Genomic DNA, 113,557 nt, shown 5'->3' on the forward strand with positions numbered 1-113,557 from the left:
GCGCCTCCGAGGCGGTGAGCATATCCGCTTTGCCGGGCAGATCACTGGCTGCGAGGGCTATGTCGAGAGTTCGGCCGTGGGGTTGATGGCAGGGATGATGGCGGCAAGCGAACTGGCCGGTCAGGACTGGTCACCTCCCCCGCGCACAACGGCCTTCGGGGCACTGCTGTCGCATATTACCGGCGACGCAGAGGCGGACACGTTCCAGCCGATGAATGTCAATTTCGGCCTGTTCCCGCCGCTGCATGATGTGAAGAAGAAGCAGCGAAAGGAAGCCTATACCTCGCGGGCGAAAGAAGACTTCGGGATTTGGCTAACGAGTCTAGAGGCCGTGCCCGCCTGATCAGCAAGCGCAGCGCTGCTTCGGCGATCGCTTTGGCTTGGTCGTGGCGAATTCGCCCGGCGAGAGCTCCCTGTCGCCATTGGCATCCGCACCCTCGAACTTTTCGACCGTAGTCACCGCCCACTCCTCGAAGGTCAGCAGGTTGTTGCCGTCCTTGTCGAGCTTGCGGAAAGCATCGCTACGGGTTGCCAGCATCTCGCTGCGCGTAATCCGCCAGTCGCGATTTCGGTCATAGCGGAAAAAGCGTTGCTGTTCTTTGGTCAACTCGCTCGCCTCGGGGGGCGCGGGCCCTTCCATGTCTCCGGGATCGGTAATCGGAAGCAAGTCCGGATCGGGCAAGACCTCGGCCAACTTGATAAGGTCGGGAGGCGGCGCGGCGGCCTCGACCTCGGCGCGGCCCTGCCACCAGAACATGCCGACCCCCAGCGCAATCAACATGACGAATGCCCCGGAAACAAAACCCTTCATCGCGCGAGCTCTCCCCCTTGCCCGCGTCGATACCTAAACTAAGTCCCGAAGATTCCAAGCCTTAGTGCAGCGAAAGGACTTAACCGGTCTCCGAAGAGCGGCCTTCCTCCGCGCTTCAGCGCACGCCGGGAAAGACCACCGATCACGGCAAGCGAGCGCAATTCGCTCGGCAATCGAGGAAGCGCAGGAATGGAATGCGGGGAACCATCGGCATCCATCGTGGAGAGATCGGCCAGCGCCCAACACCTGCCATGTTCTCCTGCCGCGTCTGCTGCGTATTGGCGCGACGCCAAGCGGGCAAATCCGGAGAAAGCGCCTTCGCGACCTGAGGCAAACTGTTCGCGCGCTTCTTCGGCCCAGGGTCGATCGTCGAGCAGCGCCTCCCAGCCATCGATCAATCCGACCAGCGATGAACTGTGTCCCGCCCACGCAACCTGAAGGTCTGCGAGGAGCGGATCTGGCGGCGGTCGACTGTTTACCGGACGCTCCTTACCCACTTCCTCCCGCCACCACGCCATCCTGATCTGAGCGAGTGCCGGTTCAGTCGCGGTCGCGACGATCCGGGCCATCCGCTGATCCAACCGAATTAGCGCGTCGAGCGCTACCCACGCCCGTCCATGAGCATGGGCCAGGACGAGCGGACCCCAGTCCGGAAGGTCGTGATCAGAATGGTCGTTCATGCCTGCCCCTGTCCGGCGGTCACGCGCATTCTGTCAAGCGTCTCCCCGCAGCGGCAACACGGAAAACCCCTTCTTAACCACTCCTGTTGCAAGAAAAGTAAGGGGCTCCCGGGGTATGTGGCATCCTAGGACTAAAACTCATTCTCGAGGTTCAGTGGAATATGGCTATCACCAAGTTCATGCGCCGGCTCAAGGCCGACACGAGCGGCAACGCAATGCTCCTCGTCGCGATGGGTGCGCCGATCCTCTTCGGCTCCGCCGGTCTAGGCGTCGACATGGCGCAGTATTACCTGTGGAAGCGCGAGCTGCAGTACGCAGTTGACCAGGCGGCGCTGGCCGGCGCGTGGTCGCGCGGCAATGGCGATGTCGGCGTGGAGTACAAGACCCGCGCGCACCAGGAGTTCTACTCGAACCTCTCGCGCACCAAGGAGTACCTCCTGACCCACCGCGTGGGCCTCGAGAACTATAATGGCACGAACGACAGCGTAAAATCGCTGGCGACCGCCACTGCCGAACTGCCCTTCACGCGCGTCGTGCTGGGAGACGGTATGACTGTAGCCGCGACCGCTCAGGCGATCTGGGAAACTTCCCAGCAATACACGGCCTGCCTCTATTCGCTCGATCCTTCCTCGACCCGCACAATGTGGTTCAACGGTGGTCCCACCGTTGATGCCGCCTGCGGCGTCGGTGCTCGTTCGAATGCGACCAATGCTATCGTCACCAACGGCAGCAGCGGCGCGCAGAACATCAACTGGGTTGTCGCCGGCGGGACCATCAACGACGGCGCGGGCGCTTTTGCGAACGCAAAGGTCGTCGAAAACTACGCCAATATGGTCGATCCGTGGGAGGGCCTGACGCCGCCCGACGATCCTACTCCGCGGACCGTGAGCTGTGGCTCGGCTACCGCCAACTGGCAGGCCGACGAAGCCCAGGTCGACGCGATTACGTACAAGTACTATCGCGGCAAGAACAAGACTGCGGCCAAGAGCGCAGGCGAGATCACCTATTCCGGTCCGGGATCGGAATCGGCATACAACATCACCTTCGCGACCAATATTGGCGCCCTGTTTACCAGCGAGCCCAATGACTACACGCAGACGCCGGTCACGGAAAACCTGAGCCAGATCGCTGGTAGTGGTCCCGACAAGATCTTCATCGAGCGCATCACGACCTCGATCTTCAGCTACTTTAACAAGGTCAATCTCTCCACGAGCAACGACCTCCAGCCTGGCACCTACACGAGCTTCGACATCGCGTGCGACCTCAATATGGCGGGCGGCGTCTATGTGATCGACGGTGGGGTTCTGAAGGTGAATGGCGGTGTTTCGCTTACCGGAACCGGCATCATGTTCGTTCTCAAGAACGGCGCTGCAGTCGATATCAACGGCGGCGGCGGGGTTTATCTCACCCCGATGACCAAGACCGAATTGATCGCTGCCGGCGTGTCGTCGACCGATGCCGACAAGATGGAGAACATGCTCATCTTCGAGGATCCGAGTTCGGCAGGCTCGAGCAGCAGCAAGATCACCGGTAACGCCAACTTCGACCTGAACGGCATCATCTATATGCCGAACAGCGATCTGGTCATGGCCGGTACTATGAGCGCATCGGCCGAATGTCTGATGGTTGCCTCCAAGACGCTGAAGATCAGCGGTACGGCGGACCTTCAAACCCTGTGCCCGGCAGGCAAGACCCACGACATCGTCGTTGGTGAAGGCGGTACGCGCGTGAGGCTGGTGCTATGATCAGTAGGATGTTCAACTTCGCCCGCATGCGTCGGGACGAGAATGGCTCGGTCGTAGTCGAGACCGCTATCGTCCTCCCCGTGCTCATCATGATGATGCTCGGCGGGTTCGAGGCAAGCCGTATCGTCTCGCGAGAGAACGAGCTGCAGATCGCCATCGCCGAAGCGGCAGCAATTGTGCTCGCCGCGATTCCGGAAGATCAGGCCGATCTCGACGCCGTCGAACTGATCATCGAATCCTCGACCGGTCTGCCGGCCGGCAAGGTTCGTCTGCAGAAGCGCTATCGCTGTAATGCCGACGCAACCTTGACCCTCGACATCACCACCTGTCCGACAGGTGCGGTTATCTCCGAATTCATCCACCTCAACGTGTGGGACAGCTACACGCCGCTGTGGACCAAGTTCGGGATCGGCAAGACGGTCGACTATGACATTCGCCGGAGGATCCAGATCTCATGAGCAGGAATCTCCTCACGCGCCTTGCAGAAGACAAGCGCGGTTCGGCACTGGTCGAATTCGCCCTTCTCGCTCCGATCGTGTTCGGGCTGTTCTTCGGGATCATCCAGCTCGGCCTGAGCATGCAGTCGCAGAATTCGCTGCGCGGCATCGCCTCGGATACGGCGCGCTGGGCGGTAGTCGAATACATGAAACAGAACGAGGTCGACGACGACGCCATCAGGACCAAGGCTCTCTCGATCGCGACTAGCGCACCCTACTCGCTGAACAACACGGTCGCAGTGACGATCACACCGGTCGCCACGCCGCGTGTGCACGGCACATTCGAGAAGAATATCCGGATCGACTATACGCCGCCGAACGTGCTGCCGTTCTTCAATTTCACAAGCCAGCAGCAGTCGTTCGAACGCCCCATCTTTCTCCTCGACGAGTAAGATAGAGCTATCCAGACCAATTATGCCGCGCGAGGTTCGCCCCGCGCGGCATTTTCATGTCCAGCGATCAGTCGCGGTAGCAGACCTTCTTCGCCGCCCTCACGATCTTCGGCGTATCGATCAGCGCCAGCTTCTCGAGGTTGGCGGCATAAGGCAGCGGTACGTCCTCGTCGCACACGCGGGTAACCGGTGCGTCGAGATGGTCGAAGCCTTCTTCCATGCAGATCGCGACGATTTCGGATGCGATCGAGCAGGTCGGCCAGCCTTCTTCGGCGATGACCAGGCGGTTGGTCTTCTTGAGGCTCTCGAGCACGGTTTCCTTGTCGAGCGGACGTAGCGTGCGCAGGTCGATGACTTCGGCATCGATGCCCTCGCCCGCCAATTCCTCGGCAGCTTCGAGCGCGAGGCCGACAGCAATCGAGTAGGCGACGATGGTGACGTCCGAACCCTCTCGGACGATCCGCGCCTTGCCGATCGGCAGCACGTGGTCGTCAAGCTCGGGAAGTTCGAAGCTACGGCCGTAGACCAGCTCGTTCTCGAGGAAGACCACCGGGTCCTCGCAGCGAATGGCTGCCTTCATCAGGCCCTTGCAATCCGACGCGTCATAGGGCGCGATCACGATCAGGCCGGGGACGCTGGCATACCAAGGGCCGTAGTTCTGGCTGTGCTGTGCACCGACGCGGCTCGCCGCGGCATTCGGCCCGCGGAACACGACTGGGCAGCGCATCTGGCCGCCCGACATGTAGTTGGTCTTGGCGGCCGAGTTGATGATGTGGTCGATTGCCTGCATGGCGAAGTTGAAAGTCATGAACTCGACAATCGGGCGCAGGCCGCCCATTGCCGCGCCCGTGCCGATGCCGGCAAAGCCGTATTCGGTAATCGGCGTATCGATGACGCGCTTGGGCCCGAATTCGTCGAGCAGGCCTTGCGTGACCTTGTAGGCGCCCTGGTACTGCGCGACTTCCTCGCCCATTACGAAGACGCGTTCGTCGCGCCGCATTTCCTCGGCCATCGCGTCGCGCAGCGCCTCGCGGACGGTGACGGTGGCCATATTGGTGCCGTGGGGGATTTCCGGGTCTTTGACGCCCGACTTCTTGGCAGGCTTGGCGATTTCCGCTTCGCTGCCCTCGCCCGAGCTTTCGGGACGACCGACATCCTTGCCCTCGCCCGGCACGTCTTCGACCGGAGCGGCGGCGGAAACATCTTCGCCCTCGCCCGCGAGCATGGCGATGACCGTGCCGACCTTCACATTTTCGGTGCCTTCCTCGACGAGGATCTTGCCCAGCGTGCCTTCGTCGACGGCTTCGAATTCCATCGTCGCCTTGTCGGTCTCGATTTCGGCGATGATGTCGCCGATCTCGATCGTGTCACCTTCCTGCTTGAGCCACTTGGCGAGCGTGCCCTCCTCCATGGTGGGCGACAGCGCGGGCATCTTGAGTTCGATAGCCATGGCTCAGTACTCCTCCACCAGCACATCGGTGTAGAGTTCGCTCGGATCCGGTTCGGGGGAGTTCTCGGCAAAATCTGCCGCCTCGCTCACCACCTTGCGGATGTCCTTGTCGATGGCTTTCAAGTCGTCCTCGCTGCTGCCGTTCTCGATCAGGACCTTCTTCAGCCCTTCGATTGGATCCTTATGTTCCTTCACGTCCTGCACCTCTTCGCGGGTGCGGTACTTGGCCGGGTCGGACATCGAGTGGCCGCGATAGCGATAGGTTTCGCATTCCATCAGCACGGGGCCCCTGCCCTCGCGCACATGCTTGAAGGCGATCTCGGCGGCCTGGCGCACTTCGAGCACGTCCATGCCGTTTACCTTCATGCCCGGAATGCGGAATGCGGTGCCGCGGCGGTAAAATTCCGTTTCTGCCGAAGACCTGCTGACAGCCGTGCCCATGGCATACTGATTGTTTTCGATCACGAAGACGATCGGAAGCTTCCAGAGCGAGGCCATGTTAAAAGTCTCGTAAACCTGGCCCTGGTTGGCGGCACCGTCACCGAAATAGGCGAGGCACAAGCCCCCATCCTCGTTGTACTGGTGAGCAAGCGCCAGGCCACCACCGAGCGCGACCTGCGCGCCTACGATGCCGTGGCCGCCGTAGAACTTATGCTCGGTCGAGAACATGTGCATCGACCCGCCCTTGCCCTTAGAGATACCTGCTTCGCGGCCGGTCAACTCCGCCATGATGACCTTGGGGTCGATACCGTAGGCGAGCATGTGCCCGTGATCGCGGTAGCCAGTGATCACGCTGTCGAGCTTCTCGGTAAGCGCCGACTGCAGGCCGACAGCGACTGCTTCCTGGCCAATATAGAGGTGGCAGAAGCCGCCGATGAGACCGAGGCCGTAGAGCTGGCCCGCACGTTCCTCGAAACGGCGAATGAGCAGCATCTGCTCGTAGAACTGCTGCATCTGTTCGGTAGATGCGTCGTAGCGCTTGTTCTTCTCGAATTCTTCCTGGAGCGAGCGCAGCTCGAAATCGAGATTTTCGGCGGGGCTACGCGGAGCTTTCTTGTTCGGGGCCTTGGCCAAGTTCGCTATCCCTTTCCTGTCGGGGAATTCTCTCTGCCCGCGCCTATAGGCACAGCGTCATGCGCAGCGCAACGGGGCGCGGGCCCTGCATACGAAAACCTTACGGAAATGAGGGGTTCCGCCCGAGGGCGAGATCAATCGTCGAGCTTGATGACGACTTCGTCAGGATGGACGACATTCAGCTGGCTGCGCAGCAATTCGCCCACCATGTCCGGATCGGCTTTGTCCGGATCGAGCAGTTCGACCTTATTGGCGAGAGCGGTGCGTTCTTTCTGAACCACCTCAAGCTGGGCTTTGCGCTGGTCGAGCAGGCGCAGGTTCTCGCTCCACGAAAGAAGGCCGGAGGGACCGGCAATCGCGAGGCCGCCGAGCACGAGCAGCACCACGAGTGCCGCGTTTTGCGACACCTTCTGACGTCCGATCAGTGAATGTTTGTGCGCCCTCCGCATGGACACACAGAATCACAGTTAACGCGGCTGCGCAAGGGCAAATCGCCGCTACGGAACGCCATGCGTGCGAAATTCCGGGTGGGATGGAATACGGAACACCTCGCTGCCCTTCCCGTTCGAATCTTGACACCCCGCGGCGTCAGGCGTATTTGGTTTCTATTGAAACTATCTAACGAACAGAGGACCTCCATGCCCGATCTCTTCGAAAATCCCATCGGCCTCGACGGCTTCGAATTCGTCGAATTCTGCGCGCCTACCAAGGGCGTGATCGAGCCGGTTTTCGAAGCCATGGGCTTCACCAAGGTCGCCTCGCATCGTTCGAAGGACGTCGACCTCTGGCGCCAGGGCGGAATCAACCTGATCCTCAACTATGAGCCCCGCAGCGCCGCCTGGTACTTCGCGCGTGAGCACGGCCCCTCGGCCTGCGGAATGGGCTTCCGCGTGCGCGATGCGAAGAAGGCCTATGACGAACTGCTCGAACGCGGTGCGGAACCCGTAGTCGTCGACACCGGCCCGATGGAACTGCGCATTCCCGCAATCCGCGGCATTGGCGGTGCGATCGTCTATTTGATCGATCGCTATGTCGACCAGGGCGAAGACGGCCTGTCGATCTACGACATCGATTTCGAGTATCTGGACGGGGTCGAGAAATTCCCCGTCGGTGCCGGTTTCAACGTGATCGATCACCTGACGCACAACGTCTACAACGGGCGCATGAAGTACTGGGCCGACTATTACGAGACGCTCTTCAACTTCCGAGAAATCCGCTTTTTCGACATCAAGGGCGAGTACACCGGCCTTACCTCGAAGGCGCTCACCGCGCCGGACGGGAAGATCCGCATTCCGCTCAACGAGGAAGGTGAAGGCGGCAAGGGCCAGATCGAGGAGTTCCTGAAGGAGTTCAACGGCGAGGGTATCCAGCACATCGCGCTGATCTGCGACGATCTCGTCAAGTGCTGGGACAACCTCAGGGATCTCGGCGTACCCTTCATGACTGCGCCGCCCGAAACCTATTACGAGATGCTCGACGAGCGCCTCCCGGGTCACGGCGAACCGGTCGACCAGCTCAAGATGCGCGGCATCCTGCTCGATGGCACGACCGAAGGCGGCCAGCCCCGCCTGCTGCTCCAGATCTTCGCCGAGGCGCAGGTCGGACCGGTGTTCTTCGAATTCATCCAGCGCAAGGGTGACGAAGGCTTCGGCGAGGGCAATTTCAAAGCGCTGTTCGAAAGCATGGAACGCGACCAGATCAAGCGCGGCGTGCTCGAAGTGAACCAGACGGAGCCTGCCGAGTGAGCGATACTGCCGCACATCCCGTAAAGCTCGGCGGCGTCCACCACGCCGCCTATCGCTGCAAGGACGCAAAAGAGACCGTCGAATGGTACGGCAAGGTGCTGGGCATGGATTACACCACTGCCTTCGCCGAAGACCATGTGCCCTCCACCGGCGCCTACGATCCCTACATGCACGTGTTCCTCGATGCGGGTAACGGCAACATCCTCGCCTTCTTCGAACTGCCCAACCAAAAGGACATGGGCCGCGACGAGAACACGCCCGCCTGGGTCCAGCACCTCGCGTTCCGCGTGGCTAGCGAAGAAGAACTTCTCGACGCCAAGGAGCACATCGAAGGCCTCGGCATCGATGTGCTCGGCCCGACGCACCACGGTATCTTCAAGTCGATCTACTTCTTCGATCCGAACGGCCACCGCGTTGAACTGGCAGCCGATATCGGGACGGAAGAGCAGTACGCTGAACTGAAACGCGTGGCTCCGCTCATGCTCGACGAATGGAGCGAGACCAAGAAGGCTCCTCGTCATGCCGACTGGCTGCACGAGATCGCGCGCAAAGAGCATGGAAACGCCTGAGAAACAGGCCTAACGGCTCCGAAACCCTAGTTTTTGGCCATTTTAGGAACCCGTTGCGGTGCACAACGTTGCCCCGCAAAGGGAGTCTGACTTGGACTATATTGCTACGCTACGCACACAGTTGCAGGAAATGGGCGAAGGCTTCATCGAAAGCCTTCCCAGCCTTGCGATTGCTTTCTTCATCGTCCTGATCACCTGGATCGTCGCGCGCTTCGCGGTCAAGATCTCGGACATGATCGTCGGGCGGACCGAAATCCGTGCGAGCCTGAAGACCCTTGTCGACACCGCAGTAAGGCTCTCAATCTGGGTGATCGGCCTGTTCATTGCCGCCGTGGTGGTAATGCCCGACCTCACGCCTGCCAGCCTGCTTGCCGGCCTTGGGATCGGCGCAGTGGCGATCGGCTTTGCCTTCCAGGACATCTTCGAGAATTTCTTCGCCGGCATCCTCATCATGCTGCGCGAGAAGATGCGCATCGGCGATATCATCGAATGCGAAGGCATCACGGGCAAGGTCGAACACATCACCCTGCGCGAAACACACGTGCGCAAGCTGTCGGGCGAACTGACCGTCGTGCCCAATTCGGTGCTGTTCAAGAACCCGGTGGAGATCCTCACCGATGTCGATCAGCGCCGTCACGACGTAGTGATCGGCGTCTCTTACGATACCAATCTAGACCACGCCTCGAAGGTAATCCGCCGCGCTGTCGAGGGCGTCGATGATGTTCTGGCCAGCAAGGGCATCGATATTTTCGCCCAGGAATTCAATTCGAGCTCGGTCGATTTCCTCGTGCGCTGGTGGTCGGGTTCGACGCCGCGCGCTGGCTGGGAAAGCAAGGACAAGGTGATCCGTGCGATCAAGTCCGCGCTCGACGAAGCCGGGATCGAGATTCCCTTCCCCTATGTCACCCATACCTTCAAGGAAACCGTGCCGGTCAGCAGGCTTGGTGACACAAGCAAGCCGACGCCCTAAGGGTTGCAAAGAGAAACGGGAATCGCACTCGGGTTTAAGCCCGGTCGGATCCCGCGCAACCAAGGGGAGATCGGCATGCAAATCCTTCAGACACCGGCGGACCGCTTCACCAATATTCCGGACTATCCATTCGCCGAGAACTGGTTCGAGGTCGACCTTGGCGATGGCTACAAGGCGCGACAGCACTATGTCGACGAGGGCGACAAGGACGCCCCGCCCGTGCTCCTGTTCCATGGCGAACCCAGCTGGTCGTTCCTCTACCGCAAGATGATCCCGATCCTTGCCGATGCCGGCTTCCGGGTGCTTGCCCCTGATCTCATAGGTTTCGGCAAGAGCGACAAACCGGACGACATCGAATTCTTCACCTACGCGCGCCATGTCGACTGGCTGAAACAATGGCGCAGTGCAATCGAGCCGCGGCCTGCTGCCTTGTTCTGCCAGGACTGGGGAGGCCTGCTCGGCCTACGCATGGTCGCGCATGATCCGGATCTTTTCACCTGCGTGGTGGCCAGCAACACTTTCCTGCCGGCAGGGGGCACTCCCTCCCCGGCATTCCTCGCATGGCGGCAATTCGCGAAGACTTCGCCCGAATTCCAGATCGGGCCTTTGCTGGATCGCGCCACGCAGACGCCGCTCAGCGAAGCCGAAATCGCGGCCTATGATGCTCCCTTCCCTGACGAGCCTTCCAAGGCAGCCGCCCGGGCCTTCCCTGCCCTCGTCCCTGCCGAAGACGGCATGGACGGCGTCGAGGACAACAAGGCCGCCTGGCCCTCGCTCGCGGCATTCGACAAACCCTTCCTTACGCTCTTCGGTGACGAGGATCCGATCACCAAGGGCGCCGAGAAATTCCTGATCGAGCGGATCGCGGGCGCCAAGGGTCTCGATCACCGCACGCTCAGCCCCTGCGGGCATTTCTGCCAGGAAGACCAGGCGGAGGCATTGGCGCAGGGCGTGATCGACATGGCGCGCAAGGCCGGGCACCTCGCGTGAATGAGACCGCGCGGCTAACGCGTGCACAGGAATATTGGCTCGCCTTCGCCGCCGCAGTGGTGACGGCCAATGCCTATTACATCCATCCGATCATCGGCGATGTGGCCGCGCATTTCGGCGTGAGCGAGGCGCGCATCGGCATCGTTCCCGCTCTCAACCAGCTCGCACTCGCCGTCGGCATCCTGCTCCTGCTCCCCCTTGGCGATCGCTACTCGAACAAGCGACTGACCATTCTCTTCGCAATCGGCCAGACGGTATCGCTGGCGGTCATGACACTGGCCGGAAACCTTACCGTGTTCACGGCCGGCTCTACCCTGCTCGGCTTCTTCACTATCGCGCCCTATCTCCTGCCAGCCTATGCTTCGAAGCGTGTCGATCCTGACCGGCTGGGCCAGGTGACAGCCTTGCTAACAGCGGGCGTGATCCTCGGCATCCTTGTCGCGCGCGTCGGCGCGGGCTGGATTGCGGAGCACTATGGCTGGCGCCTCGTCTACTGGATCGCGACCGGTTTGATGCTGGCTGTAACGCTCGCCCTGCCGAGCCTGATGCAGAGCGGCGAGAGGGAGAGTAACGGAGCGCGCTACTGGCCTCTTGTCCTATCCGTGTTTTCCCTCGCGCGACAACATCGTGAGGTTGTCTTGTCGGGCGCGATCCAGGCACTCAACTTCGCGCAGTTCATCGCCCTTTGGCTGGCGCTTGCGCTCTACTTGACCGCGCCGCCGCTGGACTACGGAACGGATGTCGTCGGATATCTCGCCGCAATCGCCGCCGTCAGCATCCTCTCGACCCCGCGCCTTGGACGCTGGTCCGATACCGTCGGGCCGCGCAAGGCGAGGCTCGTCTTCGCTATCGTACAGCTGCTGGGAATTTCTCTGTTCTGGCCACTGGGCGGTTCGCTCTGGGGCCTGATCGTGCCGCTGGTGATCGTGAACCTCGTCGGCCCGGGCATCGACGTGACTGGTCGGATGACCTTCCTCTCGCTCCAGCCCGATCTGCGGACGCGGCTGACGACCGCCTACATCGTCATGATGTTTGTCGGCGGCGGGCTCGGCAGCATTGTCGGGACGGCGATCTACGATGCGAGTGGCTGGGGCGGCGTTTGCGCCCTGCTGGTCGCGATGTCGGCCACGCTGACTGTGCTGTCATGGATCGGCACAAGACACGGCAGGTAAGATGGTGCGCCCGACAGGATTCGAACCTGTGGCCCCCAGATTAGGAATCTGGTGCTCTATCCGACTGAGCTACGGGCGCCCCGGTCGCGCTGTATAGCGGCTTGAGACTGCGTGACAATCAGTTGAGTTCGTCAGGCTCTGCAATCGGGAAAAGGATCGGTGCGACTGTGATCCCTTCGGCTGCAAGGTCTTCTGCCTGCTTCTTCGTCGCCTTGCCGTGGATCGGAGTTTCCTCCTTCTCGCCATAATGCTGCGAGCGTGCTTCGTCTGCGAACTTTTCGCCCACCCAGGTGCTCTTCTCGAGCGCCTTGGCCTGTGCCTTGGCGAGCTGTTTGAGAGCCTTCTCCACCTCGGGCGGCATCGGCGCATTGGACAGCTGGGCTTCGCCGGTGACTGGCGGAGCCTTCGCCTGGTTGCCCTTTGCGCCGACGGCCGGGGCCATGGGGGCCTTGCCCACCGTCTTGCTGCCGCATTGCGGGCAATCGACGAGGCCGCGCTCACGCTGGCTGTCATAGTCGGCGGACGAGCCGAACCAGCCCTCGAAACGGTGGCCGTTTTCGCAGTGGAGGTCGAAGACGATCATGCGCGCCTAGTTGGCGATTTCCCGCCGGTTGGCAAGGCTCGGAACCTGGGCTCGCACCTCTTTGATCCGGGATGTGTCAATTTCGACGAATTGAAGGCCTGAGCCATCGCCGCCCATGTCGAGCAGGATCTCGCCCCATGGATCGACTACCAGGCTGTGCCCATAGGTCTGGCGGCCATCCTCGTGCGATCCGACCTGGGCAGCGGCGATTACAAACGCACTTGCCTCGATTGCCCTGGCCCTTTGCAGTACATGCCAGTGCGCCTTGCCCGTAAGAACAGTGAAGGCAGCAGGGATGGCGATTGCATCGCATCTGGCCTGCCCAAGGGCTTCGAACAGGGCTGGAAAGCGAAGGTCATAGCAGACGGTGAGCCCCAGTTTGCCGATGGGGGTCTCCACCGTCACGACTTTGTCACCAGCTCGATAGGCGTTCGATTCCCGCCAGCTTTCGCCACTTACAAGATCGACGTCGAACATGTGGATCTTGTCGTACCGGCCAGCGATTTCGCCCGAGCCGTCGATCACGATCGACCGGTTGGCCCACCTCCCCTCACCGGTATCGACGGCGATCGAACCTAGGCACGTCCAGACACCTTTTGCTGCGCATGCTTCACGGACAGCGGCAAGGACGGGGTCGTCGGCCTCCTGCCTGATGGAGTTGGCAGCTCTCTTCCGATCGCGATCGAGCAATCCCGACATTTCTGGTGTGAAGAGCATCTCTGCCCCCTCATCGGCCGCTCGCGCGATCGACTGGGTCAGGACCTTGGCATTCGCCTCCGGATCGATGCCGGTGGTCATCTGGAGAACGGCGATGCGGGTCATTCAGCCCTCGAGCAATGCGTCCAGCTTGCCCGCGCGTTCGAGCGCGGCCAATTCGTCCGATCCGCCGACATGGGTTTCGCCAATGAATATCTGCGGCACGGTGCGCGCATTGGGCGCCCGCTCCATCATCTCGTCGCGCTTGGGCCCGCCCATGGTGATGTCATGTTCGTGATACTCCGCACCCTTCTCGTCGAGCAGGCGCTTGGCGCGGAAACAATAGCCGCAGCCGAATTTGGTGTAGATGTCGATGTGCGGCTGGCTCATGCAGTTTCCTCGATTTTCCGGCGTGTGTGGGACGCTTGAAAGCGTTTCGCAAGCGCCTATGTTGATTGTGTCGTCGCATGGTGCGGCGATTTGGGAGCGCCGCTTACGGGCTCCCTCACATACTCAAATTGCTCATTGGAGGATTTGTTTCGATGAACCGTTTCGACACTACCCCTTATCGCCGTTCCACCGTCGGCTTCGACCGTTTGTTCGACCTGATGGAACGCCAGGCACGCAATGCCGGGGGCGATAACTACCCGCCTTTCAATATCGAGCGCCGCGACGAGGATGAATATCGCATCACTCTCGCCGTTGCCGGTTTCCGGGCGGAAGACCTCGACATTACCGCACAGCAGAACCTGCTCGTGATCCAGGGCCGCAAGCGCGACGACCAGCCTGAGGGTGAGATGCTGCATGTCGGCATCGCCAACCGCGGCTTCGAGCGTCGCTTCGATCTCGCCGACTATGTTCGCGTCGAGAATGCGGACCTCAAGGACGGCATGCTGATCATCGACCTCGTCCGCGAGGTTCCCGATGCGATGAAGCCGAAGAAGATCTCGATCGGTGGTCAGAAAACCCTCGAAATCGTCAAGGATCAGGATGACGATACGGCGGCTGCCTGACGCCACTCCCTGAACGATAGAAGGCGGCATCCCCTGGGGGTGCCGCCTTTTGTGTGAGCGTTATCAACGCAATAGGGGGTGGCACATAAGTACCACCCCCGCGACGACTAGCGCCGCCAAGCCCCGGATTCGGCCGTCCGGGTCGCAGAAGACGACCGGGTTCGAGACAAGCCCCACCGCTTGCACACGCAGCGAAAACCTTGCTGACTCAACTACTTTCGGCAGCTGAGTCGCAAGTGTCCTGCAACAATTATGTCAAAAGATAAACCCGCGTCCCCTAAGGGAAATCCGGCCCCATGTCGTATCGCTACAAGTCGGAAATTTCCAATTGAGCGATTTCAATCGTTTAGCGACCGGGACACTCCGAAAAAAAATTTCAGACGAGCCTTGCCTGCTCTAGCGCTGCACCGATGAAGCCAGCGAAAAGTGGGTGTGGATCGAAGGGCTTAGACTTCAATTCGGGGTGGAACTGGACACCAACGAACCAAGGATGGTCGGGCCGCTCGACGATTTCGGGCAACAAACCGTCTGGTGACATGCCCGAGAAGATCAGACCCTGCTTCTCGAGTGGCTCGATATAGGCACCGTTGACCTCGTACCGGTGGCGATGGCGTTCCGAGATATCGGTCTGGCCGCCGTAGATCGTCGACACATGGCTGTTCGCTGCCAGTTTCGCGTCATAGGCACCAAGCCGCATGGTGCCGCCGAGATCGCCCCCTGCTTCGCGCTTCTGCAGCCCCTCCTCGGTCATCCATTCCGTGATGATGCCGACGACCGGTTCGCTGGTTTCACCGAACTCGGTCGAGCTGGCCTTGTCGAAACCGGCGCTGCGAGCGCCCTCGATGCAGGCCATCTGCATCCCAAGGCAAATGCCGAGGAACGGCACCTTGCGTTCGCGCGCAAAACGAACGCTGGCGATCTTGCCCTCGCTCCCGCGTTCGCCGAAGCCACCGGGCACGAGAATGCCATGCATGGGCTCGAGCTGGGCCGCGATGTCGCTGTCGCTCTGCTCGAAGACTTCGGCGTCGATCCACTGGATGTTGACCTTGACGCGGTGCGCCATGCCGCCGTGGATCAGCGCCTCGTTCAATGACTTGTAGGCGTCTTGCAGGCCGACATATTTGCCGACCACACCGATGGTGACCTCGCCCTCGGGGTTCGAATGGCGGTCCACCACGTCGTACCAGCGCGAAAGGTCGGGTTCGGGAGCATCGGTGATGCCGAAACCGCGCAGAACCTCGGTGTCGAGGCCTTCGGCATGGTACTGGAGCGGCACCGAATAGATAGAAGGTGCGTCGAGCGCGGGAATGACTGCTTCCTTACGGACGTTGCAGAAGTTGGCGATCTTCTGCCGCTCGCCTTCGGGGATTTCATGCTCGGCGCGGCACAGGAGCACGTCAGGCTTGATGCCGAGGCTGGCGAGTTCGCGCACCGAGTGCTGGGTCGGCTTGGTCTTCAGTTCACCCGCAGCTGCAATATACGGTACCAGCGTCACGTGGACGCTGAGCGACTGCATCGGTTCAAGTTCGTTACGAAGCTGGCGAATGGCTTCCATGAAAGGAAGGCTTTCGATGTCACCCACCGTGCCGCCGATCTCGCAGAGGATGAAATCATGATCGTCCTGTCCGGCGAGTGCGAATTCCTTGATCGCGTCGGTGACGTGCGGAACCACCTGCACGGTCGCACCGAGATAGTCGCCGCGGCGTTCCTTGGCGATGATCTGCTGGTAAACCCGGCCGCTCGTGATGTTGTCGCCCTGGTGCGCCGATACGCCAGTGAAACGCTCGTAATGGCCGAGATCGAGGTCGGTTTCCGCCCCGTCGTCGGTCACATAGACCTCGCCATGCTGATACGGGGACATCGTGCCCGGATCGACATTGAGGTAGGGGTCGAACTTACGAATGCGGACCTTGTAGCCACGCGCCTGGAGGAGGGCAGCAAGCGATGCTGCCATGAGACCTTTGCCAAGCGAGGAGACCACGCCGCCGGTGATGAAAATATACCGCGCCATGGGAGTCGGGCCTTAAGCGTGGGGGTTGAGTCGGCGCAAGGGAAAAGGCGCGCGAAAAAGCGCGCTATCCACCGAAGCGCATGGAAATTGCGATGAAGCGGGAATTATTCGGCGAGCGGGTCGTCGTTCGGCGCGGGTGCTACCGGAGCGGGAGCCGCCGCCGGGCCGCCAAGCGGATCGGCATCGGCAGGGGTCACGCTGCGATCGAGAGTCGATTCGATCTCGCCCGTCCCAACGCCTTCGACAGCAAGTGCGGCCAGCGCAATGGACAGCGCGACGAACACCACGGCGAGCCACTTCGTCGACCGGGTCAGGAAGTCCGCTGCGCCGCGTGCGCTCAGCATGCCGCTTGGGCTGCCGCCAATGCCGAGGCCGCCACCTTCGCTACGCTGCATCAGGATGACGGCGATCAGGGCCGCTGCGACGATTGCCTGGACGACGGTGAGGAAGAGGAACATGGGGTTACTTCTCTATCGATAGGTTCTGAGCGCCGCATCTAGGGATAGCGCGGCGAAACGGCAAGCAATCAGGCTTCTTCGGTCTCCGAAGCAGCAACGACGATGCCTAGGAAGCTCTCTGCAGAAAGGCTTGCGCCGCCCACGAGGGCTCCGCCAACTTCGGCGATGGAGAGGATCTCGCGCGCATTATCGGGCTTGACCGATCCGCCGTAGAGGATGCGCACATTCTCCGACTGCTCCTTGCCATAGGTATCGTCGAGCAGGCCGCGAATAGCGTTGTGCATCGCCTCGATATCCTTGGTCGTAGCTGTCTTGCCGGTGCCGATCGCCCAGACGGGCTCATAGGCAACGGTGAGGCGCTCGCCGGCATCGTCGATCCTGGGCAGGCTGGCCTTGAGCTGCTTGAGCACGAATTCCTCTGCTCCGCCCTTCTCGCGGGTTTCCAGCGATTCGCCGCAGCACAGGATAATCCGCAGGCCCGCATCGAGGGCGCTGGCGATCTTATCGTTGATGAGCGCGTTGCTTTCCTTGTGGTCCGCGCGCCTCTCGCTGTGGCCGAGGATAACAAATTTCGCGCCCGCATCGGCGACCATCGTCGCCGAGATATCGCCCGTATGCGCGCCATCTTCACCGGCGTGACAATCCTGCGCGCCAATCCCGATCTGCTCGGCTTCGCGATGGACTGCATGAATCAGCGTGTACGGCGGTGCGATTGCGACTTCGGCGCGCATATATCGCTGCGCTGCCCGGTCGATCGCGCGCGCTTCGGAAAGCATCGCGCGCGTACCGTTCATCTTCCAGTTTCCAACGATATAGGGCCGTTCGGCCATAGAAATGTCTTCCCGTCGAGATTCGCACTCAGGCGAGGCGCTATATAGGGCGTCGAGCCCGCCGTGCCAGATGCGCTTTGTTTCTGCGTCAAAACCGGACGGGACCTGTTGCGGCGAGGTCGCAGGGCGGATAAAGCGCGCTGCTCAACCGGCGACAAGCCGCCTCCCATCCGGAAGGTGTGGCGCGCCCAATGCACACGAAGAGGCCTTCCCGCAAGCCATGCTCACCTTTTTCCGGAATTTCTTCAAAACCAAGATCGGCCTTGCGCTGGCGCTCGCGTTTCTTGGCCTGATCGGCTTCGCCTTTGCCAGCATGGACGTGTCGAACACGGGCGCCTTCGGCGGAGTTGCCGGGGGCGACAGCGCGGCCGTGGTCGGCGACAGGAAGATTGGGACGGCAGAGCTGAACCAGGCTGCCAGCGACGAATTGCGTAGCATGCGGGCAGAAGACCCCGACATCACCATGCAGGAACTGGTTGCGGCCGGCGGACTGGACCGTGTGCTTGACGACATCATCAATCGCTATGCGGTGATGGAATGGGCGGAAACCAACGGCTTCCGGGCTGGCACCAATCTCCTGAACAGCGAGATCCGCGCGATCCCGGCGGCGCGCGGTGCGAGCGGCGAGTTCAGCACCGACGCCTACAATGCGTGGATGCGCCAGAACAATCTCACCGATCGCGAGGTCCGGCAGCAGCTCCGCACGTCGCTGCTCTTCCAGCAGTCGGTGCTTCCAGCTTCCTATGGAGCGCAGCTGCCTGAATCCATCGTTGAAACCTATGCCCGCGCCTTCAAGGAACGGCGGAGCGGCGCAGTGGCTACCATTCCCGCGCGGCTGTTCGCTTCGCAGGGCGATCCGACCAATGCGCAGATCACCTCCTTCTATAGCGAGAACCGCCAACGTTTCGTGCGGCCCGAACGTCGCACGCTTCGCTTCGCGACCTTCGACAGCACGGCGCTGGGCGACAGTATCGAACCAACGGACGCCGACATCGCGGCATATTTCGAGGACAATGCCGAGCTCTTCGCCGCGCGCGAGCGTCGCAACTTCACCCAGCTGATCGTACCAACCCGCCAGGGTGCAGAGGCGATCGCCGAGCGCGTGCGCGCGGGAGAAAGCTTTGCCCAGGCTGCTGCTAGCGCAGGCCTTCGCACTACCGAGCTTGCCGAACAGGAGCGGTCCGCTATCCGCACCTCGGCTTCCGCTGCGGTCGCCGATGCCTATTTCACCGCGGCCCAAGGAGAGCTCACTTCGCCCGCGCGCAGTCCGCTTGGCTGGCATATCGCCCGCGTCACTGCGGTCGATGCGCAGCCCGCCCGTACGCTTGATACCGCACGCGAAGAGATCGTTACGGTACTTCGCGAAGAAAACCGCCAGCGCGGAATTGCGGAGCTTGCCGTAGACATCGAGGATCGCCTCGCGGATGGCGCTTCTCTGTCGTCGGTGGCGGATGAACTCGGTCTCGAACTGCGCAGCACTCCGGCACTCACCGTTACCGGCCAGGTATACGGTACGCTGCAGGCCGCTCCGGAAGTGCTTGCCCCGATCATCGAGACTGCGTTTCAGATCGACGAGGGCGATGCTGAGATCGGCGCCCTCCCCGACCAGCAGACTTTCCTGATCTACGAGGTAGCTGAGATTACACCGTCGAGTGTTGCGCCGCTGGCCGACATTCGCGCCGAGGCTGTCGCCCTCTGGAGGCAATTCTCCGCGCAAGATGCAACGGAAGCTGCTGCCGACCGCATTCTGAAGCGGGTCGAGGAAGGCGCGAGCCTCGCCGAGGCTCTGGCTGCTGAGGAGGTCAACCTGCCCGCTCCCGAACCGGTCAACTTCAGCCGCGAAGAGCTGGCGAGCCTCGGTGCGACGAGCATACCCGCTCCCATTGCCCTGCTCTTCGGCATGGCGCAAGGCACCACGAAGAAGCTCGAAGGCTCGCGCAACCAGGGCTGGTACATCGTAGATCTCGACACGATTGTGCTGGACGAACTGGCGGAGAACGACCCACTCCTGACCATGGCACGCACGCAGGTGGGCCAGGCTTGGGGTGCGGAGTATGCGCAGCAGATGCTTGCCGCCATGCGCGCAGAGGTGGGTGTCGAGAAGAACGACAACGCGATCGCCGCCGTTCGCCGCCAGTTGCTCGGCGAAACGAACTGAGCTGGCGGTTTGGCTAGCCCCCTAGAAGGCCGCGCACGGGCGCTACAGGCGCTCGACGAGGGCCGCCCCGCCCTCGTCTGGCGCAAGCTCGTGGCCGATACGGTGACCCCGGTCGGTGCCGCGCTACGCATGATCGAGGAAGGGCGCGGCGATTTCCTGCTCGAATCGGTCGAAGGCGGCGAAGTCCGGGGTCGGTACAGCCTGCTCGGCCTCGACCCCGATCTTGTCTTCAGGGCGGAAGGCAATTCGGCCGCGATCAACCGCGACTGGCGGCGTGACCGCGAGGCTTTCGCGCCGTGCGATCAACCTACGCTTGGTGCGATGCGCGCGCTTCTCGACCAATGTCGCATCGACGTGCCCGACGATTTGCCCCCTGCGCTTGCCTGCCTCGTCGGCTATTTCGGCTACGAGACGATCGGGCTCGTGGAGAAACTCCCCCGTCCGGACGACCAGGCGCTCGACCTGCCAGACATGCTCTTCGTGCGGCCGACCCTGCTGCTGGTGTTCGACAGCCTGAAGGACATGCTGTTCTGCATTGCGCCGATCTGGCCGGGTGATACCGATCCCCAGCAGAAGATCGAGAGGGCGGGAGAACGTATCGACGCCGCGCTGGCCAGGCTCGATGCCGGGCTTGAGCCTCGGGACGCGAAGGCGATGGATCACCCCGATCCCATGCCCGAACCGACGATGGAAGCAAGCGACTACGCCGCCATGGTCGACCGCGCCAAGGAATACATTGCCGCCGGTGACATCTTCCAGGTGGTCCTCTCGCAGCGCTTTACCGCGCCCTTCGAGTTGCCTCCCGTTTCGCTTTACCGGGCATTGCGACGGGTCAATCCTTCGCCCTTCCTCTATTTCCTCGACCTGCCGGGCTTTGCCGTTGTTGGATCGAGCCCGGAAATCCTCGTCCGCGTGCGCGACAACGAGGTAACGGTGCGACCGATTGCCGGCACTCGCCCGCGCGGCTCTACAGCGGAAGAAGACCGGGCGGCGGAAGCCTCGCTCCTAGCCGATCCCAAAGAGCGGGCGGAACACCTCATGCTGCTCGACCTTGGCCGCAACGATGTCGGGCGCGTGGCAGCGAGCGGGACAGTAACCGTCACCGACAGCTTCACCGTCGAGCGTTATAGCCACGTCATGCATATCGTCAGCAATGTGGTCGGGCAGCTCGACCCTTCGAAAGATGCCATCGACGCGCTTTTTGCAGGCTTCCCGGCGGGCACCGTGAGCGGCGCGCCCAAGGTGCGGGCTTGCGAGATCATTGCCGAGCTCGAACCGGCAACCCGCGGGCCCTATGCCGGCGGCGTAGGCTATTTCGCACCGGATGGCTCGCTCGACAGCTGTATTGTGCTGCGTACGGCGGTGATAAAAGACGAAATCATGCATGTGCAGGCCGGCGCGGGTATCGTTGCCGACAGCAATTCAGAGTATGAACGACGCGAATGCGAGGCCAAGGCCGGCGCGCTTTTCGCAGCAGCTCGCGAGGCGGTGCGCCTCGCCCAGGAACCCGGTTACGGACAATGAGATACGCTTTCCTCGCCCTTCCATTGATGACCCTGATGGCTTGCGAACCCGCGCCCGAAGGTGAGCCGGTCACCCGCACGCGCATAGACGGACAGCCGGGCGCAGCCTCGCCCTCGCCGAGCGCCAGTGCCACCGCCTCCGGGACCACACAGGTGGAGAGCGCCTGCCGCTCGATCATCTTCGAGGACACGCCCCTTACGCATTGCCTGGCGACGCCTGCCCGCCACACGATCGCAATGGACCTGAGCCCCGCGTCCGGAGCCCCATACCGCAGCCTCACAGCCTTCTCGCAAGGGCGCAATGCGAGCACCGTCGCCTTTGCCATGAATGCTGGCATGTTCGACGATGAAGGCAAGCCCATCGGCTATTTCGTGGAAGATGGGGATCGCCTCCAGACCCTCAGAACCAGCGACGGCGAAGGCAATTTCCACATGAAGCCCAACGGCGTTTTCTTCGGCACGGGCGAGACCTGGGAAATCCGCACGACCGACGATTTCCTCGCCAATGTGCGCGACCGTCCCGCCTTCGGCACACAATCGGGCCCGATGCTGGTTATCGATGGCCAGCTCCACCCGGAATTCTCGCGCGACGGGGAATCGCGCCTGATCCGCAACGGCGTGGGTGTCGACGAGCGCGGCCGCGCCCATTTCGTTATCTCGAACGCTCCCGTCAGCTTCGGCAAGCTGGCGCGCTTCTATCGCGACGAGCTGGCTGTGAAGAACGCTCTCTACCTCGATGGCAACGTCTCGGCGCTGTGGAACCCGTCCACGGACCGGCTCGATACGGGAGCCCCGATCGGACCGATCCTCGTGGTCGAGAAGAAGGAGCAGCCCGTTGAATAGTTACGACCGCACTCTCTACCCGGAGATCGAGCCATACGAGAGCGGCTTGCTCGATGTCGGTGAGGGCCACTCGCTGTATTACGAGCGCGTCGGCACACCCGGCGCAAAGCCCGCAGTCTTCCTCCACGGCGGTCCCGGCGGCGGCATGTCGCCCGACCATCGCCGCCAGTGGGATCCCGAACTCTACGATGTACTGCTCTTCGACCAGCGCGGCTGCGGAAAATCCCTGCCCTTCGCCGAGATCGAGAACAACGACACCTGGCGCATCGTCGCCGATATCGAGAAGCTGCGCGAAATGTGCGGCCACGAGAAGTGGCAGGCTTTCGGCGGTAGCTGGGGCGCCACGCTCGCGCTTGCCTATGCCCAAACGCATCCCGAGCGCGTCAGCGAGATCGTGCTGCGAGGCGTCTTCCTTGCCCGCCAGAAGGAAAAGGACTGGCTCTACTCCTACGGCGCTAGCGAAATCATGGCCGAGCAGTGGGACGATTTCTCAGGCCTGATTCCCGAAGAGGAACGGGGCAACCTCGTGCAGGCCTATTACGACAGGCTCACCAGCGAGGACGAAACCGTTCGTCTTTCCGCAGCTAAGGAATGGTCGCTCTGGGAAGGCAATGTCGCCACGCTGCTGCCTGATGAATCCCTGCTCGAGAGTTTCGCGGATCCCGCAAAAGCAGTCCCCTTTGCGCGCATCTGCGCGAAGTTCTTCCTCGAGGACTTCTTCCTCGACGAGGCGCAGCTGCTCAAGAATGTCGACAGGATCAAGCATATCCCCGGCATCATCGTCCAGGGGCGCCATGATATCTGCACGCCGCCCACCAGCGCGTGGGAATTGAAGAAGGCCTGGCCCGAGGCCGAACTCTGGATCGTCCACGATGCAGGCCATTCTGCAGGCGAGCCCGGCATCATCGATGGCCTCGTTCGCGCCACCGACAAGCTTGCGGGCAAGGAGGGGTGAGCATCCGGGCAGCTTTCCTTGCTTGAAAGCCAGCCCGATCGCCGCCAATCACGCGCTGCAATGACTGCCAACCGATCCATCCTCGTCATCGACAATTACGACAGTTTCACTTTCAACCTCGTCCACTACCTGATGGAACTGGGTGCCGAGGTGGAAGTCGAACGTAATGACGCCATCACCGCGCAAGAGGCGATCGCGCGCGATGCTGCCGGTTACCTGATTTCGCCGGGGCCGTGCACGCCCAATGAAGCGGGAATCAGCCTCGACCTTGTTGCTGCCTGCGCAGAGGCGAGGAAGCCACTGCTCGGTGTCTGCCTCGGTCACCAGTCGATCGGCCAGCACTTCGGCGGCAAGGTTGTCCGTGGGGGCCTCATGCACGGCAAGACGAGTGACCTTGCCCATGACGGAACCGGCGTTTTCGAAGGCTTGCCTTCGCCCTACACGGCCACGCGCTATCACTCGCTGATCGTGGAGGATATTCCCGATTGCCTGGCGATCAACGCGACCAGCGAAACGCCCGGTCTAGACGGATCGAGCGTCATGGGCTTCCGGCACCGCGAGCTGCCCATTCACGGCGTGCAATTCCACCCCGAAAGCATTGCGACCCAGCATGGCCACGCGCTGCTTGCCAATTTCCTTGCCATCTGCGGCATCGATGCAAAGGTGCCCGCATGAAACAGCTACCCACGGCCGGCACTCACCTCAGCGAAGACGATGCGCACGAGATCTTCGGCTGGATCCTCGATGGAGAAACCAGCGACGAGGAAATCGGACGTTTCCTCGTCGAGATGTCGGCACGCAGCGAGACTTCGGAGGAGATCGCCGGTGCGGCACGCGCATTGCGCGAAAGGCTGATCCCGATCGATGCTCCAGAAGGTACGGTCGATTGCTGCGGTACCGGTGGCGACGGCCACCACACTCTCAATGTATCGACGGCAGTCAGCCTCCTGGTGGCGGCATGCGGCGTGCCGGTTGCCAAGCACGGCAATCGTGCAGCGAGCTCGAAATCGGGCGCGGCCGACACATTGGAAGCCTTGGGCCTTGATATGGAAGCGGCGGGAAGAACCGCCGTCAAAACCCTGAACGAACTGGGAATTTGCTTCCTCTTCGCCAAGAACCACCACCCTGCCATGGGCCGCATCCAGCCAATTCGCCAGAAGCTGGGCGTTCGCACGATCTTCAACCTCATGGGACCGCTCTCGAACCCGGCAGGCGTCAAGCGCCAGCTGATCGGGATCGCGCGCCCGGCCTATGTGCCGATCTATGCGAGAGCCAAGGCGCGGCTCGGCACCGAGCGCACCTTCATTGCCTCGGGCGACGAAGGGCTGGACGAACTCAGCCTTGCCGGTGGCAACGAGCTTGCCGATGTTACGGGCAGCGAATTCGAGATGCGCCGGGTAACGGCCGTGCAGGCCAACCTGCCACACGCCCCGGTCGAAGCGATCCGCGGCGGCGATCCGGTTCACAACGCCAAGGCTCTGGAAGCCTTGCTGATGGGCTCTCCGGGTCCCTATCGCGATGCCGTGCTATTCAACGCATCGGCGACGCTGATCGTGGCCGGCAAGACCGACGATTGGACCGAAGGGGCGGAAATGGCTGCCGAGGCGATCGATTCCGGCAAGGCGAGGAAGCTGCTTTCCGACTGGATCGCCCTCGCCCAATGAACAAACTGGAACAAATCTGTGCGACCAAGCGCGAGGAAGTCGCCGCGCGCAAGGTGTCGGGGAGCATCGCTGATCTCGACGCTATTGCCCGGGGTCAGTCTAACCCGCGCGGTTTTTTGGAGGCGTTGCGAAGGGCGCAGGAAGACGGTTTCGGCCTGATTGCCGAAATCAAGAAGGCATCCCCTTCAAAGGGGCTCATCCGGGAAGACTTCCGTCCTGCCGATCATGCCCGCGCTTACGAGGCAGGCGGAGCGGCATGCCTGTCCGTCCTGACCGACGGCCCCTATTTCCAAGGGCATGAAGATTTTCTCGTCGAAGCGCGTGCTGCATGCGATCTTCCCGTCCTGCGCAAGGATTTCATGGTCGATCCCTGGCAGGTGGCCGAGGCACGAGCCATTGGCGCAGACGCCATCCTGATTATCGTTGCGGCACTTGAAGACGAGTTGATGCACGAAATCGAGGCCGCAGCCATGGAGCGCGGTATGGATGTGCTCGTAGAAGTGCATGACGCGGACGAGATGGAGCGAGCCACCCGTTTGAAGTCACGACTTCTCGGGGTAAACAATCGCAATCTCAAGACCTTCGAAACCGATCTTGCCACCACCGAACAGCTTTCCGTCCTCGCGCCCGAGGATGCGCTGCTCGTAGGTGAGAGCGGTATCTTCACCCATGCGGATTGCCGGCGACTGGCCCGATCAGGGGTGCGCAGCTTCCTCGTCGGAGAGAGCCTGATGCGGCAGGACGACGTCGAACAGGCAACCCGCAAGTTGCTTGGGCTTTAGGCTGTCCTACCAAGCCCGGACATGGCAAGACCCTGTGATGCGCAGCTTTCATGACATCCCGCTTCAATCCGGTGGCGTAATTCCTTCTCCAAGACCGTGTTCCATGTGTTCCATCGTTCAGGAAAACCGGCAGGAACTGTGAACGGATTGACCCATCTCGACGACGAGGGCGCAGCCCGCATGGTGGACGTGACGCAAAAAACCGCCACCGAACGCTCGGCGATCGCCGAAGGTCGCATTATGATGTCTGCCGAGGCGCTGGAGGCGCTGATGTCGGGGAGCGGGTCCAAGGGCGATGCTCTCGCGACCGCGCGGATCGCTGGCATCATGGCCGCGAAGAAGACGGGGGACCTTATCCCGCTCTGCCATCCGCTGGGCCTCGAATCTATCGCTGTCGACATTGCTGGCGAATCCGACGGTATCCGCGTTACGGCGACTGCCTCGCTGACTGGAAAGACGGGTGTCGAGATGGAAGCGATGACTGCTGTGAGCGTCGCCTTGCTGACCCTTTACGATATGGGAAAGGCGCTCGACAAAGCTATGGTGATCAAGGGCGTCCGCCTCCTTGAGAAGCGCGGCGGAAAGTCAGGTCACTGGCTGGCCCCGGACTGAAACGGGAACGTCTGTTCCACAGCAACTGCCTCGAAAATGGCGGGATTGCTTGACTTGCGGAATCAGGTTGCCTAATTGTTCCACATTCGTTCACAGGTTTGTGAACAGGAACATGGGAGTGACCGATGCTGACCGCCAAGCAGCATGAACTTATTCGCTTCATCCAGCAGAAGCTGGAGGAAACAGGGATTTCCCCCTCTTTCGAGGAGATGAAGGAAGCGCTCGATCTCAAGAGCAAGTCGGGTGTCCATCGCCTGATCTCGGCACTCGAGGAAAGGGGCTTTATTCGCCGCCTGCCCAACCGGGCCCGGGCGCTCGAAATCATCAAGCTGCCCGAAGATTCGGTAACCAGCGCTTCGCGCCCTGCCCCGCCTGCTGCGAATGACGCCATCGTTGCTGCCCATGCCGCCAAGGCGGTCGCACCCGATCCGGCTAACGACATTATCGATGTACCCCTTCACGGCAGGATCGCGGCCGGCGCTCCGATCGAAGCGATCGAAGGTCAGTCGAGCATGCCGGTTCCCGCCGCCCTGCTCGGACCGGGCGATCATTATGCGCTCGAGGTTTCCGGGGACTCTATGATCGAGGCCGGTATTTTCGACGGCGACTTTGCTCTCGTCAAGCGCACGGAGACCGCCCGCGATGGCGAGATCGTCGTGGCGCTTGTCGACAACGAGGAAGCGACGCTCAAATACCTGCGCCGGGAAGGTCCGATGGTCCGTCTTGATCCAGCAAATGGCGCTTACGAACCCCAGGTCTATGAAGCTGCCCGGGTACAGGTCCAGGGCAAGCTGGCAGGTCTGCTCCGCCGCTATCACTAGAGCGGGGTTTGACCCGACCACTTCGAGGCGTCCGGTTGCAAGCCGGGCGCCTTGTTCATTCTCTGCCTTGTCGCCACCAACCATGCGCGCCCTGGCCGCTCGCCACCGTGTCGATCTTCTCATCGGACAGGTAAATGGCAAATCCGCCATTCTCCGCCAGGAATCGCCCGTCGGCCTTCAACCATCTCGGCTGGCAGCTTCGCGGCAGCCAGCGGTCGGCAATGACGATGTCCGCTCTCTCGCATGCGGCAGCCAGCTCTCTTTCGTCGATCCTCTGACGGCTGCGCGCGACGAGAAGATGGCGCACCTCCCCGCCCCGCTCCAGAGGAAGGCTGCAAAAGTCGGCGCTGCACCGCGCCTTCGGCCAGTGCTCCATGGCTATAGGCGCAGCTTCGGTTCCGGCCAGCTCAGTGAGGTTTTCCTGAGCATAGGAACCCGGACTGTCCCTCAGGACGAACAACCGCCCGGTCGGATCCACGAGCCCGACATCGCGCCCATCGCGGGTTACGAGAATGTCGGGCGCCTGCGTTCCGGCGAACATAGCAGCACCCACTGCAACGGGCAGGAAACCGAGCAATCGCGCACGTCCGTGCCAGAGAGCCAGCCACAGCCCTCCAGCAGTGAACACCAAGACCGTGGGCAATCCAATATGCGGGACGAGCTTCACCGCTCCCGGTTGCGCCGCAGTCGTGTGGGCAATCGCAAGCAACAGGTCGAGAGATTGCCCGGCGAGCCACCAGAATGGTGCGCCCAGCCCCGCGAGATCGAAAACCAGGGCCACCGCGATGAGCGGCATCGATACGAAGGTCACCAGCGGAATCGCGATGACGTTTGCAAAGGCTCCGTAAAGGCCGGCCCGGTGGAAATGGAAGAGGACGATCGGCGTCAGCGCGATCTCGATGACCAAGCCGGTCACGAACAGCATCAGGACACGTCGGGCGAACCACCGCACCCAGCCTTCCTCCTGCGGAGCAAGAAAGTCGCGCACGGGCTTTGCGTTATGCAACGCGACGATTGCGATCACCGCCGCGAAGCTCATCTGGAAGCTCGGCCCGACTAGCGATTCCGGCCACAGCAGAAGCACGACCCCGGCAGCAACTGCCACCATCCGCATCGAAAGAGGTTCACGTCCAAGGGCAAGCGCGATGAGCACCAGCACGGCACCGATGCAGCTGCGAACCGTGGGAACCTGCGCTCCCGTGAGGAGGGTATATGCGATCCCGGCAAGTGCCGCGATTGCCGCGGCCACCAGCGGCAACCTCACACGCAATGCCAAGTATGGCCACAAGGCCAGCAGCTTGAGCGCAAGGAAATAGGCCGCTGCAATCACCGCACTGACGTGAAGCCCGCTAATGGAGAGGAGGTGCGTCAATCCGGCATCGCGCATGGCAAATTCATCCGCCTCCGCGATCGCACCCCGGTCCCCGCTTGCAAAAGCCGCCGCTATGCTGCCCGACGAGCCGCCGAGATTGTCCCTCACATGCGCTGACAGCCAACGCTGCAAACGGGCCACGGGCCGATCCGCTGTGCTCGGGAGAGAAACGATCTCCGCCTCGCCGACCAGCGAACCGGTTGCCGCAAACCCCTCGAACCACGACCTCCGTGCGAAGTCATATGAGCCTGGCAGGAGCGGCGGTGACGGCGGCATCAGGCGCGCGCGCAGACGGACATGTGCGCCCTCCACTAGGCCGAGTGCGTCCTTCTCTTCGGGAACATTGACGCGAACCTTGATAGTTCGCCCATGTTGCGGATCGCGGGCTGCAAGAACCAAGCGCACCCGCCCCTCGGCAGGTTGTTCCTGCCTCTCGAGAATTGCCGCATCGAGTTGCATCAGCGTCGGACGGGCAATCGGCTCCGCCCCGATCATCTCCGAGCGCGCCCAGATGACCGTCAAGCCAAGGGCGAATACAAATCCGAGTGCGCAGGCGGCCATTCTCAGGTGAGCGCGGCCATCTTCGCCTTTCCAGACTGCGACAGCCCCCAGTGCGCCGAGCAGCGCCAGCGATACCCCGGCCACCCATTGCCATGGTTGCGTCAGGACAAACCAGCTTCCAATTCCGGCGGCAAAGGCCACCACCAGCCATGGGCCGCGGTCGAAACCGGACGAGGCCAGGAATCCCTCGATCTTGTCGGCGAATCTGGACAAGAGGCCGCGCATGCGCCAAGGGCGCTGCACTGCAACATCGGCGGCCGGGTACCCCTCGCCGAACGGCACGATCGGCGTCCCCTGTGTCGCCATGCAAGCACTTGAAAGGAAAGACGAAGCAATGGCAAGCGAAACCGGCAAGCAGGTAGTTACGCGCTTCGCCCCCTCGCCCACCGGCTTCCTGCACATCGGCGGCGCCCGCACTGCGCTGTTCAACTGGCTCTACGCGCGCCATCACGGCGGCCGCGCGCTGCTGCGGATCGAAGATACCGATCGCAAGCGCAGCACCCAGGATGCGATCGACAAGATCATCGAAGGACTCGACTGGCTCGGTCTCGATTATGACGAACCGCCGCTCTTCCAGTCCGACCGAGCCCAGCGTCATGCCGAGGTCGCACGGCAATTGCTCGAGGCTGGGCATGCTTACAAGTGCTACGCCACGCCTGAAGAGCTCGAAGAAATGCGCGCGCAGCAGCGTGCCAACAAGCAGCCAATGCGATACGACCGCCGGTGGCGTGATCGCGATGAAAGCGAAGCGCCTGCAGGCGCGCCCTTCGTCATCCGCCTGAAGGTCCCTACCGAGGGCGAGACCGTCATCGAAGACGAGGTCCAGGGCAAGGTCACGGTGCAGAATGCCGAGATCGACGATTACGTCTTGCTCCGCGCCGACGGCACACCAACCTATATGCTGGCTGTCGTGGTCGACGATCACGACATGGGCGTCACGCATATCATTCGCGGCGACGATCACCTCAACAACGCATTCCGACAGCTGCCGATCATCCGCGCGATGGACCAGATCGAGGGCGGTTGGCCCGACCCGGTCTATGCACATGTACCGCTGATCCACGGTGCTGACGGAGCCAAGCTGTCGAAACGCCACGGAGCTGTTGGCGTCGAAGCCTATCGCGACGATGAGGGCGTCCTGCCCGAGGCTCTGTTCAACTATCTGCTGCGCCTTGGCTGGGGCCACGGCGACCGTGAGGAGATCACGCGCGAGGAGGCAATCGAACTCTTCGACCTTGATGGCGTAGGCAAGAGCCCCTCTCGTTTCGACATCAAGAAGCTTCAAAACCTCAACGGACATTATATCCGCGAGGCGGACGATGCACGGCTTGCAAGTCTCGTGGCGGCGAAAATGGGTGATGGCGCCGAAGAAAAGCTTCTCACCGAAGCTATGCCGGTCCTCAAACCGCGTGCAAAGAGTGTCAATGAACTAGCTGAAGGCGCAGCATTTCTATTCAAGGAACGCCCGCTGGAGATGACTGAGAAGGCGGCTGGCTTACTGGATGCCGACGCACGCACGCGTCTTGAGGGCCTCTCGAGGCGCCTCGCCAAGGAAAATCACTGGACATTGGAGGCTCTCGAAGCCACTACGAAATCCTATGCAGAGGAACTGGAACTGGGCCTCGGCAAGCTGGCGCAGCCCATGCGGGCGGCGCTGACGGGCACTACCACGTCGCCCGGAATTTTCGATGTACTGGTCCTGCTGGGCAAGGAAGAGTCGCTCGCGCGTATCGATGCGCAGGCTTCGCCCGCAGGCAAGGAATAAGACGGACCAAGGAGATACGCGTGGCCGACAAGCAGGCAACTCTCAACGTAGGCGACCAGAGCCAGGACTTTCCCGTCCTAGAAGGTAGCGTCGGACCGGATGTCGTCGACATCCGCAAGCTGTACGGAACCACCGGCAAGTTCACCTACGATCCCGGCTACAAGTCGACCGCCAGCTGCGAAAGCGCGCTGACCTATATCGATGGCGAAGCCGGTGTCCTGCTGCACCGTGGCTATCCCATCGGCCAGCTGGCCGAACATTCGAGCTTCATGGAGGTTGCCTACCTGTTGCTCAATGGCGAGCTGCCGAGCCAGGACGAGCTTACCGAGTTCGATCACACCATTACGCGCCACACCATGGTGCACGACCAGCTGCGCCAGTTCTACCAGGGCTTCCGCCGCGATGCGCACCCCATGGCGATCATGTGCGGCGTCGTCGGCGCACTGTCGGCGTTCTATCACGACAGTACCGACATCTCGGACCCCGAGCATCGCAAGATCTCAAGCCACCGACTGATCGCCAAGATGCCGACCATTGCGGCGATGGCGTACAAGTATGCGGTCGGCCAGCCCTTCCTGCAGCCCAAGAACGATCTCAGCTACACGGGCAACTTCCTGCGCATGACCTTCGGTGTCCCCGCGGAAGAGTATGAAATCCACCCGGCGATCGAGAAGGCAATGGACCGGATCTTCATCCTCCATGCCGATCACGAACAGAACGCCTCGACATCGACGGTGCGTCTTGCCGGTTCGTCGGGCGCAAACCCGTTCGCCTGCATCGCGGCCGGTATCGCCTGCCTCTGGGGCCCAGCACATGGCGGCGCCAATGAAGCGGCGCTCAACATGCTGCAGGAAATCGGCTCGCCCGATCGTATCCCGCACTATATCGAGCGCGCTAAGGACAAGAACGACCCGTTCCGCCTGATGGGCTTCGGTCACCGCGTCTACAAGAATTACGACCCGCGCGCGACGGTTATGCAGAAGACGCTGCGCGAGGTATTCGACGCCCTCAACGTCAACGACCCGGTCTTCGAAACCGCGCTCCAGCTCGAAGAAATCGCCCTCAACGACGATTACTTCAAGGAGAAGAAGCTCTTCCCGAACGTGGACTTCTATTCGGGTATCATCCTCAACTCGATCGGCTTCCCGACGACCATGTTCACCGCGCTCTTCGCGCTTGCCCGTACGGTAGGCTGGGTCGCACAGTGGAACGAGATGATCTCCGATCCCGGCCAGGTCATCGGCCGTCCGCGCCAGCTCTATACCGGCCCGACCGAGCGCGACTACGTCCCGATGGGTCAGCGCTGATCGCGCAAGAATTTGTTGGATCAGGGGCGCTTCGGCGCCCCTTTTTCGTGGGTCAGTCCTCGGCCGGATCAGCCTTCGGAACCGAGAGGGTAAATCGAGCCCCCTGCCCCGGTGCGCTTTCAACGGTCAGGTCGCCATCCATCGCTCGTGCAATGCGCCGCGAAATATAGAGGCCAAGACCTGAGCCACCGTCTTCTCCGCGGCCCAGGCGCTCGAACTTCTCGAACACTTTCTGCTGTTGCTGCTCGTCGAGGCCGTGTCCCTCATCGGCCACGGTAACCATTGCGCGGTTCCCGATGGTATCGAGGCGGATCCACACACGACTATCCTCGGGGGAATAGCGGATTGCATTCCCGATCAGGTTCAGGAGGACCTGCAGAACGCGGCGAAACTCTGCGATCGCCAACTGCGTCTCGCCCTCGGCCGGTGGATCGAGCGTAATCCCTCGCTCCTTGGCACGCACGCCGAGAATACCGCACGCACGCCGCGCCACATCGGCGAGGTCGATGCGATCGGGGGCCGTGGCAAAATCTTCTGCCTCGACGACTTCGAGATCAGACAGGTCGTCTATCAGCGCGAGAAGGTGCTGGCCCGCGCTCGCGATATCGGCAGCATAGTCGCTGTACTCCTCTGCCAGCGGTCCGGCGAGCTTGGTCCGGATCGTTTCGGCATTGGCGATGATACGATTGATCGGCTGCCGCAGGACAGGCGTCAGGTCGCGCCCCAGTGACGGGGTGTCGCTTGCGCCGCGACCGACCGCTGAACCGATTGGCCGTGTGGCGCTGAGGTGGAGCACGAATCCCGCGCTGCCCGGCTCTTCCTGCCCCAGAGGTTCAAGGAAGGCAGCCCATACCCTATCGGACCCAGCGATCCGGCATCGCGCGCCATCGAGAAGCTGCCAGTGAGCGTGCTGGTCACGAAGATCGTCTGGCAGGGTTACGAAATCGGTCCAGGGACGACCGATCCCCTCACCCGCGGCCTTGGCGAACTCGACAAGATCCGGTGCATCTGTCTCGATCGAAAGAATTCGCTGCTTGGGGTCGAGGCGCGCGGTGCATTCGGCCAAATGGCGGTTGATTTCGGTCTGACGTTGCTTGGCGAGCTCCGCGCTTTCCGGTGGGCGCTCGTCAACCTGCCAGTCGGCAACAGCGATCGCACAGCCGCCGTCCTCTTCGGCTTCGGGCGCGATCTCAACCCATGCATGGATGCGCTCGGGACCATTGATAGCCCGGAACTGTCGCGACAGCCTTAGGCCGTATTCACGCGATTTCTTCACCAGCGAAAGTAGTTCCGGAATGGCGAGCGTTTCACCCACGTGGCCGCCACAGGCCCGGTTGAGTTCGGCAAGAGGGCCATCCGCCTCTACCAGGCGGTCTTCCGCATCGGTCCTGCCGTGCGCGAGATAACGGGTGCCGACACCAGCCATGATCAGCGTTTCTTCCCGTGGCCGGAGGCGAGCAGGATTCCGCGCGCCGTGTCCTGGTCGATACCTTCAAGACCGGTCACGGGGGCCGCACCCGGATGAAGACGAAGCAAGGTCTCATCGATCCGTTCCGCGTCCAATCCGGCAGCACGCAACCCCAAGGCCAGGCGTACCGTCTGGCGGGCGTGACTGGAAAGGATGGCGAGTTCGCGGGTCTGACCGCTGCGTTCGGCCAGTGCGGAAAGGAAAAGCGCGGCCCCGGCATCCTCGATTGCAAGGGCGCTGCGGGACGTACCGCTGGAACTGGATACCAATCGCGCGAACAGGGCCAGCCTACCGCTACTCTCATCGAAGGACTGGCGCAGCTTTCCTTCTGCCCGCGCAACGGCATCACTGCGTGTTTCACCGCAATATCGGCGCCAGGCGAGGAGTAATTCGTGTAGCAGGTCGCCGGGAAGCTCGCCCAGCGGGAGCTCCATGCGCCGTTGTGCCTGCGCAAAGCGGGCCTGCGCGGCCAAGGCTGCCATGGCCGCACTCGAAACCGTGCCGTCACTGTCTGCGATCAACCGCTGGAGCAGAGGCGCGAGCACAGGGTCGATGCCCAGTTGGTCTTCGAGCTTTTCCGTTAGTTGCCACTCGATCGCGAGAGCGTGGCAGTGCAACAGCAGCCCTGAGGAAGCCTGGAGATGTTCGGCAAGCGCTTCGCCATGACGATCGGCAAAGGCATCACGGCCCTTCTGGCCGGTCGCTTCCGCCTGCGTCCGCAACACCTGCCGCGCCAGATCGGCGAGCATCCCGCGCACTCGCGCAACGATCTCGTCGCTGAACAGTGAATGATCGGGAGCCGAGAGTAGATGGCCGATAATCGGTCCGATACCTTCAAGCATGGCGTCACCCTGCGCCAAGGCGCGGCGCAGGTCATCGCTAGAGGATTTCCCCCGTTCATCCATGGCAAAAGCCCGTTCCATCCCGTGCGCGTAGCACCCGTGTGGTTAATTCGCCGTTAGTCGTCACGAAAAGTCGGGAAGAAGCGGCTGAGCAAGACCAGCAAGGCCAAAGCAGCGGCCATCTCGGTCGAGAAACCTGCAAAAGCTGCGGGCGAAAGCAGGAAACAAAGCAGGATCCTGTCGGCATAGGTTTCACGCCACTTCCTGCTGGCGTGGCGCTCTGAAAGCCTGAGCAAGCCGATTAGCATTATGGGCACAAACCCGCGCAGGAAACCGAGGTCTTCAGGTGCAGCCAGCACAAGCAGGACGATCAGGATCGGATCGATCATCCAATCGAGGGCCCTCAGCACCTTGTTCGGCCTGCGCTCAGGCCTCCCAAGCTGTGCCACACGCTCGACCACGCCTCCCATGTGGCCAAAGAGCGCCGCGAGCGCTGTCAGGACCAACCCGATTGCGGGGAAACCGAAGGCCCCCGCCCCCAGACCCACAACAGCCGATATGCCAGCAGCAGCGGTGGGCACGGGTTGCGCCGATTGCCCCACGACATCGCGGGCAAGCCGGGCTCCGGCCCGTTCGGCAATCGCCAGCCCCGGACCCCGGAAAGAAATCGCCTTGCGCTGGGAATCGATCCATCGCTTCTCCCGCTCGTCGAGCGCCTGCCTGTCGGCATTGAGGTGCCAGTTCCCCTCTGCAAGCAGTTCACGGTCGAGCGTTATGAGCCTCGAGCCTCCCTGCAATGCGATCCGCATCACCGCCGAGGGGACATCAATGTCATCGGGTAGCTGCCCAAGGCGTGCTATCAGTTCACCGCGCACCAGCATGATGCCGGACCAGGCGAGCTCAAGATCAATTCTCTCGTATCCAAGCGGCACCGCGAGATCTGCCGGGAATGCGAGGACAGCGCGCTTCTCAAGGGCTTCGATTGCCGCCTCGTCATCGGGCAGTATTCCCGGCGCAATCACGAAAATCTCGTCTTCGGCGGTGACCATGCCGAGCAGACGGGACGGGTGGCGGATCGCGCGGAATTTCACGCCAGCGCTCTCCGCCCGGTTCTGCAGTTCGACCACTTCGCGTTCAATGGCATCGACGAGACACACGACCCGGTCGCAGCCCAGCTTGACCGCGAGATCGAGCTGCCGTTCGACCACCATTGCACCTGCGAAGCTGGCAAATGCCGGCCGCGGGCTGCGCACCTCGGGGCTCCCATCGAGTGTCGACAGCAGGGCTATGCGCAAGGCCTGTCCTTCCAATCCGGCATGTCTGCTTCATAGGAAGTGGGCGGCCCGCCTGCCAAGGATAGACTGGTAGATGCCACCGGAAATTCATCGCTTCAGTGGCTGATGGCGCGCCAGGCCGCGCTGGCTACGGGTTCGAATGGTTAACAAGCCTTCCTGATGCCCGTGTTTGTGATATGCTGCCGGAATGGCAAAACGCTCGCATATCACTGTCGTTGAAGGCGAAACTGCTCCGACAGCAGCCGAGGAAGACACCCTCGTTCTCGAAAACACGATGGCGGAAGAGCCTGTCGCCGAGGAAGAGCCGGTCTACGAGGAGTGGTACGAGGAAGAGATCGAACGGCCATCGCGCGGCTGGATCACGCCGAGCCTTTCGCTTCTAGCCATCGCTGTATGGACAGGTTTCTACTTCTGGGCGAACCGCACAGACATCCTTGCTGGCGGAACCGCGCAGGCCTGGGCCAGCTGGATAGTGAGCTGGTCGGTTCCTGTGCTGCTGGTGCTCGCCGTTTGGATGCTCGTCCAGCGCAATTCGACGCGCGAAGCGCTGCGTTACGGCGAAGTCGCGCGCAGCCTCTCGGAAGAATCCGCCCTGCTCGAACGCCGCCTCGTCACCGTGAACCGCGAGTTGAGCCTTGCCCGCGAATTCCTGGGCAACCAGTCGCGCGATCTCGAATATCTTGGTCGAAGCGCCTCGGAAAAGATATCCGAACATGCGGACCGGTTGCAGGGCCTCATCCATGACAATGGCCAGCAGGTGGACGCCATCGCCGGAACAAGCACCGCAGCGCTCGAAAACATGGAGAAGCTGCGCGACAATTTGCCCGTGATCGCCAACTCTGCCCGCGATGTCTCGAACCAGATCGGAGGCGTCGGGCGCACGGCGCAAGACCAGCTTGGTGCGCTCGTGGCCGGATTCGAACGGCTCAATGAGTTCGGCGAGGCCAGCGAACGCCAGGTTGGCTCGCTGCGCAAGCGGGTCGATGAAGCGATTATGGCCTTCACCGAACAGGCGAACGAACTCGAAACAGTTACGGCAGAGCGATTTGCGGCCCTTGCGGAAGGCAGCAATGTCATCCGCAACGACCTCCAGGCGCAGGAAATCGAGGCACTGTCAGCGCTTCGTGCGCGGAGCATGGCACTGCGTACCGAACTGGCAGAAACTCACGCCTCAGCTAGCGCAGAGGAAGAACAGCTTGTCGCTGCCATGCGTGGGCGGATTGCCTCGCTGCGCGACGAGGCTGCGCAGATCGCCGCCTCTGTGCGCGAGGGCGAAGACATCGCGCTGGGTGCGTGGAGCAACCAGATCGACGCGCTGAAGACCCGCCTCGAAGAAACTCTCGCACAAATCCGGGAGGTCGATGAGAAGGCCATGGAATCGGCCAATGCCAAGCTGCAAACCCTGTTCAGCGAGGCGACGGATATCGATGCGCGTATTACTGAACGCAACCGGCAGTTCGAGGAGGAGACACTTCGCCGAACCGGCGCTCTGACCGAAGCCCAAGACGAACTGGCAGCTTCACTCGAAGCACGAATGGCCGCGCTCGACGAAGCTATTACAGAACGTCGCGAGGCCCAGCGTGCCCAGCTTGCCGCCATGGCCGAAGAAGGCGAGGCCCTCGGTGGCCGCATCGCGCAGCTTGGCGAGACCTTCGGTTCAATCGCTGCGCAGGGGCACGAGGCCAAGGAAGCGCTCGCCGGTGGCATCGATGCACTGGTTGGCCAGCTGCGCAACAGCCGCGAAGCACTTGACGGGACAGACCAGGAAATCGTCCGCCTCACGGATGCAAGCGTGCGTCTGCTAGAATTGATCCAGGCCAGCGCCAAGCACAGCAGCCAAGAACTGCCGCGTGCCATGGTCGCGTCCGAAGAACGTCTCGCCGAGATCGAGAAGCGCGCCAATGACGTGCACGCCTTGCTTGAAAATGCGCGGGTCTCGGGTGAACTCCTGAACGAGGGAATGAGCGAGATCGAAGCCCGGACTCATGCTGCGATGGAAGGTTTTGGCAGCTTCAACACGGATTTCGAGGGCAGCTCTTCGCGGCAGATCGAAACGGTAGAGGGCCTGCGCGCCAACCTCGCGGCGCTCGCGAACGACAGCAATGAGTTTGCAGCCCAAGTCCAAGGCGAATTGCGCGAAGCTATCGCAGCTCTCGAAGAAAAGGCGCGCGTCGCACTAGCCGATATCGAGAGCGAGCAAGCCGGCCGGATCCAGCGTATCGCCGACAGCATCGGCGAACGCAGCACGAGGGCTATCGACGAAGCCCTTGCGGATAAGACCCAGAACGCCCTCGCCCAACTTGACGAAGAGCGTGCCCGCTCCAACCAGGCAACGCGCGACATGACCCAGCATCTGCGTGACCAGCTGGGCAGATTGAACGAACTGACGGTCAATCTGGAATCGCGCATCGCCCACGCGCGCGAGCAGGCTATCGAGGAAGTCGATCACGATTTCGCGCGGCGGGTCGCTCTGATTACCGAAAGCCTCAACTCGAATTCGATCGATATCGCCAAGGCGCTCTCAAGCGAGGTAACCGACACCGCTTGGGCCAGCTACCTCCGCGGGGATCGGGGAATCTTCACTCGTCGCGCAGTGCGTCTGCTCGATAACGCCGAGGCCCGTGAGATCGCCGAACTCTACGACAATGACAGCGATTTCCGCGAACACGTCAACCGCTACATTCACGATTTCGAGGCGATGCTGCGCACGCTGTTGTCGACTCGCGACGGGAATGCGGTGAGCGTCACCTTGCTGTCGAGCGATATGGGCAAGCTTTATGTCGTGCTTGCCCAAGCCCTCGAACGGTTGCGCCAGTAGCCTAGCGGGCTCCTGGACCCCAGAAGATCAGGTCTTCCGGCGTAATCCATCCGTAGGAATAGTTGAGCACATAAACCGTGCACAGGACTGCGGCGAGTACGGTCGCCCGCTTGGCGATCAGGCGCGGCCGGAAGTTGGCAGGCGCACTGTCCGCCTGCCCGGCAACCTTCTCGATTCCCGCCTCTTCGTGGGTCTGCACACCGAAGGGAAGCAACACGAAGGCGCTTACAACCCAGAAGAGGGCATAGATCGCGAGGATCGAGGTCCATTCCATGGGAAGGGTCATGGCAGTCAGTCCAGCCCCACAGTCGGTAGGAGCACCCTTACCTGCGGGCGCTTCCCAGACCATCGCTGGGCGGCCCGGCGCGCAGCAAGGCGGGCCGCCTCGTGAATCGCCCCGCGTGACTTGCGATCGGCGCCCTTGAGCTTTGCGATCGCAGTGCGGACATCCTGAATGGCTTCAGCCACAAAGTCCTCGTAGTCTTCGTCCAGCGGCAGGCCGAGACTGTCGATCAGCGGATTGAGGCGATCGTCGAGCGCCACGATTAGCACACCCTCGTGCATGATCCGGCGACGCATCACGATGCTGTCTCCGTCTGCAGGTGCGATTATGTCGCCATCGAGAACGAGCCGCCCTGCCCTTACCTCGGCAATCTTTCCTGGGGCGCCGGGCGCAAGCCTTACGATATCGCCGTTCTGCTGAACCACCGCATCGGGGATGCCATTCGCGATACCTAACCGGGCCTGCTCCTGCATGTGGCGCATCTCGCCATGCACCGGGACAAGGATGTCCGGCCGGAGCCAACCATAGAGCGCTTCCAGTTCGGGCCGTCCGGGGTGACCGGAGACGTGGATCATGCTCTGCCGGTCGGTGACCATGGTCACACCCTTGGCGGCAAGCCTGTTCTGCACCGCACCAATAGAAAGCTCGTTGCCCGGTATCTGACGGCTGGAGAATAATACGACATCGCCCGAGACTAGCTCGATGGGGTGATTGTCTTCAGAAATGCGAGAGAGCGCCGCCCTTGGCTCACCCTGACCGCCGGTCGCGAGGATCAGCACTTCTCCGCGCGGCATGCCCATGGCCGTATCGAAATCGACCGGCTCGGGGAAATCGGCCAGATATCCGTTCTCCTGCGCAACATCGATGATCCGGTCGAGCGAACGACCGGCAACGCAGAGCTGCCGCCCGGTCTCGCGGGCGACTTCGCCCAGGGTGTGAAGTCGCGCGACATTGCTGGCGAAGGTCGTTACCAATACGCGCTTGCCGGCGTGCCGCTGGACCTCCTCCAGCAAACCCTTGAAGACCGCGCCTTCCGACCCGCTGGGCGATGGATTGAAGACATTCGTGCTGTCGCACACAAGGGCAAGCACGCCCTCGTCACCTATCTCGGTGAGTTCCTCCTCGGTAGTCGGTTCGCCGATGATCGGATCTTCATCGAGCTTCCAGTCGCCGGTGTGGAATATCCGGCCATGTGGCGTGTCGATCAGTAGCGCGTTACCCTCGGCGATCGAATGGGCGAGCGGGATATAGGTGATGTCGAAGGGGCCGACAGAGAACTGGCCGTGATCTTCCTCGATGATGTTGAGTTCGACCACGCCTTCCAGTTCCGCCTCCTCCAGCTTGCGGCGGACCAGTTCGGCCGTGAACGGCGTCGCATAGATCGGCACGCCAAGGTCCGCGGCAAAATACGGCACGGCACCAATATGGTCTTCGTGCGCATGGGTCAGGACGATTGCTTCGAGATCCCTGGTTCGCTCCTCGATAAATTCGAGGTCCGCAAAGACCAGGTCCACACCGGGATACTCTCCGCCCGAGAAGGTCATTCCCAGATCGACCATCAGCCAGCGGCCCTGGCAGCCATACAGATTGACGTTCATGCCAATCTCGCCCGAGCCTCCAAGCGCCAGGAACAGGAGTTCGTCTTCGGGTTTGTAATTTTTCTTCAAGACGATGCGCGCTCCGCAAGGATGGCAAGGCCTAGCAGCGTCAGATCGCTGTCTACCTCGTCGAACAGGTCGGTGATTTCATCGAATAGAAGCGCAAGCCCGCCGGTGGCGACCACCCTGGCTGGGCGACCGATTTCCTTCTTCATCCGGGCCACCAGTCCTTCTATAAGCGCGACATAGCCCCAGAAGACCCCGATCAGCATCTGGTCCTCGGTGTTGCGCCCGATTACGCTGTCGCTCTTGGGCTTCTCGATGGCTATGCGCGGCAATTTGGCCGTATTGCCCACCAGAGCATCAAGCGACAAGTTGATCCCCGGCGCAATGATGCCGCCCTTGTAGGCCCCGTTGAAGTCGATCGCATCGATCGTGGTGGCAGTTCCGAAGTCGATAACGATCAGGTCGCCGTCGTACCTCTCATGCGCGGCAATCGCATCGAGCGCGCGGTCAGCGCCAAGCGATCGCGGTTCGTCAACATCGATCGCGATGCCCCAGTCGGTATCGCCCGCACCGGCAATCATCGGCTCTACATTAAAGTACTTACGCGACAGGACGCTGAGGTTGTGGATCGAGCGCGGTACGACCGATCCGATGATGATCTGAGTAATCGCGCTGCGCTCATATCCCTCGATCTCGAGGAGCTGGAGGAGCCATACGGCATACTCGTCACCTGTTCGGCGTGGGTCGGTCGCGATCCGCCAGCGGGCCTTGATTTCGCGCCCCTCGAACAAAGCGAAGACCACATTGGTGTTTCCGACATCGGCTGCCAGCAGCATCTTCAGGTCTCCTCCTGTCCGAGCATCACGTCGCCCGCATGGATGACACGTCGCTGGCCGTCCGCCAAGCGCAGTTGCAGGGCTCCGTCGGCCGTCAATCCAGCGAATGTGCCTTCTATCGGTTCCTCACCGGGGGGCATCACTGTCAAGGATGTGCCGAGAGGATGGGCTACGCTTTCCCAGCGGCGCGTTAGCGGCTCGAGGCCAAAGCTTCGCCACCGCTCGATTTCCCGGTCCATGCTGGCAGCGAGACCTTGTGCGAAGGTATCGCGATCTGGCGATGGCCCGATATCCGACAATGCCATCGTCGCCCGGTCGGGCAATTTCGGAGCAGCGGCAAGGTTGACCCCAATGCCAATGACGATCGCCTCTCCCTCCCGCTCAAGAAGAATTCCGGCCAGCTTGGCACTGGCGAGCATCAAATCGTTCGGCCATTTGAGCCTTAGTCCCGATGGATCGGCGAGCAGTGGCACGACCGCTTCATAGAGTGCCAACCCACACACCAGTGCAAGGCTGGCCGGGGCGGGATCGCGCTCATGCGGCCGGACGATTGTCGAACCCATGAAGTTGCCGTGACCATCGAACCAGGTGCGGCCCTGACGACCCCTTCCCGCCGTCTGGCGGTCGGCGACAAGCCAATCGCCTTCGCCCAGCGCCTCTCCTCCTCGCAACTGTGCTGCGAGGTCGGCATTGGTGCTGCCGGTTTCGGGAACCGTCCGGATCAAGCCGCGGAGAACAGCGCCTGCGCCGCTGCGTCAGCCGCGATACCCAGCCATGGCGTGAGCAGGTAGCCAAGCGGCGAAATCACCAGCACGCACAGGCCCAGCACGGCCCAGTGAGATACCGGAGCCTTGGCCGGCGCGGGTCCCTTCGGCTCATCGAAGAACATGACCTTGATGAACTTGATATAGTAGAAGGCGCCAATAACGCTGGCAGCGATGCCGATTGCGGCGAGCGCGATCATGTCGGCTTCGACAGCGGCCTGGAACACCACGAACTTGCCCCAGAAGCCGAACAGCGGCGGGATACCGGCAAGGCTGAACATCAGCGCGAGCAAGCACCACGCCAGCACGGGGCTGGAGGTCGAGAGGCCCGAAATGTCATCGAAGGTCGACAGGGCATTGCCCTCTGCATCCCGCAACATCAACAGGGCAACAAAGCTGCCGATCGTCATGAAGACATAGATCGCCAGGTAGACGAGCACGCCTGAGACGCCGGCAGCGGTTGCCGCAGCCAGACCGATCAGGATGAAGCCGACATTGTTGATCGACGAATAGGCAAGCAGGCGCTTGAGGTTCGGCTGGCCGATTGCGCCTAGCGCGCCGACCACGATCGACGCGAGGGCGGCGAAGATGACGATCTGCTGCCACGCTTCGACCTGTCCGCCAAACGGGATGATGACCATCCGCACCAGCATCGCGACCGCAGCGACCTTGGGGGCGCTGGCGAAGAATGCCGTTACCGGTGTTGGCGCACCTTCATAGACGTCAGGCGTCCACATGTGAAAGGGAACGGCAGCGATCTTGAAGGCGAGACCGGCGAGCACGAAGACCAAGCCGAACAGCGCTCCCGTCGAGAAGTTGGCATCGAAGGCCGCGCGGACACCTTCGTAGGTGGTCGTGCCGGAGAAGCCGTATACGAGGCTTATCCCGTAGAGGATGATGCCCGAGGCAAGGCCGCCAAGGACGAAATACTTGAGACCCGCCTCGCTGGATTTCTGGTCCTTCCTGACGAAGCTGGCGAGAACGTAAGACGAAAGGCTCGAAAGTTCGAGGCCGATGTAGAGCGTCATCAGGTCGACGGCCGAGACCATCATGCCCATGCCCACGGCGTTGAATACCATCAAGACCGCGTATTCGCCCCGGTATCCGCCGATCCGCTCGAAATAGGTCGGGGCGACGATGAGGCAGGCGATGGTTGCGATGTAGATCAGCGCCTTCGCAAAAAGGGCAAAGCCATCTTGACGCAGGAGGCCACCGAACGCTTCGGCCGGCACGCCGCCATTTGGCAGGGAGATGCTGAACACCAGCGCGCCGAACAGGGCGGCCACTGCGGCAACGGTAATCCCGCGGGCTGCCTTTGTGCTCGTCCATGCCGTGACCAGCAGCAGCACGAGCGCGACGACCGAAAGGCCGATCTCCGCGCCCATCAAGTGGATCGAGGTCGCGTAGTCCATCAGTGACCTCCCTCCTTGTCGCCTTCGAAGACGACATGGTTGGCCGCATGCTCGCGCGGCGTGCCCTGATCGAGCGCGCTGTCGTAACGCGGAGCGACGCTGGCGAGGCGGGTTTCGAGAGCTACGATGTCCTGACGCATGGGGGCTAGGAAGCTTTCCGGATAGACGCCCATCCACAGCACCGCGGCTGCGATCGGGGCAAGCATGGCCCATTCGCGGGCGTTGAGATCGGGCATGGCGGCGGCATCGGCATTCTTCTGCTCGCCGAAGGCCACGCGGCGGTACAGGTAGAGCATGTAGGCTGCACCGAGGATGATCCCGGTCGTGCAGACCAGCGTCACGAGTGTCGAGACCTCGTAGATCCCTGCGAGCGCAAGGAACTCGCCGATGAAGTTGCTGGTGCCCGGCAGGCCGATACTCGCCATAGTGAAGAGCAGGAAGAACAGCGCATACTTGGGCATGTTGATGCTGAGGCCACCGTAGCGCGCGATCTCGCGGGTATGCAGGCGGTCGTAGATCACGCCCACGCAGAGGAACAGCGCGCCCGAGACAAGGCCGTGGCCGAGCATGACCATCATCGCGCCTTCGAGGCCCTGGACGTTGAAGGCAAACAGCCCTGCCGTGACGATCGCCATATGGGCGACCGAAGAATAGGCGATCAGCTTCTTCATGTCGTCCTGCACCAGCGCGACGAGCGAGGTGTAGATCACCGCAACCATCGATAGGCCGAAGACCAGCCAGGCAAGGTCCGCGCTTGCAACGGGGAACATCGGCAGGCTGAAGCGGATGAAGCCGTAGCCGCCGAGCTTCAACAGCACGCCTGCGAGGATGACCGAACCGGCAGTGGGTGCCTGGACGTGGGCATCGGGCAGCCAGGTGTGAACCGGCCACATCGGCATCTTCACCGCGAAGCTGGCGAAGAAGGCGAGCCAGAGCCAGAATTGCGCCTCTGGCGGGAAGTCGTACTGCATCAGCGTCGGGATGTCCGACGTGCCTGCCGCATTCACCATCCACAGCATGGCGATCAGCATCAGGACCGATCCAAGCAGGGTGTAGAGGAAGAACTTATAGCTTGCGTAGATACGGTTATCGCCGCCCCAGACGCCGATGATCAGGTACATCGGTATCAAGCCTGCTTCGAAGAAGATGTAGAAGAGGAACAGGTCCTGCGCAGCGAATACGCCGATCATCAGCACTTCCATCAGCAGGAAGGCGGCCATGTATTCGCCCACGCGCTTGGTGATCGAATCCCAGCTGGCGAGGATGCAGATCGGCATCAGGAAAACGCTGAGCATGATCAGCATCAGCGCAATTCCGTCGATGCCGAGGGCATACTCGAACCCTGCAAAGAGTGGCGCGCTTTCGGTAAACTGCCACTGTGCCCCGCCGATATCGTAATTCAGCCAGAGCATGACACCGAGCGCGAGATTGATCAGCGTCGCAAACAGGGCGGTAATGCGCGCGGCAGGCGCATCGAGGAACAGGCAGGCGATAGCCGCGATCAGCGGCACGGCGAGCATGAGCGAGAGGATGGGAAACTCCATCAGAACAGCACCCAGGTGATTGCGGCGACAAGCCCGAGGAGCATCACCAGCGCGTAGGTATAAAGATATCCGGACTGGAACTTCTTGGCGCCGACTGCGCCCTTTTCGACGACCCAGGCCACGCCATTAGGGCCGAAGCGGTCGATCGTGCCGATGTCACCCAGTTTCCAGAACTGGCGGCCCAACCAGAAGGCAGGGACCACGAAAAGGTAGTGGTAGAGCTCGTCGAAATACCACTTGTTGTAGAAGAAGCGGTAGACCGGGCCGAGCTGTTCGGCGGCCTTGCCGGGGATCGACGTGTCCTTGATGTAGGCGAGCCAAGCAGCGAACAGGCCAATTACCATCACGAAAGTCGCCGTGAGCTTCACCCAGTATGGAACAGCGTGAAGACGGTGAACGAGATCCTCGTTGAAGTAGATCGATCCTGCCCAAAACGCGCCCGAAACTCCGTCCGGCCCACCATCAATGAAGGCGTCTTTGAATAGCCACCCGGCGAAGATCGCACCAAGTGTCAGAACGCCAAGAGGGATGAGCATCGAGATGGGGCTTTCGTGTGGATGATATCCACCCGTCGTATCCTCACCCACTTCTTCGGGCGTCTTGTGGACTGTGTGCTGGATGTGTTCGCTCTCGATCCAGCGGGGCTTGCCCCAGAATGTCAGGAACATGAGGCGCCAACTGTAGAAGCTGGTCAGGAGCGCAGCGAGCGCGCCCATCCAGAAGGCGAAGTTACCCAGTTCAGTCCCGCGGGCAAACGCCGCTTCAAGGATGGCGTCCTTCGAATAGAACCCGGCAAAGCCGAATACATAAAGTATGCCGACCCCGGTGATCGCCAAGGTCCCTGCCATCATAGCCCAGAAGGTGAATGGAATGTGCTTCCGCAGCGCGCCGTAATAGCGCATGTCCTGCTCGTGGTGCATCGCGTGGATGACCGAGCCTGCGCCAAGGAACAGCAGCGCCTTGAAGAAGGCGTGCGTGAACAGATGGAACATGGCCGCGCCATAGGCGCCCACGCCTGCTGCAAAGAACATGTAACCCAGCTGCGAACAGGTCGAATAGGCAATTACGCGCTTGATGTCCCACTGCGTCGTGCCGACAGTTGCAGCGAAGATGCAGGTTGCAGCACCGATGAAGGTGACAAGGCCGAGCGCAATCGGAGCGGTCTCGAACATCGGCGACAGGCGGCAAACCATAAACACGCCAGCGGTCACCATGGTTGCGGCGTGGATCAAGGCCGAAACAGGTGTCGGGCCTTCCATTGCATCGGGCAGCCAGGTGTGCAGGCCGAGCTGTGCCGACTTGCCCATCGCGCCGATGAACAGGAGGATGCACAGGACATCCATCGTGTGCACCCGCATGCCGAGGAAGCCGATGGTTGCGCCGCTCATCGCGGGTGCAGCTTCGAGGATCTCGGGGATCGAGACCGTGCCGAACACGAGGAACGTGCCGAAGATGCCGAGCATGAAGCCGAGGTCGCCCACGCGGTTGACCACGAAGGCCTTGATGGCAGCGGCATTGGCGCTCGGTTTCTTGAACCAGAAACCGATCAGCAAGTAGCTGGCGAGGCCCACGCCTTCCCAACCGAAGAACATCTGGACGAGGTTTTCGGCGGTCACCAGCATCAGCATGGCGAAGGTGAAGAGCGAGAGATAGGCGAAGAAGCGCGGCTGATCCGGGTCTTCCTCCATATAGCCCCAACTGTAAAGGTGGACGAGCGCCGACACTGTGTTGATCACCACCAACATGACCGCAGTTAGCGTATCGACCCGGAGCGCCCAGTCGAAGGCGAGATCGCCTGACTGCACCCAGGTGAGGACCGGGACGACGTCCTCGGTGAGGCTTCCATTCACGAAGCCGAGGAAGATCGGCCAACTCAGTAGCGCGCTGATGAACAGTGCGCCGGTCGTGATCGACTTCGCGAACACGCTCGGAGCGCTCTTGTTGACGAGCCCTGCAACGATACTGGCGATCAGCGGCAGGAAGACGATGGCGAGCATGGAGGCTTGCACTGGTGCTTATCCCTTCATCTGGTTCGCATCGTCGACCGCGATCGTGCCGCGGCCACGGAAGTAGATCATGAGGATGGCGAGCCCGATGGCCGCCTCTGCCGCCGCAACGGTCAGGATGAACATGGCGAAGACCTGTCCGACGAGATCGTTCAGGAAGGCGCTGAAGGCTACCATGTTGATGTTCACCGCGAGCAGGATCAGTTCGATCGCCATCAGGATAACGATGATATTCTTCCGATTGAGGAAGATGCCGAGCACGCCGAGCACGAACAGGATCGCGCTGACGATGATGTAATGTTCGATGCCGATCACAGCTCGACCCCCTCGCCCACAGTGGGCTGTTTCATGACGGTTGCCTCGTCGGGATTGCGGCGGACCTGCTTGCCGATGTCCTGCTGCCCGCGCTTGGACTTGGACGGACGGTGCGTGAGCACGATCGCGCCGATCATCGCGACCAGGAGGATGATGCCGGCCGCTTCGAACAGGACAATGTACTTCGAATAGAGCATCGCACCGATGGCAGCGGTGTTGCTCTCGACCATCGCGGGTGCATCGGATGCCAGCGGAGTGCCCAGCTCGATCGCGCCGGTGCGATAGGCACCAATGCCCAGCACCAGCTCTGCCAGAAGGATCAGCGCGATGGCGATGCCCAGCGGGAAGTTCTTCATGAAGCCTGCGCGCATGGCAGCCACGTCGATGTCGAGCATCATGACTACGAACAGGAACAGCACCGCGACCGCGCCGACATAGACAATCACCAGCAGCATCGCGATGAATTCGGCGCCCACCAGCACCATCAGTCCTGCCGCGTTAAAGAAGGCGAGGATGAGCCACAGCACGCTATGCACCGGATTGCGCGCCGTGATCACCATCACGGCCGATGCAATCACGAGCACCGCAAAGAGATAAAAGGCGAAGGTCTGGATCATATTGCCCCGGTTTCGATTGCGGCGCCGTTAGCGATAGGGTGCGTCGGCTTCAAGGTTCGCGGCGATCGCCCGCTCCCACTTGTCACCATTGGCGAGCAGCTTGGCCTTGTCGTAAAGCAGCTCCTCGCGGGTTTCGGTTGCGTATTCGAAGTTCGGACCCTCGACCACGGCATCCACCGGGCAGGCTTCCTGGCAGAAACCGCAGTAGATGCATTTGGTCATGTCGATGTCGTAGCGCGTCGTTCGACGGCTGCCGTCCTCGCGCGGTTCGCTCTCGATGGTGATCGCCTGCGCTGGGCAGACGGCCTCGCACAGCTTGCAGGCAATGCAGCGCTCTTCGCCGTTGGGATAACGGCGCAGCGCATGCTCGCCACGGAAGCGCGGAGAGAGCGGGTTCTTCTCGAACGGATAGTTGATCGTCACCTTGGGCTTGAAGAAATACTTCAGCGTGAGGGCATGCGCCTTCACGAACTCCCAGAGGGTGAACGACTTGATGTAATGAGCGACGCTCATGCGGCGGCTCCATAATGGCCGGTCGCCATGAGCCAACCGGAAATGAGAACGACGAAGAACAGGCTCAGCGGCAGGAAAACCTTCCAGCCCAAGCGCATCAGCTGGTCGTAGCGGTAGCGCGGCACGGTCGCCATGACCCAGCTGAACATGAAGAAGAACATGAACATCTTGCCGAAGAACCAGATAACGCCCGGGATATCGAACCAGGGGATCAGGTCGATATCCAGCGGCGGCAACCAGCCTCCGAAGAACAAGATTGTCATCAACGCGCACATCAGAAGGATGTTGGCGTATTCACCGAGCCAGAAGAGCGCGAAGCTCATCGAGGAATACTCGGTCTGGTAACCGGCGACGAGTTCGCTCTCAGCTTCGGTCAGGTCGAAGGGAACGCGCTGTGTTTCCGCAAGCGCCGAGATGAAGAACATTACGAAGATCGGGAACAGCAGGATGTTGAAGACATAGCCGTTGACGATGCCGAGCCCGTGGCCCTTCTGCGCCATCACGATGTCGGTGAGGTTGAAGCTGCCCGCATAGAGGATCACGCCGACCATGATAAAGCCGATCGAGACTTCGTAGCTGATCATCTGCGCGGATGCGCGCATGGCCGAGAAGAAGGGGTACTTCGAGTTCGAAGCCCAACCTGCCATGATGATGCCGTAGACCGACAGCGAGCTGATCGCGAAGATGTAGAGCAGGCCAACGTTGATGTCAGCCAACACCACACCCGCATCGAAGGGGATCACTGCCCATGCCATCAGCGCGACAGTGAAGGTCACGATCGGCGCGAGGATAAAGATGCCCTTATTCGCCGCGCTCGGGATGATGGTTTCCTGCAGGAACACCTTCAGACCGTCCGCGAAGCTCTGGAGCAATCCAAACGGGCCGACCACGTTGGGCCCGCGGCGCAGGTTGATCGCCGCCCAGACTTTGCGGTCGACATAGATGATCATCGCGACGGCCAGCATAAGTGGCAGCGCGATCAGCAGGATACCCGCGATGGTCGCGACAAACCACGCCCATTCGTAGTTCATGCCGAGGGATTGGAAGAATTCGGTCATCAGTCCCCGTCTCCACCACCGGCGTCACCGGTGAAGTGATCAATTCCTTGGTAGCCGTAGCCTCCCCCTGCGGCAGCGTCATCGCCCGCATCAGGCCCCGGTGGGATCTTGTTTAGAAGCTTCGGCGCGAACGACGCCAATCCGAAAAGAACAGCGCAAAATGCGATTGCCCCACCGATAGTCACCACGAAATTCATTCCGCGGCCTCCGCCAATTCGCCACCATGGAGCAATTCGCTCGAGCATCGCTGCATCACTTCGCTTGCGCGGGCGATGGGGTTGGTGAGGTAGAAATCCTTGATTGGATAGGCGGTCATCGTGCCTTCGGCCTTGGCATTGCTGTCTGCCTTGGGAAGCGCGCCGTAGTCGGCAAGGCCTTCTTCACCCAACGCGGGGACTTCGGCAATCATCGCTGCCTGGAGTTGCGAGAAGCTGTCAAAGGCAACCTTGACCTTCAAGGCATCGGCGAGAGCGCGCAGGATAGTCCAGTCTTCGCGCGCATCGCCCGGAGCGAAGACGGCCTTCTCTGCAAACTGCACGCGGCCTTCGGTGTTGACGTAGGTTCCGTCCTTCTCGGCATAGCTCGCTGCCGGCAGGATGATATCCGCCGCATGCGCGCCCTTGTCGCCGTGATGGCCGATGTAGACCTTCAGCGCGCCGGCGAAGGGTTCGAAATCCATCTCATCCGCGCCGAGGCTGATCACGACCTTTGGCTTGGCTGCGACGATATCCGCCATGCCGCCCTTCTGCGCAAAGCCGAGCATCAGCCCACCCATGCGCGCAGCGGAGAAGTGCAGGACATTGAAGTCTGCACCCCACTCGCTCGCCAGCGCCAGAGCCTTGCCGTGTGCGCCCTTGAGCGCCCCGCCGCCAACGATGACTGCACTCTTATCCGCGGCTTTGAATGCGTCCGTAACTTCGCCCGGCAAATCATTGAGAACACTCAAATCGTTACCAAGGAACGTGGCAGGATAGGTCGTCTCCCATTCGGGGCCGACCACGAAGACCTTGGCACCGCGCTTCACCGCCTTGCGGATGCGCACGTTGACCAGCGGGGCTTCCCAACGGATGTAGCTGCCTACGATCAGGATCGCCTGAGCATGCTCAAGCCCTTCAAAGGTCGAGTTGAAATTCACCGCCGCGAGGTTGGACACGTCATAGTCCATGCCGGTCTGGCGACCTTCGATCAGGTTCGAACCGCAAGCCTTGAGCAGCGACTTGGCTGCAAACATGGTTTCGCAATCGACCATGTCGCCAGCAATCGCGGCAATCGACTTGCCCGGCTTGGCCTTGGCGATAGCCTTGAATGCCTCGTCCCAAGTCGACGGCTTGAGACCGCCCTTCTTGCGCATGAAGACCTTGTCGAGGCGGCGCTTCGAAAGCCCGTCGACCATGTAGCGGCCCTTGTCGGACAGCCATTCCTCGTTGACCGCATCGTTCACGCGTGGGAGCGCGCGCATGACTTCGCGGCCACGACTGTCGAGGCGGATATTCGCGCCAACAGCGTCCGACACGTCGATGCTGAGCGTCTTCTTGAGCTCCCAAGGGCGCGCTTCGAAGGCGTAGGGGCGCGAGGTAAGCGCGCCGACGGGGCACAGGTCGATCACATTGGCCGACAGTTCGTGCTCGGCGGCCTGCTCGAGGTAGGTCGTGATCTGCATGTCCTCGCCGCGACCGACCGCGCCGATTTCATCGACGCCAGCGATTTCCTCGCTGAAGCGCACGCAGCGGGTGCAGTGGATGCAGCGGGTCATGACCGTCTTGATCAGCGGGCCCATGTACTTCTCGGTAACGGCGCGCTTGTTTTCCTCATAGCGCGTCGCGCCGCGGCCATAGGCGACCGACTGGTCCTGCAGGTCGCATTCGCCGCCCTGGTCGCAGATCGGGCAATCGAGCGGGTGGTTGATGAGGAGGAACTCCATCACGCCTTCGCGCGCGGTCTTGACCATCTGGCTGTCGGTGCGGATTTCCTGACCCTCGGTCGCCGGAAGCGCGCAGCTGGCCTGCGGCTTGGGCGGCCCGGGCTTCACTTCGACGAGGCACATGCGGCAGTTGCCGGCGATGCTGAGCCGCTCGTGATAGCAGAAACGCGGGATTTCCTTGCCCGCAAGCTCGCAGGCCTGGAGGACGGTGGCGCCCTCCGGAACCTCGATTTCCTGTCCGTCTACACTGACCTTAGGCATCGGAACCAACCTGTTCTTCATGAGCGGCGACCAGCCTGTAGGAGGCGGTTGCCAGCAAGTATCGGATATTGCGGACCGGGCCGTCGATGCCGTTCGCGCTTGCGCAATCAGCGATCGCCCCGCTGAGCGCGACAACTGCCTGGGACTCAGCATCGGACCCGATCTCGGTCCCGAACAACGACGCGGTCACACCCGGACGTGCCTTGACCACGCAATGCGCCATGGCATCGGTAGCCGAGAAAGTCAGGCGCTCGGTCTCGCGAGCCTGCGCCATGCGAACGATGAGATTGCCCTCCCCGCGCTCAAGCATCGCTTCTGCAAGCGCGCCTGCAAAGGGAAGCCCATAGCTTGCTCTGAGCTTGTTCTCGCGCCAGCAACCACGATTGTCGTTCGCAAGACGCTCCAGCCCCTTGCGATAGCTGCTGGTGCGAAAATCGCTGGTTAGCAACCGGTCGGCTTTACCGTGGCTGACATTCACAATGCATGCGGCAACCGCTCCGAGGCGATGCTGTGCCTCGATCGGCCAGGCCTTCTTGTCTTCCTGTGCAGCAAGCGGGGCTGCTGCGAGGGCAACGAGAACGGGAAGTGCACGTATCATTCCGCGGCCTCCGCGAACTTGGCGTTGTGTTCTTCGATCCGGCGTTCGAGCTCTGGGCGGAAATGGCGGATGAGGCCCTGGATCGGCCATGCGGCTGCATCGCCCAGCGCGCAGATAGTGTGGCCTTCGACCTGCTTGGTGACCTGCTGCAGCATGTCGATTTCCTCGATCGCCGCATCGCCGGTGCGCAGGCGTTCCATCATGCGCCACATCCAGCCCGTGCCTTCGCGGCAGGGCGTGCACTGGCCGCAGCTTTCGTGCTTGTAGAAGTAGCTGAGGCGGCTGATCGCGCGGACGATGTCGGTCGACTTGTCCATCACGATGACGCCTGCCGTGCCGAGACCCGAACCCAAGTCCTTGAGCCCGTCGAAATCCATCGGCGCATCCCAGATCTGCTCTGCCGGAACCAGCGGAACAGACGAACCGCCCGGGATCACCGCGAGGAGGTTGTCCTTACCGCCGGTGATGCCGCCGCAGTGCTTCTCGATCAGCTCGCTGAACGGGATAGAAAGCGCTTCCTCGACCACGCAGGGCGTGTTCACATGGCCGCTGATCTGGAAGAGCTTGGTGCCCTTGTTGTTCTCGCGCCCGAAACTTGCAAACCAGCTTGCGCCGCGGCGCAGGATGGTCGGGACGACGGCGATCGATTCCACGTTGTTGACCGTGGTCGGGCAGCCATAGAGGCCCGCACCTGCCGGGAACGGCGGCTTGAGGCGCGGCTGGCCCTTCTTGCCCTCAAGGCTCTCGATCATCGCGGTTTCTTCGCCGCAGATGTAGGCGCCCGCGCCGCGGTGCAGGAAAACGTCGAAGTCATAGCCTGACTTGCTGGCATTCTTGCCGATGAGGCCAGCGTTATAGGCCTCGTCGATCGCAGCCTGCAGGACCTCGGCCTCGCGAATATATTCGCCGCGGATGTAAATGTAGGCCGCCCTCGCCCGCATGGCGTAACCGGCAACCAGCGCGCCTTCGATCAGCTTGTGCGGATCGTGGCGGATGATCTCGCGGTCCTTGCATGAGCCGGGTTCGGATTCGTCGGCGTTGATGACGAGGAAGCTGGGACGGCCGTCCTTCGATTCCTTCGGCATAAACGACCATTTGAGACCGGTCGGAAAGCCCGCACCGCCACGGCCGCGAAGGCCCGAAGCCTTCACCTCCTCGATGATGCTGTCATGCCCGCGCGCGATCAACGACTTGGTATCGTCCCAGTCGCCGCGCTGCTGCGCCGCCTTCAGGCCCCAGTCCTGGAAGCCGTAAAGGTTGGTGAAGATGCGATCCTTGTCGGCCAGCATCAGGCGAAACCTCCAAAAACGAAATAGGCGGCGACGGCGAGGATGAGCACGAGGGCAGCCGTCTTCACGATGCCCTTGAGTATCTTCCACGCGACGGCGATGGCGACGACCGCGATGAGAATGGTTATGAAGTCCATTTCCATCATATCCGGTGATCCACGACACGCCCAAGTAAGATCAGGATCACCCCACCCTGCAGCAAAGCCATCGTATGGCTGCCCTCAAGAAACCACGCCACCAATGCTGCGAAGAGCAAGAAAATTCCGAATCCGGTAACCATCACCAATCCCCCCGGTAATCGTGGTTCTGGGTGACCATTTCCTTCAGCGTGGTCGGACCACCTTCGGGCTCGCTGGTCTTCTTGCCTTCGATCTGCGTGCCCGTCTTGGGCTGCTTGTCTGCTGCCAGCTCGTCGAGGATTTCATCAAGGCGCTCGGGCGTCAGGTCTTCGTAATTGTCGTCGTTAATCTGGACCATCGGCGCGGTGGCGCAATTGCCCATGCATTCGACTTCGGTGAGCGTCCAGAGACCGTCTTCCGAGACATGACCCTTCTTCATGCCGCGCTTCTTGCAGGTTTCGAACAGTCCGTCCGAACCGCGCAGCATGCAGGGCGTCGTGCCGCAGACCTGCACGTGGTACTTACCAACCGGGACCAAATTGTACATGAAGTAGAAGCTGGCGACTTCGAGCACGCGGATCACCGGCATGTCGAGATAGTCGGCGACATATTCGATCACCGGCAGCGGCAGCCAGCCCTGCGTATCGGTTTCCTCGCCAACCTGTCGCTGGGCAAGGTCGAGCAGCGGCATCACCGCAGAGCGCTGACGCCCCTCGGGATAGCGCGCAATCGCCGTGTCCGCTTTCGCGCGGTAGCTCTCGGTAAACTCGAAAGCACCCCAGCGCTCGCGCAGCTCGGGGGTATCGGGTGCGGGATTACGGTCAGCCATTAGCGGTCACACTCCCCGAACACGACGTCGATTGCGCCGAGGATGGCGGTGGCATCGGGCAGCATGTGGCCTTTGCTCATGAAATCCATTGCTTGAAGGTGGCTGAAGGCCGTCGGGCGGATCTTGCAGCGATAGGGTTTGTTCGAGCCGTCGCTGACGAGGTAGACGCCGAATTCGCCCTTGGGGCTTTCGGTAGCGACGTAAACTTCGCCTGCGGGCACGTGGAAGCCCTCGGTATAGAGCTTGAAGTGGTGGATCAGCGCTTCCATCGACTGCTTCATCTCGGCGCGCTTGGGCGGCGAAACCTTGCGGTCGGTGCTGGCGATCGGGCCGGTGGGCATGTCGCGCAGGCACTGCTTGATGATCTTGGCGCTTTCGTACACTTCCTTCACGCGCACCACAAAGCGGTCGTAGCAGTCCGAATTGGTGCCGACGGGAATGTCGAACTCCATCCGGTCGTAGACATCGTAGGGCTGCGACTTGCGCAGATCCCACGGGATCCCGGCTGCGCGGATCATCGGGCCGGAGAAGCCCCAGGCCACGGCATCGTCCTTGCTGACGACGGCAATATCGACATTGCGCTGCTTGAAAATCCGGTTGTCGAGCACGAGGCTCATCGCATCGCCGAACAGTTCGGGCAGGCGAGTGTCGATCCATTCGCCGATATCGACCAGCAGCTTTTCGGGCACGTCCTGGTGAACGCCGCCCGGACGCAGATAGGCGTGGTGCATACGCGCGCCGCTCATACGCTCGAAGAAGTTCATGCAGTCTTCGCGCAGTTCGAATACCCACAGGTTGGGCGTCATCGCGCCGACGTCCATGACGTGCGCGCCGATGTTGAGCATGTGGTTGCAGATGCGGGTCAGCTCGGCGAACAGCACGCGGATATACTGCGCGCGTTCGGGCACCTCGACGTTGAGCAGCTTCTCGATGGCGAGGACGTAGCTGTATTCCTGTGCAAGCGGCGAACAATAGTCGAGCCGGTCGAAATAGGGCAGCGCCTGCAGATAGGTCTTGTGCTCGATCAGCTTCTCGGTGCCGCGATGCAGGAGGCCGACATGCGGGTCGATCCGTTCGATAATCTCGCCATCAAGCTCCATCACCATGCGCAGCACGCCGTGCGCTGCCGGGTGCTGGGGCCCGAAGTTGATCGTGTAATTGGTGATCGTCTCGTCGCCAGTGGTGGGCGACTCTTCGATTTGAAGGCCCGTACTCATGCGCAGTTCCAATTGCCGGAATAGTCTTGCGAGGTGCCGGCAGCGTCGGTGACGACGACATTTGCCGGGCGGCTCTGCCCTTCACCAGCGGCAGGCGCGACCTGCACGGTGAAGCCTTCGCCAGTGAAGGTCGTGCCGGCCTTGATCGAAGCCAGCCCGCCGGGAGCGGCATCAGCCATGACCAGCGTATCGCCAACGCGGACGACAGCCTTACCCGGCAGGGTCGGCTCGTTCATGCCCGCCGCGATGATCATTTCCTGGCTGTCGACCATGAAGGTGCATCCACCTTGGCGAGGACCGAGATTGACCCCGCCGATATCGCCAAGCTGCTGGAGCCGGGTGAGGTTCGCATTCTCAGGGGGAGCAAGTGCCGCAACATTCGGCGCATCGGGATCGGGCTGCGAGGGATCGAGCACCGCCCCGCCCTGCTGCTGTCCGATCCGATTGGCGAAATCATCGGCGCTGTCCTGTTCGACTGCTGGCTCTTGCGAGCAGGCAGCGAGCGCGAGCAGTGTAAGGGTGGCGAACGCAATGCGCATTAGCGATCACCCTTCTTCGGTTCGGTCGCCTTTGCAGTCCGCGAGGTCTTGCCCTTGCGCTTGGCTCGTGCGGGCTGGTCCTCGGTCGGCTCGGGAGCCGGCGCGTCTTCCCCGCCATCCTTCTCGGCCGGTGCGGCAGCACTGACCTTCTCAGCGGCCTTGTCGTCCGCCTTCTTGCCCGCACCCGTTTGCGAGGGCTTCTCGGTGGTCTTCGGCTCGTCGACGGGCGGCATATCGGCCTTCTCATCGCCGGGAAGCACGTAATCCGCGCCTTCCCACGGGCTCATGAAGTCGAACTGGCGCAAGTCCTGCGCGAGCTCGACCGGCTCGTAAACGACGCGCTTCTCGTCTTCGGAATAGCGCAGCTCGACATAGCCGGTGAGCGGGAAATCCTTTCGGAAAGGATGCCCTTCAAAGCCATAGTCGGTGAGGATGCGACGCAGGTCCGTATTACCGTCGAACAGCACGCCGTACATGTCGAACACTTCGCGTTCGAGCCAGCCCGCGTTGGGCCACAGTGTCGTCACCGTCGGTACCGGCGTATCTTCGCTCGCCGCGCATTTGACCATGATGCGGCTGTTCCTGGTGAGGCTCAGGAGCATGTATACGACTTCGAAGCGCTCGGCACGCGAGGGGTAGTCGACCCCGGCGATTTCCATCAGCTGCTGGTATTCGTGGTCGTCACGCAGGATGCGCAGCACATCCTCGATCGAGGCGCGCTTTACGGTGAGCAGCAACTCGCCGTGCTCTTCATGTGCATCGACGAGATGCTCGCCAAGCGACTTGGAAAGCGTGTCCCTGAGCCCTTCGATACGCGTAAAGCGAGGTGCGGAGTGGAGGACGTTCATCGGGTGAAATCATCCTTCTTCGTAATCTTGCCGACGACCAGCTCCTCGATCTCAAGGCGCTTCAGCTTTGCCGAACCAATCAGGACGCGGCCGAGAACGAGGCGACCGATCGCCACTGCGCCAACAGCCAGCGCACCTGTCGCCATCGCGCCAAGGGCGAATGCGCCCAGCTTGCGGGCGGACACTGGAACGACCGAACTCATCGCTCGATAGTCCCGACGCGGCGGATCTTCCGCTGCAACTGCATGACCCCGTAGAGAAGGGCTTCAGCCGTCGGAGGGCATCCGGGCACATAGATATCGACCGGCACGATACGGTCGCAGCCACGCACGACGCTGTAGCTGTAGTGATAGTAGCCGCCACCATTGGCACAGCTGCCCATGGAAATGACGTATTTCGGCTCCGACATCTGGTCATAAACCTTGCGCAGCGCCGGGGCCATCTTGTTGCACAGAGTGCCGGCAACGATCATCACGTCGCTCTGGCGCGGGGATGCGCGAGGGGCGACGCCGAAACGCTCCATATCGTAGCGCGGCATGTTGACGTGGATCATCTCCACTGCACAGCAGGCAAGGCCGAAGGTCATCCACCACAGCGAACCGGTGCGGGCCCACTGGAACAGGTCCTCGGTGCTGGTGACGAGGAAGCCCTTGTCGTTCACTTCGGTCTGGAGCGCGTGGAAATAGTCCGCGTCAGGCTGGCGCACCTCGCCCGGCTGTGCGGCGGGTACCATGTCCGGCGGGGTGATGATCGTCGAATTGCTCATATCAGTCCCAATCCAGCGCGCCCATCTTCCACTCGTACGCCAGGCCGATGGCCAGGATACCGAGGAAGACGACCATCGAGATCCAGCCTGCCCAGCCCGTTACATCGAGGCTGACAGCCCAGGGAAAGAGGAAGCTCGCCTCGAGGTCGAAGAGAAGAAAGGAGATCGCGACGAGGTAAAAACGCACGTCGAACTGGCTGCGGCTGTCATCGAAGGCCGGGAAGCCGCACTCATATTCGCTGAGTTTCTCCGCATCGGGCGCATGTGCCCCGGTCAGGCGCGACACGCCCATGGGCAGGAACACGAACAGGGCCGACAGGCCTACTGCGATGAAAAGAAAGATCAGGATCGGAAGATATTGTTCGAGGTCGACCACGTATGATTCCGTCTGGGAGGGGTTTGCGGGGCTGCCTCTAGGCTTGTCGCAAAGCTGGCGCAAGGGCCAGACGGGGACAGAATGGCGTGAATTTCACAAGTGCGATTGAGCTCGTGTTAAGACCCTGCCAGCATAGCCGGCACGGGAATTACCAACAGGGATCACTATTCGCATGCTTAAAACCACCATGTCCGGCGCGTTTGCCGTCGCATTCCTCGCAATGGCCACGCCAGCAGCAGCTGAAAATGTCACAGCCGATCTCGATCTGATCGCGAAGGTCCTTCAGGAAGAGGGGATGCAAGCGAAGATCGAGGGCGATGAGGGGAAAAAGTATATCCTCAGCGGCCTTTCAGGCTACACGTTCCAGATCCTGCCCTACGGCTGCAATGATGCGGGCGCCGATTGCAAGTGGGTCCAGTTCCGCGCGGCCTTCACGCCCGAAAAGAAGCCGAGCCTTAAGGACATCAACCAATTTGCCGCCGAGAATTTCTTCGGCCGCTTCTACATTGACCACGAAGAAGATCCGATCATCGAGATGGATATCGATCTCGAAGTGGGCGGCATGTCGCGCGAGCTCTTCATCGACAACATCGCCTACTGGGATTCGATCATGGTGAAGTACGCCGACTTCGTATTCTCCAACGACGAGTGATTATTCGATAGGGAGGCGCCTGATCTGTGTCGGATCAGGCGTCTTTCCATCGGCCAGTTCACCGGCGACATACTTGTCCCATTGTCCATTGCCGATATAGAAGAGCGCGTCAGGGCTAAGATGACCGGAAAGGGGTTCCGTCCATTCCGAATGCGCCTGTTCAAGGATGTGGTGAGCGATAACGCGTACGCCGTCGTCGGACAGGACGAACTGCGAGATGCGCATCGGGCTGGTTCCGTTCTGGATGGCAATAAGCGAGTTTCCGCGCCGGAAAAGGGCGTCCGCGCCATCGAGAATTGCTGGAATTTCCGCGACCAGTCTCGACACCGTGCCCGACGCGAGGTCGATAATCGCGATCCCATAGCGATAATCGCTGACATAGAGTCGCTTTCCATCGGCACTTGTCGCGAGACCCTGCGGCGAGCGAAATGTCCCGGGCTTGACGACCACCTCGATCCTCTCCCGGTTTGGGCCAAGCTTGTAGACACCACCGCCAAGCGGATCGCTGGCGAAGATCGTCCTGTCGGCAGCGGCATGAAGGTCCGAGAGTGTCACGCCTTCCGGTGCTGCCACTCGCGGATCGCCGCTCCCGGGAACTGACCCAAGCAAGCCAGAGAAGTAGGTTTGCTCGTCTTTAGATCCGTCGATATTGCCGGAAGCGACCCAAAGCTCCTCACTATCCGTGAAACCAGCGAATCCGGACAGATTGTCGGCACCATCGATTGTCGCGCCACTCCAGTCGCGTTCTCCTTCGCGCCCCCACACCATCCTGCCCGTCAATGAGCTGACAACCACAGCATCGCGCGCCGGGAGAATGAAAACGCTTTCCACCAATCCAGCCTTGGCGGGAACGGTCCAGGCGACTTCGCTCCGTTCTATCGGATCCGCGCCAGACAAAAGAAGCGCCTTTGCTGCCTCGGAAACCTCCTCGCCAACCAGCTTGGGTATCTGCGCCTGGGCCCCTTCGCTGAAGACATAGCCGCGCTGCTGCAGCCAACGCAGGGTCTCGATCAGCGCTGGCCCATAGCCTGCCTGCAACTGCGCGTTCAGCAATCGAAGGCGAACGCTGCCGCTATCCGGGAAATCGCGCGACAATGCGGACAATCCCTCCAGATCAGTGATCTTGCCCGTCTCGGCATCGACCGCTCGCCACTCCGGCGATGTTTGGACGACGTTGGCCTGTTCGACTTCTGTCGCCTGATACGCGCAGCCGGCACATCCGAGCGCCGCCAGCGCGACCGATGCCGTGATCCGCATCATTTCATCATCATCTTGACGGCTTTCTCGGTTGCCGGACCATAAGGTGGCTTGAATCCGCCAAGCTTCGCGACATCGATCTTGGGCTGGGTATAGACGCTGCGCGCGTGGCTGAACTCACGGAAGCCCTCGACGCCGTGATAGCTGCCCATGCCGCTCGGACCGACACCGCCGAATGGCAGGTCCTCCATCGAAACGTGAAAGATCACGTCGTTCACGGTCACGCCGCCGCTGATCGTGCGCTTGAGCACCTTTTCGCGCTCACCATCGTCTTGGCCGAAGTAGTAGAGGCCGAGCGGTCGATCGTTCTCGTTCACATAGTCGATGGCCTCATCGATGTGCCCGTAGGTTTTCACAGGGAGGACGGGACCGAATATCTCCTCCTGCATCGCCTTCATGTCATCGGTGACGCCCTTGAGGATCGTCAGCGGCATCTTGCGGGCATTGCTGGAGCCGAAATCCTCATTACCCGGATTGACCTCGATCACCTCTGCGCCCTTGTCGCGTGCATCGGCGACCATGTCTTGGAGGCGATCGAAATGGCGATCCGACACGAGGCTCGCATAGTCATCGTTCTCAAGCATGGTCGGGTACATGTTGGCCGTGCCCTGCCATACGCCATGGATGGCCTCGTCCTGCTTGGACTCCGGAACATAGAGGTAATCGGGCGCAAGGCAGATCTGTCCCGCATTCATCATCTTGCCGAGCGCGATACGTTCGCCAGCCTTGGCGAAATCGGCGCTCTCGCCGAGGAAAACCGGGCTCTTCCCGCCCAGCTCGAGCGTGACCGGCACCAGATTCTTCGAGGCCGATTCCATCACTTTCCGACCGGTCGCGGTCGAACCGGTGAAAACGAGGTGATCGAAGGGCAACTCCGAGAAAGCAGCGGCAACTTCCGGACCGCCGGTGAAGACGGCGCATTCATCGGCGCTGAAATATTCTTCGACCAGCTCCTTCATCATCAGGCTGGTCTTGGCAGTGAATTCACTTGGCTTGATCATCGCCCGGTTGCCTGCGGCAAAAACCTGCATGAGCGGGCCGAAGGTAAGGTTCACCGGAAAGTTCCACGGTGAAAGGATGCCGACTACGCCCTTGGGCTCGTAGCGAACTTCGGCCTTGGCGCCGAGCAGGCCGAGAGGGAACTGCACGCTCCGTTTCTCGCTGCGCGACCATTTGCCCATGTGCTTGAGGCAGTACTTGCCGAAATTCACCGTTCCGGCGATGTCGGTGATCATCGACTGGTGTGGCGACCGATTGCCGAAGTCCGAGCTCATCACCTTGCACAGATCGTCGCCGTGTTCCTTCAGGAGCTTCATGGCGCGCTCGATGCGGCTCTTCCGCGCATCCATGGGTTCGGGCCGTGTCTGGGTATGGACCGCGCGCTGCTTGCGCAGGATCTCTTCCATCTGGACCCGCTGGTCGTCCGCCATCGTATTCTCTCCTGCTTCGTGTTGCGCCGCAGCGACGCACGTCCTATCTCGGCGCGCAGATATTCCAGACTACAAGGACCAGCACAAGCATGACCCAGTTCAGCGCATCCGATCCCGTCGTCATCCTGTCCTACGCCCGAACGCCGATGGGCAGCATGCAGGGTGCCCTCGCCGATGTATCCGCAACCGATCTCGGTGCTACGGCAGTCAAGGCGGCGGTAGAGCGCTCTGGTGTACCGGCGGACAAGTTCGACCGCACCTATATGGGCTGCGTCCTTCCGGCCGGTCTCGGCCAGGCCCCAGCCCGCCAGGCGTCGATCAAGGCGGGACTCCCCAAATCCGTACAGGCAACCACCGTCAACAAGGTCTGCGGCAGCGGCATGCAGACGGTCATCATGGGCGCCGAAGCCCTCGCCAGCGGCACGGTGGATTACGTGGTTGCAGGCGGCATGGAGAGCATGACCAATGCGCCCTACCTGCTCAAGAAGCACCGCGGCGGTGCTCGCATCGGCCATGACACGACCTACGATCACATGTTCCTTGATGGCCTCGAAGATGCCTACGAGGAGGGCCGCGCGATGGGCACATTCGCGCAGGATACAGCCAACGAATACCAGCTCACGCGTGAGCAGATGGACGATTACTCGATCGAATCGCTCCGCCGCGCCAATGCCGCCATCGGAAGCGGCGCTTTCGCAGACGAAGTAGTCGGCGTGACCTTCGCGACCCGCAAGGGCGAGGTTACCGTCGACACGGACGAAGCGCCCGGCCGCGGCAATCCGGACAAGATCCCGCAGCTTCGCCCTGCCTTCGCCAAGGACGGCACGATCACCGCAGCGACCTCCTCGTCGATCTCCGACGGTGCTGCTGCCGTCGTGCTGACCCGCGACAGCGTAGCCAAGGCCAATGGCCAGGAGCCGGTCGCCAAGATCGTCGCCATGGCCGCCCATGCGCAGGAACCGAGCGAGTTCACGGTCGCCCCTGTCGGCGCAATCCAAAAGGTACTCGACAAGGCTGGATGGTCGGCGGACGACGTTGACCTTTGGGAAGTCAACGAAGCCTTCGCCTGCGTCGCCATGTTCGCAATGCGCGACATCGGCATACCGCACGAAAAGATCAACGTGAACGGCGGGGGCACGGCATTGGGTCACCCGATCGGCGCCAGCGGCACGCGGATCATCGTCACGCTGCTCAACGCATTGAAAGCGCAAGGCAAGAAGCGCGGCGTCGCATCGCTATGCATCGGCGGCGGCGAAGCAACCGCGGTGGCCGTCGAACTGACCTAATCTCGTCGGCGATTGTCAAACCTCTCGGGCGGGCGCATGAACCCGGTCGATCCGCAAGAAGATCGACCGGTTCGCGTACGAGTCGCACCAACGATTTGAGAGGATTGACCCAATGAAGAAGATCGTATCCCTGGTCGCGATTGCCGGGCTGGCAGCCTGTTCCCAGGCGGAAGAGGCTGACGATACCGACACGATGGCAGACGCCACTGCCGTGACAGAGCAGGAAGCTGCCACAGAAGCGGAGGCTATGGCCCCCGGAGACTACGTGTCGGTCTATCCCGATGGGACCGAAGTCGCCTTTACCACCAATGCCGATGGCTCCTGGACGGCCAGCAGCAGCGATGGGGGGTCCGCAGCTGGCAGGATCGAACAGCGCGATGGCAAGAACTGCTTCGTTAGCGACCCACCGTCCGAGGACGATAGCTGCTGGACACCACGTGTGATGAACGAAGACGGTAGCTGGACGTCAACGAACGATGCCGGTGTCACCGTCACGGTTCGCCCGGCCGAAGCAGCCGCCGAATAGATACCTGGAACGCTGGGGGGGATGTCGCAGGCAAGCGCGACATCCCCTCAACTTTCTCAAAGCGACGGAATTTTCGGGACCGAAGTCGCGCTCTTCTCGTTCCACTGGCATCACCAATTCCATTCGGGAGGAGAAATCGTGAAGAAGATTGTTTTAGCGTTCGCCGCATCTACCGCACTGGCCGCCTGCGGCTCCAATGAGGCTGAAGCACCTGTCGAGCCCGCCGACACTACGGTTGCGCAGACTGATACAGCCAGTGCTGGCCAGATGGCCGGGACCTATGAAATAACCGATTCCGACGGAACGGTGACACGCCAGGAGGTCAATGCCGATGGCACATATGTCGATCGCGACCTCGACGGGAATGAGATCGAACGCGGTACCTGGCGCCAGTCAGGCGACCAACTCTGCTACGATGCGGAAGGCGATGCTGCAGAGATTTGCTGGATCGGCGGCGCGCCAGGTGCGGATGGGTCATTCGAAGCCACGACACCCGACGGTTCTGCCAGCGCAACGATCCGCAAGATCGAAGACTGAAGGCCAGACCCGCTCAGCTAGCAGCGAGTAAAAAGAGAAGGGGCAGCTTTCCTGGCTGCCCCTTTCTTCGTCGGATGTCTTAGGAGAGTATTGCCGCCTTCAGGAGCCGTCCGTCCCCCACAGCCGTTCCTGCCGGACCCAGCCCGCACGATTGCCAATCGTCAATTCGCACCAGCCCCTGCTGCAATCACCCAGCGAGCCGACAACCCCGGGTTCAAGCCGCCACTTCAGAGTCGAGGATTGGTCGGCATCCTCATACATGGCGGCCAGGCCCTCGCCCGCTACGATCGCAGAGCGTTCGGGACTCAGCAGCCTCGCCGCGATCCAGCCCTGGGTGCCGTCGGGGTCCTGAACAAGGCGCCAGCCCTCCATAACCCGCACGACCTTCACCGGGAGGCCTTTGCGGCGATAGACCCAATCGATCTTGTAGTCCGCGCTCGGGCCCACGCGCATGTTGATCTCATTCGCCCGCAGGCTCGCCCAATAGGGCGTCTCGCGATCCTGGGCCTTGGCGGGAATGCTCAGCGCCGCCAGTGCGAGCATGGTTGTGAAGATGCGCCCTTTCATGAGGATTTCCCTTATCCGCATTGTCGCTTTGCTACAACGGCTGCTTGACGGTCCCGATCTCAAGGGCGTAGCGCTCAACGCTGCATGAACACGATCGCATCTCCCTCATCCGCTCCCGAAAAGCGTCTCGATCGACAACCGCGGGTCGTCGTAACCCGCCGCCTCGGGCCGGCCGTCGAAGACCGGATGGGTGAGTTGTTCGATGTCCGCACCAATGCAACCGACATGCCGCTCACACGCGAGCAGTTGATCGAGGCGATGCAGGATTGTGACGTCCTGGTCCCCACAGTCACCGACCAGATCGACGCGGAGATGATTGGGCAGGCGGGCAAGGACTTGCGCCTGATCGCCAACTTTGGCGCAGGGACCGAGCATATCGACCTTGAAGCGGCGGCGGCGGCGAAGATCATGGTCACCAACACGCCCGGCGTCTTCACCGATGATACCGCCGACCTCGCCATGGCGGGGATCATTGGCGTGCCGCGTCGCGTGCGCGAGGGCGTCGAACTGATCCGCAGCGGCGAATGGACAGGGTGGGCCCCTACAGCCATGCTCGGCCGCAAACTGGGCGGCAAGACGCTCGGCATCGTCGGCATGGGGCGGATCGGGCAAGCTGTCGCGCACCGTGCCCGAGCTTTCGGGCTCGAGATTGCCTACCACAACCGCAAGCGCCTGCCTGAAGCGATCGAGCGTATGTTCGGGGCGGCCTATGTCGAGGATCTGGACGACCTCGTCTCGCAAGCCGACATCCTCACGCTGCATTGCCCCTCCAGCCCCGACAACCGCCACATGATCGATGCCCGGCGCTTCGAATTGATGAAGGAAGGCTCTTGCCTCATCAACACGGCGCGTGGCGATCTCGTCGATCAGGAAGCACTGATCGCAGCGCTCGAAAGCGGCCATCTCGCGGGTGCGGGCCTGGACGTGTACCCGGATGAGCCCCGTGTGGATCGCAGGCTTATCCGCCATCCCAATGTCATGACCCTACCCCATATCGGAAGCGCGACGCGCGAAGGGCGCGAGGATTCGGGAATGAAGGTGATCGCGAATATCCGCATGTGGGCCGACGGTCATCGCCCGCCCGACCAGGTTTTGAGCGGTCTTGGCTAACGAGGCTTGTCCCCTGCGCGCCATGCTGTAATCGCTCTCGCCATGGACGAATTCACCACGCAGATCGAAGCGCTCGAACACCTCTGGATGCGCAGTTGGGTGCAGCGCGATCGCAACCAGATGAAGGCACTGGCTGCCCGCGATTTCATTTTCCTGCTCGGATCGAAGAAGCCGGCCATCCTCGACCGTGCCAGCTGGCTGGAAGCGGCTACAACCCGATTCCGCTGCAATGGCTATCGCTTCGACGAAGTCTATGTCCGCCGGCATGGTAACATTGCGGTGTTCGCCACGCGAATGACTTTGGATGCCACGATGGGCGACCACGAATGGTCGGGCGAAACCTGGCTCATGGACCTTTGGCAAAAGGGCAAAGTGCGCCGTAAGTGGCGGATCGTCGAGCGCACCATCTCGCGCCCCGATACCGACGGCAAGATGCCCGACGCGATCCGCTCAATGCAACTGTGGCGTTAGACTTGACGCGCGAGGCGAGGGTTTACCGTTCGCTCTATCAATCCCCGGTCAGGATCCGCTCGACCAGCTCCTTCACAGTCGGTGTGAAATTGTTCGAGTAGAAAGGGTCCTGCTTGAAGCGGTAGGCCGCATGGCCGGCGAAGGCGAGGTTCTCGTCTGGATCACCGCCATGGGCGATGTCCTGCAGCGTCTTCTGGATGCAGAAGCTGCGCGGATCGGCCAAGCGGCCCGTCGTGTGGTTATCGTGGTCCTTCCAGCTCGAAAACTGGCAGTGCGACAGGCAACCCATACAGCCCTGCTGGTCGGCGCGGATCTGTTCGGCGCTATCCGGGGTGACGAAGACCACCGTGTCGTCCGGCGTCTTGAGGGGTTCGGTGAAGCCTTCGTGCATCCAGGCCTGCGCCTTGCGCTGGTCGCCGGGGTGGACGAAGAAATACTTCGCCTTGCCGTGATCCATAAGCGGGATCGTGCCCTCTTCCTCATCGCGCTTGAAGATGGGGATCTGACGCTCGCTGCGATGCATCAGGTCGTACAGGAACGGCGTCTTCACAGCGCTCGAATAGAAGCCGGTGGGCGAGAACTTGTGCAGCAGCACATCACCCGGCTCAACGGTGCGGAGCATGTCCTTCCAGACCTGCGGGATCGGGCTTTCATGCGTGAGGAGTGGACGCGTGCCGAATTGGAAGGCGATCTTGCCGAGTTCGGGATTGTCGATCCAGTCGTTCCATTCGCGCAGGAACCAGACACCGCCGGCCATGACGATGGCAGTTTCTTCAGACACGCCCTCTGCACGCATGGTGTCGCGTAGCGCCTTGACGCGGGGATAGGGGTCCTCTGGCTTGGTAGGATCTTCGGCATTCGAAAGGCCGTTGTGACCACCGGCAAGCCACGGGTCTTCGTAGACCACCGCTGCCATCAGCTCAGGCACCTTGGAGTAACTACGCTTCCACAAGGCGCGAAAGGCGCGAGCCGAGCTTACGATGGGGAGGTAGTGGACATTGAACCGCGCCGCGATCTCGGCGAGCTTGTATGGCATGCCAGCACCGCAGGTCACACCCGTGATGAGGCCCTTGCAGTTCTCCAACACGCCTTCGAGGACCTGCTGCGCGCCGCCCATTTCCCACAGCACGTTGATATTGATGGCGCCCTTGCCATTCGAGATTTCGTAGGCGCGCTTCACCTGTTCGGTCGCACCGTCGATCCCGTAGCGGACGAGTTGTTCGAAACGCTCGACCCGGGTTGCCTGCGGATAGACTTGCGGGATCGGGTTACCGTCCTCGTCGTAGCTATCGGCATTGACTGCGCTGACCGTGCCGATGCCGCCCGCAGCAGCCCATGCCCCGGAGCTTGCATGGTTCGTGGCAGAGACCCCCTTGCCGCCTTCGATCAGCGGCCAGACTTCACGGCCACCGTAGTTGATCGGGCTCAAACCCTTGAAACTCATGCAATCTCTCTCTTTTTCGATTTCGCCCCGATGGGGCGCCTAGCCTTGCGTCGCATTGTCGCTGCGGCAGGGTTTGATCTCTCCAGGCTCAGGCCTGTTAGCGGCTGCCTTGAACTGTGCATAGTACCCCAGCAATTCAGGGGCGTCCTTGAACGCGACCAGCTCATAACCGACCCGCTTGAACTCGCAGGAAAGCAGCAGGGGATCGATACCGTGCTGGTCCGTCGGTCGGTCGCGGTCCACCACGATCACCTGTCCACCGTCACGCAGGGCCGGCCACATGCGCCAGAGGAACTCGTAGGGTTCCTCAATCTCGTGATACATGTGGACCATGAAGATGCGGTCGAAACTGTCGGCGGGCAGGCTTGGATCGGCAAATTCGCCGCGCCTGATCGAAACATTGTCGAGCCGATAGCGCTCGACCCTTCGCGCAAGGCGATCGAGCGCTTCCTGATCGATATCCTGGGCAAGCACGCGACCATCGGCACCAACCCTCTCGGCGAGCCGAACGGTATAATAGCCGTTGCCAGCACCGATGTCCGCTACGGTCATTCCTGGTTCGATTTCGGCCAAATCCATTACCGTTTGGGCCTCGCCCACGCTGTCGCGCTGGTCCTCTGTCGAGAACTGGCTGGACACGACTTCCGACACGGGCCGGTCCGGCTCCGGAAAGCGCTGGCCCTGTTCGGCTGCCCCGCCCAGCGCATCGCAAGCCGCCAAGGGCAGCATGCAGGCTAGGATCGGAAGCAACCGGGAAATCACTCGGCGTCCTCCACTTCAACCGTTTCACCCGTCACACGCTGCGCGAGCGCGGCTGAGATGAAGGGATCGAGAGCCCCATCAAGAACATCATCGGGAGTGGGCGACTGCACGCCGGTCCTAAGGTCTTTCACCATCTGGTAGGGCTGGAGCACATAGCTGCGGATCTGGTGCCCCCAACCGATCTCGCTCTTCTCCTGGTATTCGCCAGACGCAGCCGCCTCACGCTCGGCCATCTCGCGTTCGAACAGGCGCGCCTTGAGCATATTCATGGCTGTAGCCTTGTTCTTGTGCTGGCTGCGGTCGTTCTGGCTGGCCACGACAATCCCGGTTGGTTGGTGCGTGATGCGAACCGCGGAATCGGTCGTGTTGACGTGCTGTCCACCTGCACCCGAGGCGCGGTAGGTGTCGATCTTGAGGTCGGCTGGGTTGATCTCGATATCGATATCATCGTCGATGACCGGATAGACCCAGACTGAGCTGAAACTCGTGTGGCGCCGCGCGGAGCTATCATAGGGACTGATGCGGACGAGGCGATGCACCCCGCTCTCTGTCTTGGCATAGCCATAGGCGTTTTCGCCCTTCACCAGCAGCGTTGCGCCCTTGATGCCCGCCTGCTCACCCGCCTGATATTCAACCGTCTCGACCTTGAACCCGCGACGTTCGGCCCAGCGTCCATACATGCGGAACAACATTTCGGCCCAATCCTGGCTTTCCGTTCCGCCCGCGCCCGCGTGGATTTCGATGTAAGTATCGTTCGCATCCGCTTCGCCCGACAAGAGCGCCTGAACCTTGTCCCGGTCAGCCCTATCGGCGAGCGACGAGAGGCTCGACAAACCTTCCTTGATAACGTCGTCGTCGCCCTCGGCCTCGCCCATTTCGACGAATTCGATGGCATCGCCCATCTCGCTTTCGATCTCGCGAACGGTGTTGATTGCGGTTTCGAGGCGCTTTTGCTCTTGCGTGATGGCCTGCGCCTGCTTCGGGTCGTCCCACAGCTTTGGATCCTGCACCCGGGCGTCGAGCTCGTCGAGGCGGCGCAGCGCGCGTTCCCAGTCGAGCGACTGGCGCACCAGCGCCAGCGCTGCTTCGATACGGTCGATATGGGCCTGCCCTTCGGCACGCATGATGCAAGTCCTCAACTGGTTGGTCCGCTCACCTAGCGCGCGGGCGGCGATTGTAAAGCGATGCGGGTACGCTATTCGCGGCTAGTAGATACCACCCTGGTCCTCGACGAAGTCGCTGGGCTGGTCGTCGCGGCCTTCGGTCGTGTCCCCGGTGATCCCCTGCCTCGCCCGCCGGATGAGGTCGAGGATCTCGCTCCTCAACGCAGCCATCTCGGAAGACCGGGTCGAACGGGAAGGTTCGGTATCGGGCTTGAAGGCCTCCCAGATGACCGACGCTTGCGGCTCATCGGTCGGCGCACCTTCGAACACACGGCGGCCGGAGCGCCGGTCGATCTTGACCATGCGGATACCGGGTGGCGCGATGAAATCGTCGCTGGTCCAGCGGTCGCGCGTCTGCTCGATGAATTGCTTCATGATCGGCGCGGCGGTGTTACCGCCCTGCACCCACCCGCCGAGATTGCGAGGCTGGTCGAACCCGACATACATCCCGGCTACGATGTCCGGCGTACCGCCGACGAACCAGGCGTTAGTCGGTCCATTCGTGGTCCCGGTCTTGCCGAAGAGCGGCAGTTCGAGGCTGCGGAGGCGCACCGCCGTCCCGCGCGTGACCACACCCTGCAGCATGTGCACAACCTGGAAGGCTGTGCGTGGATCGAGCACCTGCCGTCCACCTGGCTCGTAGCGCGGCATCGGCTGGCCGTCCCATTCTTCCATGTTGCAGCCGTTGCAGTCGCGCCGATCGGCGCGATAGATCACCTTGCCGCGGCGGTCCTGCACGTAGTCGATCACCGTCCCCTCGTGCTGGCGTCCCCAATTGGCGAGTGCGGCATAGGCGTTGACCATCTTCGCAACTGTCGTGTCACCCGCTCCGAGCGCAAAGGAATAGAATGGGTCGTAATCACCGATACCGACGCGGCTGATGGTCTCCGTGACATTCTCCATTCCGGTCGTATCGGCGATATGGACTGTCATCAGGTTGCGGCTCTGCTCGAGACCCCAGCGCATCGTATGCTCGCCGCCACCCCCGCCGCCGAAGTTGCGGAAGCATTTCTCACCCAGTTGCGCACCCTGCCAGACGCAGAAAGTCTGATCGGGCACCATGGTCGCAGGGGTCATGCCATTGTCGAGAGCGGCTGCGTAGACAAACGGCTTGATCGTCGATCCAGGCTGGCGCTCTGCCTGTGTCGCGCGATTGAAACTGCCAAGGCGGCTGTCGAAGCCTCCCTGCATGGCCAGGATGCGCCCGGTCTTCGGCGATTCCGCTAGGAACCCGCCCGAAACTTCCGGCACGCCGCGTATTGCGTAGCCCGCGCCCGACTTCGCCGCCGCAACCACGTCGCCGACCTTGATCGAGGAGGGCGCGCCCGACAGCGCGTAGTCTTCGCCATCGGTCAAACCGATCTTGGGAGCCGACCCGGCCTCGGTCACCACGCCGATGCGCCAATCCTCGTAATTGATCGAGATATTTGACGAGGCGAGCTGGGAATGCAGGTCGCCATTCTCGGGGTTCAGGGTCGCGATCGGGCCGGTATAACCGCGATTGCCATGATAGCGTAGGAGTTGGGCGCGCAGCGCGTCGCGTGCAGCGTCCTGCAGTTCCACATCGAGCGAAGTGCGGACCCACAGGCCACCAGCGTAGACACTGTTCGAACCGTCATCGGCGGTCTCGCCGAATTCGTCGATCAATTGCCGGCGCACTTCTTCAAGGAAGTAGCCGGCATCGGCGGAACGCTCGCTGCGCTGCTGGACAAGACCCAGTGGCAGGCGCTTGGCAGCCGCCGCCTCGGAGGGGCTGACGAAGTCGTTGGCGACCATCTGGTCGAGAACGAAATTGCGCCGCTCGATCGCCATGTCGCGATAGCGTTCACGACCGTACCTCTCGGGCGCTTTCGGCAGGATCGCGAGGAAGGCGGTCTCATGCAGGTCGAGATCCGCGACATCCTTGTCGAAATAGGCGCGGCTGGCGGCTTGAACACCGAAGCTACGGCGTCCGAGCGGGATTTCGTTGAGGTACAGCTCAAGGATTTCCTGCTTCGTCAGCACCTGTTCGATGCGCTGGGCAAGGATCATTTCCTTGAGCTTGCGGGTGACCGAATATTCATCGCCAAGCAGCAGGTTCTTGGCGACCTGCTGAGTAATCGTCGATCCACCCACGGCCCGTTCGCCGGAACCATACTTCGTCGCGTAGTCGACCACCGCATTGAGCGTGCCGGTCAGATCGACACCGCCGTGGCTGAAGAAGGTCTTGTCTTCTGCCGAAAGAAAGGCCTCGATCATCTGCTGCGGGAAATCGACATATTGCAGCTGGACGCGGCGCTCTCGGGCGTAGGAGTGGACGATCTCCCCATCCACGCCGCGCACCACCGTGGGCAGCGGTGTCTCATACTCCAGCAGCGAGTCCGCCTCGGGCAGGTTCCGCGCCAAGGAAGCCCAGGCGAGAACGAGCAGAATCAGCCCGATTCCAGTGAGATAGGTCAAAACACGCAGGCGGCGGCTTTCGTGCCAGTTCTCACGCATCCAGGCGGAGAATCGAGCCGGGTCACCGGTCAGGCGCGAACGAATATAGGCGAGATCGGGCACGGCACTCATGACTGGCTGCGGCCTCTAGCACGCGCTTTCCGGGCAACGCCAGAACAAGAATCGCCTCTCGCCTTGTTCACTCGTCGCGCTGGCGCAGGAAATAGACCCGGATCGACCGCGCCATGACCTCGGCGAAGGCTTCGCGGCCTTCCGGCGAAGCGATGCGTTGCGCATCGTCCTGGTTGGAAATGAAGCCGCTTTCGAACAGCACCGAGGGAATGTCTGGAGCCCGGAGGACCGCCAGCCATGCCGCGCGGCGCGCCTGCGGGTGGAACTCGAGCGTACCCTGCCCTTCCCGCTCGATGATTTCCGCGAACTGGACGGATCGCGCCTGCGTGCGGCGCTGGGAAAGCTCGACAAGAATGTCGCTGACCGTGTCGCTTTCTCGCGAGAGGTCGACTCCGCCGATCGTGTCGGACGCATTGACACGGGTGGCAAACAGCGCCGCCGCCCGGCTCGATGCCTCGTTCGACAGCGTGTAGATGCTCGCCCCGGTCACTTCAGAGACATCGCCCGCACTGTCCGCGTGGATCGACAGGAACAGGTCCGCATCCAGCCTCTGCGCGATGCGGTAGCGCTCGGTGTGGAGAAGATAGCGATCATCTGATCGGGTCAGGGCGACACGGGCAATACCCTGCGCTTCGATTTCTTCCTTCAGCGCCTGCGCGAGCGCGAGGACGAGGCGCTTCTCGACGTAGCCACCCGCGGTCGCGCCCGGATCGAAGCCGCCATGCCCAGGATCGATAACCACCAGGGGCAGCGACGCATCTCCGGACACATCGGGCAGTTCGATCGGTGCGTCCTTTGCCGGCAGTTCGGCGCGCATCACGAAACCCGCCCCGGGGCCGACCAGCCCCGTACTGCGCGCGAGCAGGACGAGGCTCGCCACGATTACAAGCGGTAGCACCACGATCAGCAGGAGTTGGACAGGCCGCGTCATTCCATCTGCTTCGTTAGGAGGTTCGAACATCTAAGCGCAATATAGTTGCCGAGCGATACCCACGATGCTAGCGAAAGGTCAGCCGGGTAACCGGTGCCTCCGATCGGCGCGATTTTCCGCGACGAAGAGGGTCACTGTCCGGCACAGTCGACGCCATCCTGGCCTCGACCCTCGAATGTACAGGTTGATGCAGGCAACGCTTCCCTCCCACCCGACCAATAGCAAGCAGGCGGTATTGCGCGCTGCAGCAATGGCGGGTCGGACGGCTCCGACAACGGATGGGCGTTTCCGCGCAGACACGAATCACCGGCCTCTTGTTTTCGCAAGCCGCCGGATCCCGAATGCCGCAAGTCTCTATGAGATAAGCGGATTTCCTACACTGACGCGCGAACGGAGCGACGGGCACGACCCGCGCACTCGCGCATGGAGAATTATCAATGGCAACGCGCATGCTCATCGACGCGCGCCACCAGGAAGAAACCCGGGTGGCAGTCCTCAAGGGAAACCGGATTGAGGAATTTGATTTCGAATCTGCCGACAAGCGGCAGATCAAGGGCAATATCTACCTCGCCAAGGTAACAAGGGTAGAACCATCACTTCAGGCGGCATTCGTCGATTTCGGCGGTAACCGGCACGGTTTCCTCGCCTTCAGCGAAATCCACCCCGACTACTACCAGATCCCCAAGGAAGACCGCGAAGCCCTGCTCGCGGCCGAAGCCGAAGTTGCCGAAGAAGAGCAGCGCCTGCGTGCCGAGGAAGAAGAGCGCGGCGAGATGCCGGGCGACGAGTACGACGCCGAGGAAGAAAGCGCAGAAGCGCTCGCCGAAGACCTCGCCGAAGACGGTCTCGAAGAAGTCGATACCTCCGACAAGGATGACGTCGCCACCATCGAGGAAGGCCAGCTCGACGGCGACGAGGATGACGAAGACGAAGAGGACTCCGACGAGGAGCCTGTCGAGAACGAAGAGAGCGAAGACCGTCCCAAGGGGCGTGGCCGTCGTGGCCGTGGCCGCCGACAGGGCAAGGGCCGTACGCGGGCGAAGGAAGTCGATGAAGCCCGCGCCAAGCGCATGGCCCTGCGCCGCAAGTACAAGATTCAGGACGTTATCCAGCGCCGCCAGGTCCTGCTGGTACAGGTCGTCAAGGAAGAACGCGGCAACAAGGGTGCTGCCCTCACCACCTATCTCAGCCTCGCCGGCCGCTACACGGTTCTCATGCCGAACAGCAGCCACGGCGGTGGCATCAGCCGCAAGATCAATTCGGCAAGCGATCGCAAGCGCCTGAAGCAGATCGTCTCCGACCTCAGCCTGCCCAAGACCATGGGCCTGATCGTCCGCACGGCCGGCCTTTCGCGCAACAAGACCGAGATCAAGCGCGACTTCGATTATCTTGCCCGCCTGTGGGACGAGATCCGCGAGAAGACACTCGCTTCTGCAGCGCCTGCGCTGATCCATTCGGACAGCGACCTCATCAAGCGCGCGATCCGGGACATCTACAACCGCGATATCGAGGAAGTCGTTGTCGAGGGAGAGGAAGGCTACAAGTCGGCCAAGGCCTTCATGAAGATGCTTATGCCCAGCCACGCGCGCCGGGTGAAGCAATACGCCGACCCCGTGCCGCTGTTCCAGCGCTATGGCGCGGAAGACCAGCTCAAGGCGATGTACGATCCGGTGGTCCAGCTCAAGTCGGGCGGGTACCTCGTGATCAACCCGACCGAGGCACTGGTGTCGATCGACATCAACTCGGGCCGCTCCACCAAGGAGCATAATATCGAGCAAACCGCGCTCCACACCAATCTGGAAGCGGCCAAGGAAATCGCCCGTCAGCTCCGCCTGCGGGACATGGCCGGCCTGGTGGTGATCGACTTCATCGACCAGGAGCACCATTCGAATACCCGGAAGGTCGAGCGCGCCATGAAGGACGCGCTGAAGAGCGACCGCGCGCGCATCCAGGTGGGCCGTATTTCCAGCTTCGGCCTGATGGAAATGAGCCGTCAGCGCCTGCGCACCGGTGTGCTCGAGGCGACGACGCGCGAATGCCCGCACTGTGATGGCACCGGTCTCGTGCGCACGGCCAGCTCGGCTGGCCTATCCGCCCTGCGCCTCATCGAAGAGGAAGCGGCCAAGGGCAAGGGAACCAAGATCCGCCTCGCTGCCAGCACCGAAGCTGCCGTCTACCTGCTCAACGAGAAGCGGGCCGAACTCGTGGAGATCGAGCAGCGCTATGGCGTAACCGTCGAGGTCGTCCCCGAGGGCGAGGACGAAGGCGCCAAGATGAGTGTCTCGAGCCACGGCCCCAAACCGAAGGACGCGCCAAGATTCGAAGCCCTTGTCGATGACGAAGAGGACGAGATCGAGGATGAAGACGATGTCGACACCTCGGACGAAGACGAGGACGAAGATGATCGTCCGCGCAAGAAGCGCCGCCGCCGCCGTGGCGGACGTGGCCGAAACAAGAAGCGCGATCAGGGCGGCGATGACGAAGCCGCAGACGACACCGATGACGACGCGGCCGATACTGAAGCCGACGCGGAAGACGACGGCGACGACAAGCCGAAGAAGCGCCGTCGCCGCGGAGGACGCCGCCGTGGCGGCCGTGGTCGCGGCAAGGGTAATGCCGAGGAAGTAACTGCCGAAGATGCCGAGAACCTCGAAGAGGTCTCGGAGCAAGTGGTTGACGACATGGCAGTCGTGGCCGGCCCGGACGATGCGGCGGAAACCGCGGAAGCAGCCGCAGAAGAAAAACCGAAGAAGCGTGCCACTCGCCGCAAGAAGAAGGCCGACGAAGCTCCGGCTGACGAAGCGCCGGCAGACAAGGACGCTGAAGAGGCACCCAAGCCCAAGCGCACTAGGAAAAAGAAGGTAGAGACCGAGGAAGCGGTCGAGGACACGCCCAAGCCGAAGCGGACCCGCAAGAAGAAGGTCGACGCCGAGGAAGGCGAGACCTCAAGCGGGGAAGAGGCAGCCCCCAAGCCAAAGCGCACCCGCCGAAAGAAGGCGGATGCCGCCGAGGTTGCCGAGCAGGTCAAGGAAGACATGGCTGTTGTCGCAGGCCCGGACGATGCCGCGCAGACCGCCGATGCTACGGCCGACGCTGGCGAAGACAGCGGCAAACCACGCCGCGGCTGGTGGCAGCGCACCTTCGGCGAATAAGCGAGTCAAGGCTCCCCGCCTGCGCAATCTCGTAGGCGGGGAGTTCGAAACCTGAGCTTACACGCCCGTTCGGCGCGCAACCCCCCATTCCATCCAGCCCACCACCTTGGGTGTCTTGTCGAGGTAGGCCTGTCCCATCGGCATGACTTCGAACCCTGCCCCTCTAAGCGCTGAGCCGATTGGACGGGTCAGGTGGCAACCACCGGCCAGCGGTTTCCACAAGGGTTCGATTCGCATCTGCCAGCGGGCGATATCCGGGTCCGGAGCCTTGCCGTGTTCAAGGAACAGTAGTTTACCGCCGGGTTTCAGCACTCGCCGTAGCTCCGAAAGTACCTTGTCGGGATCATCGACCGAACACAGGGTATAGGTGCAAACGGCCGTATCGAAGCTGCTCGAAGCGAAGGGGATTTCCTCCCCCACGCCCTGCCGAATGTCGTACTCCCAACCGCGCGCCTCGGCGCGTTCTCGCGCGCCTTGAAGGAGCTTGGCATGCGGATCGATACCGGCAAACCGCGTGACCTTCCCGCCGTCGTACAATGCCTGATTGAGACCGCCACCGCAGCCAAGTTCGAAGACGCTTCCTTCCGCAAGGGGGATAACCTCGCGCCTGCGCTTTTCGATACCCTTCTGTCCGCAAGCAAGCGTGATCATGCGTGGCATGATGTGCGCATCGTAGAACCGCTTGATCCCCATCACGTTCTCCGGCCTGCGACCCGGCCGGCCAGCTTAGCGCCAAAATTTCTCGGTGGAAGCCCTAGAAATGCCTTATCGGATCAAGCTCTTGGCGAGTTCGAGATCAGCCGACTTGTCGATATCGACAGCAGACCGGCCATCGCTTGCGGCGACCAATGCTGCCTTCACTTCGATCCGCTGACCTAGGCGCGAAAGTCCCTCGGCGAGAGTGAGCCTGCCGAATGCCATCGAAAGCAAGGTTCCAAGCCCAAGCCGGGCAGCGATGCGCCAAGGACGCTTGCGATGCGCCTCTACCATCGACCAGGTTTCCAATGCGCGGTAGGCTTGGGGCCGCTGGAGGTAGAACAGGTTGCAGCCCGACCAATGACCGTCGGCAAAACGAAGATAGGTTCTACGGGTATCAGGCACGGCCGCCTCGACCACTCGTCTTTCCGCCATCATGATCGACAGGTCGGCGTCATCCGGCGTGCCATCGATCAACTCCAGCACCCATCCTGCCTCCAGCAGGCCGTGATCGCTCGTGGTGACAAGCAGGGGAGCACCGATTTCCGCGAATGCCTTTCCGACGCTGGCGCTGGGACCGGGCATGGGCGCGATCACTTCTGCTCCGAGCATTCTGGCCAGGTCCGCGACGGGTCCCGTATCGCAGCTTACGGCTATCCGCTCGATACCCGCATTCCGCAAGGCGCCGATCACCCTTTCGAGCAGCGTCTTGCCCCCGATTTCGATAAGCGCCTTGTGCGCAGCTCCCTGCTGAAGGGCAAAGGGATCTCCTCCCGGCCTTGTACCGGCAAGGACCAAAGCGGCAGGAAGGGTTTTCGTGGATGCCATCACTTCGGGGCCTTAGCGGCCAACGCTCTCGTCGCACAGCGCCCTTGGGAAAGTTTTCGCAGGCGTTGCATGCAAACCATTGCCCAGCGCCCGCGGGCCTCCTAATCCCCGCGCCATGAAGAACAGGCAGGCCTCTCCGTCCATCGAAACCGTCGGCACCAATCCAACCAAGCTATGGGGGCTCACAAACGAGGAGCGCCATCGCCGGATCGGGGCTGCCAATGGTTACGATGGCTCGGCGGGTGAAGCGGTCCTGCTGGTCAACGCGAGCTACGTGGCCGATCCGGCTTGGGTGCGGCATCTCGCCGACAATCCCGGCCTGGTCCTGATGATTGATGGCACACCCGCCCTCGCCCATGCGACGAGCGCTGAGCAGGCCGAAGCTCTCCGCAAGGCTATCCATGCTGGCAACACACCCGATGGCACCGAAGGGCTGGACTTCCTTCGCTACGAGGACGGCCCGACCATCGAGAACAAGCAATTGCGCAAGCGCGAAACGCCGTTCCTCACCAAACTCGAACCGGCCACACTCCGATCGATCGAGCGATCAAGCTATTTCGGTGCCTACAAGGGCGTGACCGATATTCTCACCAAGTACCTATGGCCGGAATGGGCCTTGATACTCACCCGCCTTGCGGCGCGGATCGGCATGACGCCGAACATGGTGACGGCCATCGGCGCGGTCATGTGCATCGCTGCTACGGTGGCCTTTGCCTTCGGCCATTACTGGAGCGGCATGGCGATGGGCCTCGTTTTCATGGTGCTCGATACGGTGGATGGTAAGCTCGCGCGCTGCACCATAACCTCGAGCTGGTGGGGTAACATTTTCGATCACGGGATCGATCTCGTCCACCCGCCCTTTTGGTGGTGGTTCTGGGCGACCGGCCTGGTCTACTGGGGCCTCGAGCTCGACAATACCACCTTCTGGTGGGTGCAAGGAGCGATCCAAGGGGGATACGTCCTCCAGCGGCTGATCGAAGGCGTCTTCATGCGTCGCAACGGCATGATGCATATCCATGTCTGGCGGCGTTTCGACAGTCAGTTCCGCCTGATAACCGCCCGGCGCAATCCGAACATGGTCATCCTGTTCGTATCGATGCTGGCAGGGCGACCGGACATCGGCATCATTGCCGTTGCCTGGTGGACGGTGATCTCGCTTCTTGTGCATATGGTGCAGCTCGTGCAGGCAGAGATCGCACGCGCAAGGAAGGGTTCGCAACTGACCAGCTGGCTGGCGGAGGAAGGCGCATGAACGAGACGATCGTAAAATTCGGCTTCCCGGCCACTCTGCTGCGGGAACTGGAGCATTGGGTGATCCTGCTGCGCCCTGCCCAGCCCACCCTTGGAAGCCTGGTCCTTGCAGCGAAATCCGACGCTACCGAGTTCTCCGCCCTGCCATCGCAGGCGCATGCCGAGCTGGCGGAAGCAACACGAGCAATAGAGAGCGCGCTTGGCTCGTTCGTGGAATATTCGAAGATCAACTACCTCATGTTGATGATGGTCGATCCCAACGTCCATTTCCATGTGATCCCGCGCTACGAGGGTGTACGCAGTTTCCGGGGAATGGACTATGTCGACGCAGGATGGCCGAAACTCCCTGAACTCGGTCAGGCAGTTGCGCTCGATAATGACCAAATCTCGACCCTCGTCTCCGAGCTCGAGCCATTGCTAAAGTAGCTTCAGGAGCAACTCATTGATTCCCTCGAAACTGATCAATCGCCTCCTCGAAGACGAACGTCTCACGCTCGTGGACGTTGGCGCGGCGGGCGGACTTCACGCACGCTGGAAGCCGGCAGAGGAACGACTGCGGCTGATCGGATTTGAACCGCTCGACGAGATAAGCGATGACGGTGCCGTCTTGTCGCTTCCATGGGCATTGGGTTCGGCTGACGGCAGCGCGGAATTGAAAGTCACCAAGCGGGTCAGCATGACTTCGCTGCTCGATCCGGCCAGCGACCTGATTTCCCGTTTCTGGGACAAACCCGAACACACGAAGATCGTTGAGCGCATACCGGTCGAGAAGCGGCGGCTCGACGATCTTGCAGGCGAGCACAAGTTCGACCCCGATTTCATCAAGATCGACGTCCAGGGCGGGGAAATGGATGTGCTCGAAGGGGCCAAGAGATGCCTGGGCACTTCGATCCTCGCTGCGGAGATCGAGCTGTCCTTTATCGAGCGCTATAGCGGCCTGACCAAGTTCTCCGATGTCGTTACATTCATGGAAGGCCAGGGGTTCGAACTCTTCGATCTCTGGCGCATCAAGCGATATCGTCACAGCAACCGGGCGGGCGTCGTCAACCCGGGTACCGCCCGGGGTCTGCGCGCTGGTCGCCTCGCATTTTGCGATACCCTGTTCGTGAGGCGGGATGACGAGCTGCTGCGCTGTGCGGAAGCAAGCCGGGCGACCGCCGGCAAGCTTATTGCCATCTCCCTGATCTACGGAAAGGCGGATCTTGCCGCCCGCTTGCATGATGTAACCCGCGACGCCTTCGACGCCGAGCTGAACGACGGGCTGGACCGGTATTTCAAGAAGTTATCGGGCCGCCAGCTGAACCCCCGCGGCCTTCACCGCGCACTGGATTATTTCGCCAGCAAGGTTTGATGAGCCGCCTAGCTGGCCCATTTGTCGGTCAGGACAGTGGCAACCTCGATATCGTTGAGGAAATCGACCTCGGCCCATTCCATGCCTTCGATCGAGGTCGTGCCCACCTTCCCGGTGTCGGCGATCATGTCGATGACCTTCAGATACCAGTGATTGACCCCATCGGGTGTACGCATCGTCCGGCGGACCGTTTCGCGAAACAGTTCTGCGCCCTCTCCACGGAAAGCCAGGAACCCGATCGATTCGGAGTTGCTTTCCTCCGCGGTCAGCGTCTTGCCGATCCTTGCGAGCCGCCCGTTCTCACCGCGACTAACCTTCATGTCGTCACTGTCATAGGCGGCCTTTACGTCGACCGTGACCGCGATTGGCCAGTCTGAGCCTTCCTGCACCTTTCGCACGATATCTTCCGAGATCAGCGTGTCGCCGTTGAGAATGAGGAAATCGCCCTTCATTTCCTCGCGCATGATCCAGCAAGAGCCGAGATTGTCGGCGACCTTGAAGAACGGATTGAAATGACAGGAGATTTCAACCCTGGGATCCGAGATTTTGGAGACAAGCTCTTCAACCATGTCGGTCATGAAACCGGTCACGATGTCGATCCGCTTGACCCCGCAGCGAGCAAGCATCTCGATCTGCCACTCGATCAGCGTCTTGCCAGAAAACTCGATCAGGCACTTTGGGCGTTCTGCGGTAAGCGGCAGCAGGCGCGAGCCCTGGCCCGCGCTCAGGAGAATGGCGTGTTCAATCATGCACCGCCCTTTAGTCGGCCTCGTGCAGACCCGCAACGCCCTCGTCGACAGGCCAAATCGTCCCCATGCTTGCGCGCCGCTTAGTCGTCGCTAAAAGCGCGGCTCGAATGACCGACACCGCAGCACATGAAGGCCGACCACGCTCGCTGATCGCGCGAATGCTGACCGACGTCGCATGGCTGATCGGTGGCAAGGGGTTTGGTGCGGTCTGCTCGCTCATCTATCTCGCTATTCTCACGAGATCGCTCGGGCTCAAGGACTTCGGCCACTTTGCCCTGATATTCGGCACATCGCAGGCGCTTATTGCGATCGCCGGCTTCCAGACCTGGCGCACCGTCGTTCGATTCGGGGTCAAACATATCCATGACGAGGACTGGGCCGGCTTCGGGCGGCTCAGCATGATGGCATTCCTTCTGGATGTACTGGGCGCGGTGATCGGCTGCCTGATCGCCTATATCGTCTTCTACCAGTTCGCCGTGGAACTCGACCTCAACCCGACCCTGATCGACACTGCCTTCTGGTTCAACGTTGCTGCCCTATGGGCTCTCGTATCCGCTCCGACGGGCATCGTGCGTGCGCTCGATCGGTTCGACGTAGCCGTCTACGTCGAAGCTCTGGTTCCTGCAGGCAGACTGATTGCCGCGGCGGTCATCGCCCTGACCGGGCCGAGCCTAGTCCTGTTTCTCATCGCGTGGGCCGTGATCGACCTGATCGAGGCGGCGGTTTACTGGATTGTCGCCAGGCGGCTCAGCCCGCAAGCCATCCGCTTGAAGTATCTGCCTAGAGCATTCGAGGCCCGCCACGAAAACCCGGGCCTCGTTCGATTCTTCGGAATAACCTACCTCAGCGCCACCCTGGAGGCGATGTTCAAGCACGGTCCCCTGCTGGCGGTCGGTTACTTCGTGGGCACCAGCGCTGCTGGCATCTACCGACTGGCGCAGCAGTTGGCACAGGGCCTGACCAAGCTCTCCGCCCTGCTTAGCCGTGCAGCCTATGCACAAATCGCACGCGCCAGTGTGGCATCGGCAGCGCAGGAGTTTCGCAACCTCGCGTCGCAAACCACCAAGCTGGCGGCAATCGGTGGCGCGATTGTGGTCATCGCCGTGGCCACCTTCGGCGGACACATCCTGGCCCTGCTTGGCGGTGAAGACTTCCGCAACGGCTATACCATCCTGCTGCCACTGGTGATCGTTTCGAGTATTGAACTGGCAGGCGTCGCTTTCGAGCCGGTCCTTCACGCAACCGGACGCGCTCGCCTTTCGCTTCTTTCGCGTTTCGTCACAGTGGCCGTTGCAGCAGTCGCGATCGGATTCCTGGTCCATGGCTATGCCGAACAGGGCATCGCATGGTCGCTCGTTATCGGAGCCGGCGTGGGCAATATCGTTATGGGAATGCTGGCGTATCTGTCGCTGCGCCAACAGGGTGTCTCGACGATCAAGGATATCAGCGAAACCTAGGCTTCGCCGTCGATCACACACCACCCGAGCGCTTCGGCTCGCGCTTTCTTGCTGGCGCTCGTTGTGACGAAGATCGCCTCATCGGCCAATTCGAGCATTGGCGCATCGGCGAAGCTATCGCTGACGAAGCGCATTTCGGCAGCCTCGGTCTCGGTCCCGATCCACGCCTCGACCCGGCGACGCTTTTCTTCGCCATAGCAATTGCCCCCGGGGATCGATCGTCCGTCCCATTGCGTCGCGATGACATCGACGACCCCAAGTTTTTCGGCAAAGGCGCGTGCATAGAACTCGAAAGCGGCCGTTGCGACGATCACCTCTCGGCCTCTGGCGCGATCTTGCTCGAGCATGGCGACCACGCCCGGCATCCAGCCCGCCGTGGCGACATGGTGGTTTGCGAACTGCCTGCCCACTTTTTCCAACTGTTCGAGACTGGCGCTCCCCAGCATTAGTTTCATGCCTGCAGTCTTGAGGCTGGTTCGATCATATAGACCTATCCGGTATCCGATCATCATCAGGACCCAGATCGGCAGCAGGATCAGTCTCCATGTGGAAAGCCTGCGTGCGGCAAAGGCCAGGAAGGGCGTGAAGGTCGCACGCCGCACCAAGGTTTTGTCGAGATCATATATCGCCAGTTTCATATCGGGGCCCGTGGCACTTTCACCTCCTGTCAGCAAGAAGCGACGATTGGCCCTTGGTTGGACTTGCGCCATACGCTCCAGTGGCTAGATAGGCGCCAACCGCAGACAGGATCGAATATTCACATGGCGACCTTCACCCTTCCGAAGAATTCGAAGATCACGGGCAAGACCCGCGTCCACAAGGCCGAGGGCGGCAACCGGGTGAAGACCTTCAAGATCTACCGCTACGATCCCGATACCGGCGAGAATCCGCGCTATGACACGTTCGAGATCGATCTCGACGATTGCGGCCCGATGGTTCTCGACGCGCTGTTCAAGATCAAGAACGAGATCGACCCCACGCTGACCTTCCGCCGTTCCTGTCGCGAAGGGATATGTGGCTCGTGCTCAATGAACCTCAACGGGAAGAACGGCCTCGCCTGCACGACTGCGATCGACGATCTCAAGGGCGATATCCGCATCACCCCGTTGCCGCACATGGAAGTCATCAAGGACCTCGTGCCCGACTTCACCCATTTCTACGCGCAATACGCGTCGATCCGGCCCTGGTTGCAGACGGTTTCGCCCACACCCAGCGGCAAGGAACGCCTCCAGTCGCCCGAACAGCGCGAGAAGCTGGACGGCCTTTACGAATGCATCCTGTGCGCCTGCTGCTCGACCTCTTGCCCCAGCTATTGGTGGAATAGCGACAAGTTCCTTGGCCCGGCCATCCTGCTGCAAGCCTACCGTTGGCTCGCCGACAGCCGTGACGAAATGACCGGCGAGCGGCTGGACCAGCTGGAAGATCCCTTCCGCCTCTATCGCTGCCACACGATCATGAACTGCGCGAATGTCTGCCCCAAGGGCCTCAGCCCTGCAAAGGCCATCGCCGAAACCAAGAAGATGATGGCGGAGCGTGCGATTTGAGGATCGCTGCGGCTGCCTTGGTTTGCGGCCTGCTGGTCACCTCTGCACAAGCCCATGATCGTGGCGAAAGCTCGCCCTGGTCCGAAAGGGACGGCTGGGTTCACGTCGGAACCGATCCCGAGAAAGGCGATGTGACTTACGTCGCGGTCGACCGCCTCCTGCGCGCAGGCGACGCCGTGTTTGTCGAGACGCTTCGCGTTGAGGCCAGTGTGGACGAGCGTTTCGGCACAAACCAGGCGCATTATCACATGCTGCTCGACTGCTCGGACGGAACATGGACCCGCATATCCTATCGCGGCTATCGCCCTGACGGAACGGGATCGCGTCTGCTGGACCGCCCTCTCGGGGAGCGCGAGCCGCTTGACGAGACCAGCGTCCTTGGCCGGGCCTTCGCGATTGCATGCATGGATGCGACCGAAGGGCTGGAGAGAATTGCCGATCCAGTGGCGCATGCCGCCGACATGATCGAAGAATAATGACCGGCAGTGGCCCCAGACTGAGGGACGATGTGTTTGAGCACGGCCCGGACCCCGACAATCCGGGGTGGCGGCACTGGAACCTCAAGGACGACACGCTCTTCAATGGCGCGGTCATGGGAAAGCTCATTACGCGAGTGGACGAGGATGGCGAGCACTCGCGCCTTCGCATGTTTCCCGAGCGCAAGCATGAGAACCTTCAGGGCATCATCCACGGCGCAATTACGCTGTCGCTGATCGACATCTCGCTCTTCACAACCATGCACACACTGGGAAGCGGCAACGCCGGACCTTCGGTGACGCTTGAATTGTCGACCCAGTTCATCGGCGCGGGTTATCCCGATCGCCCGCTCGATGCCGTAACGGAGATCGTACGCGAAACCGGTAGCCTCGTCTTCGTTCGCGGCCAAGTCGAGCAAGGCGAGCATGTCGTCGCCTCATTCTCGGGAATCGTGAAGAAGATGCGCCCGAGATGACGGGGATGCTGGCGCGCTACGAGCGGCTGGTCGCTGCTGGCGAATTGCGGAGCGATGCAGACCAGCGCCGCGCAGCAGAACGCCTCGACCGACTGCAGAAGGACCTCGAATCGGACAGCTCGGGCGGACTCCTCAGCCAGCTGTTTCGCCCGAAGAAGACGCGGCCGCAGGGCGTCTACATGTGGGGCGGTGTGGGACGCGGAAAGTCCATGCTGATGGACCTTTTCGTCGAGACCCTCGGCATTGCCGAGAAACGGCGCGTTCACTTTCACGAATTCATGCTCGAAGTCGACCGACTGATCCGAGATGAGCGCCAGAAGGAAGCTGGAGATCCGATCGCGCCTGTCGCGGCCCGGCTGGCGAAGGATGTGCGATGCCTCGCCTTCGACGAGATGGTGGTCAACAATACGGCCGATGCGGCGATCATGGCCCGCCTGTTCACATCGCTCATCTGCGACGAAGGCGTGACCATCGTGACCACCAGCAACCGCCCGCCCTCCGATCTCTACAAGGACGGGTTGAACCGCTCGCTGTTCTTGCCCTTCATCGACCTCGTCCAGGCCGAGCTCGACGTGATGCCGCTAAACGGGCCGACGGACTATCGGCTGGACCGGCTGGGCGACATCGAAAGCTGGCATACGCCGCTTGGCGATGAGGCCACCGCGCAAGTCCGCGAGGCCTTCTTTCGCCTGACCGACTACAAACCCGAAGATGCGGACAACGTGCCGAGCGGCGAAATCGATCTTAGCGGCGGGCGAACATTGCACGTGCCCAAGAGCCTCAAGGGTGTCGGTGTGTTCAGCTTCAAGCGCCTTTGCGGAGAAAACCGCGGGGCAGCCGATTACCTGGCGATCGCCCATGCCTATCACAGCGTGATCGTGGTCGGCATCCCCCGCCTATCGCCCGAGAACCGCAACGAAGCGATTCGCTTCACCAAGCTGGTCGATGCGCTCTACGAGAACAGCGTCAAATTGTTTGCGACTGCCGCTGCCGAGCCGGAAGAGCTCTATGTCGCAGGAGATGGAGCGTTCGAGTTCGAACGGACGGTGAGCCGGCTCAAGGAAATGCAGAGCGCCGATTACATGGCGCGTGGGCACGGGCTCGCAGCCTAGGCTGCGTCGCGCGAGGCGCTGCTCTCAAAGTAGTTGATCATCATCGTCAGGACCTGCCGCAGGGTGCGTTCCTGGTCCTCTAGCCGGTTCTCGATCGCGGCGAGGCGGGCATCATCGTCCCTTCCCTGTTCCTCGGCGCGGTCCTGGGCCAGCTTCGCGACTTCCTTGCGTAGCGAGGCGACAATCTTGTCGCGCTGCGCGAAAGCTTCTTCGATCACCGCGATCTGAGCATCGAGCAAACCGGGTTCTTCCGGCTGGGCAGCAGCGCGTGCCTCGGCTTGGTGCGTATCTTGAGGCGCGGCATCGCGCGTTGGCTCGGCTTTCTGGGGGGAATAGTCGTTCACCGGAGCCTCCTGCGGCACGCGGCCGTGCATCTCGTCGATGACCCTGCCGACGAGCGGCGGATCGATAACATTGCGGCCTTCCATCGCGCCCTTCATCAAGAGCTGCGACATCAGCCGGTTGACCTTGCGCGGGATGCCGCCCGTTTCCTGTTGGATCAGCTTCCATACGCCGTCATCGAAACGCGGACTACCGTCCCAGCCCACATGTTTCAGGCGGTGCATGACGTAGGGCTCGATTTCGCCCGGCTGCATCGCCTCCAGATGGTGGGAAGCGATCACACGCTGGCGCAATTGCTCGAGCTGGTCCCATTCGCCAAGCAGCTGTTTGAACTCCGGCTGCCCAAGCAACAGCATTTGCAACAGGGGCTGCGCACCAAGGTGGAAGTTCGACAGCATGCGCAATTCTTCGAGCGCGCCGACCGTCAGGTTCTGGGCCTCGTCGATCACCAGCAGGACCTTGCGCCCTGCCCGGGCTTCGTCCTGAAGGAACATCTCGATCGCAGAAAGCGCGCCAGCCTTGTCGCCGGTGTCGACCTCAAGGCCGAAGCTGTGCGCCGCCATGCTGATCATCTCGTCGCTGCCAAGCGCGCTCGTCACCACTTCGCCGACGGTAACCGCATTCCAGTCGAGCCGGCCGCGCAAGTGACCGACAAGGATCGACTTGCCTGCCCCCACCTCGCCGGTGATGACGATGAAGCCCTCGCCCTGGTTGAGGCCATAGCCGAGATAGCTCAGCGCCTTCTTGTGCGTGACGCTCTCGAAATAGAACGCAGGATCGGGCGTCAGCTGGAAAGGCCGCTCGCTAAATCCATAATATTCTTCGTACATCGTCACGATCCTACCGGTCGGAATTGGACGCAATCGCGCCCGCGCACGGTCCCTATCGCATGGATATGGTTAAGAGCCTCATAAGGCTCCTCAAACAAGCATTTCCGCCGCTGGGCCCTGGCCCAGAAAAGCGCTGGGTGAGGCGCTGGCACCATAGGCTCCGGCGCAGAAGACCGCGACAAGATCGCCTACCTCCGCCCTTGGAAGATGCGCCTTGTCGGCCAGGCGATCGAGCGGGGTGCAGAGGCATCCGACCACATTGGCGACTTCCTCAGGCTCGGCGTCGAAACGGCTCGCTATGGCGAGCGGATAGTTGCGCCGGACCACCGTCCCGAAATTGCCCGAAGCGGCGAGCTGGTGGTGCAACCCGCCATCGGTGACCAGATAGGTCTCACCGTGGCTTTCCTTGCGATCGACAATCCGCGTCAGGTAAACGCCAGCCTCGCCGACGATATATCGGCCAAGCTCGATGAAGAGTTCCGCTTCGATGAGCATATCCGACAGGTTTTCCAGCCTCTTGCCAAGACTATCTCCCACCAGTTCGAGGTCGAGCGGTTCATCACCATGGAAGTACGCGATCCCAAAGCCGCCACCCATATTGAGTTTCGGGAGCGCGGTACCTGCCTCACTGGCAATCCGGTCGGCTAGATCCAGCGTGTTGGCCTGCGTCTCGACGACGAACTCCGCATTGAGCGCCTGACTGCCGGTGAAGATGTGGAGCCCGCGAAACTCGCAGCCTGCCGCCATGATCTCGCCGATCAAGGTCGGCACTCGATCGGCATCCACACCGAAGGGCTTGGCCCCGCCCCCCATTTTCATGCCCGAGCCCTTGAGCTCGAAATCAGGATTGACGCGAATGGCCAGACGCGGGGTCATTCCCAGCTTCTCCCCAATGGCAAGCGCCCGTCTCGCTTCGTTCTCGCTTTCGAGGTTGAGCGTCACGCCGCCCGAAATGGCCGCTTCCAGTTCCTCGTCACGCTTGCCAGGTCCTGCAAAGCTGACTCTCTCGCCGCTCACGCCAATGGCCTGCACCATTTCCAATTCGCCACCGGACGCGATATCGAGACCATCGACCAGGTCGGCAACGAAGTCCAGCAGCGGCGCATAGCTGTTGGCCTTGATCGCGTAATTCAGCCTGATCCGATCCGGCATGGCAGAGCGCAATCGCGCTATCCGCTGCTCGACCAGCGATTTCGAATAGACGAAGAGCGGAGTTCTGCCCGCCTGTTCCACCAATTCGCTGGCGCGGTGGCCGGAAATGGCGAGTTCGCCACCTATGGCGTCATATCCCGCAGGTATCGGACCGACAGGCTTCACGCGCCGATCTCCCGCGCGAGCGCAGTGCGATCGATCTTGCCGTTGGGATTGAGAGGCATCGCGTCGCGCCAGTGAATTACGTGCGGCTGCATGAAATTGGGCAGCTCCTTCGCCAGTGCTTTCTTGAGCTTGTCCTCCGCCTCGCCGGTATCCGATGACGCGCGAACGACAAGGTGTATCGCCTGACCGAGCCTCTCGTCAGCGACGCCCAGCGCGACGGCCTCCGCCACGATTCCCGTCGCGAGTGCCGCGCTCTCGATTTCCTGCGGGCTGATACGGTTGCCCGAGCTCTTGATCATCGCATCGCGGCGACCGAGGAAATAGAGCAATCCGTCCTCGTCGCGCCTGACGCGATCACCCGACCAGACTGCGGTCCCACCATAGTGCGAGGCGCGGGGTGCGGGACGGAAGCGTTCTGCAGTCCGCTCGGCATCCTGCCAGTACCCTTGAGCCACCAGCGGCCCGCAATGAACCAGTTCCCCCTCCACCCCCGGTTCGCACACCTCTCCCCCATCGTCGACCACCAGGATTTCCGCAAACGGGATCGCCTTGCCAATCGAGGCGGGATGAGTGGCTACCAAGTCCGGATCGAGAAAGGTGGAGCGAAAGGCTTCTGTCAGTCCATACATCGGAAAAATGTCTGATTTCGGAAATTTGTCGCGCAAACCTTCCATCAATTCTACCGTAAGCGCTCCACCGCTATTTGTGAGCCGCCGCATTGGCGTCACCGCATCTTCGCTCCACTCGGTTTCCAGCAGTTGCACCCAGAGCGGTGGCACGGCGGCCAAGGTCGTTACCGAATTCTTTGCGCAGGCCTTCACCACGTCACGGGCGAAGAGATAGTCGAGCGGAGCAACGGCGCCCCCAGCATACCACGTGCTGAGCAGCTGGTTTTGTCCGTAGTCGAAACTGAGCGGGAGCGCGCCGAGCACCACATCGTCGCCCGCCAATTCCAGGTAGTGCGCGACTGCGACCGCTCCGAGCCAGAGGTTCGCATGGCTCAACATCACGCCTTTCGGCCGGCCTGTCGAACCGCTGGTGTAGAGAACAGCCACAAGATCGTCGGGATTGTGCCCTGATGGTCCCAAACGGCTATCAGTCGCCTCTGCCCGCTCCCAAGCCGCGTCCTCTTCGATGGTATCGCATCCTGTCGGGACATCGCCTTCTTCCAGCGTTGCGAGCCGTGCCTTGGTGCCGACCAGCAGTTTCGCCCCGCTATCGGCAAGGATATGGGCCACCTGCATGCGCTTCAGCAGCGGATTGATGGGGACATGCACCACCCCCGCCCGCGCCGCCGCAAGAGCAAGGAGGCAGGTCAGCTCGCCCTTGGCAGCCCAGCTCGCGACGCGATCGCCCTCACTCACCTCCTTGGCGAGCCATCCGGCGAGCAGGGCGACGCGCGCAGCAAGCTCGGAATGTGTGAGCACCCGGTCCTTCAGGATGAGTGCAGGCGCATTCTCCACACCACGACCCGCCAGATGGTCGAGCGGGAATGGGTTCGGATCGGGAGATGTCGGATCGGTCGCGGCCATTGCGGTCATGCTATCCCTTTATCGCGCCAATGACGCAAGTGCGCTGGTAGGCTTCGTCTTGCCCCTCCCGAATTGCGCGGCTAAGGGCAGGCCCGCTTGGAGAAACGGGAAAACAGCCATCAGCATGACCTGCGATACCGCCACCGCCGAACCGACCGGCCCTAGCCGCAGTGCGATCGACGAACGGCTTCGTGCAATCCTGGTCGACGTCCTCTCGCTCGATGCGGAAGATGTGGCGCAATTCGATGCCGAAACGGGGCTGTTCGGGCACTTGCCGGAACTCGATTCCATGGCAGTTGCAACGCTGTTCACCGAGATGGAAGATCGCCTCGACATCGTTATCGAGGACGAGGACGTCGATGGCGAAATGCTCGAGACCTATGGCGGGTTACTGGCCTTTACCGAGGCGAAGTGCATCGGGGCCTGAGGCCTAGCGCGTGAAGTAGCTGGTCAGCTCGACGTGGGTCGACCAGCGGAATTGCCCGACTGGACGAAGCTTCTCGAGCCGGAAACCGGCCTCCACAAGCGTTTTCGCGTCGCGCGCCCAGCTTGACGGATTGCAGCTAACATAGGCGACGCGGCTTATCGAACTCGCGGCGATCTGCGCGACCTGTTCACGCGCACCGGCTCGCGGCGGATCGAGCAGGACGGCCTCGAACCGCGAGATTTCGTCGGCAGTCAGAGGGTTGCGGAACAAGTCGCGATGCATGGCGTGAACCGGAACCCCGCGCGAGTTGGCAGCCGTTCTGCAAGCCAGATGGGCATCTCGCGCAGCCTCGACTGCCAGCACCTTGGCTGGACCGGCCACCGCGAAGGCGAAAGTACCGAGCCCGGCAAAGAGGTCCGCAGCAGTTGTCGCGCCTTCCAGGAATGTAGTGCAGTCCGACACAAGGACCTGCTCTCCGTCTATCGTCGGCTGCAGGAAGGAATCGACCGGCAGGCCGACCGCCACGCCGCTGAGAGTAATCGTGGCCGGTTCGGGTTCCCACACGGTCTCGGCACCATAACCCTGGTACAGGGCAAGTCTTGCGAGCCCATGATCCCTGGCGAAATCGAGCAAGGCTTCGGTGGCAGCCAACCCTTCGGCGGCAAAACCCTTCAGCAGGCAGTCTACGCCTCGGTCAGCCAGGGTCAGCGAGATATCGATCGGCTGCTTGCTGGCATGCTGCGCGACGAGGCCTCGCAAAGGCTCGACGAGTGCGAATAGTTCGGGCGCAAGGATATGACATTCGCGCATGTCGACGATGCGGTAGCTGCGACTTTCGCGAAAGCCGATCACCGCGCCCTTCCCGGCCTTTAGCGCATGAAGCGTCGCGCGTCGGCGGGTTCGTGGCGGCGAGAGATGCGTCGGCAACAGCTCGCCAACGGCAATGTCCTGCGCTTCAGCGGCAAACGCGACGCGCTCGGTCACGAACTGGCGCAACGCAGTTTCATCGGCGTGTTGGAGCTGGCAACCGCCACAAGTGCCGAAATGAGGGCACGGCGGCTCGACATGGTGGGCACCCGGCAGGATCGATCCGTCATCGCTAATTGTGTCGCCGGTGACCGCGCCCGCCACGTGCCGCCCGCTTCCGGTCACCCCATCGCCCTTTGCCGCGATGCGCAGGATAGCTTCTTCGCTCACAGGAAGCGCGCCATGGCAGCATTGACGCATCTCGCGAGATCTCCGGCGGTGAATGCCTGCCCTGCAAGTTGCGCCGCTTCCTGGTGAAGCCACACCGCTTCTTCGAGCGCCTTCGACGGTTCTCCGTCCACAGCGAGGCGCGAGGAGGCGATCCCGGCGAGAACATCTCCCGTGCCGGCAACCGACAGCCAGCTCGACGCCTGTTCGAAGAAACGCAGGCCCTGCGATCCGGCGAGCACGGTGTCCGGCCCCTTTGCAAGGACAGCCATTCCGGTTTTGTCATGAAGCGCCTGAACGCGGTCGATCTTGCTTCGCACTTCGACGCCAAATGCATCGCAGAGCTTCTCGAGCTCCCCTTCATGCGGTGTCAGCGCCAGCGTCGAGGCATCGCATCCGGCAATCATGGCCGGGTCGAGCAGGTGTAGCGCGTCGGCATCGAGAACGCAGGGACGCCCCGCGTACAGGACCGAAGCCAGGGTCTTGCGCGAGGCGTGGCTCCGGCCAAGGCCCGGACCGATCAGAACCGCAGCTATGCGGGGATCGGAGAGCGCTTCCGCCGGTGGAGCGTCTTCGATTACCAGTTCCGCGGGCGCATCGGGATGCGAATGCTCGCTAACGAGCTTCACATAGCCTGCCCCGCTGCGCATGGCCGCTTCGGCTGCGAGCAGCGGCGCGCCGGGCATGTCTCCCGCCACGATGGCCAGAAGGCCGCGGCTGTATTTGTGAGAGTGGGCCGAGGGAGCCGAAAGGCGCGGCGCATGGCTAAGCAGCGGTGCATCGGCAGGCAGTTCGATGCCGATTTCGACCAGCCGTTTTGCACCCATCGAGGCCATGGCAGGCATCATGAAGTGAGCCCGCTTCCAGGCACCGAGCGCCAAGGTCAGGTCATAGCGGACTTCTGGCCCGAGCCTTTCTCCCGTATCGCTCGCAATGCTGCTCGGCATGTCGACTGCGACCTTGTAGCCCTTCGCGTCTCCCAACTCGCTCAACAGGTCGGCAAAATCCCCAGTCACTTTGCGCGAGAGGCCGTAGCCGAAGAGGCAATCGACATAGACTTGGTCGTTAGGAAGCGGCCCCGTTGCGACCTCGCCCTTGAAATGCTCGCGAGCGATGCGGGCAGTGTCCGTTGTGGGTTCTCGCGGCGCAACGACGTGAACGCGGTTTCCACGACGCCGCAGGCTTTCGGCGACCACGTATCCATCGCCGCCATTGTTGCCCGGCCCGCAAAGAACGCAGATATCGCGCCCTCCGGCCACGCGGGCGACCCATTGGGCAGCACCCTCGCCAGCACGCCGCATCAAATCCCATTCGCTGGTGCCAGCATCCATCGCCGACCGTTCCGCCGTGCGCATCTGCTGGACGGTTAGCACCGCGCCACACATCAGGTATGCCCGCGAAGGTCAGATATCGGCGAAAACGTGGGTTTCGCTCGCAGCCCCGGGATGCGTGACCGCGCCGCTGGCCGCTGGGCCAACGTTCTGGGCGTAGCGCCACAATGCTCCGGATTGATAGTCATTGGCCCGCGGCTGCCACGCCTTTCGCCTTTCGTCCAGCACCGAAGGAGCGACATTGAGGTCGATCGTACCTTTCACTGCGTCGATCGCGATTTCATCTCCGTCCTCGACTAGTGCAATCGGGCCGCCGTCCGCAGCTTCGGGTCCGACGTGGCCAATGCAGAAACCGCGCGTCGCGCCGGAGAAGCGTCCATCGGTGATGAGCGCGACCTTCTCGCCCATACCCTGCCCGTAAAGCGCTGCAGTGGTGGCGAGCATTTCGCGCATGCCAGGGCCGCCCTTAGGCCCTTCGTAGCGGATCACGATGACACTCCCTTCGTCGATATCGCGATTTTCGACCGCGGCGAACGCATCCTCCTCGCATTCGAAGACGCGAGCCTTTCCAGTGAATTGCAGCCGCTCCATGCCGGCCACCTTCACGATGGCCCCCTGGGGTGCGAGCGAGCCCTCGAGACCGACGACGCCCCCCGTAGGAGTGATCGGATTCGAAACTTCGTAAAAGACCTTCTGGTCGGGGTTCCAGCTGATTTCCTCTATATTCTCGCCAAGCGTCTTGCCGGTCACCGTGATTGGCTCGGGATCGAGAAAGCCGCCATCGAGCAGCGTCTTCATTGCCATGTAGACACCGCCCGCCTCGTGCATGTCCTTCGCGACATATTTGCCGCCCGGCTTGAGGTCGGCAATGTAGGGGGTTGATTTGAAGATCGCAGCGACGTCATGCAGGTCGAATTCGATGCCGGCTTCATGCGCCATGGCTGGCAGGTGGAGCGCCGCATTGGTCGACCCCCCCGTGGCCGCAACCACCCTCGCCGCGTTCTCGAAGGCAGCCCGGGTGCAGATGTCACGAGGCCGCAAGTTCCGCTCCAGCATCGTCATGATCTGGCGCCCAGCAGCCACCGCAATCTCTTCGCGTGATTTGTAAGGAGCAGGAGCCATATTGCTGTTCGGAAGGGACAATCCGATCGCTTCGCCCACACAAGCCATTGTGTTCGCAGTGAACTGGCCGCCGCAGGCACCGTGGCCGGGACAGGCAACCTTCTCCAGCGCGGTCAGATCCTTCAAAGGACAATTGCCCGAGGCGAACTGACCGACCGCCTCAAACACATCTACCACAGTGACGTCATGTCCCTTGTAGGTGCCTGGCAGGATCGATCCACCATAGACGAAAATGCTCGGTACATTGAGCCGAAGCATCGCCATCATCATGCCGGGCAAGCTCTTGTCGCAGCCGGCGAAACCCACCAGCGCATCATAGCAATGCCCGCGTACCGAAAGTTCGACCGAATCCGCGATCACCTCACGGCTAACCAACGAACTCTTCATGCCCTGATGCCCCATGGCGATGCCATCGGTCACGGTGATGGTATTGAACCGGCGGGGCATTCCGCCCGCCTCGTTTACGCCCCGGCGGCAGAGGTCTGCCTGCGCATCGAGCGTGGTATTGCACGGCGCACTGTCATTGCCCGCGCTGGCCACCGCGACGAAGGGGCGCGCGATCTCCTCCTCTGTCAGGCCCATTGCATAATAATATGAGCGATGGGGGGCCCGCTCGGGCCCAACCGAAACGTGGCGGCTGGGGAGCCTGGACTTGTCGAACCGTGCCATGAAATCCTCCGTGGCGCGCAGCAATCGCCCCGCTGCCCGAGGAATTCAAGCGATCATGGCGATAGCTTTGCTTGTGGCCGCTCAAACTTCGAGCGCAACGCGGCCCAATACGTCGGCCAGCATGACTGCCCAGCGCGCTTGTCCTGCCTTGGTGTCGATCTGGTCCTGGCGGATCTCGACGGTGCAATAGGGAATACCCTTCGCTTCCGCGTGGCGGTCCATCGTGGCGTTCAGTTCCTTGCCTGAATAGGGCTGGTTGTCGCCAACGGTCAGCCCCTGCTCACCAAACAGGCGAATTGCATGGCGAGCAGCAGTGTCGTCCTGATTGTAGAGCAAAGCGACCTCCCAAGGACGCTCCTCGTCACTCGTGTCGAGGCTCGGCGTGAAGCTGTGTAGCGCGACCAGCATGCGCGGCTTTACTCGCTCGATCAGCTTGCCCAGCTCATAGTGATAGGGTCGATGGAAGAGGTTCAGCCGCGCTTCGACATCGGCACCGATATTCCCGGGAATTAGCTTCCCGTCGCTTTCGGTCGGCACCACCGAGCGGTCGTCCTCATTGCGATGAAGATCGCACACCAGGCGGCTCACAGTCGCAATGTGCGCAGGAATGCCGTGACGGCGCGCGAGACGGTCAGCGATGCCTTCGACGCCGATATCGAGCGCGATATGTTCGTTGAGCAGCTTGCGGTCGATGCCCAGCTCGATCCCGCGCGGCACATGGTTCGAAGCATGGTCGGCAACGACCAGCAATCCGTTCGGTTTCACATCTTCCGCACCGACCTGGCGATACGGCAGATTGTCGATCATCATCGAAGCTTACCTTTCAGCTGCCACCAATCCGGGTGATCGGCAGCGATGCGCGCGGCGACCTCATCACGCGCAGAGTGTGTTTCATAAAGCGCAAAACAAGTTGCCCCCGAACCGGACATACGGGCGAGAAACGGCTCGGTTCCGCGCAAGACGGCCAGCACATCGGCGATTTCGGGCACGAGCGAGATGGCGGGCGCTTCGAGATCGTTGCGGCCTTCGAGCGCGATGGTGCGCGCATCGCCCTCGGGCAAGGCTCCGCGATCTACGCCGTCCCACGATTTGAAGACGGGACCCGTGGCAAGCGGGATACGCGGATTGACGAGGAGCACGGGCATATTTGCTAGACTATCATCGGCCGCATCAAGGTCGGTCCCGGTCCCCCGACCAATGCATGTACGGCTTTCGACGCAAGCCGGGACATCTGCGCCCAGTTTCGCAGCTCGGGCACGCCAGTCGTCGGGGAGCCCATGCGCGCGTTCGACCATCCGAAAGATCGCTCCCGCATCAGCCGAACCGCCACCCAGGCCTGCGGCGACAGGCAGGTTCTTCTCAAGCGCGACGTCCAACCCATCCGACCGAGGGAACGAGCCCAGCGCGCGCATCACAATATTGTCGAACGGATCGGTGAGCGCAGAGGCGAATTCGCCGATCGTCCGCAAGGTGTCTTCCGCTGCGGGGCTCGCCGTCAGACGATCGCCCGCATCGACGAACGCAAACAGGGTTTCGAGCTCGTGATAACCATCCTCACGCCGCTTTCGGACATGCAGCGCGAGGTTGATCTTTGCAAAAGCCGTTTCCGTTAGCGCCACCCGGCAAATCACATATTCGGGTAATTTGGTCCACCGCCGCCTTCGGGCGTGGTCCATTCGATGTTCTGGTTCGGGTCCTTGATGTCGCAGGTCTTGCAGTGGACGCAGTTCTGCGAGTTGATCTGGAACTTGGGCTCCGCGCCCTCCTCGATAATCCACTCGTAGACGCCGGCCGGGCAATAGCGGGTCGAGGGACCACCATAGACCTCCAGTTCGCTCTCGCGCTGCAGCTCACGGTCGAGCACCTTCAGGTGTACGGGCTGGTCCTCCGCGTGATTGGTGTAGCTGAAGCTGACATTGGTCAGGCGGTCGAAACTCAGCGTGCCATCGGGCTTGGGATAGACGATCGGAGCATAGAGATCGGCACGCTGAAGCATCTCGTGATCGCGGTGATGCTTCATCGAGATCGGCAGGCCGATCTTGAGCGTCCGCATCCACATGTCGATGCCCGCAAGCACCGTGCCCAAATCCTCGCCATACTTGGCAACGGCAGGTTGTGCGTTCTGGACGAGCTTCAGCTCCTTGGCGATCCAGCTTGACCGGACCGCATCGTCATAGTCCATCTCCTCGCTATGCTCGCGCCCTGCGGCAATGGCATCGGCGATTGTTTCGGCTGCCAGCATCCCGCTCTTCATGGCGGTGTGCGAGCCTTTGATGCGAGGCACGTTCACGAAGCCCGCCGAACAGCCGATCAGCGCACCGCCCGGGAAGGCAAGCTTGGGCACGCTCTGCCAGCCGCCCTCGTTGATGACGCGGGCGCCATAGGCGACGCGCTTGCCGCCTTCGAGGATCGCCGCGATCGCCGGATGGTGCTTCCAGCGCTGGAATTCCTGATAGGGCGAGACGTGCGGGTTTTTGTAATCGAGCGCGGTGACGAAGCCGAGTGCAACCTGCCCGTTAGACTGGTGGTAAAGGAAGCCACCGCCCCAGGTGCCGGTCTCGCTGAGCGGCCAGCCCTGCGTGTGAATGACCGAGCCCTGCTCGTGCTTTGCAGGATCGATATCCCACAATTCCTTGATGCCAAGACCATAGACCTGCGGCTCGCAATCGGCCTCGAGATCGTACTTCGTCTTCATCTTCTTGGTAAGGTTGCCGCGCGCGCCCTCTGCGAAGAGCGTGTATTTCGCATGGATCTCCATGCCCGGCTGGTAGTCGCCCTTCTGCGACCCGTCCTCGGCGATACCCATGTCCTGCGTGACCACGCCAGTGACCGCGCCCTTGTCGTCGAAAAGGACTTCGGCGGCAGGGAAGCCGGGGAAGACCATCACGCCAAGCCCCTCTGCTTGCTCGGCCAACCAGCGACAGAGATTGCCGAGCGAACCGGTATAGTTGCCGTCATTGCTCATGAATGGCGGGAGCAGGAACTCGGGCAGGTCCGACTTGCCGCCTTCGGAGAGAACCCAGTGGTGGTTTTCGGTCACCGGCGTTTCCGCCATCGGGCAATCCATGTTGCGCCAGTCAGGGAAGAGCTCGTTCAGTGCTTTGGGATCGACTACTGCACCGGAGAGGATGTGCGCGCCGATCTCGCTGCCCTTTTCCAGCACGACGACTTCCAGGTCCTCGTTGATCTGCTTCAGCCGGATAGCTGCCGAAAGTCCGGCCGGGCCGCCGCCGATGATGACGACGTCGCAGGGCATCGATTCGCGTTCGCTCATGTCTCTCTCTTTTCGTCGCGTAAACGTTGGGATTGCCTTGATTGCTAGGCGGTTTGAGGTCAAGACCTAGAGCGGACGGATTATGATCGCAGACACGCCGGAAACCCGCGATTTATCGCCAGCAGACGCGCTCGAAGCTACCCTCGACTGGTGGCGCGATGCGGGTGTCGAAGACGACTATCGCGATGAGGCTACCAGCTGGCTGGCCGAGCCTGAGCAAGAGCAGGCCGTAACGTCCACGAAGCCGAAGAAACCGCCCGAAGAACCGCAGCAGACTGCGCTCGAAAGGGCCTTCGAACGAACCGACAACACCGCCCTTATCGGCGGCCTTCCACAGGCATACCCCGCCGACCTGGAAAAATTTCGCGAATGGTGGATGGCAGAGCCCAGCCTTTCTCATGCAGGTCCGGACCGACGCTTGCCTCCGCGCGGTGTTGCCGGGGCCAAGCTGATGGTCCTCGTGCCCGAGCCGTTGGAAAACGATATGGCCTCCCTGTTGTCCGGCCCGGCAGGAAAGTTCGTGGAAGCCATCCTTCGTGCGATGAGTATTGAACCGCACGAAGCCTATCTGGCCAGCGCAATGCCAGCCCCGGCCGCGCTGCCCGACTGGTCCGATCTCGCTGCCAGGGGGCTTGGCAATGTTACCCGGCACCACATCGCCCTTGCAGCGCCGCACCGCGTAATTGCATTTGGCCGATCGCTGGCCCCTCTGTTCGGCGTTTCGCACGAGAATGCACGTGAACCTGCGACAGTTGATGCCGGAGGCAAGACATTGCCGCTCATGCTTGCCCCGGAATTGGCCGAGCTTGCACGCTCGGCACCACGGCGGCGCAACTTCTGGAATCGCTGGCTGGACTGGACCGCATGACGAAAAGACTTCTCTGGCTGGCGACGATCTCGGCGGCGCTGGCTCCCGCTCAGGCAATCGCCCAATCGGACAGTCTCGAATACTTCTCTCGCTCGCATTCGTCGGCCCTGCCCACGTTGCTCGATGCCGAGGATCGCACCTATTATGCTTCACTTTTCGAGGCGATCGACGCCCAGAACTGGGACCGTGTCGAGGTCATGCTGTCGCAGCGCGAGGATGGCCCCCTCCACGGCGCTGCCCTCGCGACATATTTCCTCGATCCCAAGAGCCCGCGGATCGAACTCGCCCGGATCGAGGAGTGGTTGCGCCGCTACCCGGACAGCGCGCGGGTAGAGGAAATTGTTCGACTGGGCGAAACGCGCGGCCTTTCGTGGAAACCCGGCATGCGCCGCCAGCAATCGCTCGTACGCCAACCCGGACTTACTCGCCGCACCCTGCCTGCGACGATCCAGGATGGCACCATGCCCGACACGGTTCGGCAGGCAATCCTCTCCAGCATCTCCAGTGACGACCCCGACAACGCCCGACTCTTGCTCGACGGAGTCGACGCGTCGCTTTCCTCACAGGCCCGCGCCGAATGGCGTCAGCGCGTCGCCTGGAGCTACTACATCGAGAACCGCGACGCCGAAGCCTATGGGATGGCCCAACTGGTGTCGCAGGGAAGCGGTCCCTGGGTAGCCGAGGGCTACTGGGTCGCCGGTCTTTCCGCTTGGCGACTGGGCGATTGCGCGCGCGCGGCGGAATTCTTTGCCGCCAGCGCTTCTGCGGCAGGGAATCCCGAGCTTGCAACTGCCGCGCATTACTGGGCAGCGCGAAGCCTGACGCGGTGCCGCAAGCCGCAGCAGGCCGCGCCCCATTTGCGTAATGCCGCCCGATATCACGAGACGCTCTACGGAATGCTCGCGAGCGAGCAGCTCGGCAAGGAACTGCCTTCGAACCACACCGCACCGGACCTGACCGGTGAGGACTGGCGCAGGCTTTCCGGTGAGCCGGCAGTGCGCGAAGCCGTCATGCTGGCTGAAATCGGCCGGCGTGATATCGCAGACGAGGTTCTGCGATGGCAGGTTCGCTATGGAGACCCGCAGGATTTCACGGCCCTGACGCGTCTTGCACGTGCCCTGGGTCTCGCCGGTGCGCAGACTTACATGGCCTACAACGCACCGCGCGGGGAGGCCTCGCCCGCAAACCTGCGCTGGCCGGTTGCCTACCATGTCCCACACGGTGGCTGGCGCATCGACCCCGCGCTGGCCTTTGCCCATGCCTTGCAGGAATCGAATTTCCGCGAGCGCGTGGTCAGTCCGGCAAACGCCATCGGGCTGATGCAGATCCGTCCGATCGCCGCGCGAGAATATGCCGCGTCGATCAATATGAGCTCGGGTGCCGACCTCAAGGATCCAAAGAACAATCTCGCCTTCGGCCAACGCGCGCTCGAAGCCTTGGCTCAGGCCAGCTACACGCGCGGTGCCCTGCCGAAAGTGATGGCAGCCTATAATGCCGGCCCCAGCCCAGTCGCGCGATGGAACAGCGAGATTAACGACCAGGGTGATCCGCTGCTCTGGATGGAATCGATCCCTTACTGGGAGACCCGTTCCTATGTAGCCATCGTCATGCGAAATTACTGGATGTACCTGCGCCAGGCCGATGCCGAGGCTCCGAGCCGCAAGGACCTCGCCGAGAACGACTGGCCGCAATTTCCCCGCAATCGCTGAGGACGCACGCTGATGGGCATCGACGAAAGCCGTACATTCAAACCGGTCAATATCGCTCTGCTGACCATATCCGACAGCCGCACGCGCGCCGACGATACATCGGGAGACATCCTGGCCGACAGGATCAAGCTTGCGGGCCACCAGCTCGTTGCGCGCGCAATAAGCCGAGACGACAAGAACGAGATTGCCGCCCATCTCCACCGCTGGATCGATGACGAGCAGGTCGACGCGGTCATCACGACCGGCGGAACCGGCCTGACGGGCCGCGACGTGACCCCCGAGGTGCTCGACCGGGTGAAAGACAAGGATGTTCCCGGCTTTGGCGAGCTCTTCCGGTGGCTCAGCTTTGAAACAATCGGCACGAGCACAATCCAGAGCCGTGCCTGCGCCGTGATCGCGCGCGGAACCTACATATTCGCCCTCCCCGGTTCGAACGGAGCGGTGAAAGACGGGTGGGACAAGATCCTCGCCGGCCAGCTCGATAGCCGTCATCGGCCCTGCAATTTCGTCGAGCTTATGCCTCGACTACGCGAACGCTAATGATGTTGCGCTTGCTGCCGATCGTCATTCTTGCCCTTGGGTTTGCGGCATCTCCCGCATCTGCCAGAGATTGCGAGTTGACCGAGGAACAACGACGCGAAGCAAGCGAGACCGATTGGCAGACCTTCGACCAGGCGGGAGGCATCGCCGGGACCTTCCGCGACCTCGCCTCGCGCCAATGCTATGCCGAAGCGCTCGAGGCCTATCGGTCCTGGCTGAACCATCACGGAGGATTCCCCGACGGACGTGCGCGGGGCATCGGCCACTTCCACATCGGACAGGCACTCGCTTTCACAGGGAATATCGACGGTGCGATTGCGATCATCAGCAAATCCTATCGCGACGTCGACGTCGAAGGCGATGTGGCGCGCGACTGGAACAATTATGTCGACGGCGTCTTGGGGTACTTCGCCGGCGATCGTCAGCGCATCCGCGATGCACGGGAGAGGCTGTGGACTTCCGACCGTGCCTTCGCACGGCGACAGGCGGGCGTACTCGATGGGCTCCGCAAATGCATAGACAAGCCTTACGCCACCGCCATGTCTCCAAGCTGTCGAGACTGAGTAACGCCTCTCTCCTATCTTGCCCTGGCCATATGTTCCGTTTATGTTCTCGTAAATGGAGCACCGACTTGAACCTCGAATATCTGGACGTGGCGCACAATCGGGCAGCGTCCCGACCCGCTTCGGTCTTGCAAAGCGCGAGACGGATGGTGACTGGCGCGACTACATGGAAACGCTTGACGGTCCACCCGTAAAGCTGCGCACGCAGGTGACCGAGGAACATCCCAAGACCATCCTCAGCTTCAACCAGTCGCCCGACATCTTCTTCGACCGCTCGATCAATGCTTATCGCGGGTGCGAGCATGGCTGCGTCTATTGCTTTGCCCGCCCTACCCATGCCTATCACGACCTGTCGCCCGGCCTCGATTTCGAGACGCAGTTGTTCGCCAAGCCAAACGCCGCTGAACTGCTGCGCGCAACGTTGGCGAAACCGAAATACCGCCCCAAGCCGATCGCGATGGGGACCAACACCGATCCCTACCAACCGATCGAGGGCGATTACCGGATCACGCGGCAGATTCTCGAAGTCTGCCTCGATACGCGTCATCCCGTGACGATCACCACCAAATCCCACCGTGTGCTCGACGACCTGGAACTGCTTGCGGAAATGGCGGAGCGACGCCTGGTTGCAGTGGCAATCTCGGTGACAAGCCTCGATCCGCGGCTGTCAGGCATGCTCGAGCCGCGCGCAGCTTCTCCTGCCAAGCGACTCGCAGCATTGGAAAAACTGGTCGAGGCAGGCGTGCCAAGCCATTGCTCCGTCGCGCCGGTGATCCCCGCCATCACCGACGAGTTCATGGAAGAAATCGTCCAGCGCGCAGCTGCTATAGGCGTCGACAGCGTGGGCTGGATCCCGCTGCGACTGCCACACGAGGTCGCCCCGCTGTTTCGCGAATGGCTTTCGGTCCATTTCCCCGAGCGCGGCGACAAGGTGATGAGCATCATCCAGTCGATCCGCGCCGATGCTACGGGTGGGGGGAAGGACAACGACCCCAATTTCTTCTCGCGCCTCAAGCCGACAGGCGTGTGGGCCGACCTCTTCCGCTCAAGGTTCAGACTGGCCTGCAAACGCGCTGGCCTCGGCAAGGCGAAGTTCGAACTGGATTGCACGCAGTTCAGGCCGCCCGCTGTGGGCGGGCAACTGCGGTTGCTATAGTCTTGCTAGGTTCCGTCCGAAAAGATCGAACGAACGGACTTGCCGAACTGCCACCCAACAACCGCACCCAAGCTTGGCCAAAGTGGACCAAAGAAGAATTCCAATGGGCTCGTTGATCTAAGCGCTTCAGGATTTTGACTTTGCCAGATAGACACGTAGATCACCATTCCGACTGGAACCGCCAGCAATAGCGAACAGCCAATTCGTTTCGAGGGCGCAAGTGCGCCGACAATCGAGCCAAACACGCCACCAAGAACTACCAAGCTCATGATGGAAAGGGACATCAGAATCCTTCTCCTGCACTTCCTGGCTTGAACCGCACCAGCCTGCTGTCAGCCAGTGCCGCCGTGCGATTGACCACCGCCTTCTGGTAGTCCGCATCCTTGATCATCTCGAAGAAGGCGCCGGAATTCGGGTACTGCGCCACGAAGCCATCGTGCCACTGCATCGCTTCCGGCCCCGTAACCACCGTCTGGAACGTGCCGCGCCAGACGATCTCGCCGCCCACGCGGCGGAAGATCGGGCCGCTGGTCTTGCCGTATTCCTGGTAGGCGCGCTGTCCGCTCCAGCCCTTTCCGGCGTGCTCGTGACCCTCAGGATACGCGGCCTCGTCCCTGTACTGCAGGAGGTTGAGCATATGGATCGGCTCGTCGCGCGGGAGGTTCTTGAACGCCTCGAAATTAGCGCGGCTCGGGTCGATGTAGCTGGTCATGGCAGAATTCTCCTAGATTGCCGATCCGCCGAGGAAGGTGTCGATCACCATCCTTTGCTGCTTGCGGCCATCGGGATCGGTTTCGGTCTTGAAGCGGCAGAAATTCTCCGCCCAGGACGATGTTCGTGCTCGGACGGGTGGATTGTTACTCGCCATGATATCGAGCACCACTTGCGCCACCTCGCCCGGGGTCTGGTAGAGCCCCTCGTATTCCGGTCCCGAACGATCGCTGAGATAGCGCTTCAGGATCGGAGCATAAGCGTCATCCAGCATTCCTCCGGACTTGGCGATATGCTCCCTCACATTGGCGGCAAACTCGCTGCTAATTCCGGCCGGCTCGATGGCGGTGAAATGAAGGCCGAAGGCAGGTCCGGCGTAGCTGGCGAGGCCTTCGATGTAGCCCTCAACGGCGAATTTCGAGCCGCAGTAGATCTCGTTGAAGGGTTGGCCGACGAGACCGCCGATCGAAGTGATCGCGACCACATGCCCTGCCCCTGCTGCACGCATATGCGGGAGAACTGCTTTGGTGCAGCGCACGACCCCGTGAAAGTTCGTATCCATCACCCATTGGACGTCCGATTCCTCCGCCTGCTCGGTCGAGCGCACAAAGCCGACACCCGCATTGCACACCAGCGTGTCGATCCTGCCCTCCCGCTCGATAATCTCACTTACCGCAGCATCGATCGAAGCCTGGTCGCAAACGTCGAGTTCCAGCAATTCGACGCTTGTCCCTGCGGCCTCGGCCATCTTGTCGAGCTCGCCTCGCTTCGAGAGGTTTCGCATCGACGCATAGCTCTTCCAACCAGCCTTGGCCGCGGCAACGGCAATGCTGGCGCCAAGGCCGGTGGAACACCCCGTAGTCAGTACGATCTTCGACATGGTGTTTCTCCTCTAGACGTTCACGCTACGCCATTCTCCCGGCTTCAATCCGTCGACGCTCCAGTCCCCGATGCGCCAACGGATGAGACGCAGGGTTGGCAGGCCCACGGCGGCGGTCATACGGCGGACCTGGCGGTTCCGGCCCTCGGTGATCTCCAGCGCGATCCAGCTGTCAGGCACGCTCTTGCGAAAACGGACGGGCGGATCGCGGTCCCAGACCGCGGGTGGATCGATCCGCTTGGCTCGTGCGGGCCGGGTCATTCCGTCCTTGAGCTCCACGCCGCGGGCCAGTTTCTCCAACGCCTCGTCCCCCGCATCGCCCTCAACCTGCACGAGGTAGGTCTTGGCCATCTTGTAGCGCGGTTCGGCAATGCGCGATTGGAGCCGTCCGTCATCGGTCAGCAGCAACAAGCCCTCGCTATCCTTGTCGAGCCTGCCCGCAGGATAGACGCCCGGCACATCGACCAGATGCGCCAGCGTGTCCTCCACGCCATCCTTGCCCCCAGTGAACTGCGAGAGCACGCCATAGGGCTTGTTGAGCAGGATCAGCCGGCTCACGCCTCTAGCTTGTAGTCGGCGAACCGGTCGCGCAGGTCCTTCTTGCTGATCTTGCCGGTGGCGGTGTGCGGGATGTCGTCGACGAATTCGACCGCATCGGGCAGCCACCACTTGGCGACCTTGTCGGAGAGGAAATTCGTCACTTCTTCCGCGCTGACATCCTGACCTTCCTTCTTTACGACGAAGAGGACCGGTCGCTCGTCCCATTTCGGGTGGAACATGCCGATACACGCTGCCTCCGCGACGGCAGGATGCCCCACTGCGGCATTTTCCAGCTCAACCGAGGAAATCCACTCGCCGCCGGACTTGATTACGTCCTTGGTGCGGTCGGTTAGCTGCAGCGTGCCATCGGGGTGCAACATGCCCACATCGCCGGTGTCGAACCAGCCATCCTGCGTCGTGGCGTCCGCTTCGGCCTTGAAATAGCGCCTTACGACCCACGGCCCGCGGATTTGAAGCGCGCCGGAAGTCTCGCCATCGCGCGGGAGGACCTTGGTGTTGTCGTCGAGATCGACCGTGCGGAGTTCCACGCCGAAGATCGGGCGGCCCTGCTTCATGGTCTTGGCGACTTTTTCGTCGAAGCTGAGCTGGTCCCAGTCGTGCGTAGGGCCACCGACGGTGCCGATGGGCGAAGTCTCGGTCATGCCCCATGCGTGCTGAACGCGGGTGCCGTTCTTCATTAGCCGCTCGATCATGAACCTGGGCGCTGCAGATCCACCGATGGTAGCGGCCTTGAGCGGCGGAAGGTCGATCCCTTCCGCGTCGCAATACTGGAAGTGCGCGAGCCAGACGGTCGGCACTCCGGCACTGTCGGTCACGCCTTCCTTGATCATCATCTCGTGCAGCACCGCAGGATCGTTGACCTGGCTGAAGACGAATTTGATGCCTGCCATCGCGCCCGCATAGGGAAGACCCCAGCTGGCAGCGTGGAACATCGGCACGACGGGCAGCATCACGCTCGCCGAACTGAAGTTGAAAGCGGCGGGCTGGAGGCCGGCGACGGCATGCATCACCGTGCTGCGATGCTCGTATTGCACGCCCTTGGGATTACCCGTGGTACCGCTGGTGTAGCAGATCATGCAAGGATCGCGCTCGCTACCCTCGACCCATTCGAAATCGCCATCTTCTGCGGCGATCCAGTCCTCGAAAGCGGCCGTATGCTCGCCGCTGTCGAAGCAGATGTAATGTTCGACGTTGGGCCAGCGATCGCGCATTTTGTCTATAATGGGCTGGAACATCGCGTCATAGATCACCACGCGGTCGTCGGCGTGGTTGACGATATATTCCAGCTGGTCCTCGAACAGGCGCGGGTTCACCGTGTGGAGCACGCCGCCCATACCCGCGACACCGTACCAGCTCACCAGGTGGCGCGAATGGTTCATGGCAATGCTGGCGACCTTGTCGCCTGGCTTGAGCCCGAGCTTCTGCAGTGCCTGCGCCATCTTTAGAGCATCCCGGCGGATGCCGGCCCAGGTGGTCCGGGTTTCGCTTCCATCCGCCCAACGGGTAACGATTTCGCGATCGGGTGCCTCACGTGCCGCGTGGTCGATCACATGCGTCACGCGCATGGTCCAGTCCTGCATCGCTCCGAGCATTCGTGCCTCTCTCCTTGTGTCCCACCCCTCTCCCGGGGCGCTCAATCAAGAGACGAGGCGTAAGTGCGAGCCGCCGCGCCGCTTGTCGAGTTGCACCTTGGCAAGGCCCGGCACGCTTGCCAAGCGTTCTGCGAGTTCGCCATCGAGGTTGAAATTGCGGCCGAGGCGCATGACCGGCTCCTCGTCTCCGCCTAGCCGTAGCGTCGCGAGTACTTCATCCTTGCCGGACATGGCGGCGGCCAGTTCGCGATGAATTTCGGCAACCGCCGCTTCGTCGAGGATATCGAGAGTAAGGATCATCGGCGTAGACCCTTTCACTTCCCTCAGCGGCGTGCCGCCGCGCACTGTGATGCGAGGCGGTTCGTCGGGGCTCGGGGAATCGAGTTCCACCTGCAGCAAGACGCAGGTCTGGTCCTCTGCCCACTTCTGGAAGCGCTCGACCATGCCTTCCTCGAAACAGGCGGCGCTGAACTGGCCAGTCGCATCGGAGAAATCGGCACGGATGAAGGGCTTGCCACGGCGCGTCGTGCCCTTGTTTACCTTCTCTACCATGGCAGCCATCACCGCATTCGAGCGACCATCTGCGGGTGCGCCGCCTGCCATCAGCGAGGCGTAGTTGCGCGCGCCATTGGCGGACGCGATGTCCTTCCAAGCGGCGACCGGATGAGCGGAGAAGTAGAAGCCGAAGTTCTCGCGCTCGCGCGCCATGCGTTCGGCCCGCGGCCAGTCCTCGACTTCACGTAGCCGCAGCGTTTCGCCGGGTGCATCATCGCCGCCAAACATGCTGGCCTGTCCGCTCGTGCGCTCGCGGTCGGCCGCATCGGCGACTGCCAGCAGCATGTCGACGTTTTCGAAGACCTTGGCGCGGTTGGGTTCGAGCGCATCCAGTCCGCCAGCACAGGCCAAAGCCTCTAGCTGGCGCGAATTCATTGAACCCTTTGGAATGCGTTCGAACAAGTCTTGCAGACTATCGAACCGGCCCGACACTTCGCGTTCGGTGACGATCGCTTCCATCGCCTTTTCGCCAACATTGCGAATGCCTGCGAGCGCATAGCGCACGGCGTAGCCATCGTCAGTTTGTTCAACCGTAAATTCGGCTTCGGACCTGTTGATGCAGGGCGGCTCGACGGCGATGCCCTGCCGCCGCGCGTCGTCTACGAAAATCGTCAGCTTTTCCGACTGGTGCATGTCGAAGCACATCGAGGCAGCGAAGAATTCTTCCGGATAATGCGCCTTCAGCCACGCGGTCTGATATGCGAGCAAGGCATAAGCTGCTGCGTGCGATTTGTTGAAGCCGTAGCCTGCGAACTTGTCAATCAAGTCGAACAACTCGTTCGCCTTGGCCTTCTCGATGCCGCTGACTTCCTTGCACCCGGCGACAAAGCGTTCGCGCTGCGCATCCATCTCGGCTTGGACCTTCTTGCCCATTGCGCGGCGCAACAAATCTGCATCGCCGAGCGAGTATCCGGCAAGGATCTGCGCGGCCTGCATGACCTGTTCCTGGTAGACGAAGATGCCGTAGGTTTCGGACAAGATGCCTTCGAGCTTCTCGTGCGGGTATTCGATCGGCACCTCGCCCGCCTTGCGCTTGCCGAAAAGCGGGATGTTGTCCATCGGGCCCGGACGATAGAGCGAGACGAGCGCGATGATGTCGCCGAAGTTTGTCGGCTTCACCGCGGTCAGCGTTCGGCGCATGCCCTCCGATTCCAGCTGGAAGACGCCGACGGTATTACCCGCCTTCATCAGCTCGTAGACAGCCGGGTCGTCGAGTTCGAGCTGCGACAAATCGATGGTGATGTCGCGCTTCTTGAGCAAGTCGGTCGCCTTCTTGAGGACCGACAGCGTCTTCAATCCGAGAAAGTCGAATTTAACGAGCCCGCTGCTCTCGACATTCTTCATGTCGTACTGCGTCACCGGCATGTCCGAGCGCGGATCGCGATAGAGCGGGACAAGTTTAGCCAGCGGACGGTCGCCAATCACCACGCCGGCCGCGTGGGTCGAGCTGTTGCGTGGGAAGCCCTCCAGCTGCATGGCGAGGTCGATCAGGCGTTTGACCTCGTTGTCGTTATCGTACTCCGCCTTGAAATCCGCCGCGCCATTCAGAGCACGCGGCAGTGTCCACGGGTCGGTCGGATGGTTCGGGACCATCTTGCAGATGCGGTCGACATGACCGTAGCTCATCTGGAGAATGCGGCCCGTATCGCGCAGCACGGCGCGCGCCTTCAGCTTACCGAAGGTGATGATCTGGGCGACGTGATCGTGCCCGTACTTCTGCTGGACATAGCGGATGACCTCGCCACGGCGGGTTTCGCAGAAGTCGATGTCGAAGTCGGGCATCGACACACGTTCCGGGTTGAGGAAACGTTCGAACAGCAGGCCCAGCTGGATCGGATCGAGATCAGTAATCGTCAGCGCCCAGGCGACGAGGCTACCCGCACCCGAACCACGGCCCGGCCCCACGGGAATGTCGTGGTCCTTGGCCCATTTGATGAAGTCGGCAACGATCAGGAAGTAGCCGGGGAAGCCCATCTGGTTGATGATGCCGACCTCGTAATCGAGCCGGTCGACATAGACCCGGAGCTCCTCGTCGCTCATCTCCCCATAGGGCTCGAGCCGCTTGGCGAGGCCCTTGCGCGCGTCCTCCTCCAGCATCCGCGCCTCGCCCTCGAGGTCGCCTGCCAGGCTGGGAAGGATCGGATCACGATAGGGCGGCGCATAGGCGCAGCGCTGGGCAATCACCAACGAGTTGGCCGTGGCCTCGGGCAGGTCGTCGAAGGCCTCTTCCATCATGTGGGCGGTCTTGACGTAGCTTTCCGGGTTGGACTTGGGCCGCTCCTCCGCATCGATATGGGTCGAATTCGCGATGCACAGCATGGCGTCATGCGCCTTGTACATGTGCGGTTCGGCGAAATTGGCGGGGTTAGTCGCAACCAGCGGAAGATCGCGGGCGTAGGCGAGATCGATCAGTGCAGCTTCGGCAGCTTCCTCGACCGGATTGCCACGCCTTGCGAGTTCGATGTAGAGGCGGCCGGGGAAAAGTGCTTCCAGCTTGTCGAGCATGGCAGTGGCGTGGCTCATCTGACCTTCGGCGAGCAGCCGGGTCACCCCGCCCTCGCTCGCGCCGGTGAGCGCAATCAGTCCCTCAGTGCGCCCTTCGAAATCTTCCATCCGGATGTGCGGCTCGAATTCGAGCGGACGGTCGAGGTGTGCTTTCGAGACAAGATGGCAGAGATTGTCATAGCCCGCCTCGTCCTGAGCGTAGAGCGGGAGGTAGTCGACCGTCCTGCCCTCCTCATCTCGCGCCACGCCCAGCAACGTACCGGTAATCGGCTGGATGCCTTCCGCCTTGCAGGCATTGGCGAACATGACTGCGCCGTAAAGCCCGTTGCGGTCGGCCATCGCGATCGCCGGAAAGCCGCGCTCCTTCGCCAGTTTCGCCATTGCCTTGGGGTCGATCGCCCCTTCGAGCATCGAATAGGCGGACAGCACGCGCAAGGGTACGAAGGGCTTGTAAGGCATCCACTCTAGGTAGGATTTCGGGCGCCAATCTCAAAGCGCGCCAGACCAGTTATTCTCCACCGCTTGTGGAGAACATCAGTCCTCGGGCGGGGCCGCAATCTTCTTGCGAGTATCCCGGATCGTGGACCATGCACCATAGGCGATGAGCGCGGCGAGGAAGACCCACACCCAGACCGGGATATTTCGGCCCGCTATGGCGAGATAGATATAGGCCGAAACAAAGAAGAAGCCCGCCAGCATCGTCGGCAGCACGGTCGACTGCCCTGCCCTCGCCCGCTTTACGAGCCATGCGATCGAGGCAAGAAAGAATGGGATAGCCCCAACGTAAATCCCGCCAAAAATATAGGGGTTTACGCCGTACTCGGCGCCGAGGGAGAGAAACCACTGGTTGAAGTCAGCAAGCATGACCGGCCTTTCGTCGGCGGAAGGCACAAGGTTACAGCAGTTTTTCGATGTCCTTGGCGATCGTAGCAGGCGCGTCGGCAGGGCCATAGCGCTTCACGACATTGCCTTCGCGGTCGATCAGGAACTTGGTGAAGTTCCACTTGATCGATTTCGAACCCATCAGTCCGGGTGCTTCCGCCTTCATCCAGTCGAACAGCGGGCTGGCCTGATCGCCATTCACGTCGACTTTCTGCATCAGCGGGAAGGTGAGGCCGAAATTGACCTTGCAGAACTGTTCGATCTCGCTGGCGTCCCCCGGTTCCTGATTGCCGAACTGGTCGCAGGGAAACGCCATGACCTCGAAGCCCTGGTCCTTGTAGTCCTGGAACAGCTTTTCAAGCCCGTCATACTGCGGCGTGAAACCGCATTTGCTCGCCGTGTTCACGACCAGCAGCACCTTGCCGAGTTTCTCCTTGAGATCGAGCTCATCGCCCTTGTTGGTAGCAACGGTGAAATCGGCGATGGTCGTCATGAAAAGCTCATTCCTTGCGGCGGTAGATCAGGTCGAAGCTGTCGCTCCACGTCACACCGTGATCGGCACTGGCCTGACCATACTGGCGAACGCTGCCGTCCCCCTGCACCGAATAGGTCATGCGCACAAGCGATGGATTACCCTCCGCATCCTTGCCCCAATAGCCGGTGAGCACCATGTTCTCGCCAACAGGTCCGCCATCGAAGAAAACGCGGCCCGGTGCGCCGCCCACCCATAGTTGGTGCCAGCCTCCGGTCGCGGGATCATAGGCACTGAGACTGGAGCCGGTGCGGCCCTGTAGCGGCATCCACGTCTCACGGATTGCGCAGCCTGCGCTCACCTTCTCGATCCGACTTTCGGCAACCTTGGCCGGTTCTCCGGTGGCGGCGTTGGGATAAACGTCCCACTCCCCGACCCAGAAGTCGAAAGCCTCGTGATTGGGACCCTCGCAGCGCGGAGGAGCCGGAGGCGGGGTTGCCGGAGCCTCGGCAGCGGCCGTTTGTGCGACGAGCAAGGTAAGAAACGAGATCATGTGCAGTCCTCCCACTGTGCACTCTAGGAGTGAGCGAGCAGCGCGCCATCCTCACTCTGCGAACGTCGCATCGGGCGCTACGAACGGGGAAAATCTGCCCTTTGGGAGAGCTCTGCCACTTCATCGGCGTGGTACTCGCGGTCTCCCGCCTTCTCGATGTAGTAATTGGCCCGCTCGTCTTCGGACAATAGGATCATGTGCGTCACAAGTTCTGCGAAAGTACCGCTGCGCAGCCCCTTCGCCGCATCCAGGACTCCGTCTCCATCGCCAACGCGGTGGAGCGAAGCGCGGTCATCCCACTGGATGCCGGGACGGTGGGTCTCTTCGCCTTTGAAAGTGCTTGGGTGGTCGGTCATGCAATTTCTCCTTTGCAAGACCAACGGTTTGCGACCCGCCGGGGTCCCTATTCGAGAACACCCTCGTGAAGGCGAACCACGCGGTCCATGCGTGCGGCGAGGCGCTCGTTGTGCGTAGCGATCAGCGCAGCACTGCCCTCGCCCCTGACCAGCGAGAGGAACTGTTCCAGCACGCGGTCCGACGTGGCCTCGTCCAGATTACCGGTGGGCTCGTCGGCGAGGACGAGATCGGGCCGGTTTGCGAGGCCGCGTGCTACCGCGACACGCTGCTGTTCGCCGCCGGAAAGCTGGCTCGGGCGATGATCGAGCCGGTGCTCGAGACCCAAGGCGCTGAGAAGCTCTTCTGCCCGCACCACGGCCTCGCTCCGAGGCTTGCCAGCTACCAGCTGCGGCAAGACGACATTCTCACGTGCGTCGAAATCCGGCAGCAAGTGATGGAACTGGTATACGAAGCCGAGATGGTCGCGCCGCAGTGTCGTCCGTGCGTTGGCATCGCTCTTCTCTGCGGAATGACCGGCGATCACGATCTCGCCGCCGAAGCCGCCCTCCAGCAGGCCGACCGCCTGGAGTAGCGTCGATTTCCCGGAACCGGACGGGCCGAGAAGCGCCACGATTTCCCCGGGCATGACCGACAGATTTACGCCGCGCAGCACATCGATGCGCACCCCGCCCTGCTCGAAGCTGCGGGTGAGCCCGCGAAGCTCGACAACCGGATTACTCATAGCGCAGCACCTGCACCGGATCGGTACTCGCCGCCTTCAGCGCCGGATAGAGCGTGGCAAGGAAACTCAGGATCAGCGCAAGCCCTACGATCATGGCGATCTCGACCGGATCGGGCTTCGCAGGGATGGCGCTGAGGAACCGGACCTGCGGGTCCCACAGCTCGGCACCAGTGAGCCAGCCTATGAAGGCCACGATCTGCTCGCGGAAGCCGAGAACCAGCGCGCCCAGCACGAGGCCGGCAATGGTCCCGATCGCACCCACAGTGAAGCCGGTCGTCACGAATATCTTGGTCAGGCTGCGCCGGGTCGCACCCATCGTGCGCATGATCGCGATGTCGCGTGTCTTGGCGCGCACCAGCATCACGAGGCTGGAAAGAATGTTAAATGCGGCAACCAAGACCATGAAACTCAAGGCAAAGGCCATTGCCACGCGTTCAACCTGCAAGGCTTCGAACAGCGTGGCATTGATCGTCTTCCAGTCGCGAACGACAGCGCGCCCCTCCAGCGACCGCGTGACGTCAGACAGGATCTCGCCAACCTCGTCGGGATCGGTCACCTGCACTTCGATCATGCCGATCGCTTCCCCTGTCAGCAGCAATGTCTGCGCGTCGCGCATCGGCATGACCACGAACGCACCGTCGTAATCGTAAACGCCCACTTCGAAGATGGCTGCGATCTCGTACCCGACCTGGCGCGGGACGGTGCCGAAAGGCGTCGAGCGGCCCTGCGGATTGATGATCGTGATCGTATCGCCAACCCGCGCGCCGATATTCTCGGCAAGCCTGGCCCCGACCGCGACTTTGCCCGATCCGGGTTGGAGGGCGTCCATGTTCCCTGCGACAGCCTTCTCGCCGAGGCCGCGGATATCGTCCTGCGTGTTACCGCGCAGCAGGATTGCCTCCACCCGGCCGTTGAATGTGGTCAGCAGC

General features: G+C 61.7%; 113 protein-coding genes and 1 tRNA gene (2 of these 114 only partly in view). 43 read left to right on the plus strand and 71 right to left on the minus strand.

Going from position 1 to position 113,557, the window contains the following annotated elements:
* On the plus strand, positions 1-343 hold the 3' portion of the coding sequence (trmFO, locus tag K3146_RS04210) for a methylenetetrahydrofolate--tRNA-(uracil(54)-C(5))-methyltransferase (FADH(2)-oxidizing) TrmFO (RefSeq protein WP_221544921.1). Its footprint begins 1,025 nt before the window's first position; 343 of the gene's 1,368 nt are visible here — the last part of the coding sequence; its start codon lies off the left edge, out of view; the stop codon is at positions 341-343.
* On the opposite strand, the gene K3146_RS04215 is transcribed toward trmFO, so the two are convergent.
* Both K3146_RS04215 and K3146_RS04220 read right to left on the minus strand, forming a co-directional pair.
* On the minus strand, positions 344-811 hold the full coding sequence (locus K3146_RS04215) for an EF-hand domain-containing protein (protein WP_221544922.1): 468 nt from the start codon (positions 809-811) through the stop codon (positions 344-346).
* Positions 812-849: 38 nt separating this feature from the next.
* Complete coding sequence (locus K3146_RS04220; protein ID WP_221544923.1) at positions 850-1,491, minus strand: hypothetical protein; 642 nt, start codon at positions 1,489-1,491, stop codon at positions 850-852.
* Between the two features lie 161 nt (positions 1,492-1,652).
* Between K3146_RS04220 and K3146_RS04225 the strand changes: the two genes are divergently transcribed.
* Genes K3146_RS04225 through K3146_RS04235 form a run of 3 tightly spaced genes read left to right on the plus strand, consistent with a single transcriptional unit; the run spans position 1,653 to position 4,125 of the window.
* Positions 1,653-3,236 carry a TadE/TadG family type IV pilus assembly protein gene (locus K3146_RS04225; protein ID WP_221544924.1) on the plus strand — a complete coding sequence of 528 codons (1,584 nt, stop codon included), beginning with the start codon at positions 1,653-1,655 and terminating at the stop codon, positions 3,234-3,236.
* Entirely contained in the window at positions 3,233-3,694 is a 462-nt protein-coding gene (locus tag K3146_RS04230; RefSeq protein ID WP_221544925.1) for a TadE/TadG family type IV pilus assembly protein, read from the plus strand. Before K3146_RS04225 ends, K3146_RS04230 begins: the two co-directional genes overlap by 4 nt.
* Positions 3,691-4,125 carry a TadE/TadG family type IV pilus assembly protein gene (locus K3146_RS04235; RefSeq protein ID WP_221544926.1) on the plus strand — a complete coding sequence of 145 codons (435 nt, stop codon included), beginning with the start codon at positions 3,691-3,693 and terminating at the stop codon, positions 4,123-4,125. Before K3146_RS04230 ends, K3146_RS04235 begins: the two co-directional genes overlap by 4 nt.
* A 67-nt stretch (positions 4,126-4,192) precedes the next feature.
* Here the strand turns inward: K3146_RS04235 and K3146_RS04240 are convergent, their stop codons facing one another.
* From K3146_RS04240 to K3146_RS04250, 3 genes are all read right to left on the minus strand, one after another.
* Positions 4,193-5,575 (minus strand): pyruvate dehydrogenase complex E1 component subunit beta, encoded by a 1,383-nt coding sequence (locus K3146_RS04240; protein WP_221544927.1) that lies wholly within the window; start codon positions 5,573-5,575, stop codon positions 4,193-4,195.
* 3 nt (positions 5,576-5,578) lie between these two features.
* Positions 5,579-6,649, minus strand: a complete 1,071-nt coding sequence (pdhA, locus tag K3146_RS04245; protein ID WP_221544928.1) for a pyruvate dehydrogenase (acetyl-transferring) E1 component subunit alpha — start codon at positions 6,647-6,649, stop codon at positions 5,579-5,581.
* Between the two features lie 134 nt (positions 6,650-6,783).
* Positions 6,784-7,056, minus strand: a complete 273-nt coding sequence (locus K3146_RS04250) for an FtsB family cell division protein (protein WP_345723695.1) — start codon at positions 7,054-7,056, stop codon at positions 6,784-6,786.
* Between the two features lie 231 nt (positions 7,057-7,287).
* Between K3146_RS04250 and hppD the strand changes: the two genes are divergently transcribed.
* The 5 genes from hppD to K3146_RS04275 all read left to right on the plus strand — a co-directional run bounded on the left by hppD (position 7,288) and on the right by K3146_RS04275 (position 12,095).
* Positions 7,288-8,394 carry a 4-hydroxyphenylpyruvate dioxygenase gene (hppD, locus tag K3146_RS04255; protein ID WP_221544930.1) on the plus strand — a complete coding sequence of 369 codons (1,107 nt, stop codon included), beginning with the start codon at positions 7,288-7,290 and terminating at the stop codon, positions 8,392-8,394.
* Positions 8,391-8,963: a VOC family protein gene (locus tag K3146_RS04260; RefSeq protein ID WP_221544931.1), complete on the plus strand. Its 573-nt coding sequence runs from the start codon at positions 8,391-8,393 to the stop codon at positions 8,961-8,963. The genes hppD and K3146_RS04260 overlap by 4 nt, the downstream gene beginning before the upstream one ends.
* Positions 8,964-9,054: 91 nt before the next feature.
* Positions 9,055-9,933, plus strand: coding sequence for a mechanosensitive ion channel family protein (locus K3146_RS04265; protein ID WP_247711003.1), 879 nt, complete (start codon positions 9,055-9,057; stop codon positions 9,931-9,933).
* A 75-nt stretch (positions 9,934-10,008) separates the two neighbouring features.
* Positions 10,009-10,923, plus strand: coding sequence for a haloalkane dehalogenase (locus K3146_RS04270; RefSeq protein WP_221544932.1), 915 nt, complete (start codon positions 10,009-10,011; stop codon positions 10,921-10,923).
* Positions 10,920-12,095: an MFS transporter gene (locus K3146_RS04275; RefSeq protein ID WP_221544933.1), complete on the plus strand. Its 1,176-nt coding sequence runs from the start codon at positions 10,920-10,922 to the stop codon at positions 12,093-12,095. The genes K3146_RS04270 and K3146_RS04275 overlap by 4 nt, the downstream gene beginning before the upstream one ends.
* A gap of 2 nt (positions 12,096-12,097) precedes the next feature.
* Here K3146_RS04275 and K3146_RS04280 read toward each other — a convergent pair.
* From K3146_RS04280 to grxC, 4 genes are all read right to left on the minus strand, one after another.
* Positions 12,098-12,174 (minus strand) — tRNA-Arg (locus tag K3146_RS04280).
* Positions 12,175-12,213: 39 nt separating this feature from the next.
* Complete coding sequence (locus K3146_RS04285) at positions 12,214-12,678, minus strand: DUF1178 family protein (protein ID WP_221544934.1); 465 nt, start codon at positions 12,676-12,678, stop codon at positions 12,214-12,216.
* Positions 12,679-12,684: 6 nt separating this feature from the next.
* The gene (locus K3146_RS04290) at positions 12,685-13,500 is read right to left on the minus strand and encodes a carbon-nitrogen hydrolase family protein (protein ID WP_221544935.1); all 816 of its coding nucleotides are present in this window, start codon (positions 13,498-13,500) and stop codon (positions 12,685-12,687) included.
* Positions 13,501-13,764 (minus strand): glutaredoxin 3, encoded by a 264-nt coding sequence (gene grxC, locus K3146_RS04295; protein WP_221544936.1) that lies wholly within the window; start codon positions 13,762-13,764, stop codon positions 13,501-13,503. It abuts the gene before it with no gap.
* 152 nt (positions 13,765-13,916) lie between these two features.
* On the opposite strand from grxC, the gene K3146_RS04300 reads away from it, so the two are divergent.
* The gene (locus tag K3146_RS04300; protein WP_221544937.1) at positions 13,917-14,387 is read left to right on the plus strand and encodes an Hsp20 family protein; all 471 of its coding nucleotides are present in this window, start codon (positions 13,917-13,919) and stop codon (positions 14,385-14,387) included.
* Positions 14,388-14,763: 376 nt separating this feature from the next.
* On the opposite strand, the gene pyrG is transcribed toward K3146_RS04300, so the two are convergent.
* The 3 genes from pyrG to tpiA all read right to left on the minus strand — a co-directional run bounded on the left by pyrG (position 14,764) and on the right by tpiA (position 17,686).
* Positions 14,764-16,398 (minus strand): CTP synthase, encoded by a 1,635-nt coding sequence (pyrG, locus tag K3146_RS04305; protein WP_221544938.1) that lies wholly within the window; start codon positions 16,396-16,398, stop codon positions 14,764-14,766.
* 104 nt (positions 16,399-16,502) lie between these two features.
* A complete protein-coding gene (gene secG / locus K3146_RS04310; RefSeq protein WP_221544939.1) occupies positions 16,503-16,856 on the minus strand; it encodes a preprotein translocase subunit SecG in 354 nt (117 codons plus the stop codon).
* A gap of 68 nt (positions 16,857-16,924) precedes the next feature.
* Entirely contained in the window at positions 16,925-17,686 is a 762-nt protein-coding gene (gene tpiA, locus K3146_RS04315) for a triose-phosphate isomerase (protein ID WP_221544940.1), read from the minus strand.
* A 220-nt stretch (positions 17,687-17,906) separates the two neighbouring features.
* On the opposite strand from tpiA, the gene K3146_RS04320 reads away from it, so the two are divergent.
* From K3146_RS04320 to lexA, 9 genes are all read left to right on the plus strand, one after another.
* Positions 17,907-19,844, plus strand: coding sequence for a peptidyl-prolyl cis-trans isomerase (locus K3146_RS04320; protein ID WP_221544941.1), 1,938 nt, complete (start codon positions 17,907-17,909; stop codon positions 19,842-19,844).
* 9 nt (positions 19,845-19,853) lie between these two features.
* Positions 19,854-21,368, plus strand: a complete 1,515-nt coding sequence (gene trpE / locus K3146_RS04325) for an anthranilate synthase component I (RefSeq protein WP_221544942.1) — start codon at positions 19,854-19,856, stop codon at positions 21,366-21,368.
* Positions 21,365-22,210, plus strand: a complete 846-nt coding sequence (locus K3146_RS04330) for a phosphodiester glycosidase family protein (RefSeq protein ID WP_221544943.1) — start codon at positions 21,365-21,367, stop codon at positions 22,208-22,210. Before trpE ends, K3146_RS04330 begins: the two co-directional genes overlap by 4 nt.
* A complete protein-coding gene (pip, locus tag K3146_RS04335) occupies positions 22,203-23,165 on the plus strand; it encodes a prolyl aminopeptidase (protein WP_221544944.1) in 963 nt (320 codons plus the stop codon). The genes K3146_RS04330 and pip overlap by 8 nt, the downstream gene beginning before the upstream one ends.
* A 60-nt stretch (positions 23,166-23,225) precedes the next feature.
* Positions 23,226-23,840 carry an anthranilate synthase component II gene (locus K3146_RS04340; protein WP_221544945.1) on the plus strand — a complete coding sequence of 205 codons (615 nt, stop codon included), beginning with the start codon at positions 23,226-23,228 and terminating at the stop codon, positions 23,838-23,840.
* Positions 23,837-24,829 (plus strand): anthranilate phosphoribosyltransferase, encoded by a 993-nt coding sequence (gene trpD / locus K3146_RS04345; protein WP_221544946.1) that lies wholly within the window; start codon positions 23,837-23,839, stop codon positions 24,827-24,829. Before K3146_RS04340 ends, trpD begins: the two co-directional genes overlap by 4 nt.
* Positions 24,826-25,611 carry an indole-3-glycerol phosphate synthase TrpC gene (gene trpC / locus K3146_RS04350; RefSeq protein WP_221544947.1) on the plus strand — a complete coding sequence of 262 codons (786 nt, stop codon included), beginning with the start codon at positions 24,826-24,828 and terminating at the stop codon, positions 25,609-25,611. Before trpD ends, trpC begins: the two co-directional genes overlap by 4 nt.
* A gap of 138 nt (positions 25,612-25,749) precedes the next feature.
* On the plus strand, positions 25,750-26,223 hold the full coding sequence (gene moaC / locus K3146_RS04355) for a cyclic pyranopterin monophosphate synthase MoaC (RefSeq protein ID WP_221544948.1): 474 nt from the start codon (positions 25,750-25,752) through the stop codon (positions 26,221-26,223).
* Positions 26,224-26,348: 125 nt separating this feature from the next.
* Positions 26,349-27,044 carry a transcriptional repressor LexA gene (gene lexA / locus K3146_RS04360; protein ID WP_221544949.1) on the plus strand — a complete coding sequence of 232 codons (696 nt, stop codon included), beginning with the start codon at positions 26,349-26,351 and terminating at the stop codon, positions 27,042-27,044.
* A 55-nt stretch (positions 27,045-27,099) separates the two neighbouring features.
* Here lexA and K3146_RS04365 read toward each other — a convergent pair whose 3' ends face one another.
* Entirely contained in the window at positions 27,100-29,283 is a 2,184-nt protein-coding gene (locus K3146_RS04365) for a ComEC/Rec2 family competence protein (protein ID WP_221544950.1), read from the minus strand.
* Between the two features lie 28 nt (positions 29,284-29,311).
* On the opposite strand from K3146_RS04365, the gene gltX reads away from it, so the two are divergent.
* Positions 29,312-30,742 (plus strand): glutamate--tRNA ligase, encoded by a 1,431-nt coding sequence (gene gltX / locus K3146_RS04370; protein WP_221544951.1) that lies wholly within the window; start codon positions 29,312-29,314, stop codon positions 30,740-30,742.
* Positions 30,743-30,762: 20 nt separating this feature from the next.
* Positions 30,763-32,049 carry a citrate synthase gene (locus K3146_RS04375; protein ID WP_221544952.1) on the plus strand — a complete coding sequence of 429 codons (1,287 nt, stop codon included), beginning with the start codon at positions 30,763-30,765 and terminating at the stop codon, positions 32,047-32,049.
* A gap of 52 nt (positions 32,050-32,101) precedes the next feature.
* Here K3146_RS04375 and K3146_RS04380 read toward each other — a convergent pair whose 3' ends face one another.
* From K3146_RS04380 to K3146_RS04390, 3 genes are read right to left on the minus strand one after another with little or no spacing between them, the layout of a single operon-like run.
* Positions 32,102-33,475: a sensor histidine kinase gene (locus K3146_RS04380; RefSeq protein ID WP_221544953.1), complete on the minus strand. Its 1,374-nt coding sequence runs from the start codon at positions 33,473-33,475 to the stop codon at positions 32,102-32,104.
* 2 nt (positions 33,476-33,477) lie between these two features.
* Positions 33,478-34,422: a hypothetical protein gene (locus K3146_RS04385; RefSeq protein ID WP_221544954.1), complete on the minus strand. Its 945-nt coding sequence runs from the start codon at positions 34,420-34,422 to the stop codon at positions 33,478-33,480.
* A gap of 53 nt (positions 34,423-34,475) precedes the next feature.
* Positions 34,476-35,654 carry a hypothetical protein gene (locus tag K3146_RS04390; protein WP_221544955.1) on the minus strand — a complete coding sequence of 393 codons (1,179 nt, stop codon included), beginning with the start codon at positions 35,652-35,654 and terminating at the stop codon, positions 34,476-34,478.
* Positions 35,655-35,841: 187 nt separating this feature from the next.
* Between K3146_RS04390 and K3146_RS04395 the strand changes: the two genes are divergently transcribed.
* On the plus strand, positions 35,842-38,472 hold the full coding sequence (locus K3146_RS04395; protein ID WP_221544956.1) for a coiled-coil domain-containing protein: 2,631 nt from the start codon (positions 35,842-35,844) through the stop codon (positions 38,470-38,472).
* 1 nt (position 38,473) lies between these two features.
* Here the strand turns inward: K3146_RS04395 and K3146_RS04400 are convergent, their stop codons facing one another.
* The 22 genes from K3146_RS04400 to ndhC form a co-directional block, all read right to left on the minus strand.
* Positions 38,474-38,746 carry a DUF1467 family protein gene (locus K3146_RS04400; protein ID WP_221545221.1) on the minus strand — a complete coding sequence of 91 codons (273 nt, stop codon included), beginning with the start codon at positions 38,744-38,746 and terminating at the stop codon, positions 38,474-38,476.
* Between the two features lie 17 nt (positions 38,747-38,763).
* Positions 38,764-40,422 carry a ribonuclease J gene (locus tag K3146_RS04405; RefSeq protein WP_221544957.1) on the minus strand — a complete coding sequence of 553 codons (1,659 nt, stop codon included), beginning with the start codon at positions 40,420-40,422 and terminating at the stop codon, positions 38,764-38,766.
* Positions 40,419-41,195 (minus strand): type III pantothenate kinase, encoded by a 777-nt coding sequence (locus tag K3146_RS04410; protein WP_221544958.1) that lies wholly within the window; start codon positions 41,193-41,195, stop codon positions 40,419-40,421. The genes K3146_RS04405 and K3146_RS04410 overlap by 4 nt, the downstream gene beginning before the upstream one ends.
* Before the next feature lie 2 nt (positions 41,196-41,197).
* Positions 41,198-41,920, minus strand: a complete 723-nt coding sequence (locus tag K3146_RS04415) for a biotin--[acetyl-CoA-carboxylase] ligase (protein ID WP_221544959.1) — start codon at positions 41,918-41,920, stop codon at positions 41,198-41,200.
* Positions 41,917-43,371: an NADH-quinone oxidoreductase subunit NuoN gene (nuoN, locus tag K3146_RS04420; RefSeq protein WP_221544960.1), complete on the minus strand. Its 1,455-nt coding sequence runs from the start codon at positions 43,369-43,371 to the stop codon at positions 41,917-41,919. The genes K3146_RS04415 and nuoN overlap by 4 nt, the downstream gene beginning before the upstream one ends.
* Positions 43,371-44,915: an NADH-quinone oxidoreductase subunit M gene (locus K3146_RS04425; RefSeq protein ID WP_221544961.1), complete on the minus strand. Its 1,545-nt coding sequence runs from the start codon at positions 44,913-44,915 to the stop codon at positions 43,371-43,373. The genes nuoN and K3146_RS04425 overlap by 1 nt, the downstream gene beginning before the upstream one ends.
* On the minus strand, positions 44,915-46,912 hold the full coding sequence (gene nuoL / locus K3146_RS04430; RefSeq protein ID WP_221545222.1) for an NADH-quinone oxidoreductase subunit L: 1,998 nt from the start codon (positions 46,910-46,912) through the stop codon (positions 44,915-44,917). The genes K3146_RS04425 and nuoL overlap by 1 nt, the downstream gene beginning before the upstream one ends.
* A gap of 18 nt (positions 46,913-46,930) precedes the next feature.
* Positions 46,931-47,236: an NADH-quinone oxidoreductase subunit NuoK gene (gene nuoK, locus K3146_RS04435; protein WP_221544962.1), complete on the minus strand. Its 306-nt coding sequence runs from the start codon at positions 47,234-47,236 to the stop codon at positions 46,931-46,933.
* Entirely contained in the window at positions 47,233-47,853 is a 621-nt protein-coding gene (locus K3146_RS04440) for an NADH-quinone oxidoreductase subunit J (RefSeq protein WP_221544963.1), read from the minus strand. Before K3146_RS04440 ends, nuoK begins: the two co-directional genes overlap by 4 nt.
* Before the next feature lie 27 nt (positions 47,854-47,880).
* Positions 47,881-48,366, minus strand: coding sequence for an NADH-quinone oxidoreductase subunit NuoI (gene nuoI / locus K3146_RS04445; RefSeq protein ID WP_040963880.1), 486 nt, complete (start codon positions 48,364-48,366; stop codon positions 47,881-47,883).
* A complete protein-coding gene (nuoH, locus tag K3146_RS04450; protein WP_221544964.1) occupies positions 48,363-49,424 on the minus strand; it encodes an NADH-quinone oxidoreductase subunit NuoH in 1,062 nt (353 codons plus the stop codon). The genes nuoI and nuoH overlap by 4 nt, the downstream gene beginning before the upstream one ends.
* 193 nt (positions 49,425-49,617) lie before the next feature.
* Entirely contained in the window at positions 49,618-51,606 is a 1,989-nt protein-coding gene (nuoG, locus tag K3146_RS04455) for an NADH-quinone oxidoreductase subunit NuoG (RefSeq protein WP_221544965.1), read from the minus strand.
* Positions 51,599-52,204 (minus strand): hypothetical protein, encoded by a 606-nt coding sequence (locus K3146_RS04460; protein ID WP_221544966.1) that lies wholly within the window; start codon positions 52,202-52,204, stop codon positions 51,599-51,601. Before K3146_RS04460 ends, nuoG begins: the two co-directional genes overlap by 8 nt.
* Positions 52,201-53,493 carry an NADH-quinone oxidoreductase subunit NuoF gene (gene nuoF / locus K3146_RS04465; protein WP_221544967.1) on the minus strand — a complete coding sequence of 431 codons (1,293 nt, stop codon included), beginning with the start codon at positions 53,491-53,493 and terminating at the stop codon, positions 52,201-52,203. Before nuoF ends, K3146_RS04460 begins: the two co-directional genes overlap by 4 nt.
* Complete coding sequence (locus tag K3146_RS04470) at positions 53,493-53,639, minus strand: hypothetical protein (protein ID WP_221545244.1); 147 nt, start codon at positions 53,637-53,639, stop codon at positions 53,493-53,495. The genes nuoF and K3146_RS04470 overlap by 1 nt, the downstream gene beginning before the upstream one ends.
* Before the next feature lie 133 nt (positions 53,640-53,772).
* Positions 53,773-54,441, minus strand: coding sequence for an NADH-quinone oxidoreductase subunit NuoE (gene nuoE / locus K3146_RS04475; protein WP_221544968.1), 669 nt, complete (start codon positions 54,439-54,441; stop codon positions 53,773-53,775).
* A complete protein-coding gene (locus K3146_RS04480; RefSeq protein WP_221544969.1) occupies positions 54,441-55,658 on the minus strand; it encodes an NADH-quinone oxidoreductase subunit D in 1,218 nt (405 codons plus the stop codon). The genes nuoE and K3146_RS04480 overlap by 1 nt, the downstream gene beginning before the upstream one ends.
* Entirely contained in the window at positions 55,655-56,197 is a 543-nt protein-coding gene (locus K3146_RS04485) for a hypothetical protein (protein WP_221544970.1), read from the minus strand. The genes K3146_RS04480 and K3146_RS04485 overlap by 4 nt, the downstream gene beginning before the upstream one ends.
* Positions 56,197-57,045, minus strand: coding sequence for an NADH-quinone oxidoreductase subunit C (locus K3146_RS04490; protein WP_221544971.1), 849 nt, complete (start codon positions 57,043-57,045; stop codon positions 56,197-56,199). The genes K3146_RS04485 and K3146_RS04490 overlap by 1 nt, the downstream gene beginning before the upstream one ends.
* Positions 57,042-57,248, minus strand: coding sequence for a hypothetical protein (locus K3146_RS04495; RefSeq protein WP_221544972.1), 207 nt, complete (start codon positions 57,246-57,248; stop codon positions 57,042-57,044). The genes K3146_RS04490 and K3146_RS04495 overlap by 4 nt, the downstream gene beginning before the upstream one ends.
* Complete coding sequence (locus K3146_RS04500; RefSeq protein ID WP_221545223.1) at positions 57,245-57,778, minus strand: NuoB/complex I 20 kDa subunit family protein; 534 nt, start codon at positions 57,776-57,778, stop codon at positions 57,245-57,247. Before K3146_RS04500 ends, K3146_RS04495 begins: the two co-directional genes overlap by 4 nt.
* 34 nt (positions 57,779-57,812) lie before the next feature.
* The gene (gene ndhC, locus K3146_RS04505) at positions 57,813-58,187 is read right to left on the minus strand and encodes an NADH-quinone oxidoreductase subunit A (protein ID WP_221544973.1); all 375 of its coding nucleotides are present in this window, start codon (positions 58,185-58,187) and stop codon (positions 57,813-57,815) included.
* Positions 58,188-58,359: 172 nt separating this feature from the next.
* Here ndhC and K3146_RS04510 point away from each other — a divergent pair, with 172 nt between their 5' ends.
* Complete coding sequence (locus tag K3146_RS04510) at positions 58,360-58,839, plus strand: YbjN domain-containing protein (RefSeq protein WP_221544974.1); 480 nt, start codon at positions 58,360-58,362, stop codon at positions 58,837-58,839.
* Here K3146_RS04510 and K3146_RS04515 read toward each other — a convergent pair whose 3' ends face one another.
* Entirely contained in the window at positions 58,840-60,099 is a 1,260-nt protein-coding gene (locus K3146_RS04515; protein ID WP_221544975.1) for an SMP-30/gluconolactonase/LRE family protein, read from the minus strand.
* Entirely contained in the window at positions 60,096-61,526 is a 1,431-nt protein-coding gene (locus K3146_RS04520) for a coniferyl aldehyde dehydrogenase (RefSeq protein ID WP_221544976.1), read from the minus strand. Before K3146_RS04520 ends, K3146_RS04515 begins: the two co-directional genes overlap by 4 nt.
* An 89-nt stretch (positions 61,527-61,615) precedes the next feature.
* Here K3146_RS04520 and K3146_RS04525 point away from each other — a divergent pair, with 89 nt between their 5' ends.
* The 3 genes from K3146_RS04525 to K3146_RS04535 all read left to right on the plus strand — a co-directional run bounded on the left by K3146_RS04525 (position 61,616) and on the right by K3146_RS04535 (position 63,875).
* A complete protein-coding gene (locus tag K3146_RS04525) occupies positions 61,616-62,812 on the plus strand; it encodes a thiolase family protein (RefSeq protein ID WP_221544977.1) in 1,197 nt (398 codons plus the stop codon).
* A gap of 112 nt (positions 62,813-62,924) precedes the next feature.
* Positions 62,925-63,338: a hypothetical protein gene (locus K3146_RS04530; RefSeq protein ID WP_221544978.1), complete on the plus strand. Its 414-nt coding sequence runs from the start codon at positions 62,925-62,927 to the stop codon at positions 63,336-63,338.
* Positions 63,339-63,476: 138 nt separating this feature from the next.
* On the plus strand, positions 63,477-63,875 hold the full coding sequence (locus K3146_RS04535) for a hypothetical protein (RefSeq protein ID WP_221544979.1): 399 nt from the start codon (positions 63,477-63,479) through the stop codon (positions 63,873-63,875).
* Between the two features lie 99 nt (positions 63,876-63,974).
* Here the strand turns inward: K3146_RS04535 and K3146_RS04540 are convergent, their stop codons facing one another.
* Positions 63,975-64,442: an SH3 domain-containing protein gene (locus K3146_RS04540; protein ID WP_221544980.1), complete on the minus strand. Its 468-nt coding sequence runs from the start codon at positions 64,440-64,442 to the stop codon at positions 63,975-63,977.
* Positions 64,443-64,526: 84 nt separating this feature from the next.
* On the opposite strand from K3146_RS04540, the gene K3146_RS04545 reads away from it, so the two are divergent.
* Together K3146_RS04545 and K3146_RS04550 are read left to right on the plus strand one after the other, a co-directional pair.
* Complete coding sequence (locus K3146_RS04545) at positions 64,527-65,552, plus strand: 2-hydroxyacid dehydrogenase (RefSeq protein ID WP_221544981.1); 1,026 nt, start codon at positions 64,527-64,529, stop codon at positions 65,550-65,552.
* A gap of 42 nt (positions 65,553-65,594) precedes the next feature.
* Entirely contained in the window at positions 65,595-66,023 is a 429-nt protein-coding gene (locus K3146_RS04550) for a nuclear transport factor 2 family protein (RefSeq protein ID WP_221544982.1), read from the plus strand.
* A gap of 37 nt (positions 66,024-66,060) precedes the next feature.
* Here the strand turns inward: K3146_RS04550 and K3146_RS04555 are convergent, their stop codons facing one another.
* The 5 genes from K3146_RS04555 to K3146_RS04575 form a co-directional block, all read right to left on the minus strand.
* Positions 66,061-67,467, minus strand: coding sequence for an NAD(P)H-dependent flavin oxidoreductase (locus K3146_RS04555; RefSeq protein ID WP_221544983.1), 1,407 nt, complete (start codon positions 67,465-67,467; stop codon positions 66,061-66,063).
* A 39-nt stretch (positions 67,468-67,506) separates the two neighbouring features.
* Complete coding sequence (locus K3146_RS04560; RefSeq protein ID WP_221545224.1) at positions 67,507-68,196, minus strand: class I SAM-dependent methyltransferase; 690 nt, start codon at positions 68,194-68,196, stop codon at positions 67,507-67,509.
* 29 nt (positions 68,197-68,225) lie between these two features.
* Positions 68,226-69,353: a peptide chain release factor 2 gene (prfB, locus tag K3146_RS04565; RefSeq protein ID WP_221544984.1), complete on the minus strand. Its 1,128-nt coding sequence runs from the start codon at positions 69,351-69,353 to the stop codon at positions 68,226-68,228.
* An 81-nt stretch (positions 69,354-69,434) separates the two neighbouring features.
* Positions 69,435-71,942: a penicillin-binding protein 1A gene (locus K3146_RS04570; protein ID WP_221544985.1), complete on the minus strand. Its 2,508-nt coding sequence runs from the start codon at positions 71,940-71,942 to the stop codon at positions 69,435-69,437.
* Positions 71,943-72,009: 67 nt separating this feature from the next.
* Positions 72,010-72,873: an N-acetylmuramoyl-L-alanine amidase family protein gene (locus tag K3146_RS04575; RefSeq protein ID WP_221544986.1), complete on the minus strand. Its 864-nt coding sequence runs from the start codon at positions 72,871-72,873 to the stop codon at positions 72,010-72,012.
* A gap of 437 nt (positions 72,874-73,310) precedes the next feature.
* On the opposite strand from K3146_RS04575, the gene K3146_RS04580 reads away from it, so the two are divergent.
* Positions 73,311-76,025, plus strand: a complete 2,715-nt coding sequence (locus K3146_RS04580; RefSeq protein WP_221544987.1) for an Rne/Rng family ribonuclease — start codon at positions 73,311-73,313, stop codon at positions 76,023-76,025.
* 57 nt (positions 76,026-76,082) lie between these two features.
* On the opposite strand, the gene K3146_RS04585 is transcribed toward K3146_RS04580, so the two are convergent.
* Positions 76,083-76,718 (minus strand): class I SAM-dependent methyltransferase, encoded by a 636-nt coding sequence (locus tag K3146_RS04585; RefSeq protein WP_221544988.1) that lies wholly within the window; start codon positions 76,716-76,718, stop codon positions 76,083-76,085.
* Positions 76,719-76,790: 72 nt separating this feature from the next.
* Positions 76,791-77,549, minus strand: coding sequence for a nucleotidyltransferase family protein (locus K3146_RS04590; RefSeq protein WP_221544989.1), 759 nt, complete (start codon positions 77,547-77,549; stop codon positions 76,791-76,793).
* 115 nt (positions 77,550-77,664) lie between these two features.
* Between K3146_RS04590 and K3146_RS04595 the strand changes: the two genes are divergently transcribed.
* From K3146_RS04595 to K3146_RS04605, 3 genes are read left to right on the plus strand one after another with little or no spacing between them, the layout of a single operon-like run.
* Positions 77,665-78,801, plus strand: coding sequence for a CDP-alcohol phosphatidyltransferase family protein (locus K3146_RS04595; protein ID WP_221544990.1), 1,137 nt, complete (start codon positions 77,665-77,667; stop codon positions 78,799-78,801).
* The gene (locus K3146_RS04600; RefSeq protein WP_221544991.1) at positions 78,798-79,226 is read left to right on the plus strand and encodes an HIT family protein; all 429 of its coding nucleotides are present in this window, start codon (positions 78,798-78,800) and stop codon (positions 79,224-79,226) included. The genes K3146_RS04595 and K3146_RS04600 overlap by 4 nt, the downstream gene beginning before the upstream one ends.
* A 16-nt stretch (positions 79,227-79,242) precedes the next feature.
* On the plus strand, positions 79,243-80,151 hold the full coding sequence (locus K3146_RS04605; protein ID WP_221544992.1) for an FkbM family methyltransferase: 909 nt from the start codon (positions 79,243-79,245) through the stop codon (positions 80,149-80,151).
* 8 nt (positions 80,152-80,159) lie between these two features.
* Here the strand turns inward: K3146_RS04605 and K3146_RS04610 are convergent, their stop codons facing one another.
* Positions 80,160-80,900: a phosphocholine cytidylyltransferase family protein gene (locus K3146_RS04610; protein WP_221544993.1), complete on the minus strand. Its 741-nt coding sequence runs from the start codon at positions 80,898-80,900 to the stop codon at positions 80,160-80,162.
* A 107-nt stretch (positions 80,901-81,007) separates the two neighbouring features.
* Here K3146_RS04610 and K3146_RS04615 point away from each other — a divergent pair, with 107 nt between their 5' ends.
* A complete protein-coding gene (locus tag K3146_RS04615; protein WP_221544994.1) occupies positions 81,008-82,357 on the plus strand; it encodes a lipopolysaccharide biosynthesis protein in 1,350 nt (449 codons plus the stop codon).
* Here K3146_RS04615 and K3146_RS04620 read toward each other — a convergent pair.
* Complete coding sequence (locus K3146_RS04620; RefSeq protein WP_221544995.1) at positions 82,354-82,995, minus strand: HAD-IB family phosphatase; 642 nt, start codon at positions 82,993-82,995, stop codon at positions 82,354-82,356. The two genes, K3146_RS04615 and K3146_RS04620, sit on opposite strands and share 4 nt — an antisense overlap.
* A 123-nt stretch (positions 82,996-83,118) precedes the next feature.
* Here K3146_RS04620 and K3146_RS04625 point away from each other — a divergent pair, with 123 nt between their 5' ends.
* Genes K3146_RS04625 through zapE form a run of 4 tightly spaced genes read left to right on the plus strand, consistent with a single transcriptional unit; the run spans position 83,119 to position 85,965 of the window.
* A complete protein-coding gene (locus K3146_RS04625; protein ID WP_221544996.1) occupies positions 83,119-83,901 on the plus strand; it encodes a succinate dehydrogenase iron-sulfur subunit in 783 nt (260 codons plus the stop codon).
* A complete protein-coding gene (locus K3146_RS04630) occupies positions 83,898-84,377 on the plus strand; it encodes a hypothetical protein (RefSeq protein ID WP_221544997.1) in 480 nt (159 codons plus the stop codon). The genes K3146_RS04625 and K3146_RS04630 overlap by 4 nt, the downstream gene beginning before the upstream one ends.
* Positions 84,377-84,853: a PaaI family thioesterase gene (locus K3146_RS04635; protein WP_221544998.1), complete on the plus strand. Its 477-nt coding sequence runs from the start codon at positions 84,377-84,379 to the stop codon at positions 84,851-84,853. The genes K3146_RS04630 and K3146_RS04635 overlap by 1 nt, the downstream gene beginning before the upstream one ends.
* A complete protein-coding gene (zapE, locus tag K3146_RS04640) occupies positions 84,850-85,965 on the plus strand; it encodes a cell division protein ZapE (protein WP_221544999.1) in 1,116 nt (371 codons plus the stop codon). Before K3146_RS04635 ends, zapE begins: the two co-directional genes overlap by 4 nt.
* Here zapE and K3146_RS04645 read toward each other — a convergent pair.
* From K3146_RS04645 to K3146_RS04655, 3 genes are all read right to left on the minus strand, one after another.
* A complete protein-coding gene (locus K3146_RS04645; RefSeq protein ID WP_221545000.1) occupies positions 85,962-87,137 on the minus strand; it encodes an ExeA family protein in 1,176 nt (391 codons plus the stop codon). The genes zapE and K3146_RS04645 overlap by 4 nt on opposite strands.
* 90 nt (positions 87,138-87,227) lie before the next feature.
* Positions 87,228-88,454 carry a pyridoxal-dependent decarboxylase, exosortase A system-associated gene (locus tag K3146_RS04650; RefSeq protein WP_221545001.1) on the minus strand — a complete coding sequence of 409 codons (1,227 nt, stop codon included), beginning with the start codon at positions 88,452-88,454 and terminating at the stop codon, positions 87,228-87,230.
* Entirely contained in the window at positions 88,451-89,986 is a 1,536-nt protein-coding gene (locus K3146_RS04655; RefSeq protein ID WP_221545225.1) for an acyl-CoA ligase (AMP-forming), exosortase A system-associated, read from the minus strand. Before K3146_RS04655 ends, K3146_RS04650 begins: the two co-directional genes overlap by 4 nt.
* Positions 89,987-90,110: 124 nt before the next feature.
* Here K3146_RS04655 and K3146_RS04660 point away from each other — a divergent pair, with 124 nt between their 5' ends.
* Positions 90,111-90,413: an acyl carrier protein gene (locus K3146_RS04660; protein WP_221545002.1), complete on the plus strand. Its 303-nt coding sequence runs from the start codon at positions 90,111-90,113 to the stop codon at positions 90,411-90,413.
* Positions 90,414-90,416: 3 nt separating this feature from the next.
* Here K3146_RS04660 and K3146_RS04665 read toward each other — a convergent pair whose 3' ends face one another.
* From K3146_RS04665 to K3146_RS04690, 6 genes are all read right to left on the minus strand, one after another.
* Entirely contained in the window at positions 90,417-91,610 is a 1,194-nt protein-coding gene (locus K3146_RS04665; RefSeq protein ID WP_345723722.1) for a class I SAM-dependent RNA methyltransferase, read from the minus strand.
* The gene (locus K3146_RS04670) at positions 91,607-92,992 is read right to left on the minus strand and encodes an NAD(P)H-hydrate dehydratase (protein WP_221545004.1); all 1,386 of its coding nucleotides are present in this window, start codon (positions 92,990-92,992) and stop codon (positions 91,607-91,609) included. Before K3146_RS04670 ends, K3146_RS04665 begins: the two co-directional genes overlap by 4 nt.
* Positions 92,993-93,010: 18 nt before the next feature.
* Entirely contained in the window at positions 93,011-94,729 is a 1,719-nt protein-coding gene (gene ilvD / locus K3146_RS04675) for a dihydroxy-acid dehydratase (RefSeq protein WP_221545005.1), read from the minus strand.
* A gap of 81 nt (positions 94,730-94,810) precedes the next feature.
* Positions 94,811-95,536, minus strand: coding sequence for an N-formylglutamate amidohydrolase (locus tag K3146_RS04680; protein ID WP_221545226.1), 726 nt, complete (start codon positions 95,534-95,536; stop codon positions 94,811-94,813).
* Positions 95,536-96,348, minus strand: a complete 813-nt coding sequence (locus K3146_RS04685; protein ID WP_221545006.1) for a 4-(cytidine 5'-diphospho)-2-C-methyl-D-erythritol kinase — start codon at positions 96,346-96,348, stop codon at positions 95,536-95,538. Before K3146_RS04685 ends, K3146_RS04680 begins: the two co-directional genes overlap by 1 nt.
* Positions 96,349-96,356: 8 nt before the next feature.
* Positions 96,357-98,003, minus strand: coding sequence for an electron transfer flavoprotein-ubiquinone oxidoreductase (locus K3146_RS04690; RefSeq protein ID WP_221545007.1), 1,647 nt, complete (start codon positions 98,001-98,003; stop codon positions 96,357-96,359).
* 82 nt (positions 98,004-98,085) lie between these two features.
* Here K3146_RS04690 and K3146_RS04695 point away from each other — a divergent pair, with 82 nt between their 5' ends.
* The 5 genes from K3146_RS04695 to K3146_RS04715 all read left to right on the plus strand — a co-directional run bounded on the left by K3146_RS04695 (position 98,086) and on the right by K3146_RS04715 (position 102,839).
* On the plus strand, positions 98,086-98,871 hold the full coding sequence (locus tag K3146_RS04695; protein WP_221545008.1) for a hypothetical protein: 786 nt from the start codon (positions 98,086-98,088) through the stop codon (positions 98,869-98,871).
* Positions 98,868-100,580: a lytic transglycosylase domain-containing protein gene (locus tag K3146_RS04700; RefSeq protein WP_221545009.1), complete on the plus strand. Its 1,713-nt coding sequence runs from the start codon at positions 98,868-98,870 to the stop codon at positions 100,578-100,580. Before K3146_RS04695 ends, K3146_RS04700 begins: the two co-directional genes overlap by 4 nt.
* 12 nt (positions 100,581-100,592) lie before the next feature.
* The gene (gene moaB / locus K3146_RS04705) at positions 100,593-101,120 is read left to right on the plus strand and encodes a molybdenum cofactor biosynthesis protein B (RefSeq protein ID WP_221545010.1); all 528 of its coding nucleotides are present in this window, start codon (positions 100,593-100,595) and stop codon (positions 101,118-101,120) included.
* Positions 101,121-101,197: 77 nt separating this feature from the next.
* A complete protein-coding gene (locus K3146_RS04710) occupies positions 101,198-101,683 on the plus strand; it encodes a hypothetical protein (RefSeq protein WP_221545011.1) in 486 nt (161 codons plus the stop codon).
* A 55-nt stretch (positions 101,684-101,738) separates the two neighbouring features.
* Positions 101,739-102,839, plus strand: a complete 1,101-nt coding sequence (locus K3146_RS04715) for a PA0069 family radical SAM protein (RefSeq protein ID WP_221545012.1) — start codon at positions 101,739-101,741, stop codon at positions 102,837-102,839.
* A gap of 5 nt (positions 102,840-102,844) precedes the next feature.
* On the opposite strand, the gene K3146_RS04720 is transcribed toward K3146_RS04715, so the two are convergent.
* The 12 genes from K3146_RS04720 to K3146_RS04775 form a co-directional block, all read right to left on the minus strand.
* On the minus strand, positions 102,845-103,123 hold the full coding sequence (locus tag K3146_RS04720; RefSeq protein ID WP_221545013.1) for a hypothetical protein: 279 nt from the start codon (positions 103,121-103,123) through the stop codon (positions 102,845-102,847).
* Positions 103,123-103,551 carry a DUF1330 domain-containing protein gene (locus tag K3146_RS04725; protein ID WP_221545014.1) on the minus strand — a complete coding sequence of 143 codons (429 nt, stop codon included), beginning with the start codon at positions 103,549-103,551 and terminating at the stop codon, positions 103,123-103,125. The genes K3146_RS04720 and K3146_RS04725 overlap by 1 nt, the downstream gene beginning before the upstream one ends.
* A gap of 12 nt (positions 103,552-103,563) precedes the next feature.
* Positions 103,564-104,430, minus strand: a complete 867-nt coding sequence (locus K3146_RS04730) for an SDR family oxidoreductase (protein ID WP_221545015.1) — start codon at positions 104,428-104,430, stop codon at positions 103,564-103,566.
* A gap of 12 nt (positions 104,431-104,442) precedes the next feature.
* Entirely contained in the window at positions 104,443-104,988 is a 546-nt protein-coding gene (locus tag K3146_RS04735; protein WP_221545016.1) for a pseudouridine synthase, read from the minus strand.
* Positions 104,985-106,583, minus strand: a complete 1,599-nt coding sequence (locus tag K3146_RS04740; protein WP_221545017.1) for a long-chain fatty acid--CoA ligase — start codon at positions 106,581-106,583, stop codon at positions 104,985-104,987. The genes K3146_RS04735 and K3146_RS04740 overlap by 4 nt, the downstream gene beginning before the upstream one ends.
* A gap of 45 nt (positions 106,584-106,628) precedes the next feature.
* Complete coding sequence (dnaE, locus tag K3146_RS04745; protein WP_221545018.1) at positions 106,629-110,102, minus strand: DNA polymerase III subunit alpha; 3,474 nt, start codon at positions 110,100-110,102, stop codon at positions 106,629-106,631.
* Positions 110,103-110,177: 75 nt separating this feature from the next.
* Positions 110,178-110,507: a hypothetical protein gene (locus tag K3146_RS04750; RefSeq protein WP_221545019.1), complete on the minus strand. Its 330-nt coding sequence runs from the start codon at positions 110,505-110,507 to the stop codon at positions 110,178-110,180.
* A 31-nt stretch (positions 110,508-110,538) separates the two neighbouring features.
* The gene (locus K3146_RS04755) at positions 110,539-111,018 is read right to left on the minus strand and encodes a glutathione peroxidase (protein WP_221545020.1); all 480 of its coding nucleotides are present in this window, start codon (positions 111,016-111,018) and stop codon (positions 110,539-110,541) included.
* A gap of 7 nt (positions 111,019-111,025) precedes the next feature.
* Positions 111,026-111,550, minus strand: coding sequence for a hypothetical protein (locus K3146_RS04760; protein WP_221545021.1), 525 nt, complete (start codon positions 111,548-111,550; stop codon positions 111,026-111,028).
* Between the two features lie 77 nt (positions 111,551-111,627).
* A complete protein-coding gene (locus K3146_RS04765) occupies positions 111,628-111,906 on the minus strand; it encodes a hypothetical protein (protein WP_221545022.1) in 279 nt (92 codons plus the stop codon).
* 47 nt (positions 111,907-111,953) lie between these two features.
* Positions 111,954-112,628: an ABC transporter ATP-binding protein gene (locus K3146_RS04770; RefSeq protein WP_221545023.1), complete on the minus strand. Its 675-nt coding sequence runs from the start codon at positions 112,626-112,628 to the stop codon at positions 111,954-111,956.
* Positions 112,621-113,557 carry the 3' portion of a lipoprotein-releasing ABC transporter permease subunit gene (locus K3146_RS04775; protein ID WP_221545024.1) on the minus strand. Its footprint extends 305 nt past the window's final position, so 937 of the gene's 1,242 nt are visible here — the last part of the coding sequence; its start codon lies off the right edge, out of view; it ends in the stop codon at positions 112,621-112,623. The genes K3146_RS04770 and K3146_RS04775 overlap by 8 nt, the downstream gene beginning before the upstream one ends.

Source organism: Qipengyuania vesicularis, assembly GCF_019711415.1.
Lineage (GTDB): Bacteria > Pseudomonadota > Alphaproteobacteria > Sphingomonadales > Sphingomonadaceae > Qipengyuania > Qipengyuania vesicularis.

What these genes read in the sequence shown, in the direction of transcription:
- K3146_RS04215 (WP_221544922.1), bottom strand. Translation starts at nt 811, where the DNA reads ATGAAGGGTTTTGTTTCCGGGGCATTCGTCATGTTGATTGCGCTGGGG.
- K3146_RS04220 (WP_221544923.1), bottom strand. Translation starts at nt 1,491, where the DNA reads ATGAACGACCATTCTGATCACGACCTTCCGGACTGGGGTCCGCTCGTC.
- K3146_RS04225 (WP_221544924.1), top strand. Translation starts at nt 1,653, where the DNA reads ATGGCTATCACCAAGTTCATGCGCCGGCTCAAGGCCGACACGAGCGGC.
- K3146_RS04230 (WP_221544925.1), top strand. Translation starts at nt 3,233, where the DNA reads ATGATCAGTAGGATGTTCAACTTCGCCCGCATGCGTCGGGACGAGAAT.
- K3146_RS04235 (WP_221544926.1), top strand. Translation starts at nt 3,691, where the DNA reads ATGAGCAGGAATCTCCTCACGCGCCTTGCAGAAGACAAGCGCGGTTCG.
- K3146_RS04240 (WP_221544927.1), bottom strand. Translation starts at nt 5,575, where the DNA reads ATGGCTATCGAACTCAAGATGCCCGCGCTGTCGCCCACCATGGAGGAG.
- hppD (WP_221544930.1), top strand. Translation starts at nt 7,288, where the DNA reads ATGCCCGATCTCTTCGAAAATCCCATCGGCCTCGACGGCTTCGAATTC.
- K3146_RS04270 (WP_221544932.1), top strand. Translation starts at nt 10,009, where the DNA reads ATGCAAATCCTTCAGACACCGGCGGACCGCTTCACCAATATTCCGGAC.
- K3146_RS04285 (WP_221544934.1), bottom strand. Translation starts at nt 12,678, where the DNA reads ATGATCGTCTTCGACCTCCACTGCGAAAACGGCCACCGTTTCGAGGGC.
- K3146_RS04290 (WP_221544935.1), bottom strand. Translation starts at nt 13,500, where the DNA reads ATGACCCGCATCGCCGTTCTCCAGATGACCACCGGCATCGATCCGGAG.
- grxC (WP_221544936.1), bottom strand. Translation starts at nt 13,764, where the DNA reads ATGAGCCAGCCGCACATCGACATCTACACCAAATTCGGCTGCGGCTAT.
- K3146_RS04300 (WP_221544937.1), top strand. Translation starts at nt 13,917, where the DNA reads ATGAACCGTTTCGACACTACCCCTTATCGCCGTTCCACCGTCGGCTTC.
- pyrG (WP_221544938.1), bottom strand. Translation starts at nt 16,398, where the DNA reads ATGGCGCGGTATATTTTCATCACCGGCGGCGTGGTCTCCTCGCTTGGC.
- secG (WP_221544939.1), bottom strand. Translation starts at nt 16,856, where the DNA reads ATGTTCCTCTTCCTCACCGTCGTCCAGGCAATCGTCGCAGCGGCCCTG.
- tpiA (WP_221544940.1), bottom strand. Translation starts at nt 17,686, where the DNA reads ATGGCCGAACGGCCCTATATCGTTGGAAACTGGAAGATGAACGGTACG.
- K3146_RS04320 (WP_221544941.1), top strand. Translation starts at nt 17,907, where the DNA reads ATGCTCACCTTTTTCCGGAATTTCTTCAAAACCAAGATCGGCCTTGCG.
- K3146_RS04330 (WP_221544943.1), top strand. Translation starts at nt 21,365, where the DNA reads ATGAGATACGCTTTCCTCGCCCTTCCATTGATGACCCTGATGGCTTGC.
- K3146_RS04340 (WP_221544945.1), top strand. Translation starts at nt 23,226, where the DNA reads ATGACTGCCAACCGATCCATCCTCGTCATCGACAATTACGACAGTTTC.
- trpD (WP_221544946.1), top strand. Translation starts at nt 23,837, where the DNA reads ATGAAACAGCTACCCACGGCCGGCACTCACCTCAGCGAAGACGATGCG.
- trpC (WP_221544947.1), top strand. Translation starts at nt 24,826, where the DNA reads ATGAACAAACTGGAACAAATCTGTGCGACCAAGCGCGAGGAAGTCGCC.
- lexA (WP_221544949.1), top strand. Translation starts at nt 26,349, where the DNA reads ATGCTGACCGCCAAGCAGCATGAACTTATTCGCTTCATCCAGCAGAAG.
- K3146_RS04365 (WP_221544950.1), bottom strand. Translation starts at nt 29,283, where the DNA reads ATGGCGACACAGGGGACGCCGATCGTGCCGTTCGGCGAGGGGTACCCG.
- gltX (WP_221544951.1), top strand. Translation starts at nt 29,312, where the DNA reads ATGGCAAGCGAAACCGGCAAGCAGGTAGTTACGCGCTTCGCCCCCTCG.
- K3146_RS04380 (WP_221544953.1), bottom strand. Translation starts at nt 33,475, where the DNA reads ATGGCTGGTGTCGGCACCCGTTATCTCGCGCACGGCAGGACCGATGCG.
- K3146_RS04385 (WP_221544954.1), bottom strand. Translation starts at nt 34,422, where the DNA reads ATGGATGAACGGGGGAAATCCTCTAGCGATGACCTGCGCCGCGCCTTG.
- K3146_RS04395 (WP_221544956.1), top strand. Translation starts at nt 35,842, where the DNA reads ATGGCAAAACGCTCGCATATCACTGTCGTTGAAGGCGAAACTGCTCCG.
- K3146_RS04400 (WP_221545221.1), bottom strand. Translation starts at nt 38,746, where the DNA reads ATGGAATGGACCTCGATCCTCGCGATCTATGCCCTCTTCTGGGTTGTA.
- K3146_RS04410 (WP_221544958.1), bottom strand. Translation starts at nt 41,195, where the DNA reads ATGCTGCTGGCAGCCGATGTCGGAAACACCAATGTGGTCTTCGCTTTG.
- nuoN (WP_221544960.1), bottom strand. Translation starts at nt 43,371, where the DNA reads ATGGACTACGCGACCTCGATCCACTTGATGGGCGCGGAGATCGGCCTT.
- K3146_RS04425 (WP_221544961.1), bottom strand. Translation starts at nt 44,915, where the DNA reads ATGGAGTTTCCCATCCTCTCGCTCATGCTCGCCGTGCCGCTGATCGCG.
- nuoL (WP_221545222.1), bottom strand. Translation starts at nt 46,912, where the DNA reads ATGCTCGCCATCGTCTTCCTGCCGCTGATCGCCAGTATCGTTGCAGGG.
- K3146_RS04440 (WP_221544963.1), bottom strand. Translation starts at nt 47,853, where the DNA reads ATGATCCAGACCTTCGCCTTTTATCTCTTTGCGGTGCTCGTGATTGCA.
- nuoI (WP_040963880.1), bottom strand. Translation starts at nt 48,366, where the DNA reads ATGAGCGTCGCTCATTACATCAAGTCGTTCACCCTCTGGGAGTTCGTG.
- nuoH (WP_221544964.1), bottom strand. Translation starts at nt 49,424, where the DNA reads ATGACCGAATTCTTCCAATCCCTCGGCATGAACTACGAATGGGCGTGG.
- nuoG (WP_221544965.1), bottom strand. Translation starts at nt 51,606, where the DNA reads ATGCCTAAGGTCAGTGTAGACGGACAGGAAATCGAGGTTCCGGAGGGC.
- K3146_RS04460 (WP_221544966.1), bottom strand. Translation starts at nt 52,204, where the DNA reads ATGATACGTGCACTTCCCGTTCTCGTTGCCCTCGCAGCAGCCCCGCTT.
- nuoF (WP_221544967.1), bottom strand. Translation starts at nt 53,493, where the DNA reads ATGCTGGCCGACAAGGATCGCATCTTCACCAACCTTTACGGCTTCCAG.
- K3146_RS04470 (WP_221545244.1), bottom strand. Translation starts at nt 53,639, where the DNA reads ATGATGGAAATGGACTTCATAACCATTCTCATCGCGGTCGTCGCCATC.
- nuoE (WP_221544968.1), bottom strand. Translation starts at nt 54,441, where the DNA reads ATGGCTGACCGTAATCCCGCACCCGATACCCCCGAGCTGCGCGAGCGC.
- K3146_RS04480 (WP_221544969.1), bottom strand. Translation starts at nt 55,658, where the DNA reads ATGAGTACGGGCCTTCAAATCGAAGAGTCGCCCACCACTGGCGACGAG.
- K3146_RS04485 (WP_221544970.1), bottom strand. Translation starts at nt 56,197, where the DNA reads ATGCGCATTGCGTTCGCCACCCTTACACTGCTCGCGCTCGCTGCCTGC.
- K3146_RS04490 (WP_221544971.1), bottom strand. Translation starts at nt 57,045, where the DNA reads ATGAACGTCCTCCACTCCGCACCTCGCTTTACGCGTATCGAAGGGCTC.
- K3146_RS04495 (WP_221544972.1), bottom strand. Translation starts at nt 57,248, where the DNA reads ATGAGTTCGGTCGTTCCAGTGTCCGCCCGCAAGCTGGGCGCATTCGCC.
- K3146_RS04500 (WP_221545223.1), bottom strand. Translation starts at nt 57,778, where the DNA reads ATGGTACCCGCCGCACAGCCGGGCGAGGTGCGCCAGCCTGACGCGGAC.
- K3146_RS04510 (WP_221544974.1), top strand. Translation starts at nt 58,360, where the DNA reads ATGCTTAAAACCACCATGTCCGGCGCGTTTGCCGTCGCATTCCTCGCA.
- K3146_RS04515 (WP_221544975.1), bottom strand. Translation starts at nt 60,099, where the DNA reads ATGATGCGGATCACGGCATCGGTCGCGCTGGCGGCGCTCGGATGTGCC.
- K3146_RS04520 (WP_221544976.1), bottom strand. Translation starts at nt 61,526, where the DNA reads ATGGCGGACGACCAGCGGGTCCAGATGGAAGAGATCCTGCGCAAGCAG.
- K3146_RS04525 (WP_221544977.1), top strand. Translation starts at nt 61,616, where the DNA reads ATGACCCAGTTCAGCGCATCCGATCCCGTCGTCATCCTGTCCTACGCC.
- K3146_RS04530 (WP_221544978.1), top strand. Translation starts at nt 62,925, where the DNA reads ATGAAGAAGATCGTATCCCTGGTCGCGATTGCCGGGCTGGCAGCCTGT.
- K3146_RS04540 (WP_221544980.1), bottom strand. Translation starts at nt 64,442, where the DNA reads ATGAAAGGGCGCATCTTCACAACCATGCTCGCACTGGCGGCGCTGAGC.
- K3146_RS04545 (WP_221544981.1), top strand. Translation starts at nt 64,527, where the DNA reads ATGAACACGATCGCATCTCCCTCATCCGCTCCCGAAAAGCGTCTCGAT.
- K3146_RS04550 (WP_221544982.1), top strand. Translation starts at nt 65,595, where the DNA reads ATGGACGAATTCACCACGCAGATCGAAGCGCTCGAACACCTCTGGATG.
- K3146_RS04555 (WP_221544983.1), bottom strand. Translation starts at nt 67,467, where the DNA reads ATGAGTTTCAAGGGTTTGAGCCCGATCAACTACGGTGGCCGTGAAGTC.
- K3146_RS04560 (WP_221545224.1), bottom strand. Translation starts at nt 68,196, where the DNA reads ATGCTGCCCTTGGCGGCTTGCGATGCGCTGGGCGGGGCAGCCGAACAG.
- prfB (WP_221544984.1), bottom strand. Translation starts at nt 69,353, where the DNA reads ATGCGTGCCGAAGGGCAGGCCCATATCGACCGTATCGAAGCAGCGCTG.
- K3146_RS04570 (WP_221544985.1), bottom strand. Translation starts at nt 71,942, where the DNA reads ATGAGTGCCGTGCCCGATCTCGCCTATATTCGTTCGCGCCTGACCGGT.
- K3146_RS04575 (WP_221544986.1), bottom strand. Translation starts at nt 72,873, where the DNA reads ATGACGCGGCCTGTCCAACTCCTGCTGATCGTGGTGCTACCGCTTGTA.
- K3146_RS04580 (WP_221544987.1), top strand. Translation starts at nt 73,311, where the DNA reads ATGGCAACGCGCATGCTCATCGACGCGCGCCACCAGGAAGAAACCCGG.
- K3146_RS04585 (WP_221544988.1), bottom strand. Translation starts at nt 76,718, where the DNA reads ATGGGGATCAAGCGGTTCTACGATGCGCACATCATGCCACGCATGATC.
- K3146_RS04590 (WP_221544989.1), bottom strand. Translation starts at nt 77,549, where the DNA reads ATGGCATCCACGAAAACCCTTCCTGCCGCTTTGGTCCTTGCCGGTACA.
- K3146_RS04595 (WP_221544990.1), top strand. Translation starts at nt 77,665, where the DNA reads ATGAAGAACAGGCAGGCCTCTCCGTCCATCGAAACCGTCGGCACCAAT.
- K3146_RS04600 (WP_221544991.1), top strand. Translation starts at nt 78,798, where the DNA reads ATGAACGAGACGATCGTAAAATTCGGCTTCCCGGCCACTCTGCTGCGG.
- K3146_RS04610 (WP_221544993.1), bottom strand. Translation starts at nt 80,900, where the DNA reads ATGATTGAACACGCCATTCTCCTGAGCGCGGGCCAGGGCTCGCGCCTG.
- K3146_RS04615 (WP_221544994.1), top strand. Translation starts at nt 81,008, where the DNA reads ATGACCGACACCGCAGCACATGAAGGCCGACCACGCTCGCTGATCGCG.
- K3146_RS04620 (WP_221544995.1), bottom strand. Translation starts at nt 82,995, where the DNA reads ATGAAACTGGCGATATATGATCTCGACAAAACCTTGGTGCGGCGTGCG.
- K3146_RS04625 (WP_221544996.1), top strand. Translation starts at nt 83,119, where the DNA reads ATGGCGACCTTCACCCTTCCGAAGAATTCGAAGATCACGGGCAAGACC.
- K3146_RS04635 (WP_221544998.1), top strand. Translation starts at nt 84,377, where the DNA reads ATGACCGGCAGTGGCCCCAGACTGAGGGACGATGTGTTTGAGCACGGC.
- zapE (WP_221544999.1), top strand. Translation starts at nt 84,850, where the DNA reads ATGACGGGGATGCTGGCGCGCTACGAGCGGCTGGTCGCTGCTGGCGAA.
- K3146_RS04645 (WP_221545000.1), bottom strand. Translation starts at nt 87,137, where the DNA reads ATGTACGAAGAATATTATGGATTTAGCGAGCGGCCTTTCCAGCTGACG.
- K3146_RS04655 (WP_221545225.1), bottom strand. Translation starts at nt 89,986, where the DNA reads ATGGCCGCGACCGATCCGACATCTCCCGATCCGAACCCATTCCCGCTC.
- K3146_RS04660 (WP_221545002.1), top strand. Translation starts at nt 90,111, where the DNA reads ATGACCTGCGATACCGCCACCGCCGAACCGACCGGCCCTAGCCGCAGT.
- K3146_RS04670 (WP_221545004.1), bottom strand. Translation starts at nt 92,992, where the DNA reads ATGTGTGGCGCGGTGCTAACCGTCCAGCAGATGCGCACGGCGGAACGG.
- ilvD (WP_221545005.1), bottom strand. Translation starts at nt 94,729, where the DNA reads ATGGCACGGTTCGACAAGTCCAGGCTCCCCAGCCGCCACGTTTCGGTT.
- K3146_RS04680 (WP_221545226.1), bottom strand. Translation starts at nt 95,536, where the DNA reads ATGATCGACAATCTGCCGTATCGCCAGGTCGGTGCGGAAGATGTGAAA.
- K3146_RS04690 (WP_221545007.1), bottom strand. Translation starts at nt 98,003, where the DNA reads ATGAGCGAACGCGAATCGATGCCCTGCGACGTCGTCATCATCGGCGGC.
- K3146_RS04695 (WP_221545008.1), top strand. Translation starts at nt 98,086, where the DNA reads ATGATCGCAGACACGCCGGAAACCCGCGATTTATCGCCAGCAGACGCG.
- K3146_RS04700 (WP_221545009.1), top strand. Translation starts at nt 98,868, where the DNA reads ATGACGAAAAGACTTCTCTGGCTGGCGACGATCTCGGCGGCGCTGGCT.
- moaB (WP_221545010.1), top strand. Translation starts at nt 100,593, where the DNA reads ATGGGCATCGACGAAAGCCGTACATTCAAACCGGTCAATATCGCTCTG.
- K3146_RS04715 (WP_221545012.1), top strand. Translation starts at nt 101,739, where the DNA reads ATGGAGCACCGACTTGAACCTCGAATATCTGGACGTGGCGCACAATCG.
- K3146_RS04720 (WP_221545013.1), bottom strand. Translation starts at nt 103,123, where the DNA reads ATGTCCCTTTCCATCATGAGCTTGGTAGTTCTTGGTGGCGTGTTTGGC.
- K3146_RS04725 (WP_221545014.1), bottom strand. Translation starts at nt 103,551, where the DNA reads ATGACCAGCTACATCGACCCGAGCCGCGCTAATTTCGAGGCGTTCAAG.
- K3146_RS04730 (WP_221545015.1), bottom strand. Translation starts at nt 104,430, where the DNA reads ATGTCGAAGATCGTACTGACTACGGGGTGTTCCACCGGCCTTGGCGCC.
- K3146_RS04740 (WP_221545017.1), bottom strand. Translation starts at nt 106,583, where the DNA reads ATGCTCGGAGCGATGCAGGACTGGACCATGCGCGTGACGCATGTGATC.
- dnaE (WP_221545018.1), bottom strand. Translation starts at nt 110,102, where the DNA reads ATGCCTTACAAGCCCTTCGTACCCTTGCGCGTGCTGTCCGCCTATTCG.
- K3146_RS04750 (WP_221545019.1), bottom strand. Translation starts at nt 110,507, where the DNA reads ATGCTTGCTGACTTCAACCAGTGGTTTCTCTCCCTCGGCGCCGAGTAC.
- K3146_RS04755 (WP_221545020.1), bottom strand. Translation starts at nt 111,018, where the DNA reads ATGACGACCATCGCCGATTTCACCGTTGCTACCAACAAGGGCGATGAG.
- K3146_RS04760 (WP_221545021.1), bottom strand. Translation starts at nt 111,550, where the DNA reads ATGATCTCGTTTCTTACCTTGCTCGTCGCACAAACGGCCGCTGCCGAG.
- K3146_RS04765 (WP_221545022.1), bottom strand. Translation starts at nt 111,906, where the DNA reads ATGACCGACCACCCAAGCACTTTCAAAGGCGAAGAGACCCACCGTCCC.
- K3146_RS04770 (WP_221545023.1), bottom strand. Translation starts at nt 112,628, where the DNA reads ATGAGTAATCCGGTTGTCGAGCTTCGCGGGCTCACCCGCAGCTTCGAG.